Origin of the sequence: Pseudomonas sp. WS 5059 (genome assembly GCF_012985525.1) — a bacterium.
Classification (GTDB): Bacteria; Pseudomonadota; Gammaproteobacteria; order Pseudomonadales; family Pseudomonadaceae; genus Aquipseudomonas.
The window spans coordinates 169522-278000 of sequence record NZ_JAAQWO010000009.1; the positions used below are offsets into that span (position 1 = coordinate 169522).

The window sequence follows — 108479 nt, forward strand, 5'->3', positions numbered from 1 at the left end:
GGCTGTACGCTGCAAGGCAGCCAGGTGGTGCAGGGCGCGGTGCAGTTGCGCCTTGAGGGCAAGAGCAGTGAGACCCTGCAGGCCGACGTGGTGCTGGTGGCGGCGGGCATTGTTGGCAACGTCGAGGAGCTGGGGTTGGAGGGCACCGGGGTCAAGGTGCAGCATAGCCATGTGTTGGTGGACGAGTTCTGCCGCACGGGCGAGCCGGGCGTGTACGCCATTGGCGACCTGGCAGGAGCACCGTGGCTGGCGCACAAGGCCAGCCACGAAGCGCTGATTTGTGTCGAGAAAATCGCTGGGCTCAACCCCCATCCCCTGGACCCGCGCAGCGTGCCGGCCTGCACCTATAGCCACCCGCAAGTCGCCAGCGTCGGCTACACCGAGGCCCAGGCCCGCAGTGCCGGCAAGGCGCTCAAGGTCGGCAAGTTTCCCTTCGCGGCCAACGGCAAGGCGATTGCCATGGGCGCTACCCAGGGCTTCGTCAAGGTGCTGTTCGACGCGCACAGTGGCGAGTTGCTGGGCGCGCATATGGTTGGCGAGGAAGTCACCGAGATGATCCAGGGCTACACCATCGCGCGGCGCCTTGAGACCACCGAGGCCGAACTGATCGACAGCATCCTGCCGCACCCGACGCTGTCAGAAGCGATGCATGAGGCCGTGCTGGCCGCCTACGAACGGGCGTTGCATAGCTGAGCCTGGCTGCTGCTGGATCATGTGGCGGTCTGGGTGCTGTTCCATGAACCCCTGTAGGAGCTGTCGAGCCCCAGCGAGGCTGTGACAGCTCCTACAGTTGATTTTCGTTACCGCCTACTCCTCGACCCGTGCGGCTGGCAGTGTGTTGTCATCCACGCGGGGGACGGTCTTGGGCTTGAGCATCGACAGCACCCAGACAAAGAACACCGGCACAAAAACCACTCCCAGTATCGTTGCGCTGAGCATCCCGCCGACCACGCCGGTGCCGATCGCACGTTGGCTGGCGGCGCCTGCGCCGGTGGCGATGGCCAGAGGCACGACGCCGAGGATGAAGGCCATGGAGGTCATGACGATGGGGCGAAAGCGCAGGCGCGCGGCTTCGATGGCGGCGTCGCGCAGGGAGTAACCCTGGGCCCACAGGTCCTTGGCAAACTCGACGATCAGGATCGCATTCTTGGCCGCCAGGCCAATGATGGTGATCAGCCCGACCTTGAAGTACACGTCGTTGGGCATGCCCAGGCTGGTCACGGCCAGCACCGAACCGAGGGCGCCCACCGGTACGATCAGCATCACCGCAAAGGGGATGGCCCAGCTTTCATACAGCGCCACCAGCAGCAGGAACACCACCACGAAAGCCAGGGCAAACAACTGCAAGGCCTGGCCGCTGGCGATCTTTTCCTGGTACGACAAACCGGTCCATTCATAACCGATACCCGCCGGCAGTCCGGCCACCAGGCGCTCGATCTCGGCCATGGCTTGCCCGGTGCTGACCCCGGGTGGGGCATCGCCGGCGATACGGATCGAGGGGTAGCCGTTATAGCGGGCAATCTGCACCGGGCCTTGCTCCCACTGGGTGCTGACAAAGGCACTCAGGGGCACCAGGGCGCCGAGGTTATTGGGGATGAACAGCTTGAGCACGCTGTCAGGCGTCATCCGGTCGCGCTGGTCGGCCTGTACCACCACCCGCTGCTGACGCCCGGCATTGGCAAAGTCATTGACCACCGCCGAACCGAACGCAGTCGACAGGGTGTGGTTGATGGCATCAAACCCGACCCCCAGGGCTTGGGCTTTTTCCCGGTCGATGGTCAGGCGCAATTGCGGGGCCTCGGCCAGGCCTTCCATCATCGCGTAGAGGATGTTCGGGTTGCCGTTGGCCTGGCCCAGCAGTTGGTCCCGTGCCGCCAGCAAGCCTTCGCGGCCCAGGCCAGCACGGTCCTGCAGGCGCAGGGAGAAGCCTCCGGAGTTACCCATGCCGTCGATGGGCGGTGGGCTCACCGCCATGATCGTGCCGTCGCTGGGGTTGGCAAATTGTTGATTGACCCCTGCGGTTTCGGCTTCGGCAGACTGGTCGCTGTCGCGCAGTGACCAGTCCTTGAGGGTCGGGAAGGCCAGGCCGGCGTTCTCGCCCATCCCGGAGAAGCTGAAGCCCAGTACCAGGAAGGTATTGGCGACCGCCTCGCGGGAGGCGAGAAATTGTTCCACTGCCTGGCCAGTGGCCGAGGTTCGCTCCCGCGAGGCGCCGGGCGGCAGTTGCACGTCAACGATCATGTAGCCCTGGTCTTCCACGGGCACGAAGGATTCCGGCAGGCGCAGGTAGGTAAAGCCCAGCAGGGCCACCAGCCCAAGGTATACCAGCATCACCCGCCCGGTGCGTTTGACCAGGTGATGATTAAGGGCGCTGTAGCGGTCGGTCAGGCGCCCGAACAGGCGGTTGAAGGCGCCAAAGAACCCGCGTTTTTCATGATGCCCCTCGGCCACGGGCTTGAGCAGGGTCGCGCACAGGGCCGGGGTGAACGTCAGGGCGAGGAAGCCGGAGAACAGAATCGACACCGCCAGGGTCAGGGAAAACTGCTGGTAGATGACCCCCACCGAACCGGCCATGAAAGCCAGGGGCAGGAACACCGCCGACAGCACCACGGTAATCCCGATGATCGCCCCCGACACCTGGCCCATGGCCTTGACCGTCGCGGCGGCCGGCGACAGGCCCTCATCGGCCATGATCCGCTCGACGTTTTCCACCACCACAATGGCGTCGTCCACCAGGATGCCGATGGCCAGCACCATGCCGAACATGGTCATCATGTTCACCGAGAAGCCCAGCAGGTACATCACCATCAGCGTGCCCAACAGGCACACCGGCACCACGATGCTCGGGATCAAGGTGTAGCGCACGTTCTGCAGGAACAGGAACATCACCAGGAACACCAGGACCATGGCCTCGACCAGGGTATAGATCACTTTCTCAATGGCCACGTCGACAAACCGCGAGGTGTCATACGGCACCGAGAACTCGACGTTGGGCGCAAAATTGACTGACAACTCCTGCAGGCGCTCCTTGACCGCACTGGCCGTCTTCAGCGCGTTGGCCCCCGGCGACAATTGCACCGCCGCACCCACTGCCGGCTTGCCATTGAGGCGCGTGGTGAAGTTGTAGTCCTGGCTGCCGACCTCGATCCTCGCCACATCGGCCAGCGTCACCTTGGAACCATCCTGATTGGCGCGCAGTACGATGCGCCCGAATTCCTCGGGGTTGTCCAGGGTGCCCTTGACCGCCAGGGTCGCGGTCAATTCCTGGCCGACGGCGCCGGGCGAGCTGCCGAAGCTGCCCGCTGGAACCTGGACGTTCTGCGCGCTGATCGCCCGGCTCACGTCATCGATGGACAAGCCGTAGCCCACCAGGCTCTGGGGGGCGAGCCAGATACGCATGGCCGCTTCCGAGGCAAAGAATTGCAGCTTGCCCACGCCTTCGACCCGGCGGATTTCATTGTTGACGTTACGCGCGGCGTAGTCGGCCAGCAGGGTTGTATCCTGCTCGGCCGTGCCGTCCTTGTAGCTCAGGGCGTAGATCAGCAGAAAGCCGGCGCTGGTCTGCTCCACCTGGATCCCCTGGCTGAGCACCGCCTGGGGCATGCGCGCCTCGGCTTTTTTCAGGCGGTTCTGGACCTCGACCTGGGCCATGTCCGGCTGGGTGCCGGGCTTGAAGGTCACGACGATTTCCGCCATGCCGTTGGAGTTGCTGGTGGAGTCGAAGTAGAGCAGGCCCTTGGCGCCATTGAGCTCTTCCTCGATGACGCTGGTCACAGAATCCACCAGCACCTTGGCCGACGCCCCGGGGTAAGTGGCGGTGACGGTGATTTGCGGCGGGGCGACACTCGGGTACTGGGCCACCGGCAGGGCCGGGATGATCAGCAGCCCGGCCATGGAGATGAATAACGCAATGACCCAGGCAAACTTGGGGCGCTTGATAAAAAACACAGACATGGTGAGACCTCGAACGCGGTGATGCCGGGCTTACTGGAGTGCTGCTTGTTGTTGGGCGGTGGGGGCAGCGGAGGCTTTGAGCACCACTTTGTCACCCGGGACGAGGCCGGCCTGGCCGCCGATAATCACCCGGTCACCGGCCTGCAGGCCTTGGGTGATCTGCCAGCGCTGGCCCTGTATGGCGCCGGTTTGTACGGCGCGTGGGCTGACGTTGTCGTCAGCATCCACCACCAGCACCTGGGCCTGGCCGTCGCTGCCGCGCTGCACCGCACGCTGGGGCACGAGCAAGGCTTGCTGGTCGGTGCCCTGGGGCACTTTCACGCGCACATACATGCCTGGCAACAACACCCCTTCAGGGTTGCTGAAGCGCCCACGCAACGACACCTGGCCGGTGCCACGGTCTACTGCAATATCCGAGAACAGCAGCGTGCCCTGGCTGTGATAGTCGGTGCCTTCGACTTGCAGTGACAGCTGCGACGGGTCGCCTGCCGACAGGCTGCCTTGCTTGAGGGCCTGGCGCAGTTTCAGCGCCTGGGCCACAGGCTGGGTGAAGTCGGCGTAGATCGGGTCCAGTTGCTGGATGCTTGCCATCAACGTCGCTTCGCCTTGGCCGACCAGCGCGCCCTCGGTCACCAGGGCGCGGCCGATACGCCCGGAGATCGGCGCGCGCACGGTTGCGTAGCCCAGGTTCAAACCCGCGGTTTCCAGATCGGCCCGCGCCGATTGCTGGGCGGCCTGGCTGCTTTTCAGGGCGGCGCGGGCGGTGTCGAGGTCCTGGCGACTGATGGCTTCGACGTCGGCCAGTTGTTCATAGCGCTTGACCTTGGCCTGGTTCTCGAACAACTGCGCTTCGATCCGTGCCAGCTCGCCCTGGGCCCGTGACACGGCGGCCTTGAGTGGCGCGGGATCGATCTGGAAGAGCAGGTCGCCGGCCTTGATCTCGGCGCCTTCCTCGAAGTGGCGCCGCAACACGATCCCGGCCACCCGGGCCCGTACCTGCGCCACCCGGACCGGCTCGATGCGCCCCGGCAGTTCCGTGGACAGGGAGAAGGCTTCGGGGGCGACGGTCACAGTCTCCACTTCCCGGGGCTGTGGGGCCGCTTCGGGCTGGGCAGGAGCACCACAGCCGGTGAGGCCGACAAGGGCCATTGCGGCAAAGCTGAAAATACGCAGGTCGCGCAAAGCGTTCATGTGTCACCTGGGGGCTAGGTCTGGAAAGGTGCGCATGATATATATTTGGTTCTATTGAGACAATAATGTCTCAAAATATTCTTTTGTGTTTAAAAGTGTCATTTTTCTTGAGGTCATAGGGATTTTCGGCACAATGCCTTCATCTTCACGCCCAACCAATGAGCCAGTTGCCATGTCTTCGCCCGCTCCCAACGAAAAACTCCTCAAGGCCCTGGCGGTTGCCATCGTTGACCAACCCCGGGCCACGCTCCAGGAACTGGCGCGCGCGGCCGGCATCAGCAAGGCCACCTTGCACCGCTTCTGCGGCACGCGGGAAAACCTGGTCGAGGTGCTGTTGGCGTACTCGCGCGAGGTCATGCAGCAGGTGGTCGACGACTCGGACCTTGCGCGCGCAGCCCCGGCCGAGGCCCTGCGGGACTTGATCGACAAGCACCTGGCGCACCGTGAGTGGGTGCTGTTCATGGTGTTCCAGTACCGGCCAGACACCTTGAACATCCATGGCTGGCAACCGTACCTGAGCGTTTTGGACCGCTTCTTCCTGCGAGGCCAGCAGGCTGGGGTGTTCCGTATCGATATTGGTGCGGCGGTGATGACCGAGTTGTTTACATCGCTCCTGTGTGGCCTGGTCGAGGCCGAGCGTTTGGGCCGTGCGGCGCCAGCGGGAACCGCCTGGGTGATGGAGCAGATGTTCCTGCATGGGGTGACGGCTGCGCAGCCGCACTCAGCGTTGTCGCAGGGTCTGCGAGGGTAGTTCGCCAAACAGGGCCTTGTACTGACTGGCAAAGTGGCTCAGGTGGTAAAAACCCCATTGGGCCGCCGCATCACCGATGCTCAACTCGGCTGGCGATGACATGGCCAGCCGCCGCCGTACCGCGTTCAGGCGCACGCTGCGCAAGTAGTCCACCGGGTTGGTGTCGGCGATGGTCTGGAAGCTGTATTGCAGGGCACGTCGGCTGACGTGCAGGCGCTGGCACAGATCGAGAATGGTGATGGGCTCGTCGTGGCTGGCGAGGGCGATCTGTTGACTCATCTTCACCAGGTACTGGCGGGTTGGCGCGCTGGGGCGCCGGCGTTTTTCATCGGCCTCGACGCTCGCCAGCAGGTCGAGGAAACCACTGAGCAGGCCATGTTCCATGAGTTTGGCGGTGGCGTCGTTGAAGTACTGCGGCGTGCAATCCAGAGCCTGCTCCAGTTGCTGGCGGACACGCTGGTGCAAGGCACTGGCGCGCTGCCACGGCGACTGCAACGACGGAGCGGCAGTCAATTGCCGGTAGCTGCGCGGGCTCAGATTCAGCGCCGCCAGCGCCAGGACTTTGTGGCGGGCAAAGGTCGCGGCATAGATCTGGGTGTTTTCCGGGGCATGGAACATGAATTCTTCGTGGTTGTTCAGGATCGCCAGGCAGTTCTGCGTGCCGTGGCTGTCGGTGCACAGTGGTATCGAAAAACACATGCGCTCGGCGGGCGACTGGCCGTATTGCACGATGCGCCGGTTCAACTGCTCATGGAAGACCTGGAAGGGCCCGCTGCACAGCTGCCGCAAGCGGCTGGCGAAGCGGCCGGGGGACAGTTGGTCGTAGGTCTGGTCCCAGTCGTGTACCGAGCGCGCGTGCTGGCTGGCGTCGGTAAAGCTAAGGCTTTCGATCTGCGTCATGGTCATCACCGGTGCGCGGGTTTGCGCCTGTGGTTGAAAATGTCCAGCGGCGGTTCGCGCATCAATACATCACGGTTGCCCCAGGTCCTGCAACCTATGGGCAAACCGCTGCCAAAGTGTGCCGATTTGGGATAACGGCCCATGCACCTCGCTCCCTACAGTCCAGGCTGGCCCGAAACCTCTCGGTCCGCCTCTTCGGAAGGGAGTGCAATCATGTACGCGCATTATCAGAACGCCGAAAAAAAATTCTGGCACCCAATGCGAGCGGCCGCGGCCGCTGCGGGAGAACAGACCCTGATCATCGCCAGGGGCAATGGCAACTACGTCACCGACATCCATGGCTGGCGCATGCTCGATGGCATCGCCGGGCTGTGGAACGTCAACGTCGGCCATAACCGCGAAAGCGTCAAGCAGGCGATCCATCGGCAAATGGACGAGCTGGCGTACTACCAGACCTTCGACGGCATTGCCCATCCCCGGGTGTATGACCTGGCTGAGCGCTTGACCGGGATGTTTGCCCAGGAAGATATGCAACGGGTGCTGTTTTCCAGTGGTGGCTCCGATGCCATCGAAACCGCCTTGAAAATGAGCCGCCAGTACTGGATTGCCGCCGGGGAGCCCGAGCGCACCCGGTTCCTGTCCTTGCGCAACGGCTACCACGGCGTGCACATGGGGGGCACCTCGGTCGGCGGGATCAGTGCCTATCACTTCAACCATGGGCCACTGCTTGAAGGCTGCACGCTGCTCGACAGCCCCTGGTCTTATCGCAACCCCTGGGACTGCAGCGATCCCCAGGCCCTGACCGCCCACTGCATTCGCCAATTGGAGGAGCAGATCCGCGCGCTGGGGCCGCAGTCCATTGCGGCGTTCATCGCCGAGCCAGTGCAGGGCGCCGGCGGGGTGATCGTGCCGCCCGCAGGCTACTGGCCACAGGTGCGTGCGGTGTGTGATCGCTACGGTATTTTGCTGATTGCCGATGAAGTGGTCACCGGCTTCGGCCGCACCGGTTCGATGCTGGGGTCGCGAGGCTGGGGGGTGGCGCCGGACATTCTGTGCCTGGCCAAAGGCATCTCCGCTGGCTACATCCCGTTGGGCGCCACGCTGTTCAATGGGCGCATCGCCCGCGCCATCGAAACCGCCGACAACTTCGGCCAGGTGATCATGCACGGCTACACCTACAGCGGCCACCCGACGGCCTGTGCGGCCTCCCTGGCGGTGCTGGATATCGTCGAGCAAGAAGACCTGCCGGGCAACGCGGCGAAGGTCGGCGCCTACCTGCTAAAGCGGCTCAAACCGTTGAGCGAGCGCTTCGACGTGGTCGGCGAGGTACGGGGCAAAGGCCTGATGATTGCCCTTGACCTGGTAAGCGACAAGCACCTGCGCACGCCCATCGATCCGGCCCAGGGCTACGCCTCGCGCCTGGCGGAGCGGGTACGCCTGGAAGGGGTGCTGGTGCGTCCGGTGGGGACCAAGATCATCCTCTCGCCGCCCCTGACCCTGACGATTGAAGAAGCCGACCTGATCTGCCATGCCCTGCAAGTGGGCCTGGCGCATACCTGATCCCCCGCAAACGGTGCCCATCGGGCGCCGCACTGACGATTGCCTTGAGGAATCCTGTTTATGAGCGACATTGCCTTGCTGCCTGCGGTCACCGAGTTCCTTGCCCGCGCGCCGGCCAACTTTATTGATGGGGCCTACCGGCCCAGTACATCCACCCAGCAGATTGCCGTGCACAACCCGGCGACCGGCCAGGTGATCAGCCACATCGTCGATGCCAGCGACGACGATGTCGAGCGTGCCGTCGCCAGTGCGCGCAAGGCCTTCAAAGGCGCCTGGGCGGGCACCTCGCCCTATGCCCGTGGCGTGATCCTGAATAAATTTGCCGATCTGCTGCAAGCCCATGGCGAAGAGTTGGCGCAGCTGGAAACCCTGTGTTCAGGCAAGTCGATCAACCTGTCGCGCGGCCTGGAAATAGCCCAGAGCGTGGTGTTCCTGCGCTACTTCGCCGGCTGGGCAAGCAAGATCAACGGCCAGACCATGAGCCCCTCGATTCCGTCCATGGGCGCCGAGCAGTACATGGCCTACACCCTGCGTGAGCCGGTGGGGGTGGTCGCCGGGATTGTGCCGTGGAACTTCTCGGTGATGATTGGCATTTGGAAGATTGCTTCGGCGCTGGTCACCGGTTGCACCATCGTGGTCAAGCCCAGTGAGTTCACCCCCCTGACGTTGTTGCGGGTGGCCGAATTAGCCTGCGAGGCGGGGGTGCCGGCCGGCGCATTTAATGTAGTCAATGGCACCGGGCAGGTGGGGCAGCAATTGATCGCCCATGCCCAGATCAGCAAAGTCGCGTTCACCGGCTCGGTGCCGACCGGAATTGCCGTGGGCAAGGCGGCGATGGCTGCGGACCTGACGCGCGCGACCCTGGAGCTGGGCGGCAAGAACCCGGCGGCGTTGTTGGCCGATGTCGATATGGGCCAGGCCGTGGCCGGGATGGTGCAAATGGCCTATGTGCACCAGGGCCAGGTGTGCGCCTCGCCAGAGCGGCTCTATGTGCATCGCTCGCGGATCAGTGAGTTCCTTGAAAAACTCGGGCAGGCCCTGGGCACCCTGACGATTGGCTCGCCTCTGGATGAGAGCACCCAGTTCGGCCCGCTGGCCAACCAGGCGCACCTGGAGAAGATTCTTGATTTCTTCGCCCGGGCCAACCAGAACAACACTGTGATCTGCGGGGCCAAGGCCGTTGACCGGCCGGGCTACTTTGTCGAGCCGACGCTGATCCTGGCCAATGGCCCTGATGACCCTTTGCTGCGCGAAGAAGCCTTTGGCCCGGTGCTCTGTGTACTGCCCTATGACACGGAGGAGGAATTGGTGACCCTGATGAACGACTCGCCCTACGGCCTGACGGCCAGTGTCTGGACCAACGACCTGTCCAAGGCGCTGCGCCTGATCCCGCAAATCGAGGCCGGCACGGTGTGGGTCAATATGCACACCTTCCTTGATCCGGCGCTGCCGTTTGGCGGGGTCAAGGCCTCGGGTATGGGCCGCGAGTTTGGTGATGCGTTTATCGAGGCCTACACCGAGCTCAAGTCGGTGATGATCCGCTATTGATTCACGCCCCCCTAGGCGCCAGCAAGCCGGCGCTTCAGTCTTCGGGCAGGTTGTCGAACAGGGTCTCGAGCAAGCTGTTGAGCTTGTTGAGCTGCGCGTCCGTCAAGCCCTTAAAGCTGTTCTTGAAGATATCTGCCGTGACCTTGTGGCTCTGCTCGATGGTCTGGTACCCGGCCTCTGTCAACGAAACCTGGGTAACGCGCCCGTCGTTGGAGCAGACATTGGTCTGCACCAGACCGTCGGCTTTCATGCGGTAGACGATCTTGGTGACCGTGGGCAGCTTGGCAATGGCGTGGGTGGAGATTTCCGAGATGCTCGACGCGCCGTTGTCCTTGAGGATCAGGAGGATGCGCCAGCGGGGGATATCCATGTCGACTTTTTTCAGGGCCTTTTCCATCGCCATGGAATAGCGCCCGTTGACCCGTGCGAGCCAGTAGAAGGGGAACTCTTCTTTCTTGAAATCCTGGCTGGCAGGGTTATGACGATTCACACGTTTTTTCGCGGTGGTCATGCTCGGGCTTCGAATAATGGGCAACGGTCAATTGTTGCATATTCACGAGATTGACGTCGCACCCTGTGGCAGCATCGCTTGCCTGCGATGCAGTGCTCCAGTCAGCATTTCTGGTGGCTGACACACCGCTATCGCAGGCAAGCCAGCTCCCACAGGGGATCTTCGCATGCTAGACATCTTTGGCCCCACCACAACTCAAATGTGGGAGCTGTCTCGCTCAGCGAGGCTGCGATAGCGGTGGGGCAGCCAACATCAAGGCTGGCAATGCCGCCGCGCTGAGCGAGACAGCTCCCACAGTGGGTGTGCGTGGGGCTGTCAGGTCGCGAGCATTTCCTGATGCTTGCTGCTCAGCCCCAGGTACGCCTCGATCACCCGTGGGTCGTCGGCCAGTTGCCGGGCGGGGCCGTGCATGGCGATCTGGCCGGTTTCCAGGACGTAGGCGTAGTCTGCGACCCGCAGCGCGGCCCGTGCATTCTGCTCCACCAGCAAGATCGACACCCCTTGCTCGCGCAGGCTGCTGATGATGCGGAAGATCTCGCGGGTGACCAGCGGCGCCAGGCCAAGGCTCGGCTCATCGAGCATCAGCAGGCGTGGCTTGGCCATCAGTGCCCGGCCCACCGCAAGCATCTGGCGCTCACCGCCGGACAAGGTGGCCGCCAATTGTTCACGCCGCTCCCACAGGCGCGGGAACAGGTCGTACACCTGCTTGAGGGTGTGGCCGTGGTCGCGCTCGCCCCGGCGGTGGCGCTGGAAGGCGCCCAGCAGCAGGTTGTCGGCCACGCTCATCGAGGTAAAGAGTTCACGCTTTTCCGGCACCAGGCCCAGACCCCGGCCGACCATCACCTCCACTTCGGGCACGGTTTCCAGGGTGCCGTCGAAGTTGACCTGACCCCGGGAGCCCAGCACGCCCATGATTGCCGACAGCAGGGTGGTCTTGCCCGCGCCATTGGGGCCGATCACCGTAACGATCTGCCCTTCGCCGACGCGCAGGCTGGCGTTGCTCAAGGCTTCGACCTTGCCATAGGCCACGCTCAGGTTATCGATTTGCAGCAGGGTCGTGCCGGCGTTGCAGGGTTCCATTGGCATATTCATGCGTCTGCGCCTCCCAAATAGGCTTCAAGCACTGCGGGATTGTTTTGCACTTCTTCAGGCAGGCCATGGGCGATGGGCTGGCCGAACTCCATGACCACCACGCGATCCACCAGGCCCATGACGAAGTCCATGTCGTGCTCCACCAGCAGGATCGCCATGCCTTCGGCGCGCAGGCGCCTGAGCAAGGCCGCCAGCGCCTGTTTTTCCTGGAGGCGCAGGCCTGCGGCGGGTTCGTCCAGCAGCAACAGGCACGGGTCGGTGCACAGGGCGCGGGCGATTTCCAGGATGCGTTGCTGGCCCAAGGCCAGGCTCGCGGCGTCTTCCTGCAAGTAGTCGCCCAGGCCAACCCGTTCCAGTTGATAGCGCGCTTCGGCCAGCAGTTGCTGTTCCTCGGCACGGTCCAGGTTCAGGCTGGCGGCGATCACTCCCTTGTGCCCGCGCAAGTGGGCGCCGAGGGCGGCGTTCTCCAGCACGCTCATCCCCGGTAGCAGCTTGACGTGCTGAAAGGTGCGGCTCATTCCCAGGCGGGCGACATGCCGCGAGGTTTTGCCCGTGATCGGCTGACCCTTGAAATGAATGGCCCCTGAGGTGGGCGTATCGACCCCGGACAACAGGTTGAACAGGGTGCTTTTGCCGGCGCCGTTAGGCCCGATCAGGGCAAGGATCTCCCCGGCGTCGATATGCAGGTTCATCTGGTTGTTGGCCACCAGCCCGCCGTAGCGCTTGGTCACCTGGTTGGCTTGCAGGATGCGCGTCCCCTGTTCGGCGGCGTCACGCCGGGGCAGGGCCTGCGCCTGGGGCAGCGGCGCCGTGCGGGTACGGGCCTTGAACCATCTGCCCAGCCACGGCGCCAGGCCGCCCGGCGCGCAGTGCATCAGCAACACGATCAGGATGCCGAAGACGATGGTCTCGTAATTGCCGCCGTCGGCCAGCAGATGGGGCAGCCAGTCTTGCAGCCACTCCTTGAGCACGGTGAGGATGCCGGCGCCCAGTAATGCGCCCCAGATACTTGCCACGCCACCGATCAGCGCCATGAACAGATAGTCGATGCCCATGCCCAGGCCGAACGGGGTCGGGTTGACGAAGCGCTGGGTGTGGGCGTACAGCCAGCCCGACACGGCGGCAAACAGCGCGGCGATGACAAAGATCACCATTTTTGACCGGAAGGTGTTGACCCCCATGGACTCGGCCATCAACTGGCCGCCCTTGAGCGCCCGGATCGCCCGGCCTTCGCGGGAGTCGAGGAGGTTGTGGGTGATCAGCATCGCGGCGCCCAGCACCAGCCAGATCAGGTAGAACATATCTTCACCCTGGTCCAGGGAGATCCCCGCGAGGGTAATGGCTGGCAGGCCGCCGACGCCGGTATGGCCGCCCAGGGGTTCCAGGGTGCCGAACAGGTAATAGAGCGAAAGCCCCCAGGCGATGGTGCCCAGTGGCAGATAGTGCCCGGACAGGCGCAGGGTCAAGGCGCCCAGCATCAGCGCCACCGTCACCGTCAGGGCCACGCCCACCAGTAGGGTCAGCCACGGTGAGGCGCTCGCCCATTGCAACCAGGCCGGCAGTTGCCCGGCGGTGGTCAGCCAGGCGGTGGTGTAGGCCCCAAGGCCGACAAACGCGGCCTGGCCAAAGCTGGTCATGCCGCCGACGCCCGTCAGCAGCACCAGGCCAAGCACTACCAAGGCATACAGGCCGATGTAGTTGAGCAAGGTCACGTAGTAGGGGGCGAGCACCAGCGGCGCCAGGCCCAGCAGGGTGATCAGCGTGAGGATCAGATAGCGGGGTTTCATTCGTGTTCCTCCACGTGACGGCTGGTGAGGGAGCGCCACAGCAGGAACGGAATGATCAGGGTAAAGACGATCACTTCCTTGTAGGCGCTGGCCCAGAACATCGAGAACGCTTCGATCAGGCCCACCGCGAGGGCGCCGAGGGCAGCCACCGGGTAGCTGACCAGTCCGCCCATGATGGCGCCGACAAAGCCCTTGAGGCTGATGATGAAGCCGGAGTCGAAGTACAGCGTGGTGATGGGCGCGATCAGAATCCCGGACAGGGTGCCGATCAGGGCTGCGAGAACGAAGGTGCTCTTGCCGGCCATTTCCGGGGAAATCCCCATCAGGCGTGCCCCCATGCGATTCACCGCCGTCGCACGCAGGGCCTTGCCGTACAGAGTGCGTTCAAAGAACACAAACAGGCCGATGATCAAGCCCAGGGACGCGGCGATGATCCACAGCGTCTGGCTGTTGAGCGCCACCGGGCCCAGTTCCAGGCCTTGTTCGGAGAACGGCCGGGTGCGCGCGCCTTCCGGGCCGAACAGCAGCAGGCCCATGCCTACCAGGCTCACATGCACCGCAATCGAGACGATCAGCAGCACCAGGGAACTGGCCGATGCGATGGGTTGGAAGGCCAGCCGATAGATCAGCGGCCCCAAGGGCACCACCAGCGCCAGGGTCAACAGGGCCTGCAACGCCATGGGCAGTTGCGCCAGTGGCAGGTTGTTGACCAGGCCCACCATCGCCACGGCGTAGGCGATCTTCACCAGGCTCATGCGCGGCAGGCGCCAGGCATGGGGGCGGCGGATCGCGGCGAGCAGGTCGAGGGCGCCATCGAGCAGCGTCAGGCCCAGCAGCAGCCAGACCAGTGCGGTCGGGTGACCGGCCTGCAGGCTGGCCATGGTCAGGGCGCCATAGGTGACGAACTCACCCTGGGGGATCAACAGGATCCGGGTCACGGTAAACACCAGGAGTATCGACAAGGCCAACAACGCATAAATGGCGCCATTGGTGATGCCGTCCTGGCCAAGCAGTAAGGCTATCTGGGCATTCATAGGGCAACTCTTTGCACGGGGTCATCAGGCTTTGGGCGTCCGCCGGACACGGCTGGCCGAGCGGGCAGGGAGGGCGCGGTCTCACTCTTTGAGCAGGGTCCAGGTGCCATTTTTCACCTGGATCAGCTCCCGGCCGCGTTCATCGAACCCGCTGTGGTCATCCGGGGTCATGCTGTAGACGCCTTGGGTGCCGGCCAGCTCGTGGGTGGTTTCCAGGGCGTCACGCAGCGCTCGGCGAAACTCCACGGTGCCCGGTGCGGCTTTGGCGGCGGCCAGGGGGATTGCGGCTTGCAGCAGCAGGCCGGCATCGAACGTGTTGGCGCCAAAGGTGGCGGGTTTGCTGCCATAGAGCTTCTGGTAGGCGGCGGTGTAGTCGGCGGCGATTTTCTTCGACGGATTGCTGTCGGGGATCTCATCGAGGACCAGCATCAGGCTGGCGGCAAGGATCGTCCCTTCGACCTTCTTGCCGCCCAGCTTGAGGAAGTCCGGCAGCGCCGCTCCGTGGGTCTGGTAGACCTGGCCACGGTAACCCTGGTCGAACAGCGTGGCCTGGGGCATCACCGGCGGGCTGCCCGGCGCCGCGACCAGCACCGCGTCGGGGCGGGTCGCGAGCACTTTGAGGCTTTGCCCGGTGATGGAGGTGTCCTGGCGCTGGAAGCGTTCGTTGGCGACGATCTTGATCCCATGCTCGGTCGCCAGGGCCGTGGCGACCTTGGCCCAGTTCTCGCCATACGGGTCGGCGGTGCCGATCAGGCCCAGGGTTTTCACCTGGTGCCGGGCCATGTGCTCGAACAGCGCCTTGGCGATCAACTCGTCATTTTGCGTGGTCTTGAACACCCATTTCTTCTCTGCCGTCATCGGCAGGATCACCGCCGCGGTGCCCACGGGCGACAACAGCGGTACCTGCGCCTCGGCGACAAACGAGATCACCCCGATGGCATTGGGCGAGCCGCTTGGGCCGATGATCGCATCCACTTTGTCTTCGCTGATCAGCTTCTTCAACGCCTTGACCGTGGCCGTCGGGTCGCTGCCATCGTCCAGCGCGATGTAGCGGATGGCTTGGTCCCCGACCTGGGTCGGCAGCAGCGCCACGGTGTTTTTCTGTGGCACGCCGATCATGGCCAAAGGGCCTGCGGCCGAGGTGATCACGCCGACCGTGACTTGCGCCTGGGCCAGGGATACGCAGGCCGCACTCAGTAGCAAGGTGGACACAGCTTTTTTCAAGAGCATGGAATTCTCCGAAGCATTGCAAGGCTAAGCAAGCGCCCGTCCCTCGGTTCGTCGCCGCTTGAACAGCGGTCGCGATGCGCGATGGAGGGGAGCCCTTGGCGGTTGCCGCAACGGCGTGAGCCGCTGTTGATGGGCGAGTAGGGCGATAGCAGGTTGCATGCCAGAAAAATCTGCGGTGGCTGTGTGAAGCAGGATTTGCCGCGGCCGGTGGCCGAAGAGTTTGTGGCCTGAAGGGGGGCACAAGCGGGTGTTGGGCGAAGGCGCTAGCTCGCGGTTCTTTCGCCATTTTTTGCTGCGTTTTTTATAGAAAAAACACAAAATAAATCAGCCATTTTTTGCTGGTTTTTCCATAGATAAAACAATCGGTAACTTTTCGTTTCTGCGTAATTTTCTAGATTTTCTGCACCTCAGGTAAACAGAGGGAAATCGTGATTGTTGTCTTTATTTTTAAATAACTATATGAAATATAACGGTTTATTTATTTTTTCAGATTGAATTTCCAGATTTTCAGAGTGTTACCGAAATGCACGGCTCCAGTGCATTCCGTAAAAAACGTGCACCGAAAATACCCATAACTTTAAATAGACAAATCAATTGACATTTCACGTAAATATTATGATTTTAGATTTAAGCGTTGGGCAGGGTTTACCTGCCCAGTCCACTGGCAAGCGACGCACCGGCGTCGCCATATTGAGCGGGAGGGGAACATGACCATCGTCGTCGAGCATTTGGCTTTGGGAGGTAATGGTCTGTCGGTGATGGTCAAGGACACGATCGACATCGCAGGCTATGCAACCCGTGCTGGCAGCCGGGCCCTGGAGCATGCTGCGCCGGCGCAGGAGCATGCTGCAGTGGTCAAGGCCCTGCTCGCGGGCGACTGCCGGATTCTCGGCAAGACCAGCCTGCATGAACTGGCCTTTGGCACCACCGGGATCAATCACTGGAGCGGCACCGCCGACAACCCGCTGTACCCCGGCTACATTCCTGGCGGCTCCTCCAGTGGTTCGGCGGCGGCGGTCGCGGCGGGGCTGGTGGACTTCGCCCTGGGGACCGACACCGGTGGGTCGGTGCGTGTGCCCGCCGCCTGTTGCGGGGTGTTTGGCCTCAAGCCGACCTATGGACGGATCAGCCGCGCGGGGGTGATGCCCAGCGTTTCCAGCCTCGATTGCGTTGGCCCGTTTGCCGCCAGCATGGCGCTGTTGATTGCGGCCATGCAGGTCATCGACCCGGGGTTCGTTGCCCAGGCCTGTCCAGCCGACCTCAGCATTGGCGTAGTGCCGGTCGCGGCGCATCCGCAGATCCTGCAAACCCTCGACCAAGCATTGGCCCGCAGCGGTTTTGCCCTGCACCCAACGCCGCTGCCCGGCATGCAGGCGGCCTACGACGCAGGCCTGGCGGTGATCAACCGTGAGACCTGGAACGCCTGCGGGCACCTGTTGCCCGGCGGCCTGCTGGGCGCGGATATCGCCGCGCGCGTGCAAGCTGCGGGCTTCACCGGCGACGACGAACTGCAGCAGGCCGAACAGGTACGCCAGGCATTTACCCGTGAGGTGGATGCGGTCCTGGCGCAGCACCCGATCCTGGCCTTGCCTACCCTGCCCGATTACCCCCTGGCGGTGGCGCAAGCGGCGGACACCCGCGCTGCCATCGGCATGACCAGCCTAGTGCGCCCATTCAACCTCTCTGGCCACCCGGCCCTGAGCCTGCCGCTGCAAGGCCCGAATGGCTTGCCGGTGGGCCTGCAACTGATCGCTGGCAAAGGTCAGGACGCCTTGCTGTGCGCGGTGGCCCTGATGATTTCGCAACGCCTAGAACAACAATCAGCCTGATTATTTTTGGAGGTATTCCATGACTGCACTCCGTGCACAAAGTCCGAGGTCCGACCTGTCGATCGTCGGCGGTGATGACTTCCAGCAACTGCTGGACGACATCCGTCGGCGCGCGCGCAGCGGTGAGTTCGACCAGCAAAAACACATCAGCCAGGACATCATCGAGCGCTTTCGCACACTTGGGGTGTACCGCGCCCTGGTGCCCAAGCGTTTTGGCGGGGAGGAGTGTTCGCCGGCGCAGTTCTGCCAGATGGTCGAGGATATCGCCCACGCTGACGGCTCCGCCGGCTGGGTGGCGAGTTTCGGCATGAGCCTGGTGTACCTCTCGGCGTTGCCCCTGGCGAGTATCGAGCAGGTCTACGCCAACGGCCCGGACGTGGTGTTCGCCGGGGGGATCTTCCCGCCGCAACCGGCCGCGTTTGTCGACGGGGGCCTTGAGGTCAACGGGCGCTGGAAGTTCTCCAGCGGGTGCATGGGTGCCTCGTTGATCGGGGTCGGCATCGCGCCGAAAAACGGCGACATGCTCGGCCTGCCACGCATGGCGGTGATGCCCCGGGACAAGGTGCGCATCGAGCAGACCTGGGACGTTACCGGCTTGATCGGCACCGGCAGCCACGACCTGGTGGTCGAGGGCGTGGTGGTGCCCGAGGAGTGGACTTTTGTGCGCGGCGGGCCGTCGAGCCTGACCGAACCGCTGTTTCGCTACCCGTCGCTGTCGTTCGCCACCCAGGTGTTGTCGGTGGTCGGGCTGGGTGTGGCGCGGGCTGCGCTGGATGAACTCAGCGGCATGGCCAACGGGCGCATTTCGGTGACCGGCGCGCCGTCCTTGTCTGACCGGCCCCTGGCCCAGGTAGAAGTGGCCAAGGCCGAGGCGGCCTTGCTCTCGGCCCGGGCCTGGTTCTACCAGGCCATCGATGACGCCTGGAGCAGCATCCTGGCCGGCGACCCGGTGTCGGTGGCGCAAACCAACCTGCTGCGCCTGTCGTCGACCCATGCGACTCGGGTGGCCGCAGATGTTGCGCGCACCGCGCAGATGCTCTCGGGGATGAGCGGGGTGTACCGCAGCAGCCCGCTGTCGCGCTTCGTCAACGATGCCCAGGTCATCACCCAGCACGCCTTTATGGGCGACATGACTTACCAAAGCGCCGGCGCGATTTTCTTCGGCAACAAGCCGTTGCCCGGCTATCTGTGACGTTCAATTTTCAACAAAAAGGTGACTGCAATGAGCGATACCAAAGCCTTGCGCGTGCTGTTTTGCATGGGCATCAACCAGAATTTCTTCGACGCCCCACGGGACGAGCAACTGCAGGTGTGGGCTGCATTCAGCCAGATGTGGAATGGCATCCATGACCTGCCGGGCGTCAAGGTGTTCGGCAACATGGACGATGACCAGAGCATGGTCGGCCCGTCCACCGGCTACCCCTGGACCACCTACCTGTTGGCCGACGTGCCGGACATTGCCAGCGTGCATGCGGCCTGCAACCTGTTTCGCAGCACCCCGGTGGGTGATGGCACCTACAAGCTGTGGAAGTACTGCAAGGTCGAGGCCCGCACCGGCCGCGAACTGATTATCCAGCGCTGAGGCCCGGCCATGAACGAACACCTCGAAGCCCTGGCGCAACGCCTGGAAGCCCTGGAAAGCGCCAACGCCATCCGTGCCTGCATGAACCGCTATATGCAGCTGTGCGATGACCTGGGCGCCCACTCGCCGCTGGATGAACTGGCGGGGCTGTTCACCCCCAAGGCGATCTGGGAAGGCAAGGGCAGCAAGTACCAGGAGGCCTTTGGCGGCTACCACGGGCGTGCTGCCATTCGCGGGATGTTTGCCACCTACATGGTCGAGCCCGCGCACTTTGCCCTCAACGTGCACTTCCTGACCGGCGAACAGATTGACGTGCAGGGCCAGCGGGCCAGTGGTTCCTGGGTGATGTTGCAGGCCTCGACCTTTGCCAGTGGCGCGTCCCATTTGAACAGTGCGCGCCTGAGCGTGACCTTCGAGCGTAACGACGGCCAGTGGCGCATCGCCCGTTTCCAGACCGAGAACCTGTTCAGCCGCCCCGTGAGCCTGTGGAACCACAGCGCCCGGTTGCCGGTGCCCCATAAGCCGGGTGAGTGAAACCCGCATTCAAGTAAGTCGGCCCGGCGGGTCGACGAGGAGACATCGTGAATAACCTGATTCAAGCCGTGAACCTTGAGAGTTACCCCTCCGAACGCGTCCTGTCGGACCGTGTGCACACGTCGCTGTACACCGATGCCCAAGTCTTCGACCAGGAGCTGGAGAAGATTTTCTACAAGACCTGGATCTGGGTCGGGCACGTCAGCGAAATTCCCGACGCCGGCAGCTACAAGACCACCTACGTCGGCAAGCAGCCGGTGATTGTGGTACGTGACCGCAAGCAGGCGATCCATGTGCTGCTCAACCGCTGCCGTCATCGCGCCGCGACGGTGTGCGAGCACAAAAAGGGCAAGACCAACAGCTTCGTCTGCCCCTACCACGGCTGGAGCTACGCCCTCGATGGTTCGCTGCGCGGCGTGCCCCACCCGGAGAGCTACGCCGACATGCTGGACAAGGGTGAACACCCGCTGGTGAGCCTGCGGGTCGAGCAATACGCCGGGATGATTTTCGCCACCTTCAACGATGCCATCGAGCCGCTGGAGGAGTTTCTCGGCGCGGCCAGGAAATGGATCGACCTGTTTATGAAGCAGGGCGGTGGCTACCCGATCAAGGTCGCTGGCGAACACCGATTCCGTTTCCCCGGCAACTGGAAAATCCAGCTGGAAAACACCACCGACGCCTACCACTTCCCGTTGGTACACAAGTCGTTCCTGTCGTCGGTGGATAAGCAGACTGAAGAGATGCTCAATTTCGTCGGCGGCAGCGGCTACGTCGAAGACCTGGGCAACGGCCATAGCGTGATGGTGATGATCCCGGACTTGATCGATCTGGAAGCCAACCTTGAGTTGCCGATCCCGGCGCGTTTCGAGGAACTCGCCGGGCAATTGCGCGAAGAAGGGCATGACGAGCAGGCGGTGCGCCGCATTGTCCGCGCGGTGGGCGGCTCGGGGTTCAACCTCAATCTGTTCCCCAACATTGCGTGCTCGATGGCGTTCTTCCGGGTGCTGCAACCGATTGCCGTGGACGAGACCGAGATCCACCACGCGGTGATCACCATGGACGGCGGCCCGGCGGTCGCCAACCGTTACCGCTTGCGCCTGCATGAGCACTTCCAGGGCCCGATGGGGTTTGGCACGCCGGACGATTCCGAGGCGTGGGAGCGGGTGCAGAAGGGCGCCAGCGCGGGTACCGACCTGTGGGTCATGCTCAATCGCGGCCTGGCTGGCGAGCAGGCCAGCGCCGATGGCCTGGTCAGTGATGTCAGCGCCGAAACCGGCATGCGCGCCGGCTATCAGCAGTGGAAAAAAATGATGTCGGCCCAGGAGACCCAGTGATGATCAACGTACAACTGCTCAACCAGGCCAGCGCCTTTATCTGGCAAGAAGCGGACATGCTCGATCACGGTGAGTTCCAGGCATGGCTGGCGCTGTGGACCGAGGGTGCAACCTACATCATCCCCATCGACCCCTTGGAAACCGACTTTGAAAACACCCTCAACTATGCCTATGACGACCATCACATGCGCCAGTTGCGGGTCACGCGCCTGACCAGCGGCGAGTCGATTTCCACCACGCCACGGGCGCGTACCGTGCGCACGCTGTCGCGGTTTCGCCTGCTTGCCGATGACGGCGCCACCGTCACTGTGCGCTGTGCGCAGAACCTGCGTGAATGCCGCAAGGATGTGCTCAAGCACTACACCGCCGATATCACGTTCGAGCTGCTGCGTGACGGCGACAGTTTCAAGATCCAGCGCAAGCTGATTCACCTGATCAACTCCACCGACACCCTCGCCGGTATCGGTTACATCCTGTGAGGGCGCCGGCATGACACAGATAGCCTTAGTGACGGGTGCCGCCCAGGGCCTGGGGTATGCCATCGCTGCCCAGTTGTACGCAGCGGGGTACGCGATGGTGCTCAGCGACCTGTCCCTGGTGGCGGCAAATGCCGCTGCCCGACGCCTGGATCCGAGCGGCGAGCGCGTCCTGGCGCTGCGTCTGGACGTGGGCTGCAAGGCCGACTTCGAGCAGGCGCTGGCGGCGACTGTCCAGCGTTTCGGCGCCCTGCATGTGGTGGTCAACAATGCGGCCATGACCCTGGCCACGCCGTTGATGCAGATCAGCCCCGAGGAGTTCGAGCGGGTCACCAACATCAACCAGCGCGGCACCTTTCTCGGATGCCAGGTGCTGGGGGCGTACCTGGCCGACCGGGGCTATGGGCGGATCATCAATATGGCGTCCCTGGCCGGGCAGAACGGCGGGACCGCTACCGGTGGGCATTACGCGGCGTCCAAGGGCGCGATCATCACCTTGACCAAGATCTTCGCCAAGGAGCTGGCGGCGCGTGGGGTGACGGTCAATGCCATCGCCCCGGGGCCGATCGACTCGCCAGCGGTGCATGCGGTGGTCGCGCCCGAGCGCATGGAGCAATTGCTTGAGGCAATCCCGGTAAAGCGCCTGGGCAGCGCCGATTACATCGGCCGCCTGGTGGTGCAACTGGCAGAACAAGATGCCTATTTCGTCACAGGCGCGACCTGGGACGTCAACGGTGGGCTGTTTATGCGCTGACGCGACAACGGGCCGACCGTGATCGGCCTTGGCCAATAATAACCAGCGGAACGAGCCGATATGAGCGTGCAAACATTATTGAAAGTGGTGGTGCAAAAGCGCCAGGAACAGGGGCAGGGGGTGGTGGTCCTCGACCTGGCCGACCCGGATGGCCAGGCCTTGCCGGCCTTCGAGGCCGGGGCCCATGTGGATATTCACCTGCAACCGGGCCTGATCCGCCAGTACTCGCTGTGCGGCGACCCGGCCAACCCCCAGGTCTACCGCTTGGGCGTACTGAAAGACCCGGGTTCGCGCGGCGGCTCCCTGGCGGTGCACGAGCAACTGCTGGAAGGCCAGGTGGTGCAGATCAGCGCGCCGCGCAACCTGTTTCCCCTGGCGGCCGATGCGCAACGCTCGATCCTGATCGGCGGCGGCATCGGCATCACGCCCATGGTGGCCATGGCGTATGCCTTGCAGGCCCAGGGGCGTGAGTTCCAGCTGCACTATTGCGCGCGTTCGCGCAGCCTCTGCGGCTTTATCGACGAGCTGCAGCACGCGGCATTCGCGTCGCGGGTCCACACCCATTTCGATGACGAGGACCAGGGGCAGCGCCTTGATTTGCAAGCGGTGCTCGGGGTGCCCGGTGCGGGGGTGCACGTCTATGTCTGCGGGCCGGCCGGCTTCATGGACTGGGTGATCAGTGAGGCGGTCAAGGCCGGACATGCCCAGGACCATATCCATCGAGAGTACTTCCAGGTCGAAGTCGATAGCAGCGGCCAGGGCTTTGAAGTGGTCGCCGCGCGCAGCGGCAAGCAGGTGCAGGTGCTGGAAGGGCAGAGCATCCTCGATGCCCTGGCCAGTGTCGGCATCAAGATTGAAATTTCCTGCGAGCAGGGGGTGTGCGGGACGTGCCTGTGCGATGTGCTGGAAGGTGAGCCCGACCATCGGGATGTCTACCTCACCGACGACGAAAAGGCCGCCAACGACCAGATCCTGGTGTGTTGCTCGCGGGCTAAATCGAAAAAACTGGTGCTGGACATCTGAATCGGCGGAGGGCAAGACCATGGTAGATACAACAGGTTTTCGCAATGCAATGGCATTGCTCGGCGGCGCCGTATCGGTGATCGCCACCGATGGTGCGGCCGGGCGCTTCGGCTTTACGGCTTCTGCGGTGTGCAGCGTCACGGACCAGCCGCCGACACTGCTGGTGTGCATGAACCGGGCGTCGACATCCAATATCAGTTTCAAGAGCAACGGCGTGTTGAGCGTCAACGTGCTGACGGCCGATCACCAGGCGATTTGCGGGGTGTTCGCCAACCGCGACATGAATACCGAGCAGCGTTTTGCCTGTGCCCAGTGGCTGACCCTTGAAAGTGGCGCGCCGATTCTGCAGGAGTCGCTGGTGAGTTTCGATTGCCGCATCGCCCAGGCCCACGAGGTGGGTTCGCATACGATTTTCTACTGTGAGGTGCTGGGTATCTGCAATGGCGAAAGCCAGGAAGGCCTGGTGTATTTCAATCGTGCCTATCATCGCCTAGGGGACGCATCGAAGGCCGCCTCCTGATAGTTGCCAGGCAACTTGTCCGGTTCTCTAAAACAACAATAAGCGTGCCCCGCACGCGTGCGTCTTTTTGCAGCAAGTGGTTATAAAAATAAGACTGCGGATTAACTGCCCATTAGTGATCTGCCCCACTCAAATGTTTTGCGCGCATATAAAGGAACCACCGATGCCTCTTGAAAATAGAATGGGCCGCGACTGCGTGTTCGTCGGCCTGCTGGGCTGCCTGACGCCGCTGTTTGCCCAGGCAGACTTTATCAACGATCGGCAAATCAGCCTGGGCCTGCGTAACTTTTACCTGGACCGGGACTTTCACCAGACTGACGCCCCCAAATCCCGGGTCGGCAGTTGGACCCAGGGTTTCGACTTCAAGGCCGCCTCTGGCTACACCGAAGGCCCCGTACAGTTTGCTCTCGATCTCTACGGGCAGTACGCGTACCGCCTGGACGGCGGCGGCGGGCGTGGGCCGGACTCGGTGATCCCCTATGACGACAGCCGTGGCGAACCGGTGCAGGATTACGGGCGGGCGGCATTCGCGGCAAAAGTCCGCTATTCGAAGACCGAGTTGAAGTTGGGCGAACACCGTCCGACGTTGCCGGTGGCGTATTACGACGATACCCGGCAATTGGTGACCACCTTTAATGGGGTCAGTATCGAGTCCAAGGACATTGATAAGTGGACACTGACCGCCGGGTGTTTCAACCAGATCAGTTCGCGGGAGTCTTCCGACCGTGAAAAGATGTACCTGTTTAATGGCCCGGATATAAAACGCCGCAGCGACGGCCTGAGTTTTGCCGGTGCCACTTATGCGCTGACCCCGCAGTTATCCGCGACGTATTTCTACGGCCAGTTGGAAGATATCTACCAGCAGCAATACTTCGGCCTGAGCCATGACCTCGACCTGGGGGGTGGCTATGCGTTGAAAAGTGACCTGCGTTATTTCGATAACCAGGAAGACGGCAAGGCGCTGTACGGAAAAATCGACAACCGCTCCTATGGCCTGATGACCGCCTTGAAAAAAGGCGGCCATACCTTTGGCGTCGCCTACCAGCGCATGCTCGGTGAAAGCGGCTTCCCCACCATCAACGGCTACGCCCCCCAGCCGTACCTGGTGAACTGGTCCGTGGTGTCTTACGTCAAGCCCAATGAAAGTTCCTGGTCGGTGAGTTATGACTACAACTTCGCGGCGATGGGCATCCCCGGGTTGAAGTTCAAGACCCGCTACTTCCGTGGAACAGGCATCGACCGTGGCAACAATGCCCTGGACCAGAGCGTTGAAAGCGAACGCTGGCTGGGCCTTGGCTATGTGGTGCAGGACGGCACTTTCAAAAACCTTGGTGTGGAGTGGCGCCGTTACGACGTCAAGACCCGCTACGGCAACGGCAACACGGCGGGGCCGGACTATACGGAAACTCGGTTGATTACGACTTATGTGTTCAAGTTCTGAGGTCGGCTGAGGGGGTTAGTTGCCTGACCATTATTAACGCAAGAGCGTCAGCGTTGAAGTTACGAATGAAAATTTTGGGTTCAGATACTGGGTAGAGGTGGGGCAGATTGTGCTAGCTTTTTAGCGAATACATTAAGCGTGACGCTCCATGATCTAAGCTTGAGCTAAATCACGGGTGCAGATGTCCGATTAGTTGTGTTGGTTTTTAGGAAGTGATCATGGGTGTGAGTTCCTGTCGTGCCCCCAATTGAGCTGAACGCACCAGTGATTGGTGCGTTGTTCACGACTATATTTTTCGTTCTATACCGATGGTTCTAGTTTTCTTTGCATGAAGTGCAAGGTCTTAGCGATAGCAAAGATTAGTAGTGAAACTATGATCATAAGGTTGATGTAAAAGGTTGGGGCGAAGTATCTGAATTCCATCGATTGGGCCGAAATCAAAAAGCCTGCATAATATGCGTTGGAGAGGGCCCACAAACAAAAAAAGCGTGAGAATATTTTTTTGTCTGAAATAAGAATTAGTAGTATTAGGGAGAGTGTTACGCTTAAGTAAGGTTTGTAAACAATTCCTCCGAGTTGGTCTGCTGAATTAAAGAAGTTTTCTCGCATTGTTGTTTGTTGCGAATGTACACGTCCGCCCCATTCCATGGTTTTTTCGTCAACATCGTGCACGCCCCTCCTAATATTTTCTAAAGGTGCGGTTAGTCCATAAACTCTGGCCCAAAAGGATAATTTCATCACTGCCCAGTCCAAAGGGCGACTTTTGATTATTGAAAAGTAAGCTTCTTTAACCTTGGCGCTGCCTTCGATTGAGGTGATACACCACACTGGTAAGGGAGGACCGGCGTCCCAAAAAACAGAGTTCAAGTATCGGTCACTATATCTTTCTATTGCAGTTTGCGTGCTTCCACAAAAGTCAAGGGAGTGATTTAGCCAGTCATCAGTTTTTTCTTTTTTGGCGATGGCAACTATTTCCCATGCCATTCCCAATGCTTCTGGTTTGGAATTGTTTCTTAAGTCGTTATTGATAGTGAAAACAAAAGCAGTGGAAATCACAATTCCGAGCAGTGCATGCCATTTGAATGTCTTGGCGTAAAGAAATACTAAGACGATTATGGCTGGGGCTAATATTATTGAATTGAGCCTCATGCCAAATAAAATGCACAGGAGGATTGTGAATGCAAAAAAACAAGTGTTTTTGTTAAGCTTTAGTGGTTCGATAGAGCTTATCATGGCACTAATAAAGGCTATGCATGAAAAAACTAATGATGAGTCAGTTAAAATTGCGGGAAAAACCAAAAATATTGGTAGCGTGATTGTAAGTAGTGAAACAAAGAACACCAAGGGAGATGGAAAATCATTTAGAAGATTTCTATAAGTGATTGCGATTGCGGTGTAAAATAAAAATATTTGAAAAAAGGTATACAGTCCTATTCCACCCACGATCTTAATTGATAAGTGCATAAGATACGATTGCAAGGGAGGGAGAACTGTAAAGCCGCCCGATCCGCTCGCAAAGTTAATTCGTGCTAGTGCATCAGCTGTAGCAATAAATGGGTAAATTGAAAGCGTCATCACTACGGAAAGTAACATGCACACAATAATAGATAGGCGCAGATCCAAATGCCTAAAAAATATTGGAATATGTTTGATTTTAAGCATTGCGTTCCCTAGGGGGTAGTGGGTTGCGGCCGAGTTCGGCCGGGATAGTATCAAATTGACATCTCTCAGGATTCTACAAGTGAATGGCGGTCTGTGTCAGCGTGAATACGTTGATTTGGGCCGGTATTTGTTCCGTCTGGCGTAAAATTCAGGAACTTTTCTGGAAAAGGTCTGTCGAGGCTGTGCGAAGGGGGAGGCCGCAGAGGTGTCGGGGTCAAACCCCAGACAAAGAAAAGCCCGCGATGGGGAGTGCGGGCTTAAAGGGTTTCACTAGGAGCTGGGACCACCCTAGGCGCCCGACTGTGAAAGGGATGTGAAAGCGCAAAACGATCTATAGGCGCTCCAATCAGCGATGTGTCGATAAGCGATAAACCCCGACCGGCCACTGCACCAGGGATTTACCCTTGTTGAACAGCGCTACGCGGTCCATCTGTGGGGTGGGTAGCCACAGCGTGCCGTCCTGGTCCAGGAAGGGCGCATCAACCCAATGCAGGCGCTTGTCCACGATCAGGGTTTCGATCTGTCCGTCAGTGCGGCGCACGCGGATGGCGTCGTGGGCCAGGTCGGAAAAGTACAGGTTGCCCTGTGCATCCATGACCGACCCGCCGGTTGCCGGGATGTCGGCAAAGAACTCCACCCGTGCAGCCAGTTGTTCCGGGGGCAGGGCCGGGTTTGCAAGGTCGTTGATCCGCACCTTGAACCACGGGCCTTGCAGCGCGCCGTAATACAGCCAGACGCCGTCAAAGCTGACTTCCAGCGGGTCGGCGTTGACGCGCAGGGGTTGGCCGTCGGGGGCCTTGACCACCTGGTTGCTGAGGATCAAGTCCCGGTCAGGCCGGGCGACCACTGAGGCGTGTTGGTCCAGCACGCGCCGGGCCGCGCCGGTCTCCAGGTCGACGACAATAATGCCGGCATTGCCCGCATCGGTGAGGAAGGCCTTACCGGCGCTGAAGCGGACGTCATCCACGTAGCTGCCGGCCATGGCAATATCCGGCCCGAAGAAGTAGGTGCGAACCACCTGGTTGGTACGCAGGTCGATACACACCAGCTTTGCGCCTTGGCTGACAGGGTTGCCGCCGAATTCGGGCGCGCCGGTGTCGACTACCCATAGTTTGTCGCCCTCCAGGCGCAGGGCATTGATGTTCACGAAGACGTTGGCAGCATCCCGCTCTGGTGCCCAGCTGTTCCAGGCACCGCTTGGATAGGCAGCGCGCTAGCCATTTTGGTCGATTGCCGTCAGTTGTGGCCCCTGGGTCCCGGTCCAGCGTGGCCCAGAGAGAAACGTGCGGCCGCTGTAGTGCGCTACGGCGTTCCAGATCTGCCCGGAGCTTTGGACCGCAACGTCCAGCTCGGGCTGTTTGACGGTGGCGCACCCGGCAAGCAGTGCCAGCATGGCGGCGCCCAGCAGCAAGCGGGTCATGAGCGAGCGCCCCCTGCGCGGGCACAGGTATCCCACAACTCGGTGAGACGTTGATGGAGGGTGTGCATGAACTGGCTGACGGTGGCTTTGGACATGATGATTCTCCTGCATCCGGTGAAGTGACCTAACGAGGAGATAGCTTGATTGTTGGTGTTTAACTGAAAAAGCCCAGGTTCCACGGATTCAGTTTCTTCAAAATATTGATAATCCGCGCCCAAACAGCTCAACACGCAACGTTCGTTGCGCAATGTTTCTCCGGATGAGAAACTGGCCTAATTGTGAACAGTTATCATCCACTACCTAAACCATCTTCTTCCGCACGCATCCTGGTCATCGAGGATGACGTCGAACTGTGCGCCCACCTTTGTAGCCATCTGAGCCGGCGCGGCTTCATTTTGAGCAGTGCTCATCGTGGCGATGAAGGCTTGAGCATGGCCCTGGATCCAGCGGTCGAGCTGGTCCTGCTGGATATCATGCTGCCCAACGAAAACGGCCTGAAAGTACTGGCGCGCTTGCGCAGCGAGCGGGGTACGCCGGTGATTCTGATGTCGGCACTGGGCGCCGAGCAGGATCGCATCACCGGTTTCAGCCAGGGCGCGGACGACTACCTGCCCAAGCCTTTCAGCCTCGCCGAACTGGATGTGCGTATCGACGCGTTGCTGCGGCGTGTGGCACTTGATCGCGGCGCACCCGCCAGCAGGCCGCCATTGCTGGACCTGGATGCAGGCGCCCGGGATCTCATGTTCAACGGCTGCCCGGCAGGCCTGACCGGTTCGGAGTTCCGCTTGCTGTGCACCTTGCATGAACACGCCGGCGAACCCTTGTCCAAGGCGTTCCTGTACCAGCATGTGTTGCACCGCGCCTATACCCGGCTGGATCGCGGCCTGGATGTGCATGTGTGCAATGTGCGGCGCAAGCTCGCGGCGATCAACCTGCAAGGGGTGCGCATCGAAGCGGTGCGGCATCAGGGGTATGTGTTGCTGTGCGAAGGCTTGAGCTGATGCAGCGCCGGCACCCACTGCTGTGGAAAATGGCACTGCTGCAAGTGTGTTTCTGCCTGCTGCTGGTGTGGTTGGTGTGGGGCTGGGGCTTGCAGGTCGAGCGCAGTACTTACTTTCTTGAACAACCCGACCGCGATGCCCTGAGCGCCTATGCCGCCCAGGCCGAAGAGGTGGCCGCCGCCGGCGATGCCCAGGCCGTGGAGCAATGGCGACTCGCCCTGCAACAGCGCGAGCAGACCTGGGTCGGCGTGCTCGATCCGTTCCTGCAAAGCCTCGGCACCCAACCGCTGACGGCGGCCGAAGTCAGTCACCTGACCTTTATGCGCAAGCCCAGTTGGCCCATGAGCAAGCGTCTGGAGGATGAACTGCCCTATGTCAGCATCGCCTTCCCCCAGTACCCGGAGCGCGGCCGTTTGGTCATGCAGTTGCCCGAGCGCTTGCTGCCACCGGGGCTCACGCCTTGGACGCACCTGTTTACCCACGGCGTGGTGCCGGTGGTGTTGGCCTTGGGCCTGGGGCTGTTGCTGTATCGCCACCTGGTGTTGCCATTGAACGAATTGCGCGAGCGCGCGAACGCCCTGAGTGCCGGTGACCTGGCGCCGCTGGCCAGCAGTTCGGTGACCCGACGCGGCGATGAGCTGGGTGAGTTGGCGCGAGCCTACGAGCACATGGCCGAACGCCTGCGCCAGAGCCTGCAGCAGCAACGCCAACTGCTGCGCACCCTGTCCCATGAAATCCGCACGCCCTTGGCCCGTTTGAAAATCGCCAGCGAAAGCGGCCTGGCGCGCCAGCAGTTGGAGCAACGGCTGGCGCGGGAAGTCGAGGAGATGCGGCGCCTGGTGGATGACTCCCTCAACCTGGCCTGGCTGGATACCGAAAAGCCCCGGTTGCAGTCTGAGGACGTGCGGGTGGCCTCGGTGTGGGAAGCGCTGGTGCAGGACGCGCATTTCGAAACGGACTGGCCATTGCAGGCGCTGGTGTGCGAAGTCGACGGTGATTGTGAAATCAGGGTCCATCTCAACAGTTTCGCCCAGGCCCTGGAAAACATCTTGCGCAACGCCATCCGCCATTCACCTCCAGGGGGGGTCATTCGCTTGAGCGGCGAGCGTGAAGGGGATACGTGGCTGTTGACCGTCGAGGACCAGGGCCCGGGCGTCGATGAAGCCGATCTGGAGCGGATTTTTGAACCCTACCTGCGCCTGGACGGCGCACCCGGCACTGGTTTTGGCCTGGGCTTGAGCATTGCCCGCCGCGCCCTCCAGTTGCAGGGCGGGCAGTTATGGGCCAGCCACGGCACGCAGGGTTTGCGCATGAACCTGCGGGTGGCGGCGGCAAATGTTTAGAAAGTTAATGTTCTTTACTCGCAATTGCATCTGATTATCATCTGCGATCTTTGCTGGCCTACCGCTATCGGTGGGCTTGACGTTTCGGAGATACCTCATGCACCGCCTGCCGCCCCTGTCCCTGCTTGCCCTGAGTATTTGCAGCCTGCTGCCCGCCAGCGGCTTTGCTGCCGAGCCCGAGACCCCTGCGCGTCTTGAACTGCAAACCCAGACCGTCCTGGGCACGGCGCAGGAAGAGATCAAGCAGGCGCCCGGTGTGTCGATCATCACCGCCGAAGACATCAAGAAGCGCCCACCGGCCAACGACCTGTCGGACATCATCCGCACCATGCCCGGCGTCAACCTCACGGGCAATTCCAGCAGCGGCCAGCGAGGCAACAACCGGCAGATCGATATCCGTGGCATGGGCCCGGAAAACACCCTGATCCTGATCGATGGCAAGCCGGTGGGCAGCCGCAATTCCGTGCGCTATGGCTGGCGCGGCGAGCGTGACAGCCGTGGCGACAGCAACTGGGTGCCCGCCGACCAGGTCGAGCGTATCGAGGTCATCCGTGGCCCGGCTGCCGCCCGTTACGGTAACGGCGCCGCCGGTGGCGTGGTGAACATCATCACCCAGCAACCCGGCACCGAGACCCACGGCTCGGCGACGATCTATCACAACTTCGCCCAGCACAGCGCCGAAGGCGAGACCGAGCGCATGAACTTCGGCCTGAACGGCCCGCTCACCGACACCCTCAGCTACCGGGTGTACGGCAATGTGGCGAAAACCAATGCCGACGACGCCGATATCAACAGCGGCCATGAATCCAGACGCACCGGGAACCAGATCGGCACCTTGCCTGCGGGGCGCGAAGGGGTGCGCAACAAGGACATCAACGGCCTGTTGAGCTGGAAGATCACGCCCGAACAAACCCTCGACCTGGAAGCCGGTTTCAGCCGCCAGGGCAACATTTATACCGGCGATACGCAGAACACCAACAGCAACGCCAACGTGAAAAAACTGCTCGGCCACGAGACCAATGTGCTGTACCGCGAGACCTACGCCGTGACCCATCGCGGCGACTGGGAGCTGGGCACCAGCCTGGCCTACCTGCAATACGAAAAGACCCGCAACAGCCGGATCAGCGAGGGCCTGGCGGGCGGTACCGAAGGGATCTTCTCCAGCAGCAATTTCAACACCACGGTGTTGCGCGACCTGACCGCCCATGGCGAAGTCAGCCTGCCGTTGCATGCCGGGGTGGACCAGGTGCTGACCGTGGGCACCGAGTGGGTCGAGCAGCAACTCGATGACCCAAGCTCCAACGGGCAAACCACCACTGCCGGCGGCAACGTCGCCGGGCTTGCCGGGACCAACCGCAGCAGCTCGTCCTCGGCGCGGATCTTCTCGGTATTTGTCGAGGACAATATCGAACTGCGCCCCGGCACACGCCTGACCCCCGGCCTGCGCCTGGATCACCACGACATCGTGGGCGACAACTGGAGCCCGTCGCTGAACCTGTCCCAGGTGCTCACCGACACCCTGACCCTGAAAGCCGGGATCGCCCGCTCCTACAAGGCGCCCAACCTCTACCAGCTCAACCCCAACTACCTGCTGTACAGCAACGGCCAGGGTTGCTACGGGCAGACCACCAGTTGCTACCTGCAAGGCAATGCCGAGCTGGACGCCGAAACCAGCGTCAACAAGGAGCTGGGAATCGAGTACCGCAATGACGGGGTCGTGGCCGGCCTGACGTACTTTCGTAATGACTACAAAAACAAAATCGAGTCGGGCCTGACCCCGGTCGGCAACGCCAGCGGCGGCACCGGCAGCACGGCCAACGCCAGCATCTTCCGCTGGGAGAACGTGCCCAAGGCTCTGGTCGAAGGGCTGGAAGGCACCCTGGCCCTGCCACTGACCGAACAGTTGAACTGGACCAACAACTTCACCTACATGCTGCAATCGAAAAACAAGCAGACCGGCGATGTGCTGTCCGTCGCGCCCAAGTACACCCTGAACTCGATGCTCGACTGGCAGGCCACAGATGACCTGTCCTTGCAAATGAGCGTGGCCTGGTACGGCAAGCAAACCCCGAAAAAATACGATTACCACGGCAACCGCGTGACGGGTTCGGGCAATAACCAGCTGTCGCCCTATGCCATCGCCGGCGTCAGCGGAACGTACGCTTTGAGCAAGAACCTGAGCCTGACGGCCGGCGTCGATAACCTGTTCGACAAACGCCTGTGGCGTGAAGGCAACGCCCAGGGCGTGGCCAATATCGAAGGGGCGGGGGCCGCGACCTATAACCAGTCCGGCCGTACCTTGTACACCAGCCTGACGGCATCCTTCTGATGGGGCGCTTAATCAGCCTGGCGCTGCTGTTGATCGCCCAGGCCGCCGTTGCCCGGCCTGCGCCGGACCAGTTGATGGATGCGAAGGTGTTGCGCGAAGCCAGCGCCTATAGCTTCAGCACCCTGGAGCTGGATTCGGCCGATGGCGCGCGCCATTACCGGATCTGGCTGGGGCAGCCGCCTGCCGTGAGTGCGGCCACCCCGGTGGCGTACTTGCTCGATGGCAACGCCGCGATGGCCGCGCTGGACCACCAGGGCCTGGAGCAACTGGCGCACAGTGTGGCGCCGCCGGTGCTGGTTGCCGTGGGTTATGCCACGCCACTGCGGATCGAGCGCACGGCGCGCACCTTTGACTACACGCCAAGCGTCGGCAGCGCCGTGGAACAACGGGACCCGTTGACTGCGGTGCCCAGTGGCGGTGCGGATGTGTTTCTTGACTTGCTCACGCAGAACATTCGCCCGCTGGTCAATCAGCGCCTGGGCATCACCCCGCAGCGGCAATTGCTGTGGGGCCACTCCTACGGCGGTTTGCTGGTGCTGCATGCGTTAATGACACGCCCGCATGCCTTTGATGACTACGCGGCGGCGAGCCCTTCGTTGTGGTGGAACCGAGGGGTGGTGACGGCAGAGGCCCACGGCCTGGCGCAACGCCTGCGGGGCAGCCAGCCCCGCTTGCTGCTGATGCGTGGCGATCAGGAACCGGCCAGCCCGGCCGCTGCGGCGCCGGCCAAAGAGGCCAGTGACACGGCATTCAAGGCGCTGCTGGGCACACTGCATCAGGTGGATGGGCTACAGGTGCGCCACCTGACCTTTGCCGGGTTGGGGCATGGGCCGATGTTGCCGGCGTCCTTGCGCTATACCCTGCAGATGCTCAGCCAGAGGCGTTAGCCTCGCCAGGTTGGCACGCCCGCGTCAGCAAGTGGCCGGGCACGATCTGCTTGCACAAACCTTGCGCGCTTTAAGGTTGGGAGTCGTGGTGATGAGGTCTGCAGGCATGTCCTGGGCGCGGCCCTTGCACGGTTGATTGCAAGGCGTTCTGTTTCTGGATGTTGAAATGTGCAGTTTCTCCAGGAGTTGGCAAAACCCTTGGGGTAGCCTTGTTTCCTACAGATAACAAGGAGTCGTCATGCAGCGAAAAACCCTCAACCCTCCGACCGTCTTCAACTCCCTGCAATACGGTTTCAGCCAGGCCATGGAAGTGCGCGATGGTCGGCGGATTCTGCTGTCCGGCCAGGTGGGCGTGGACGCTGACGAGCGTACCGTCGGCCCTGGCATCGCCGAACAGACCGCGACCGCCCTGGACAATATCGAAAAAGTCCTGGCGGCGGCCGAGGGCGATCTGTCCCATGTGATCATGCTGCGCCTGTATATCGTCGAGTCCGCCCGCGATCAGCAGGAGCCTATCGCTGCCGCATTGCGCGAGCGGTTTCCCGAAAACCCGCCGCCCTCGTCGTGGATCATCGTCAGCGGCTTGTCACTGCCTGAATGGTTGATCGAGATCGAGGCGGAGGCGCTGATCCCGCAGTGATCAGTAACGCATCATCACCGACTTGAGCTCGGTGTAGTCCTCGATAAAGGCGCTGCCGAACTCCCGGCCAATCCCCGAGGACTTGTTGCCACCGAACGGCACGGCGGGGTCGAGCAGGGTGTGCATGTTCACCCACACCGTGCCGGCGTTGATCGCCGGGACCATGCGCAGGGCCTTGCCCAGGTCGTTGGTCCACAGGCTGGCGCTGAGGCCGCTGGCGGTATGGTTCATCAGCGCCAGCAACTCGTCCTCGTCGTCGTAGGGCAGGAACGTGGCGATGGGGCCGAAGGTTTCTTCGGTGAGCAGCGTGTCGTTGATGCTGTTGGCGAGAATGATCGTGGGTTGCACATAGCAACCGGGCCGCTCCATCGGTTGGCCGCCGTGGATGATCGTGTTGTTTTCGGCGCGGGCGGTGGCAAAAAAACCTTCCAGCTTCAATTGGTGCTGGCGATGGGTAACCGGGCCAAACTCGGTGCGCTCATCCAGTGGCGAGCCGATATTCAGGCGGCTCAAACGCTGGGCCAGGGCTTCCATGACCGGGTTGATCTGCGAGCGGTGGACGAAAAACCGCTCGGCCGCCGCGCAGATTTGCCCCGAGTGCAGGAAACCCGCTTCGATAATGCCGTTGACGGCGGTTTCCAGCTTCACATCGCGCAGGAACGCCGCCGCGTTCTTGCCACCCAACTCCAGGGTCGCGCGCGTCAGGCCGGCGCCCATGGCCGCGCGGCCGACCGCAATGCCGGTGGGCACCGAGCCGGTGAACGACACCTTGTCAGTGCCTGGGTGTTCGATCAGCCCCTTGCCCACCTGGCCGCCGCCGGTCAGCACGTTCAGTACCCCAGCGGGCAGGCCGGCTTGCACCGCCAGTTCGGCAATGCGCAGCAGGGTCAGCGGCGTGAATTCGCTGGGCTTGATGATGATGCTGCAACCGGTCACCAGGGCCGAGGCGAGTTTCCAGATGGCGATCATGGTCGAGAAATTCCACGGCACGATGCCCACCACCACGCCCACCGGTTCGCGCAGGGTGAAGGCGCTGTAGCGCTCGCCGGCAAACGAGGGCAGTGACGGGGTGAGGGTCTGGCCGCTGATCTTGGTTGCCCAGCCCGCGTAATAACGCAAAAAATGCGCGGCCTGGTCCACTTCAAAGGTGCGGGAAATCTGGATGATCTTGCCTGACTGGCAGGTCTCGATCTGCGCCAGTTCCTCGCGGTTGCGCTCCAGCAGGTCGGCGAGTTTGAGCAGCACATTGCCACGGACCGCCGGAGCGGTCTGCGACCACTGTTTGAAGCCGCGCCGCGCCGAGGCCACGGCCCGCTCGATATCACTGGCTTGCGCATCGGCGACCGTGGCGATGGCCTGGCCGGTGGCTGGGTTGATCACCTCCAGGGTCTGGCTGGACTGGCTGGGGACGTAGCCACCGTCGATAAACAGGCCGTGGTCTCGACGCAAGAAGGCTTCGACGGTGGGCAGCAGCGCGATATCGCTCATGGGGGTGTTCCTGATCAGAAAGGAAAACCCGAGGCTAACCAACGCGGGTAGCTAGAGCTTGACTGTGCCTGCCGGGGCGTATGTCTGTGGCTGCCATGCCCCTGTAGGAGCGGGCCGGCCTTATGCCATTCAGTTAAGCGCGGATCCCCTGTAGGAGCGGGCTTGCCCGCGATGGCTGAGTGTCAGTCGATACATTCGGCGGATGAACTACCGCTATCGCGGGCAAGCCCGCTCCTACAGGGGAAGTGCGGTGGTTCAGGGGCAACCCAGGTCTTAGAACGGCACCGCCACCACCAACTGGCTATAGACGTTGGTGCCGTTGCCACCGACCTGGTTGCCGCCGGTGTCCTGGTCCTTGTCCGGTTGGTACAGGCCAATCAATGGCGTGATGATCAGGTGCTCGTTCACCGCCCATTCGGCATACAGGTCCAGCTCGCGGCCATCGAGGTCGAGCATGTTGCGCTTGCTGACGGTCTGGTAGTCGAAGAACAGCGCGCCGAGGGTCAGGTTGTCCAGCGGCTTGACCTTGAGCGCCACGTGCTGCACCGAGGTGTTGCTGTTGTAGGGCCCGGAGTAGTTGCCCGCCACTTCGCCCTGGACCCAGGTGCCAAACCCTCGATTGAAGCCAGCGAACAGCGCGTCCCAGTTTTTCGAGTAGCGCGCATAACGGTAGGTCAGGTCCGGCGACCATGGCAGGTCGGCGAAGGTGTAGCCGGCCTCGGCGTACCAGGCTTTTTCCGGGCCCGGGTCCTTGTCTTGCCAGGCGTACTCGAACGAGAAGTGCGCGTTGTCGATCCCGGCGTTGCCGGTGCCGCGCAGGCTGTAGAGATTCATGCCCTTGCGTTGCTTTTGCAGGTCGTTGGCAAAGCGCTCATCCACATCGATGCCATGCAGGTAGGTCAGGCCCAGGGTGCCTGGCGCAGCGCTGTACTCCAGGGTGCCGATGGCCATTTCGGTCAGGGCCTGGGCGCGGTTGTCGGACTCGATCCACATCAGGCTGCCATGCAGGCCGTCCTTGCCGCCCAGGCGTACCACGGCTGCCTTGTCGAAGGCATGCCGGGCCGCGATGTAATAGGCACCGCCACGGTCGAACTGACCGTCGGCCACGCCATTGCCCAGGTTCGGGCCGTCGTCGTTGATGATAAAGCCGTCGCCCACGGTAATGATCTGGCGCCCGTACGACAGGTCCAGGCCATCCTTGCCCAGTGCTGGCAACAGGTCCCCGGAGCGCCAGCCGGCAAAGGCTTCCTCGAACTTGGTGGTGCGCTCGCTGCCGTCGGTCACGCGGGAGGCATCGCCATCGCCCCAGGTGCCGGAGCTCACCAGGTTGGCGGTGCCGTACACACTGCCCAGGCCAGCCAGGGTCTGGTCGATGCTCAAGCCGTACTTGATGAAGCCTTCACGCCAGGTCGAACCGCCCTGGCTGCCTTCGTAGTTCTTGCGGCTATTGAACATGCCGTAAACGGCCAGGAAGTTGCCGGTGACGGTGGTGTCGTCGTCGGCATACAGTTCAATCGCCTGGGCCGCCGGTTGGCCGATCAACAGCGCAAGACCCAGGCCGACAGCCGGGCGCAGGTGGCGGGTTTTTAGTGTGTGCTCCATTGTTATAGTCCCCAAGGGTTAAGTTGAGGGCACATTAGGGCGAGCGTCGGCGGCGCAAGTCTTTCACCTGCGTGCCAGGCAATTGATCCTGGCCGCCAGGCCGCAGGCCCTGGCAGGGAGCAACAAAACCGGCGGCAGCCAGGGGCAAGACGATCAGGTTGGGCGGGGCGCACAGTGCAAACACTTCTAAAAAATCCCTTTCGAGGATCTGCACCATGTCGATCAATGACAGACTCACCGCGCACCTGAACCGGGGTACGGTGGGTTTCCCCACCGCATTGGCCAGCACCATTGGCCTGATCATGGCAAGCCCGGTGATCCTTACCGCGACCATGGGCTTTGGCATCGGCGGCAGCGCGTTTGCGCTGGCCATGCTGATTGCCGTGGTGATGATGCTGGCCCAGGCCACGACCTTCGCCGAGGCCGCCTCGATACTGCCCACCACCGGCTCGGTGTACGACTACATCAATTGCGGCATGGGGCGTTTTTTTGCGATCACCGGCACCTTGTCGGCCTATTTGATCGTGCACGTGTTTGCCGGCACCGCTGAAACCATCCTGGCCGGGGTCATGGCCCTGGTGAACTTTGAACACCTCAATACCCTGGCCGAATCCGCCGGTGGCTCCTGGTTGCTGGGGGTGGGCTTCGTGCTGGTGTTCGGCCTGCTCAATGTGTTTGGCGTCAGTGCCTTTGGCCGCGCCGAGATCATCCTCACTTTCGGCATGTGGACCACCTTGATGGTGTTTGGCGTGCTCGGCCTGATCGCCGCGCCAGCGGTACAACTGGACGGCTGGTTTGGCCAGTCCATGGTGGGCAGCGACCTGGTGACGGTGTTGTCCCTGGTGGGCATGGCGATGTTCATGTTTGTCGGCTGCGAATTCGTCACCCCGCTGGCGCCGGACCTGCGCCAGTCGGCCAAGGTCATGCCGCGGGCGATGATGCTCGGCCTGATGGGGGTGGCGACGTGCATGTTCATCTACGGCGCGGCCATGAAGCGCCAGGTGCAAAACGTAGTGCTGGACGCGGCCAGCGGCGTGCATTTGCTGGATACGCCCATGGCCATTCCACGCTTTGCCGAGCAGGTGATGGGGCAGGTCGGGCCGCTGTGGCTGGGGATCGGCTTTCTGTTTGCCGGCGCCGCCACCATCAATACCTTGATGGCCGGCGTGCCAAGGATTCTCTACGGCATGGCGGTGGATGGCGCGTTGCCCAAGGTGTTCACCTACCTGCACCCGCGCTTCAAGACCCCGGTGCTGTGCATCCTGGTGGCGATGCTGATTCCCTGCCTGCACGCGCTGTACCTGGGCGGCAACACCGACAACATCATGCACCTGGTGCTGGCGGCGGTGTGTGCGTGGAGTTTCGCTTACCTGTTGGTCACGGTGTCGGTGGTGATCCTGCGCATTCGCCGTCCCGACTTGCCACGGGCCTACCGCTCGCCGTGGTTCCCGCTGCCGCAGCTGCTGTCCAGCGCCGGCATCCTGCTGGGGATGTGGTTTATCACACCGCCGGGGATGGACCCGGCGGATATTTATGTCCCGTTCGGCGTGATGCTGGGCGGCACTGCGGTGTATGCGCTGTTCTGGACCCTGGTGGTGCAGAAGGTCAATCCATTCACGCCGGCGTCGGTGGAAGACGTGCTGGCCAAGGAGTTTGCCAATGAACCGGGTCACTCTCACAACGGCTATGTCAGCACTGCGGCAAAAGCTGTCTGAGCTGTTCAGCGCACAACGGGCGCCAGCGGGCTATCAGCCGGGGCGCACCCTGGGGCAACTGCGGCGCAATTTGGGGCTGGCGCGTTTCGAGCAGGTGTCGCCGACCTTGGCGCGGGCGGCACTGGACGACGGCAGCCTGCACCTGGAAATTCGCGAGCGCACCGAATCGCAGCTGTTGATGCACCTGGTCATGACCGAGTTCAGCTTATGCCTGCCCGCCTCGACAGAGGGCGCGGCACGCTTTGAATTGCACCATGGCGGGGCCGTTCGACGTACCGGGATCCGCTGCCGGCAACGTTCGGGCGAGGGTGCATTGCTGGGGCAGCTGCAGGTGCGCTTGCAACAGGACAGTGCCTTGCACCAGGCATTGATGCCCCTGGATTTCAAGCGCCTGCACATTGAATTGCACGCCCGGCACTGGCACGTGCGCCTGGAACACATGGGCGGCAGCGAGGTGGTCAACCGCATGCCTGCCTTTCGCCGCTACATCGCCCTGAGCCGCGAACAGCGGGACGTGCTGCTGGCAGCGCTGCTCGGCTTGCAGCGCGTATTGCGCACGCTCTGATTGGCATCATTAGTGCAAACACAAGGGTGGACAGGTACTTGTTGCGCGCATATAGATAACATGTTAACTATTGCCCGACAAAAACAATAAGCCATTGTGGAGACACCCATGGGTATCCAACAGAGTGCACAACAGGGGCTCGACACCTGGAACCGCGACTTGCGTGCGATGTGCGGCCACTTCGACACCGAACTGGCCTTTAACCGTTCGCTGTTTATCGGCGAGTTTTCCATGCTTTCAAACGGCGGGTTGCCCCTGGCCAGCCTGCGTACCAACGCCGGCCTGATCAAGCGCCAGGTCAGCAACCCCGACCATGACAATGACCAGGATTGCTTTTTGGTCAGCCAGCGCAGCGGCTATTCGCAGGTCGTGCAGAACGGCCAGCGCGTGCAACTGGCCCCTGGCGAACTGCTGCTGATGGACTCGGTGGGCTCCATTGAAATCACCCCGTTCGGCTTGATCGAACATATCTCGCTGTCGTTGCCGCGCGCCCAGGTGTGCAAGCAGATGGGCAGCCAAGCAAAAACCTTTGGCAAGGTTTCCTCCAGCAAAGCCTGTGGGCGAATGCTGCATGTGTTGATGGACCAATTGTGCAAGGGCGGCGAAGGTGCCGAGGATGAGGTCGAGGCGTTGCAGTGTGCCTTTGTGTCGCTGCTGGGCTCAGCCCTGGAGCAGGACGAGGACGCGCGCGATGACACCGGCGCGTTGCAAGGTAACAACCTGCGCAGCTACGTGCAGAAGGTCATTGATGAGTCCCTCAGCCAGCCTGGCCTGAGCCCCGTCGGCCTGGCCAGCCGCTTGAACATCTCGGTACGCCATTTGTATCGGCTGTTCGAAGAACAGGACGACAGCGTCTGCCGCTACATCCAGCGCGCAAGGCTCAAGCGCAGCGCCGATGACTTGACCAACCCGTTCCTGCGTAGCGAATCGATTACCTCGATTGCCTATAAGTGGGGTTTTACCGATTCGGCGCATTTCAGCCGCTCGTTCAAGAAGCAGTTCGAGCAGTCACCCAAGGCGTTTCGTTCCAGCCGAATGGCCTGAACAGGATCTGACCCGCCCAGTAGATTGAACGTAGGAGCCGGTTGACAGACTGCCATCACCGGCAAGCCGGCTCCTACAGGTTGGGTTTCAGACTTCCGGCAGGGTTGAGCCGCCATCTACCACCAGCGTTTGCCCGGTGATATAGGTGGCCAGCCCCGAAGCCAGAAACAGCATGGCCCCGGCGATATCGGCGGCGCTGCCCAAGCGTCCCAACGGCACGCGGCTGGCAATACTGGCGTTGAGTTGGCCATCTCCCAGGTTGCTCATTGCCGGTGTCGCGATCATGCCCGGTTCAACCCCGTTGACCCGTACATTCAACCCCGCCAGTTCCAGCGCAGCATTGCGAATGAAGCCGTTGACCCCGGCCTTGGACGCCGCATAGTGGCTCAGCCCGGGGTACGCCACCCTGGGGCCGGTCACTGATGAAGTTACCAGTACACAGCCGTGGCCCTGGCGGCGGAACATCGGCAGGGCGCCTTGGGTCAGCCAGAACAGGGCCGAGAGATTCACCGCCAGGGTGCGTTCGAGAATGGCCGGGGTGATGTCCTCAAAGCAGGTCAGCGGGAAGTACCCGGCGTTGTGGACCAGTACGTCGAGTCGTTCCTGGCGTTGCATCAGCGCGAACACCGCGCTGGCATCCGCCAGGTCGATACCAACGGCCGCGACTTGGCAACCATGGGCTATAAGTTCGTCAGCCAGGGCCTGGGCCGTGGCGACTTGACGGTCGGCAATCAGCACCTGGGCGCCGCGCCTGGCAAACCCTTCGACAATCCCACGACCGATGCCCTGGGCGCCGCCAGTGACCAGAACCACTTGGCCGCTGAAGTCCAGGTCATGGGGCATGAGTGGGCTCCAGATGGGCGAAGGCCAGTGTCGGCACATCGACAATGCTTGAACCGCCGTCGGCCACCAGGGCTGCGCCGGTGATGATTGACGCGTCAGCCGATGCCAGGAAGCGACAGACCTTGGCGATCTCGTCGGCACTGGCCGGGCGGCGCAGCGGTACATCGGCGCACACTCGGGCATAGGCTTGCTGCAGGCTCTCGTCATAGGCCTGCATCAACGGCTGCATTTCCTGATCCGCCATGGGCGTGCGCACCCAGCCCGGACACACCGCATTGACCCGCACCCCGCGCGGCCCGTAATCCCGGGCCAACGAGCGGTTGAGCCCCAGCAGCGCATGTTTGGCGGTGGTGTAGCCGCACACCTCGGGGCCTGCCGCTAGTGAGGCGATGGAGCCGATCAGCACAATATTGCCGGCGCTTTCCAGCAACAGCGGCAGGCAGGCCCGCGCGCTGTAGAAAGCGCTGTCGAGATTGCTGCGCAACGCTGCTTCCCAGGTGGCCGGTGGGGTTTGCGTGGCACTGCCCACGCCATGGCCGCCGGCGCAGGCCAGCAGCACATCGAGACGCCCATAGCGCTGGCGGATCTGCGTGATGAACCCTTCCCAGGTCACGGGGCAGGCCGCGTCGCCCACCAGGATCAGCCCGCCGGTGTCTGCGGCCACCTGCTCCAGCGGTTCGCGGCGCCGGCCGATCAGTACCAGTTGTGTCTCTTCGCCCGCATACAGCCGGGCACACGCGGCGCCGATACCGGTGCCGGCCCCGGTGATCAGCACCGTGCGTGGCTCAGTCATCGGCATACTCCGTGCGGTTGAGCACCTGGCAATAGGAACTGATGGGGAAGTTCGACAGCGCATCGAACGAGGAACCGGCGTAGCCGAAGATCTTGCCGTCGCTGCGGTGCTGTTGCAGGTCAATCAGCACCAGGCCCAGGGTGGGAATGATTTTTTCGCGCCAGACAAATAGGTACAGCTCATCGGCAATCTTGTAGTAATGGCAGCGATCGGTGTCGCACAGGCCTTGCTCGACACCCTTGAGGCACTGCCAGGCATAGAACTGGTCGTTGAGGTAGAGGTGCTCGTAGACCTCGCTCGGGCTGTAGCGGTATTGGTTGCGCAGGCCCACCAACTCGCGTGTCGGCGTGTGTGGGCACAACCCTTCCTGCCACGGGCGGTCGAGGCTGCCATGCAGGAAGTCCACGGCCACCGCGGTTAACGGCTTGCCCGCCAGGGCGCGGCTGTACAGGCCCTCGGCGGTGTCTGCCGGGGAGGGCAGGCGGCCGATGACGGCGGTGAACGAGGCACTGTGGGTGTCGAGCACCAGGCTGATGGACCAGTCCTGCCCGCCTTCATGCTTGATGAAGTCCACCAGGTACAGGCCGGGGCGGATCGACGTGGCACGGTAGGGCGCCGTGCCGCTGGAGTGCCCGTCCAGGGCGCTCCAGGACAGGCTCTGCTGAGCGAAATGATGCGCTATCTGCCAGCCATTGGCGAAGTGCAGGGTGAACGTCTTGCCGTCCAGGTCTGCCAGGTTGGGCAGGATAAAGGCCTGGGGGGCAAAGCCGTCGGCGAGGGCGCCGACGGTGATCCAGTCAGATGGGTGAGTCATCACCGGCCTCCGTTCATACGACCGCGAAGTAGTGTTTGACGAAACTTGCGCTGAGCACTTCCCACAGCACTGGCGTGCCCTTGGTCACGAACCAGCTGTCGCCCGCCTTATAGGTGGTGGTTTGGCCGCTGGACTCGTCGGTCAGGCGCACCTCGCCGGTGACCACGGTGGCCTGTTCGTTAAAGGGGTAGACCATGCGGAACTTGCCCTGGGTGGTGCCGAAGTAGGCGCTGCTGACCGGGTCGGTCGGCGCGCCGAAGGTCATTTTGCCGAAGGCCTTGAGTTCGCCGGCGAGGATTTCGCTGCCGAGATCGGCAACGGTGCCCCAGGCATCGAGTTCAGACAGTTGGATATCTTTCTTGAGGGTGACGAGGGTCATGGCAGTTGCTCCATAGGGATAAAAACGGGGTTAGCGGCGACCATTCCAGTAACCGGACAGTTGGTGCCAGGATTTGCCGGCGGTCAGCAGCAAGGGGCGGATCGCGTCCTTGCCGATGATCGTCGGGCGGTGGATCGAACTGACCAGGTCATAGCGCGCCGAGCCTTCGCTCATGCCTTCGGCCAGGACCTTGCAGATGATGTGGCTGGGGGTGACGCCAAAGCCCGAGTAACCCTGGACAAAGAACGCATTGCTGCGCCCCGGCAAGGTGCCGATCTGTGGGAACAGGTTGGGGCTGCAGGCCATCGGGCCGCCCCAGGCGAGGTCGATCTTCACGTCCTTGAGGTAGGGGAAAATCTTCAGCATCAGCTTGCGGTTCCAGGCTTTCAAATCGCCGGGAATGTGCTCGACCAATGGCGTGGCGGCGCCGAACAGCAGGCGGTTTTCATTGGTCACGCGGTAGTAGTCGATTACCGGGCGGATATCGCTGTAGGCCCCGCGAATCGGGCTTATCCGCTGGATCAACTCTTCGCTCAACGGCTCGGTCATCATCTGGAACGCGTAGGTGTTGATGGTCGAGCGATGCAGCTCCGGCTCCAGCTTGTTGAGAAAACTGTCACACGCCCACAACAGCTTGCTGGCCTTGACCGAGCCGCGCCCGGTGCGCACGGTGATGCGCTCGCCATAGCGGACTTCCAGCGCCGGGCTGTTCTCGAAGATCCGCACGCCATGGCCGGCCAGGGCGGTGGCTTCGCCCAGCAGCAGGTTCAGCGAATGCACATGCCCGCCGCCCATGTGCAACAGGGCGCTGCCGTAGGCGTCGGAGCCGATGATCTGCTTCACGTCGGAGCCGCCGAGGAAGCGGATTTCGTGCTTGCTGTTGATCGACTTGAAGTCTTTTTCCCAGGCCCGCAGGGTTTTTTCCTGGCGGGCGTTGAAGCCCATATAGCCGTAGCCGTGGCAAAAGTCGGCATCGATGTTGTACTTGGCGATCCGGTCTTTGATGATGTCGGCGCCCAGGTCGCTGATCTCGAACACCTGGCGCAGGCCGTCCTCGCCGACGTCTTGCTTGATCTTCTCGAGGTCGTGGCCAATGCCGGCCATGATCTGCCCGCCATTGCGCCCGGTGCCGCCAAAACCCAGGTAGCGCGCCTCCAGCACGACGATATTGGTGATGCCCTTTTCTGCCAGTTCCAGAGCCGTGTTGATCCCGGAAAAGCCGCCGCCAATTACCACGACGTCGGCCTCGATGTCCTGTTCCAGGGTGGGAAAGCTCAGGTTGTACTTCTTGGTAGCGGTGTAATACGTGGGGGTTTCAATAGTGATCATGGCGCAGCCTGAAAAGTGAAGGAAGGCTCTAAAGCAGATGTCTTCATTAGGGGCCTTGGCGCGATCAATGTCTTGATCCTGCCTGCCGGGGCTTTTGATTCAGCGCGCCATGGACGTGCGCGACCCTTAAGTTATAGCGCGAGCGTGGAGCGGGGATGTTAGAGTTTCGTTAAAACATTAACTAAATATCACGTGACCCTGACTCTATGCTCAAACCCCGGCAGTCCCTGACCCTCACCCTGTTACAGGCCCGCGAAGCGGCCATGAGTTTTTTCCGCCCCTCGCTGAACGAACACGGCCTGACCGAGCAGCAATGGCGGGTGATCCGCATCCTCAATCAACACGACGAACTGGAGATTTACCAACTGGCGGAACTGGCCTGCATCCTCAAGCCGAGCATGACTGGCGTGCTGGTACGCATGGAAGCGGCGGGGATGATCCATCGGCGCAAGGCCGAGCAGGATCAGCGACGGGTACTGGTGACCCTGGCGGACAAGGGCCGGGCGAGTTTTGCGTCCATGAGCCAGTGCATGGAGGCCAACTACCAGCGTTTGCAGGAGCAGTTTGGGGAGGAGAAGTTGCAGACCTTGCTGGGGTTGCTCGATGAGCTGAAAAACATCAAGCGCTGAAACACGATCTCTCAAACACCACACATCCAAAATGTGGGAGCGGGCTTGCTCGCGAAAGCAGTGGTTCAGTCACCGAATATATTGACTGACACACCGCTTTCGCGAGCAAGCCCGCTCCCACATTGGGTCCTGCGGCGCTTGAAGGTGATTAGTACACGCCGCCAGTGCTCGCTGGCGCGGGTTTGTCTTTGAACTTGCCCACCAACCCCTGCAACCCACGCATCAGCACCGTGGCATCCACCCCCACTGCGACAAACCCCGCGCCCAGCTCGATGTACCGCCGGGCGAGTTTCTCATCGGCACTGAGAATCCCCGCCGCCTTGCCCGCCTGGCGGATCCGCGCAATGGCATCTTCGATTGCCGCTTGCACGTCAGGGTGCCCCGGATTGCCCCGGTGGCCCATGGATGCACTCAAGTCCGCCGGGCCGATAAACACGCCATCCACGCCTTCGACAGCCGCTATCGCGTCGAGGTTGGCCAGCCCTTGCAAGCTTTCGATCTGCACCAGCAGGCACATCTGTGCGTCGGCCTGGTCCAGGTAGCCGTCGATGCTGTTCCAGCGTGAAGCCCGCGCCAGGGCGCTGCCCACGCCGCGGATGCCCTGGGGTGGATAGCGCATGGCGCGCACCAGTTCCCGGGCCTGGGCGGCGCTTTCGACCATCGGCACCAACAAGGTTTGCGCGCCGATATCCAGCACCTGCTTGATCAATGCGGTGTCGCCAATGACCGGACGAATCACCGCCTCGCTGGCGTAGGGCGCCACGGCCTGCAATTGGCCGAGCATGCCGCGCAAGTCGTTGGGGGCGTGTTCACCGTCGATCAGCAGCCAATCGAAACCGGCATTGGCCGCCAGTTCCGCGCAGTACGCGTGCGCCAGGCCCAGCCACAGGCCGATCTGCGGCTCCCCGCAGGTGAGCCGCTGTTTGAAGCGGTTGACAGGCATGTCCATGAATCAGTTCTCCAGGTGTCAGACGAAGCGGCAGGAAATCGAGCCGAGCATGTCGTAGTCGACATGGAAGGTATCGCCCGGGCTGGCGGCCACCGGCCGGGTAAACGAGCCGCCGAGGATGATCTGCCCTGGCAGCAAGGTGACGTCGTAGGGCGCCAGCTTGTTCGCCAGCCACGCCACGCCCTTGGCCGGGTGGTTGAGCACGGCGGCCGAGACCCCGGACTCTTCGATCACGCCGTTGCGGTACAGCACCGCCGGCACTTTGCGCAGGTCGATCTCGGTTGGCCGCACCGCGCGGCCGCCCATGACCACGCCGGCATTCGCGGCGTTGTCGGAGATGGTGTCGAACACCTTGCGCGTGGCCTTGGTGTGCGGGTCGACCTGCTGGATGCGCGCGTCGATGATCTCCAGGGCCGGGATCACCCACTCGGTGGCGTCGAGCACATCGAAAATCGTGCAGTTGGGGCCCTTGAGCGGCTTGCCGAGGATGAAGGCCAGTTCGACCTCGACCCGCGGCACGATAAAGCGCTCGAACGGAATGTCGGTGCCTTCCTCAAACAGCATGTCATCGAGCAGCGCACCGTAGTCCGGTTCGGTGATGTTCGACGACACCTGCATCGCCCGCGAGGTCAGGCCGATCTTGTGCCCGACCAGCTTGCGCCCGCCCTTGATCTTCTGGGCGACCCAGGCGCGCTGGATGGCGTAGGCGTCCTCGATCGTGATCGCCGGATGATCGAGGGAAAACTGGCGTACCTGTTCGCGGCTGCGTTCGGCATGGTCCAGTTGGGCAGCGGCTTGCAGGATGAGCTGTGGATCGAGCATGACAAGGGTCTCTTACTGAGGGTTGACGATGGCGGCGTTGGTGCGCAACACCAGCAGGCCGCCAAGGGCGATAAACAGCGCCAGCACGTACAGGGCGAGGCTGGCGCTTTGGGTGGTGTCGCGCATCCAGCCGATCAGGTAGGGCGCAAGGAACGAGGCGATGCTGCCAAACGAGCTGATCATGGCGATCCCGGCCGCCTGGGTGCAGTTGGACAGGAAGGCCGGCGGCAGTTGCCAGAACATCGGCAGCGCGGCGCTGGCGCCCATGCCGGCGACGATCAGGCCGCCCATCACCACCAGCGAGTTGCCCGGTGCCAGGCCGGCCACGGCAATCCCGGCGGCGGCCATCAGCAGCGGCACGCACAAGTGCCAGCGGCGTTCGCGGTTGCGGTCCGAAGAGCGCCCGCAGCCGATCATGAAGAAGCAGCCGGCCAGATACGGCACGGCGCTCAGCAGGCCGACCTGGCTGTCGCGGCCGATGCCGGCGCCATGGATCAGGGTGGGCATCCAGAACGCCAGGGTGTTGACCGCCAGCATCACCGCAAAGTAAATCGCCACCAGCAGCCACACTTGCGGGTCGCGCAGGATGCCGCCGAAGGAGGTGATGGACTTGCGCTTTTCCTCGGTGCTCAGTTGCTCGCGCAATTGTTGCTTTTGCGCAGGCTCCAGCCACTTCACCGTTTCAAAACTGTCCGGCAGGTACTTGAGCACCACCAGGCCCAGCACCACCACGGGGGCGCCTTCGATGAGGAACATCCACTGCCAGCCGCGCATGCCGCCAAAGTCGTGGAAGTTTTCCAGGATCGCCCCCGAGAGCGGCCCGCCAATCACCCCGGCCATGGGCACGGCGATGGCGAACAGGGCGGTGATCTGCGCGCGTCGGCGCGCCGGGTACCAGCGGTTGAGAAACACCAGGATCCCCGGGAAGAAACCCGCCTCGGCCACGCCCAGCAAAAAACGCAGGACATAAAAGCCGGTGGAACTTTCGATCCACAGCATGCTGGTGGACAGGATGCCCCACACCACCATCAGGCAGGCGATCCAGCGCCGTGGCCCGACGCGGTCCAGGGCGATATTGCTGGGCACGCCGAACAGCGCGTAGGCGATAAAGAACAGGCCGGCACCGAAGCCATACACCGTGTCGCTGAAGTGCAGGTCGCTGCTCATCTGCATCTTGGCGAACCCGATGTTGATCCGGTCCAGGTGGGCAAACAGGTAACAGATCAGCAGCAACGGCATCAGGCGCCAGGTGACGGTGCTGTGGGTGCGATCATGCTCGGCAAGGGTAACGCTGTGGGCGGTATTGGCAGTGCTCATGATGTTGTACTTTTTGTCTGAGAGGCCGTTGGGGGAGGCGGGGTCAACCCGCCTGGTTGCTTAAAAACGCGTGGACGTTGTTCTGTTTGAAATTCAACTGCGGGTGCAGCTCGACCATCTCGAAGGACAGGGCCAGCAGCCGTTGTGCCTGCAGGGTGGCGAAGTGCTCGGTGATCACCCTGAACAGGGTTTCAGCCACCGCCTGACGGGTAGGCAGGTCGCGACCGTGGCCGACCTTGAGGGTCATGTGGACGAAGGCGTAGTCGTGCTTGCCATCGGCCATGCGCCAGGTGTCCAGGCGCACCGCGCGGCTGCGGATGCCGCCGAGAGGGAACACGCCACTGTCTCCCAGCACCTGGTGGACCTTTGCAAACAGCCCCGGCAGGTCGGCCTGGTGTTCGAGGTTGTCGGTGTATTCGGCGATGAAATGCGGCATTTTGCTCTCCTTGTAGGAGCCGGCTTGCCGGCGATGGCGGCCGGACTGCAGGCGCGTGGGTGCCAGGCACACCGCGATCGCCGGCAAGCCGGCTCCTACCGTGTTAAATCGGGAAAATGGCGTTGATCTGGCCAGTGCCGGAGCTGCCGAACGGCTCGGTGATGATCTCTGCCGGGCGGTTGTACTCAGGCCCGCCGAGCAAGCCCAGGAGCATCGCGGTGTCGTGCATCTTGCCCTCGCCAAAGCAGTGTTCGGCGTAGTCCGGGAGCATCGCGCAGAACTCCTTGAAGCGGCCTTCGCGCCACATCTGCACCACGTGCATGTCCACTTGCTTGTCGAACTCGCGGGTCCAGTTGTGGATGTTGGCTTCGGCTTCGCGGTCGTCGGAGAAGCGGTGCGACAGGGAGCCGGAGGCCAGCACCAGCACCTTGCGATCACTCTTCTCGATGGCCCGGCGCACGGCGGCACCGAAGGCGAAGCTGTCTTCCAGGCGATGCCAGGCGCACCAGGCGGCGATGGAGATCACCTTGAATTTCTGCTCCTGGGGCACGTCCATGTGCATATAGCGCATGGGCACCAGGGTGCCGTATTCCAGCTCCAGGCTCGGGATGTTGTGGGCCATGGTGCGCACCCCGGCCAGGTTGGCTTCGGCGGCAATCAGCTCGCCCAGCTGCGGGCAGCCGGGGTAGGCGTACTCCATGTTCTTGATGAAGTGCGGCAGTTCGTTGCTGGTGTAGGTGCCCTGGAATCGCTCGCCACTGTTGACGTGGTAACCGCTGTTGACCAGCCAGTGCACGTCGAATACCACGGCGGTGTCGGCCCCCAGTTCACGGGCGCGGCGCCCGATTTCCTTGTGCCCGGCAATCGCTGCGGCGCGGCAACCGTGGTGCTTGCCCGGCAGTTCCGACAGGTACATGGAAGGCACGTGGCAGATTTTCGCCGCCAGGACTACTTCACCCATGATCATTCTCCTGATTTCATTATTCTTGTTGGTGCGCTACGGACTGTGTAGGAGCGAGCTTGCTCGCGAAAAACCCAAGGTCAGCGCGTTAATCCTGAAAGCCAGCGTTATCGTTGACGAGCATCGCGGGCAAGCCCGCTTCCACAGTTACACGCCCCAGCGCGGGATGTGATGGCTGCCCATGGAGATGCACACGTTCTTGATTTCTGCGAACACTTCGAAGCTGTACTGGCCGCCTTCACGACCGGTCCCCGAGCCCTTTACCCCGCCGAACGGCTGACGCAGGTCGCGCACGTTCTGGCTGTTGATAAACACCATGCCGGCCTCGATGCCACGGGCCAGGCGATGAGCCTTGCCGATGTCCTGGGTCCAGATGTAGGACGCCAGGCCATATTCGGTATCGTTGGCCAGTTGCAGGGCCTCGGCTTCGTCCTTGAAGGGAATCAGGCACACCACCGGGCCGAAAATTTCTTCCTGGGCGATGCGCATGTTGTTGTTGACGTCGGCGAACACGGTCGGCTGGATAAACTGCCCGCGTGCCAGGTGCGCCGGCAGGTTCGCCGGCCGCTCCAGGCCGCCTGCCACCAGGTTGGCGCCTTCTTCGAGGCCAATCTTGATGTAACCGGTGACTTTGTCATAGTGGGCTTGTGTGATCATCGAGCCCACCTGGGTGTTCGGGTCTTGCGGGTCACCGACAATCAGGCGTTTGGCGCGGGCGGCGAACTCGGCGACGAACTGCGGGTACACGCTCTGCTGGATGAACACGCGGCTGCCGGCGGTGCAGCGCTCGCCGTTCAGCGAGAAGATGGTGAACAGCGCGGCATCCAGGGCCCGTTCGAGGTCGGCGTCTTCAAAAATCAGCACCGGTGACTTGCCGCCCAACTCCATGGAGTACTTTTTCAGGCCGGCGGTCTGCATGATTTTCTTGCCGGTGGCGGTGCCGCCGGTAAAGGAAATCGCCCGCACATCCGGGTGACGCACCAGGGCATCGCCGGCGGTGGCGCCGTAGCCCTGGATCACGTTGAGCACGCCCTTGGGAATCCCCGCTTCCAGGGCCAGGCGCCCCAGTTCGTTGGCAGTCAAAGGCGACAGCTCGGACATCTTCAGTACCGCCGTGTTGCCCAGGGCCAGGCACGGTGCGGTCTTCCAGGTGGCGGTCATGAACGGCACGTTCCACGGCGATACCAGCGCGCACACACCCACCGGTTGGTACAGGGTGTAGTTGAGCATCTGGTCGTCCACCGGGTAGCTGTGGCCGTCCATGCGCGTGCAGACTTCAGCGAAGAAATCGAAGTTGTGCGAAGCCCGTGGGATCAGCACGTTCTTGGTCTGGTGGATCGGCAGGCCGGTGTCCAGGGTTTCCAGTTCGGCCAGGTGCGGCACGTTCTGCTCGATCAGCTCACCGAGCTTGCGCATCAGGCGCGCGCGCTCCTTGGCCGGGGTGTTGGCCCACTTGGGGAAGGCTTCCTTGGCCGCAGCCACGGCCTGGGCGACTTCTTCGGCGCCACCGCTGGCCACTTCGCCAATCGCCTCGCCGGTGGCGGGGTTGTAGTTGATGAAGGTGTCTTTGCTTTCGACCTCACGGCCGTTGATCCAGTGTTTGATCATGGGGTTCAAGCCTCTTTCCGGGCGGCGAAAAAGTCCGCCTCGCTGACAATTCGGTTGACCAGGCGGCCGACGCCTTGCACTTCCACCACCACTTCATCCCCTGGCACCACGTCGGCCAGGCCTTCGGGGGTGCCGGTGGCGATCATGTCGCCGGGTTGCAGGGTCATGAAGCTGGACAGGTATTCGATCAGGTAGGGGATATCGAAAATCATGTCGCGGGTGCTGCCTTCCTGGCGCAACTCACCGTTGATCCAGGTGCGCAGGGTCAGGTTGCCTGGGTCCGGCACATCGGCCACGTCGACCATCCACGGGCCGACCGGGGTCGTGGCGTCGCGGTTTTTCACGCGCAGGTTGGGGCGGTAGTAGTTTTCCAGGTAGTCGCGGATCGCGTAGTCGTTGCACACGGTGTAGCCGGCCAGGTACTCCAGGGCGTCCTCGCGCTTGACGTTGCGCGCCGGCTTGCCGATCACCGCTACCAACTCGCACTCGTAGTGCATGTAGGCGATGTTGTCCGGGCGCCAGGTGATCTGGTTGTGCCCGGTGTAGGTGCCCGGCGACTTGATGAATGCCAGCGGCTCGGTCGGCGGGGCGAAGGCAAGTTCGGCGGCATGGTCGGCGTAGTTCAGGCCCAGGGCGAACATATTGCCGGTGGCCGGTGGCAGCCACTGCACCTGGTCTTCGGCCAGCAACCGACCATCGGCCAGGCGCACAGCATTGAAATCTTCGACGTGGACCTGATGGACCTGGCCTTCAAAACGGATACGCGCGTGCTTCATGGCTGTTCCTCGGCCTGGATGTGGTTGACCAGGCGGCCCAGGCCGCTGATCTGGACTTCGACGGTGTCGCCGGGCTGCACATCCACCCGGCCTTCGGGCGTGCCGGTGATCAGCACATCGCCTGCATGCAGGGTCATGAATTCGCTGATCTCGGCGATCAGCCGGGGAATGTCACGGACAAAATTGGCCGTGGTGTTCTGCTGGCGCAACTCGCCGTTGACCAACAGCTTGAGGCTCAACTGATGGGGGTTGGCGATCTGTTCGCGGGCCACCAGTTCAGGGCCCAGGGCGCAGAACCCGTCGCGGCACTTGGCTTTGACGGCGGGGCGGTAGTAGCTGTCTTCCGGCAGGCTGAACTCATTGACGATGACATAGCCCGCCACATGCTCCAGGGCATTTTCCACGCTGACGCGGCTGGCGCTTTTGCCGATCACCACGCCCAGGGCCGGGCCCGGTTGCAGGCGCTCGCCGTGGGGCTGGTGCACGATGCCGTCATGGCTGTTGCGGGTGTTGGGGGTCTTGATAAACAGCACCGGCTTGACCGGGGGCTTCTGGTACGGCGGCTGCTCGAATTCGGCGAGACGCTGGTTCAGCAAGCCCTGGTAGTTCAGCGCGACGCCGAACAGGGTGCCGCTGGCAACATCATGCAGGGTACGGCTCATGGATTTCTCCTGGCGATGGCGACTGCTCTAAAGGCAGTTCGTTAATGTGTTAACGTTATAATTAATATGTTAACTACCGTCAAGCGTGGCAAAATCATCGGGTGCAAAAAACACTAAAGAGAAGCCTGTGAAACCGATCCCCAACATCAACATCGGCCAGGTCTACGACCAGCGCTACAGCGATGCCGACGTGCATTACGATCGGCTCGGCAACCTGGCGGGTTTTTTCGGGCGCAACATGCCCGTGCATCGGCATGACCGGTTCTTCCAGGTGCATTACGTCAAGAGCGGCGCCGTGCGGGTCTACCTCGACGATCAGCAGTACCTGGAATCGGGGCCGATGTTTTTCCTCACGCCGCCCACGGTGGCCCATGCCTTTGTCACTGAAGCCGACGCCGATGGCCACGTACTGACCGTGCGCCAGCAGTGGGTGCGGGCGCTGGTCGATGCCGACCCGAGCCTGGCGCCCGGCCCACAGATCCCGCCCGCCTGCGTGGCGTTGGCCCGCCTGGCACCTGAGTTCGAGCCCGAGATCAAGCGGCTGGACTGGCTGTTCGACGAGTTGAGCGGCGAGATCAACAGCACCGGCGCGGGGCGGGCGGCGGCCCTGGAAAGCCTGACGCGGTTGATCATGATCAGCCTGCTGCGCCTGTGCGCCAACTCCCTGCAAGCACGCCCGGCGCGCCATGAAGACCTGCGCATCTTCCACCGCTTCAATGAGCTGATCGAAGACCACTATTTGCGGCATTGGCCGCTGTCGGCGTACGCCGAACAAATCGGCGTGACCGAGGCGCGGCTCAACGACGTATGCCGGCGCATTGCCGACCTGCCGTCCAAGCGCCTGGTGCTTGAACGGCTGATGCAGGAAGCCAAGCGCCTGCTGCTGTTTACCGGTGGTTCAGCCAATGAAATCTGCTATCAGCTGGGGTTCAAGGACCCGGCTTATTTCAGCCGGTTCTTCCAGCGCTATGCGCACATGACACCGGGGGAGTACCGCCTGCGCCAGGCAGGCCTGCGTTGATCACCACAGCGCCAGGCTGTAGCCGACGATGATGCGGCTTTCGTCGATATCGCTGGTCAGGCCGTTGCTCGAACGCAGGGTCGCGTTACGCAGCCTGACGTTGACGTTTTTCAGTGGCCCGCTCTGCACGGTGTAGGTCAGGTCGGTATCGCGCTCCCATTCGCGGCCATTACGCACGCTGGCGGTCTGCACGTGGCTGCCATCCACATAGCGGGTCATGAAGGTCAGCCCCGGCAGGCCGAGGGCGGCGAAGTTGTAGTCGTAACGCGCCTGCCAGGCATCGGTCTGGGCCTTGGTGAAGACGTTGATGGTTACCAGGTTGACCGAATAGGGGTCCATGCCGGGGTAGGCGAAATCGCCGTCGCCCGAGAGGTTCTGATAGCCCAGGCCAAACTTGTGGGCCCCCGTCGACAGGCTCAGCATGCCGTTGAAGAACCGGTTGTCGATGCGCCCGCCGTCCACTCGCGATGCGCCACGCAAATCATGGCTGCCTTGCTCGCGGGTATCGAAGTAACGCAGGTCGCTGCGCAGGCTCATGCCGTTGCCCAGCGGCAGGTCGTGCACCAGGCCGATGAAGTGCTGGCGGTAGATGTCCTGCATCTGTGCGTAGTAGTAAGTCGTCGCCAACTGCGGGGTGATTGCATAGGTGCCGCCGGCCAGGTCCAGGTGGCTGCTGTCGACGCCGGCGTAGCTCATCTGGTCGTTGCTGGAAGAATCGCGCAGGTTTTGTTTTTCCAGGCGGCCCAGGTTCAGGGTCAGGCCGGCGATGTCCTGGGAGGTGAGCAACTCGCCGGTATAGGTCGAGGGCAGGAGCCGGGTGTCGTTGTAGGCGGCCACCGGCAGCTGCGGCTGCAGGGTGCCGGCCTTGAGCACGGTTTTCGACACTCGCACCTTGGCCGTCAGGCCCAGTTCACTGTAGTTGTCGACGGGCTGCTGGCTGGCGCCATACGGCAGCAGGCCGGTACCACGACGGTCACGGCTGGAATCGAGCTTGACCCCCAGTTCACCCAGGGCATCCACGCCAAAGCCCACCCGGCCTTCGGTGTAGCCCGACTCCAGGCGCAGCACAAAGCCCTGGGCCCACTCATCGGCCTTGTTCTGCGGCGCGTTTGTCTGGCGAAAGTCACGGTTCATATAGAAGTTGCGCAGGTCGAGGCTGGCCTTGCTGTCCTGGATAAACTCGGCGTAGGCGCTCAGGGGGCTGAACGTAGCGCACAGGCCCGCGCTGGCCGCCAGGGGAAGGAGGCGCAAATGCATGACAGATTCCTTTTGTTGTTTTTGTAGGTATCGCCCTTCGGATCACTGAAGGGAGTGGCATATTGTTAACATGTTATATTTATTCTGGGTAGACAATTTGCATCGTCATAAAATAATTCGTGTCGAGATTAACGAGTTTGTGCGGCGGCCGGCTTGCATGCCCGTGGAGCCGACCCTAAGCTTCGACGCTTCGATCTCTTATGCGCGTGAGCCATGTCCACTCCCAGACCTTCCCTGACGCTGACCCTGCTGCAGGCCCGTGAAGCCGCCATGGCGTTTTTCCGCCCGTTGCTCAATGAACATCAATTGACCGAACAGCAGTGGCGGGTGATTCGGATCCTGCGCCAGCAAGGCGAACTGGAGAGCCATCAACTGGCGCACCTGGCCTGCATCCTCAAGCCGAGCATGACGGGGGTGCTGACGCGCCTGGAACGCGACGGCATCGTGCGCCGGCGCAAGTCCAGCGAAGACCAGCGCCGCGTGTTCGTGAACCTCACCGAGCAGGGGCAACAGTGCTTCGTCGAGATGAGCGCGGGGATGGAAAGCAACTACCAGAAGATCCAGGAACAGTTCGGCGAAGAGCAATTGCAGCAACTGCTCGAATTGCTCAACCAGTTGAAAAACATCAAGCCCTAAGCTGTTGCCGGCGATGGCGCCTCATACAGCGCCGCAGACAGGTTGAACACTCATGGAAAGACGGCAATTTAGCGGCGGGATGAAAGGTAAGAACCTGCGCTACCTGAACGAAGCCCCGGGCCAGGCCCCACGCCTGGTTCGCGCGGGGTTTGTGTTGCTGGAACATTTTTCCCTGCCGGCCTTCACCCAGGCGCTGGACACTCTGATCACCGCCAACCTGCTGCGTCCTGGGCTGTTCACCTCGCGCACCTTCGGCCTGGACGAGCAGGAGGTGATCAGCGACCTGGGCCTGGTGATTCGCCCGGACGCGCGCCTTGAGCACAGCGCGCTGGCTGAGCTCGACCTGCTGGTGATCTGCGGTGGCTATCGGACCCAGCTCAAGGCCGGTGAAAGCTTTATCGAACTGCTCAAGGCCGCCGCGCAGCAGGGCGTGATCCTCGCCGGGCTATGGAACGGGGCGTGGTTCCTGGGCAAGGCCGGGGTGCTGGATGGCTATCGCTGTGCCATTCATCCGGAGCATCGCCCGGCCCTGACGGAAATCGCCAAGGCCACCGAAGTCAGCAGCGAGCCCTATGTGATCGATCGTGACCGTCTTAGCGCATCCAGCCCATCCGGTGCGTTCCATATGGCCCTGGACTGGATCAAGAGCCTGCACGACAAGGCGCTGGTGGAAGGTATCGAAGATATCCTGGCGTTCGAGGAGTCGCGTTACCGGCGGATCAAGCCCGCTGAAAATATCTGCGTCAGTGCGCCGCTGCGCGAGGTGGTGCGCCTGATGGATGCCAACCTCGAAGAACCCCTGGCCCTGGAGCAACTGGCGGTGTATGCCGGGCGTTCGCGGCGCCAGCTGGAGCGCCTGTTTCGCGAGCAGTTGGGCACCACACCGCAGCGCTATTACATGGAGTTGCGCATCACCGAGGCCCGGCGCCTGCTGCAGCACACCGAACTGTCCCAGGTCGATGTGCTGGTGGCCTGCGGGTTCGTGTCGCCCAGCCACTTCAGCAAATGCTACAGCGCCTACTTCGGCTACCGGCCTTCGAAGGAAACCCGGCTGGTGAAGTGACCCCCATTCCTACACAGAATGGGTCGCCGGTTTGCTCGCCGGCGCACGCTTGACGCAATGCGCCAGCGCCTGCTGGATATCGGCCAGCAGGTCTGCAATATCCTCCAGCCCTACCGACAAACGCACCAGCCTTTCGGCAATTCCGTGTTGGGCACGTTCCTCTGGGGTGTAGGTGGAATGGGTCATGCTCGCCGGGTGCTGGGCCAGGGATTCGGCGTCGCCCAGGCTGACCGCGCGGCTGAACAGCTTGAGCGCGTTCATGAAGCGCTTGCCGGTGGCGATGCCGCCCTTGAGTTCAAAGGCAATCATGCCACCCGAGAGTTTCATCTGCCGCGCCGCCAACTCGTATTGTGGGAAGGAGCGCAGGCCGGGGTAGGTTACCGACGCGACCGCCGGGTGCGCCTGCAAGGCTTCGGCCACGGCCTGGGCATTGCTGCAATGGCGATCCATGCGCAGGGCCAGGGTCTTGAGGCCGCGCATCAATAAAAAGGCGTCCTGGGGCGACAGGACGGCACCGGTCAGGTCCTTCAAGCCTTGCAGGCGGATGCGTTGTGCCAGGTCATGGCGGCTGACGGCAATCCCGGCGGTGATATCTCCATGCCCGCTGAGGTACTTGGTGGCCGAATGCACCACCACATCGGCGCCCATTTCCAGCGGGCGTTGCAGGTACGGGGTGCAGTAGGTGTTATCGATGACCACAGTAATGTTGGGTTGCTGGTGAGCGATCTTGGCCACGGCGGCAATGTCGATCAATTGCAGGTTGGGGTTGGCCGGGGTTTCGCAGTAGATCATGCGGGTCGCGGGGGAGAGTGCGGCGCGCAGGGCGTCGAGGTCCGACAGGTCGACATGGCGCACCTTGACGCCGAACTGGCCGATGCCATGGTGCAGCAGGGAGAAAGTGCAGCCGTATAAGGTCTGGCTGACGATCACCTCATCGCCGGGGCGCAGCAGGGTCCAGAAGGTCGCGGCAATTGCGCCCATGCCGGAACTGAATGCCACTGCTGCCTCGCCGCCCTCCAGGGTGGCCATGCGTGACTCCAGCAGCGCCAGGGTCGGGTTGGAAATGCGCGTGTAGAAGTGCCCGCTTTCTTCACCGGCAAAACACCCCGCGCCGTATTCGGCGGTCGGGAAGGCAAAGGTCGCCGACAGGTAGATCGGCGGCACCAGGGCCCCGTGATGGTCTTGCGCATCGTAGCCGTAGTGAATGGCGCGGGTAGAAAAGCCGAATGTATTGTGTTTATTGTGCATGTCGGACGCTCCTTATTTCCTACAATGCTATGCTCATAACCGAGGCCGAACGTTGCCTACTTTGCCGAGAAAAACCGCTGGCGAAGGATGAAGTCCCATAAAAATAACAATTTGAGGCAAGACATGCCCAGCAGCCTGGACCGTACCGACAAAGCCCTGTTAAACGCCCTGCAAGGCAACGCGCGCCTGACCGTTGCCGAACTGGCCGAGCGCGTTTCCCTGACCACCTCGCCGTGCTGGCGCCGGATCAAGAACCTGGAAGACAGCGGCGTGATCGGCGGCTACCAGGCGATTCTCTCGCCCAAGGCCCTGGGCTATGGGGTCACGGCGTTTGTCAGCATCATGATGGACACCCACTCCAAGGAAATCGCCCGGGCGTTTGAACAGCGGTTGCTGGACATCCCGGAAATCGTCGCCTGCCATAACGTGTCCGGGCGCTATGATTTTTTGCTGGAAGTGGTGGCCAAGGACCTGGAGTCCTTCGGCGAATTTGCCCGGGAGGTGTTGCAGACATTGCCGTGTGTGAAGGAAATCTATTCGAGCTTTTCCTACAAGTCGGTCAGGCCGTTGCGGGTGATTCCGTTGCCGGGGTGACGACGGTCTTTGTTTGAAACAACCAGCCTGCGCGTCGCTGTTTCCCATAATAAATGCAGACTTTTCGTGATACCGCAGCCAGCCAGGCTCCTTCAAGGTTCGGCCGGTAGAGCGCACGCAACGGTGCCTCTCGGATCTGAAACGACCCAGGAGCCAGAGCCATGTCGACCCCCGCAATGCAAGGCAGTCCACTGTTCCAGACGATTGATCAGTTTCGCCATCGCGATGATCGTGGCAATGGCATCCAGCACAATGGGCTGGCGTCCAAGACCACGGGGGATGCGGCCAAGTCGCTGTGGCGTTCCAGTTCGGGCTGGCCGGACACGAACGCTGATGGCACGCGCTTGGTTTCCTACGAGTTCCGCGCCCCGCCCGCCGACCCCAAGCAGGTTTGGCAGAACAAGACCGGGTTCAGCCATATCCTCGAGAACCAGAGGCAGCAGACCCGGCGCAGCCTTGAGTCGATTGCAGATGTGGCGAACGTGAAGTTCAGCGAAGGGCCCAGGACGGCAAAAAGCGAAGGGCATATCAGCATTGGCAACTATGGGCAAAAGGTCGACCGCAACGGCCGTTCCCAGAGCGGCAACCCCCATGCGGTGCTGCCGGGCAGTGGCCGTGGGGGGGAGGTGTGGTTTGTAAACACGCCTGAGGAGCACAGCGTTGCCAACGCAGCCCTTGGCGATGCCGGCCGGCACACGATTGTCCATGAACTGGGGCATGCGATGGGGTTACAGCATCCTGGGCGCTATGACGGCAGCTTCACGCGCAACCAACTCGACTCTCAAGAAGATTCGCAAAGCCACACCGGCATGAGCTACAGGGGCGAGCGCACCGCCTACATGCGGCATGACGGCTTTCGTTCATCGGCGCCACAATTGGACGACATAACGGCTTACCAGTCCCGATATGGCGCCAATCTCAAGACGCGCAATGACGACACCACCTACGGTTTCAACTCCAATACCCATCGTGACTTCCTGAGTATCCACCGCAAGAACGACAAGATGGTCGCTGCTATTTGGGATGGCGGCGGGACCGACACGCTGGACTTTTCGGGTTATGAGCAGGACCAGAAAATCAGCCTCAAGGCGGGGACGTTTTCCGATGTGGGTGGCCTTAAAGGCAACGTTTGCATTGCTTATGGCGTCACGATCGAGCATGCCACGGGTGGCAAAGGCAACGATTGGCTGGTGGGCAACGTAGCGAATAACCAGTTGCGCGGTGGTGACGGGAACGATGTGCTCTACGGCGCTGAAGGTGCCGACACGCTGTGGGGCGGCAAGGGCAACGACACCTTCGTCTATGGAAAAATCAACGAGTCCAATGCTGCGGCACCGGACCGGGTCCAGGACTTTGTCAGTGGCCAGGACAAAGTCGATGTGTCAGGGATCACCGCGCAGTTGGGCGGCAGACCGTTGCAGTTTGTCAGCAGGTTTTCTGGGGCGAGCGGCGAAGCCATCGTCAGTTATGACCGCCAGTCGAACATGAGCACGTTGCAGATTGCTGGAAAGCCTACCGAGCCGCCCTTCATGCTGCAGGTGCAGGGAGAGTTGCGGCGCAGCGATATTGTGAGCTGACCGCTAGAAGTGGCCAAGGGCGGCGGCCCAGTCCTGGCTGTTCAAGACGCCCAGTACCTTGAGCTTGCCGTTGGTGCCGACCCGGACAAACAGCGAGCTGCCGTATTCGGCACCGTCGGCGTGGGGGTAGCCCAGCACCCGCTCCAGGTCGCCGATGCATTCGCTATGGGTGACCAGCAACAGGTTGCGCCCGGCAATCTTGCGTGCCGGCAGGTCATGCGCGAGGGCGGTGCCACACAAGGTCAAGCGGTCGGGTAACACGTGGACGTCGCCGAACATGAACTGCGAAGTTTGCACGGTACGCGTGGTGGGGCTGCTCAACACATCGCTGTGGGACATGCCCAGGGTATGGAATGCGCTACCCACCGCCACTGCCGAGACACTGCCGGGGCGGGTCAAGCCATCGACAGGGCCCAGGCACGGATTGCTGGAGCGGTCGCAGCGTTCTTCATGGCGCACCAGCACGATCAGGTTGCCACTGCGCCAGGCTGCCAGGGCCCCGGAAGTGACCAGGCGATTGTCGACGCCCAGGTTCTGCGGCGTGGTGGGCCAGAGCATGGCGCCCATCACTACAAGGCTCAGGGCGATCAGCGCACCGAAACGCAGCCCTGACTGCTTGAGGGTTTTCGCCCGGCGTTCATCCGGGCAATTCATTTCAACCACGCTCTTCACCCTGGCACCTGAGGTACAGCTGTTTGTGTTGCCGGGCAATGTAGGGGCAGGGGCGTGGTCGGCCAGTGAAATCGATGTGAAAAAATTGCCTTGGCGGTGACGGTCTTTCGCACATTCATCTTAAAAAATACTGTACATATATACAGTCACATCCTACAGTCCATCCCAGGTGAACGGATTTCACCGCGCACCGACGCCACAATTTTTTAACTATGGATGGATAAAAAATGAAATCGAAAAAAGCCTTTATGCTGGGCGCGGCCATGGCGGCCTCCTGCTTCGTTTCGGCCTTTGCCCTGGCCGAGCAGTACCCTTCGCAAGCCCCCGCCAAACTGTCCGCCCAGGCGGTCAAGCAAGCGGTGGACCAGGCGCTTAAAGTGGGGGGCAAGGTTGAGTCCTCGAAGCTTTCGGCCGAACTTACGCAAAAACTCAAGGCGGCCAAGGCGGGTAAGGCCAAGGCGCTGGCAAGCAAGGCCGCAGCCAGCAGCGTGCCGGTGGACACGCGGGTTGATGAGCTGAAAAAACCTGGCGAGAAGCAGTTGCAAGGTGCAGCGATTGCCGCTTTCACTCCCTTGTTCCCAACCCTGGATATCAACACCCTGTACACCGTCAGCGGTGTGGAAACCGGGGCGCAAGTGGCCCACCACTTCAACCTCGCGCAAAGCGCGCGCATCCAGGTTCAGCTGCTGAACCAGAGCGCCGGTACCGATATGTCGTTGAGCCTGTTCCATGACGACGGCCAGGGTAACCTGACGCTGGCGGGCACCTCTGATAACGCCGGCAGCGCCGATGAATACCTCAACGGCGTGATGCCTGCCGGCGATTACTACTGGTACATGGTGGCCAACACCGCGAGCAATTCGCAGTTCAGTTTTGGCGTGGCGGTGGACAGCAACATCGACGCCTTCGAGCCCAACGACACCGCGCAAACCGCGTTCGCCTTGCCAGACGCGCTGAACCAGGTGGCCGGCAACCTCGACAGCGTCAACGATGTCGATTACTTCGACTTCACCGCGCTGCGCGGCCAGGGCGTGGGCATGTTCCTTGGCGATGACGGTGCGGGCACCCGCAACCAGTGGATTTTCGAGCGCTTCGATGGCAATAACTGGGTGGTGATCCAGCCAAACAACACCTCCACGTACCCCAACCTCACGCCTGGCTACACCGTCAAGGTGCGGGTACGGGCCAACCCGGCAGTGGCGCTCAACCCGCAGGCGCGATACATCTTGTCCTTTGGCTCGGCACCACGACTGAACCAGAACAATGTGAATGGCGACAACGTGGTGCGCATTCCCAGTTCGATCATGCAACTGGCCACCCAGGCCTCCCGTAGCCTGAGCTGGAGCACCCAATGGTCGGACAGCACCGGTGAGCCGCTGCGCGGCGTGACCCCGGTGCTGCGGGTCGACAAACGCTTCGATAACACCATCAACTACCACTGGGTCGACTACGAGGCCAAGACCGGTATCACCGGCGCAGCCTCCGGCAACGTCGACCTGGGCACCTGCTCCGGCGATCTGAATGTGGTCTACCCGGACAGCTCGTCCGGCCAGACGTACAACTGGCGGACCTGGTTCAACATGGGCGGCTGGCGCATCGAGCTCAAGGAGTTCCCGGGTGTTGGTGTAGGCGGCAATATCACGCAGTACGTAAGCCTGGGGCATATCTGCAGCCAGACCATCGTGCGCTAACCAGAAAGCGGCTTGCCGGCGCCCGCCGGCAAGCCAGCTTCTACAGGGCCAGTTTCAGCGGCAAGCGGGCCATGCTGGTGTTCTTCAGCGAGCCCAGGTACAGCCATTCACCGTGTTCGCGGGCGCTGGTAATGGGTGAGTAGTTGCCCGCGCTACCATCCTGCAGGTTGGCGACCACCTGGCCATGCACATCCAACCCCAGCACAAAGGCTTTGCGCTCGATGGGCTTGGGCACCACCATCAGCGCCCGCACCATCATCTTGCGTATCGCGGGGTAACCGGCCAAGCCATCGAGCAGGGGGTTACGCGGCGAATACAGCGCCACCCAGAACCGATCCCGGCCGTTGAAGGTGAGGTTGTCCGGCAGCCCCGGCAGGTTGTCGATAAACAGATCGTGGGTGCCAGCCTTGTCGCCCTTGAGCCAAAAGCGGCTGATGCGATAGGCCCCGGTTTCATTGACCAGCACATAGCTTTCATCCGGCCCCAGCGCCACGCCGTTGGCAAATTGCAGGTGGTCCAGCAGCACCTCGGTCTGGCCGTTGCTGAAGTCATAACGCAACAACCGGCCATCGCCCCCGTGCTCGATCACCGCTTCACCATCCTGGCCATAGCCCCAGCGGCTCGACGCGTCGCTGAAGTAGGCGTAGCGCCCGGCAGCATCCACCGTTACATCATCGGTAAAGCCGAAGGGCAGGCCATTGGCACTGGTGCTCAGGGTGCTCAGTTGGCGCTGGCCGTCCAATGCCAGCAGGCCCTTGACCCCATCGGCAATGATCAGGCGCCCGTCCGGATGCTGCGCCAGGCCCAGCGGGCGGCCGCCGGTGTTGACCAGCACGTCCAGGGTGTTGCTGTCTGGCGCGGTGCGGATGATTCGCCCGTCATGCAGGCCGGTAACCAGTAAACCCTGGGCATCCACCAGCAACGCCTCGGGCCCGGCGATGCCCTGGGCACCAACCCGCTGGACATCCTTCAGGCGCTGGTTTTCGCTGTAGGGCCCATCCTGCATGGATGGCGCCTTGGGCGCAGCCCAATTGACTGGCTGCACCTCGGTGGGCATCAGCAGCAAAAAGGCGGCGACAAGGATCAACACCAGCAACAGCAGATGACGGATTGTTTGGCTCATGGTGCTTCCCGCGGGTCTTTGGAGGAGGGTGTGGCGGGCTCCCAGTGCAACGTGCCGAACAGATAGTCCATCAGCGGCAGCACGATGTTGAAGTTGCGCCCTTGCATCAACTCACGGCGGTGATGCAGTGCGTGCAGCTGGTGCATGTGCCGGATCCACGGCAAGCGGGCCAGGGGATGCGCGGCAGGCAGGTGCTCGCAGGCGTGGAAGGTTTCGTAGAGCAGGTAACCGAGGATCATGCACCCGGCGAACAACCCGGCGACGTTGGGGTTGAACTGCTTGAGCAGCCACCAGGCGGGGAGGGTGATGGCCAGGCTGTGGAGGACGATCAACCAGGCCGGAAACAGGATCACCCGCCAATCCCTGGGGCTGTCATAGGTCATATGGCCGGGGGTGAAAAAGCTGTGGTGGTCGCCGGTATGGCGCGCATAGAACAGCTTGGCGAGGCCGTGTTTATGATGGCCGAGGTGACGGTGGACGAGGTAGATGCACAGATTGAAAAACACCAGTGTCAGGGGAATGGTCAGCCATTCCCAGGCCTGGATGTGCTGGGTGCTGCCCCAGGCCAGGAGGATGCAGAACAAACCGTAGATCAGCACAAAACCGGCATGCAGCCACGGGTTGTAGCGCGGATGGACCGCGGCACGGTAGCGGTGGCGAAAGGCCTCGGTGGGATGGGTCATGGCGCAGCCTGTTGTATTTTTTATTGGTGAGTGAGCTTAGCCCGGCCTGCCGATTTTGCGAACTGAGCTTGCCCCTGTAGGAGCCGGCTTGCCGGCGATGGCGCCAGCCAGAACACCCACAACGTCAAATAATGCCCCGTCATCGTGAAAGACCATCGCCAGCAAGCCGGCTCCTACAGGGAAAGCGCAAGGGGCTTGCGCCAGCCTCATTTCCTTGTTAGCTTCTGGCAAAATGTTAACGATAACATTTGCTCTAAAAATAAAAACAAAACAGAGACCCACGCCATGAAAATGCTTCGCAAAACCCTGTGTTTGTTGGCTTTAAGCATCTCCACCGTCGCCCTGGCCGACACCAAACCTGCCCCCATGCGCATCGGCGCATCCTTCCAGGAAATCAACAACCCGTACTTCGTCACCATGAAAGACGCCCTGCAAGAAGCGGCGGCGACCATCGGTGCGCAATTGATCATCACCGATGCCCGCCACGATGTGTCCAAGCAAGTCAGTGACGTCGAAGACATGCTGCAAAAGGGCATCGATATCCTGCTGATCAACCCCACGGATTCGGTTGGCGTGCAGTCCGCCGTCAAGTCGGCCCACGCAGCAGGTGTCGTGGTGGTGGCGGTGGATGCCCAGGCCGATGGCCCGCTGGATTCCTTCGTCGGCTCAAAGAACTTCGACGCCGGTTTCCAGGCCTGTGAATACCTGGCCAAGAACATCGGTGACAAAGGCAATATCGCGATCCTCGACGGCATTGCCGTAGTGCCGATCCTGGAGCGGGTCCGCGGCTGCAAGGAGGCCGTGGCCAAGCATCCGGATATCAAGATCGTCAGCATCCAGAACGGCAAGCAAGAGCGTGACCAGGCGCTGACCGTCACCGAAAACATGCTCCAGGCCCAGCCCACCCTCAAGGGGATTTTCAGCGTCAATGACAACGGCTCCCTCGGCGCACTGTCGGCCATCGAGGCCAGCGGCATGGACGTCAAGCTGGTCAGCGTCGATGGTGCGCCGGAAGCGATCAAGGCCATCCTCAAGCCGGGCAGCAAGTTCATCGCCACCTCGGCGCAGTACCCGCGCGACCAGATCCGCCTGGCCCTGGGCATTGCCCTGGCCAAGAAGTGGGGCTCACACGTGCCCGCCAGTATCCCGGTGGATATCGCCCTGATCGACCAGGCCAAGGCCAAGGACTTCAGCTGGTAAACCGTCCACGCCCCGCGTCAATCGTGGGGCGCGGGGCTCCCTTCTGAACGAGAGGTCGGCGGCATGAGCAGTCTTTTGCAACTGGAAAACATCTGTAAACGCTACCCCGGGGTGCAGGCCCTCAAGTCCATCAACCTGCAAGTGGAGCGTGGCGAGATTCATGCCTTGCTCGGGGAAAATGGCGCGGGTAAATCGACCCTGATGAAAATCCTCGGCGGGGTCGAGCACCAGGACGAAGGGCGCATCCTGATCGATGGCCAGGCGCAGCAGTTCGCGACCTATCGTGATGCGATTGCCGCCGGCATCGGCATTGTGTTCCAGGAGTTCAGCCTGATTCCCTACCTCACGGCGGTAGAAAACATCTTCCTCGGCCATGAACTGAACAACCGCTTCGGCCTGCTGCGCAAGCGCGATATGCAGCAAGCCGCCCAGGCACTGTTCCAACGGCTTGGGGTGAGCATCGACCTGCAATGCCCGGTCAAGCACCTGAGCGTGGCCGAGCAGCAGTTTGTCGAGATCGCCAAGGCCCTGGCCCTGGATGCGCGGCTGCTGGTGCTCGATGAACCCACCGCGACCCTCACGCCAAGCGAGGCCGAACTGCTGTTCGAGATCATGCGCGAACTCAAGCGCCAGGGTGTGGCGGTGATTTTCATCTCCCATCACCTGGAAGAAATTTTCCAGGTGTGCGACCGCATCAGCGTGTTGCGCGACGGCGGCAATGCCGGCGTCACCGACGTGGCCGACAGCGACATCGACCGCCTGGTGGAAATGATGGTCGGCCGGCGCTTGGAGTGCAGTTTCCCAGCCAAACCCAGCACCGAGCGCGGGCCGTTGCTGCTGGAGGTCAAGGACATCCAGCTCAAGCGCAATGGCCCGCACAATAGCTTCCAACTGCACCAGGGCGAGATCCTCGGTTTTGCCGGGCTGGTCGGCTCGGGCCGCACCGAGCTGGCCCTGGGCATGATGGGCGCGCTGGCGTCGGTGACCAAGGACGTATGGCTGCGCGGGGTAAAGGTCAGCCTCGACGACCCGGCCCAGGCCCTGGCCCATGGGATCGGCCTGTTGCCGGAAAGCCGCAAGAGCGAGGGCCTGATCACCGATTTCAGCATTCGTGAAAACATCTCTATCAACAACCTGCACAAGTACCAGGGCGCCAGCGGCCTGATCGACAAGGGCAAGGAGTGCGCCAGTGTCGATGAGCTGATGCAGCAGCTGTCGATCAAGGCGCCGAGCGGCGAAAGCCGGGTATTCAACCTCAGTGGCGGCAACCAGCAAAAAGTGGTGATCGCGCGCTGGATCAACCATCACTGCGACGTGCTGGTATTCGACGAACCCACCCGTGGCATCGACGTCGGCGCCAAGGCGCAGATCTACGCGCTGATGCGCAAACTCACCGAGCAAGGCTACGCAATCATCATGATTTCCTCCGAACTGCCGGAAATCATCGGCATGTGCGACCGCGTCGCCGTGTTCCACAAGGGCGCCATCGTCAAGGTACTGGAAGCGTCTGCCGTCAACCCACAAGAGGTCATGCGCCATGCAACAGGGGGCTCAAGTGAATACGTCCATTAACCGCGCAGGCACCCAGGGGCTACGCCCGAACCTGGCGCGGCTGGTGCGCTCGCCGGCGTTTTATCCGTTTATCGGGCTGTTGTTGGTCACGGCGGTGATGATCGTGGCCAGCGATAACTTCCTCACCGCCAGCAACCTGTCCAACATCGCCCGTCAGGTGTCGATCAACGCGATCATCGCGGTGGGCATGACCTGCGTGATCCTCACCGGTGGCATCGACTTGTCGGTGGGGCCGGTGATGGCCTTGTCCGGCACCTTGACCGCCGGGCTGATGGTCGCGGGCCTGCCGCCGGGCCTGGCGATTGGCGCCGGGCTGCTGATTGGCGTGGCGTTTGGTATCGGCAACGGGTTGTTCGTGGCGTACCTGCATATGCCGCCGATCATCGTCACCCTGGCGACCATGGGCATCGCCCGTGGCTTTGGCCTGATGTACACCGATGGCTACCCGATTTCCGGGCTGCCGGAGTGGTTCGGCTTCTTTGGTCGCGCCAGCCTGCTGGGGATCCAGGTGCCGATCCTGATCATGCTGGTCACCTACCTGGTGGCCTATGTGCTGCTGCAACACACGCGCATCGGTCGCTACATCTACGCCATTGGCGGCAACGAAGAAGCGGTGCGCCTGTCCGGGGTGCGCGCGGCGCGTTTCAAATTGCTGGTGTATGGCATCAGCGGCTTGACCGCAGCGATTGCCGGGCTGGTGCTGACCTCACGCCTGATGAGCGGCCAGCCCAACGCCGGCATCGGTTTTGAGCTGGATGCGATTGCCGCGGTGGTCCTGGGCGGTGCCTCGATTGCCGGTGGGCGCGGGGTGATTGTCGGCACCTTGCTTGGCGCCATGCTGCTGGGCGTGTTGAACAATGGCCTGAACATGCTCGGGGTCTCGCCCTATGTGCAGAGCGTGATCAAGGGCGCAATTATTTTGCTGGCGATCTTTATCAGCCGTCAGCGCCACAAGTAAAAAAACGCAGTACCTCAACGCGGCCGCCGTGGCCGCGACGGGCTCTCTCATCTTCAATAAAGGTCAGTACCTCATGGATAAGCACACCCAAATGCAAGCCGTCGTCTGCCACGGCCCCAAAGACTACCGCCTGGAGCGCATCAGCAAACCCCAGGCGCGGCCCAATGAACTGGTGATCCGCATTGCCGCCTGCGGGATCTGCGCCAGTGACTGCAAATGCCACTCGGGCGCGGCGATGTTCTGGGGCGGCGATAACCCGTGGGTCAAGGCGCCGGTGGTGCCGGGGCATGAGTTTTTCGGCTATGTGGAGCAAGTGGGCGAGGGCGCCGAGGAACACTTCGAGGTCAAGGTCGGCGACAAGGTGATCGCCGAGCAGATCGTGCCCTGTGGCAAGTGCCGCTTCTGCAAGTCCGGCAAGTACTGGATGTGCGAGGTGCACAACATCTTCGGCTTCCAGCGCGAAGTGGCCGAAGGCGGCATGGCCCAGTACATGCGCATCCCCAAGACCGCCATCGTGCACAAGATTCCCGAGGCGGTGTCCCTGGAGGATTCGGCGTTGATCGAGCCCATGGCCTGCGCGATCCATACGGTCAACCGTGGCGACCTGCAACTCGATGACGTGGTGGTGATTGCCGGCGCCGGTACCCTGGGCCTGTGCATGGTGCAGGTGGCTGCGCTGAAGACCCCGAAAAAACTGGTAGTGATCGACATGGTCGACGAACGCCTGGAGTTGGCGAAGAAATACGGCGCCGATGTAGTGATCAACCCCGCCCGGGACGACGCCCGCGCGATCATCAATGGCCTGACCGACAACTACGGCTGCGACGTGTATATCGAGACCACCGGCGTGCCGGCCGGCGTGACCCAGGGCCTGGAGTTGATCCGCAAGCTGGGGCGTTTTGTCGAGTTCAGTGTGTTCGGCGCCGAGACCAGTGCCGACTGGTCAATCATTGGCGACCGCAAGGAACTGGACGTACGCGGCGCGCACCTGGGGCCGTATTGCTACCCGGTGGCCATCGACCTGTTCGAGCGTGGCCTGGTGACGTCCAAGGGCATCGTCACTCATGACTTTCCGCTGGATAACTGGGCCGAAGCGTTCGACCTGGCCAACTCGGTGAAGTCGATCAAGGTGCTGCTCAAGCCGGGGCAATGAGTATGAAATACGTGATTGGCGTGGACATTGGCACCCAGAGCACCAAGGCGCTGTTAGTGGATGGCGAGGGGCGGATCATCGCCCAGCACAGCCAGGGCTATCGCGTGGACACGCCAAAAGTGCGCTGGGCCGAGCAATGGCCACAGGTCTGGCTGGACGCGGTGCAGGCCTGTGTGGCCGAGTGCATGGGCAAGGCCGGGGTCGCCAAAGAACAGGTCAAGGCGCTGTGCATCAGCAGCCTGTACGGCGGCTCGGGGATAGCCGTGGATGGCGCCATGAAACCGTTGCACCCCTGCCTGATCTGGATGGACCGCCGCGCCGGCGAACAGGTGGCCTGGGTGCGCGAGCAGGTCGACCTGGAGCGCCTGTTCGCGGTCACCGGCAACTCGCTGGACAGCTACTACGGTTTCACCAAAATGCTCTGGCTCAAGCAGCACCAGCCCGAGGTCTGGGCCAACACCCGCTACCTGTTGCCGCCCAACAGCTACATCAATTACTGCCTGACCGGTGAGGTGGCGGTGGATCACAGCAGCGCCGGCAATATCGGCGGGGTCTACGACGTGGTGGCGCGCGGCTGGTCGGCCGAGATGCTGGCGGCGCTGGATATCCCGTTGGCGATGATGCCCGAGCGCCTGCTGTATTCGGGCGAAGTGGTGGGCGGCCTGCTGCCGGAATGGGCACAACGCCTGGGCCTGGCGGCGGGCATGCCGGTGCTGGCCGGGGGCGTCGATGCGGCCATGGCGACCCTGGCGGCCGGTGTCACCCAGCCGGGCAACCACGTGGCGATGATCGGCACCAGCATGTGCTGGGGCTACCTCAACCAGCAGGTGGATGCCCGGCATGGCCTGGTGAGCATGCCCCATGTCTACAACGGCCAGCAGGACCTGTACATCTTTGGCGGCGCGATTACCGCCGGGGCCTCGGTGAGCTGGTTTCGCGAGCAGTTCTGCCAGGCCGAGGAGCAACAGGCGCGGGACACCGGCCAGGACAGCCTGTGGCTGCTGGAACAGAGCGCGCGCCAGATCCCGGCGGGCAGTGAAGGGCTGTTGTTTTTGCCGTACCTGATGGGTGAGCGCAGCCCGGTGTGGGATGACCAGGCCAGCGGCAGTTTTGTCGGCCTGAACCTGTATCACAGCCGCATCCACCTGTACCGCGCGGTGCTCGAAGGCGTGAGTTTTGCCCTGCGGCACAACATCGAGGCGGGCATGCGCGGCGCCCATTCACTGGACCCTCGGCTGATCGTGGTGGGTGGCGCGAGCCATTCGGATTTGTGGATGCAGATTATCGCGGATGTCACCTGTTACCCGGTGTACACCATCGTCCAGGAAGTGGAGGCGGCGCTGGGCGCGGCGTTGTTGGCGGCGCATGCGGTGGGGTTGGTGGACGAGGGGCAGATGGCGCAGGGGTGGGTGCAGTTGGAGCTGCGGGCTGAGCCTGGGGCTGAGAATGTACAGGCGTATGACCGGGCGTTTGCGGACTACCTGAAGCTGTATCCGGCACTCAAGCCGGTGATGCACAGCCTGCAAACGAGTTAAGTGAACACGGACCAAAATGTGAGAGCTGGCTTGCCTGCGATAGCGGTGTATCGGTCACCAATGTGTTGGCGCACACGCCGCCATCGCCGGCAAGCCAGCTCCCACATGAGCTCTCTATTGCTTTGGGATATTCATTGATGACCACCACCTTCGATTTCACCCACCAACGCATCCTCGTCACCGGCGCCACCAGCGGCATTGGCCGGGAAATCGCCCTGCAACTGATCGCCAGCGGCGCCCAGGTCTGCGCCATCGGCCGTGACGCCCAGGCCCTGTCCCTATTGGGCTGTGAAACCCTGTGCCTGGACATCGCCAACAGCGCCGCCCTGGACCTGGCCCTGAAGGACCTGCCGCCGATGCACGGCCTGGTCAATTGCGCCGGGATCTCGCGCCTGGAACCGGCAGCGGCGATCAGCAGCGCCGCCTTCGACCACGTGATGAACGTCAACGCCCGCGCCGCCGCGCAAGTCGCCAGCCGGGTGGCGGCGGCGATGATTGCGGCAGGTATCGCCGGCAGTATCGTCAACGTCTCCAGCCAGGCCTCGCTGGTGGCGCTGGACGATCATCTGGGCTATTGCGCGTCCAAGGCCGCCCTGGATGCGATCACCCGTGTGCAATGTGCCGAATGGGGACGTTTCGGGATCCGGGTCAACAGCGTCAACCCCACCGTGACCCTCACGCCCATGGCGCAACAGGCCTGGGCCGACCCGGCCAAGCGCGACCCGGCCCTGGCGGCGATTCCCCTGGGGCGCTTTGCCCAACCCCGGGAAGTGGCGTTGCCGGTGCTGTTTTTGTTGAGTGACGCGGCGAGCATGATCAGCGGGGTCAGCCTGCCGATCGATGGCGGCTACACCAGCCGCTAGCCGTTCTCCAGCTTGCCGGCGATCACCACCTTGTCCCGGGGTTTGTACGGGTCTTGCAGGCGGTCGAGCAACAGGCGCACCGCACTGCTGCCGGCCAGCGACGCATCGTGGGCCACGCAGGCAATCGGCACGCCGAAGATATCGGCAAACGGCAGGCGGTCGATGCCGCAGATGGTCAGGCTGTCGTGGGGGATATTGTGCATGCGCAAGGCGCGCAGGGCGCCCAGGGTGATCAACTGGTTGAAGCCCATGATCGCATCCGGCGCGCAGTGGGCGGCCAGGTAGTCGAGGGTGTGCAGGTAGGAGGGCATCAAGGTGTAGTCGCCGGCGCACACTTGGACCTGCACCTGGGGATGCTCGGCGAGCACTTCGCGCAGGCCCTTGAGGCGCTCTACGGTGATGCGCGAATGCTCGGGCCCGGTCAGCACCAGCAGGCGCTTGAGCGCAGGGTTGTGGCGCAACAGGTACTGCGCGGCCTCGATCCCGCTGTGGTAGTTGTCCAGCACCACGCGGCTGAACGGGCTGTCGTGGATCGTGCGGTCGAGCAGCACCACCGGGGTCTTGCCGTTGCCCAGGCGCTCCAGGTAATCGGGCTGGTAGTCGGGCTCGTCGGAGACCGGCGAGAGGATGATCCCCGCCACGCGATAACCTAGCAGGGTGTCCACGGCCTTGCTTTCCAATTCCTCCAGCTCGTCGGTGTCCACCAGCATGATGGTGTAGCCGTGCTTTTTCGCCTCGCGGGAAATTGCCTTGATCATTTCGCTGTAGAACGGGTTGTCCACTGACGCGGTGATCACCCCGATGATCAGGCTTTCACTGCGCTTGAGACCGCGGGCGAAGGCGTTGGGCACGTAGTCCAGCTCGCGCGCCACCTCAAGGATCCGCGCCAGGGTGGCGGGCTTGACCAGGTCGGGTTTGCTCAACGCCCGCGACACCGTGATGGTGGTCATGTTGACCCGTTTGGCGATGTCGCTGATGGTGACGGATTTTTTCTTGTTCATCGGCAGGTGGGACCAGGAGAAAACATCAGGAGGCTAACATGGGCACCGGTTCAAAGCACCGGATCCCAACGCTGTGACCAATCGCTCTCGGCCTTGACCACCCCGCGCAGCAGCACCAGGGCCTGTTGCAGGATCGCCGAATCACGCTCGCGCGAGTACACAAGGTAAGTCGGGAAACTGAACTCCGGGGCCTTGGGCACGCGTTCCATCACCCCGCTTTCAAGGTAACTCTGCACCACCCGCGTGCGGAAATAACCGCTGCCGCCATTCTCCAGGATGTACTGCAAGGCCAGCGGCCCGAGGTTGAAACTCACGGCGGCGCGGGCCTTGTCCGGTAGGGCGGCGTCGTGTTGCTGGCGAAAGCCCGGGCCCCAGTCGATATACACATAGGGATCTGTACGGCTGGCCAGGCGCACCAGGATCAGTTTTTCCTCCAGCACCTGCTCCACCTGCAACCCCGGCCAGTACTGCGGCTGGAACACCAGCGCGGCGTCCAGCACGCCCAACTCCAGCTGGCGCAACAGGTATTCACCGTCACGCACTTCGGTGCGCAGCGCATGGCTGGGGATGTGTTCGCGCAGGGCCTTGGCCCAACCGAGCATCAACGGGTTGCACAGGCTGACTTCGCCGCCGATATGCAGCACATTGCGATAACCCTCGGGCAACGGCAGGTCACGGCGCGCCGCTTCCCAGGTTTGCACCAGTTGATTGGCATACACCACAAACGCCTCGCCATCGGCCGTCAACCGCGCCCCGGCGCGGTTGCGCACAAACAGGGTGCTGTCGAGCTGGCTTTCGAGCTTTTGCACGCGAGCGGTGATGGCGGTCTGGGTGACGTGCAGCTTCTCGGCGGCTGCGGCCAGGCTGCCGCAGCGGGTGATTTCGAGGAAAGTGCGTGCCAGTTCGATGTCCATGTCGGCTCCGGAGGGGGTGGAGGGGCATTGTAGTGTGACAATCGCATATCGGTCTGTGAAATGCGCTTCAATGTGGGAGCTGGTTTGGCTTGGCTGCGATGGGCATGAGTCTCTACGCCGCTCGCACTTTTGGGTGTGTGTACATATCCGTTGCTGCGGTCATGGCCACTTAGGGTTCCGCCCTTACGGCGGCTCACTTTGGAAAAGCCCCAAAGTAAGCAAAGGGCTCTTGCCCCACCACTCGGCACCTCGCCTAGGCTCGGTGTGCCCGTCATCCGACATTGATTTGGGGGGCCGCCGCGATGGGCCATCCATGGCCCAGCGCGGCTAAACCGGCGTCCTGCCGGGTTACCCCCCAAATCAATATCGGATGACGGCCAGCGTGGTTTGACGGGGCGCCTAAGATCAAAATCACAAGCAACGCGAGGCGGCCTGACAGCCGACCTGATCATCGAGGCGTACGCGTACCCTGTAGGAGCTGGCTTGCCTGCGATAGCGGTGTATCAGTCGATGAATCTGTTGGCAGACCTGCCGCCATCGCAGGCAAGCCAGCTCCTACAGGGGAATGCAGCTTCGCGCTCTGGCTTTGCTGTTGCCCTGCTTTTGATCTGGCTTTTGATCTCAGGCGCCCCGTCAAACCACGATGGCCGCAGGCAGGTATTGCGCAGTGGGCACCCCGGCAGGATGCCGGGGTAGCCGCGACACGGCCATGGATGGCCGATCGCGGCGGGCCCACGGAGCAATGCCTGACTGCGGGCATGCCGAGCCTAGGCGAGGCACCGAGTGGTGGGGCAAGAGCGTTTTGCTTACTTTTGCGCTCTTCAAAAGTGAGCCGCTGTAAGAGCGGAACCCTAAGTGGCCGTGACCGCAGCAACGGATATGTACACAACCCCAAGAACCATCAAAAAATTGTGTAGATACCCATGCGCATCGCAGCCAAGCCAGCCCCCCCATTTGCTTGGGAGTCAGCCCAAGTCTTTCGGCGCCTGCAAGTGCTGGGTCGGGAATGCCTGGGCGTATACCTGGCACACCCGCAACACCTGCTCATCGGCAAACCGCGCACCCACCACATGCAAGCCCACCGGCAATCCATTGGCCGCCAACCCGCACGGCACCGAGGCCGCCGGCTGCTGGGTGAGGTTGAACGGATAGCTGAACGGCGTCCACTCCATCCATTCGCCCAGCCCAGAGCCCGGTGGCACGTTATGCCCGGCATCAAAGGCGGTGATCGGCAGCATCGGCGAGACCAGTAGGTCGTAGTGCTCATGAAACGCCGCCATGCGCGCCACCAATGCCGCCCGGGCTTCCAGGGCCGCGTTGAAGTCGCCCAGGCTGAGGCGTTCGCCCTGTTGCGCAATGCGCAGCAGGCCGGGGTCGAGCAGGTCGCACTGGGCGCCGCTCAACTGCCCGGTCAGGCGCGCCGCGCCGGCGAACCACAGGGTGTTGAACACCTCCAGCGGGTCGCTGAACCCCGGGTCGATCTGTTCCACATGCGCCCCCAGTTGCACCAGGCCCGCGACTGCCTGCGCGACCACCTTGGCCACCTGCGGGTCGACGTCCACGTAGCCAAAATCAGGGCTGTAGGCGATGCGCAGGCCCTTGAGGTCCGTGCCCGGCGTGAGCCATGGCGTGTTGCGCGGCGCGCCGATCAGGCCGTCACGGGCGTCCGGTTGGGCCACGGTTTGCAGCATCAGCACTGCATCTTCCACGGTGCGGGTCATCGGTCCCAGGTGCGAGAGGATCGTCATCGAGCTGGCCGGCCATTGCGGCACGTAGCCAAAGGTCGGCTTGATGCCGAAGGTGCCGGTAAAGGCGCAGGGAATGCGGATCGAGCCGCCGGCATCGCTGCCCTGGTGCAACACGCCAAGGTTCAGCGCCGCCGCCGCGCCCGCGCCGCCGGACGAACCACCGGCCGTGGTGCGCGTGTCCCAGGGGTTGCGGGTGATGCCGTACAGCGGGTTGTCGGTCACGCCTTTCCAGCCGAATTCCGGGGTGGTGGTCTTGCCCAGCAACACTGCACCGGCCTTGCGCATAAACGCCGAAAAAGGCGCATCGACGTCCCACGGCCCGGTGGCGGATGAGGTGCGTGAGCCCTTGCGCGTGGGCATGCCGGCCGTCAGGGTCAAATCCTTGATCGACGCCGGCACTCCGTCCAGCGCACCGCAGGGTTGGCCCTTGAACCAGCGCTGTTCCGAGGCCCGTGCGGCGTTCAAGGCGCCCTCGGGGTCGACGTGGCAGTACGCGTTGACCACCGGGTTGTAGCGCTCGATACGCAGCAACGTGTCTTCGGTCACTTCCACCGGCGACAGGCTTTTATCGCGGTAGCGTGCCAGCAGTTGCACGGCCGTCAGGTTGGCGATATCAGTCATGCCGCGGGACCTCCCTGGGCTGCGTTGACCATGGCCCGCAGTAACACCGCGCAGCCGGCGGCCAAATCATCCGGCGCGGCATTTTCGATTTCGTTGTGGCTGATGCCGCCTTCGCACGGCACAAAAATCATCCCGGCCGGGCCCAGTTCAGCGACAAAAATTGCGTCGTGCCCGGCGCCGCTGACAATGTCCATGTGGCTCAGGCCCAGCACCTGGGCGGCATCGCGCACGGCGTTGACGCAGGTGGGATGAAAGTCCAGCGGTGGGAAGTCGGCGGTGGGCGTCAGTTCATAGCTCAAGCCATGCTGCTGGGCTGTGGCCTCGATCACCTGGCGCACTTCATCGACCATGGCCTGCAGCTTGTCGGCATGCAGGTGGCGCAGGTCGATGGTCATCTGCACTTGGCCTGGGATCACGTTGCGCGAGCCCGGATGCAGGGTCAGGCAGCCGACCGTGCCGCAGGCGTGAGGTTGCTGTTGATGGGCAATGCGGTTGACCGCGCTGACCACCTGCGCGGCACCCACCAAAGCATCCTTGCGCAGGCGCATGGGCGTGGGGCCGGCGTGGGCCTCGACGCCGGTGAACGTCAGGTCGAACCACTTCTGGCCCAGGCAGCCCATGACCACGCCAAGGGTGATGGCCTGATCTTCCAGCACCGGGCCCTGCTCGATATGCGCCTCGAAATAGGCGCCCACCGGGTGCCCGAGTACCGCGCGCGGGCCGGCGTAGCCAATGCGCTGCAACTCGGCGCCCACCGACAGGCCTTGCTCGTCCTGCTTGTCGAGGGTCTCCTGCAGGTCGAATTTGCCGGCAAACACTCCCGAACCCATCATGCACGGCGGGAAGCGCGAGCCTTCTTCGTTGGTCCACACCACCACTTCAATCGGCGCTTGGGTCTGGATCTGCAAGTCATTCAGGGTGCGGATCACTTCCAGGCCGGCCATCACCCCATAGCAGCCGTCGAACTTGCCGCCGGTGGGCTGGGTGTCGATATGGCTGCCGGTCATCACCGGTGGCAGGTACGGGTTAAGTCCGGCGCGGCGGGCAAAAATATTGCCGATCGCATCCACAGTGACGCTGCACCCGGCCGCCGTACACCACTGCACAAACAGGTCGCGGGCCTGGCGGTCGAGGTCGGTCAGGGCCAGGCGGCACACGCCGCCCTTGGCCGTGGCGCCGAGTTGGGCCAGGTCCATCAGCGACTGCCACAGGCGGTCGCGGTTGATCAGCGGGGCGTTGCTCTTGAGCGGTTGCGCAAAACTATTCATCAGCAGTCTCCGGTCAGGCACTCAGGGCCAGGTAGCGGTTCTTGATCGTCGGGTCGGCGCGAAAGGCCTCGGCGCTGCCTTCGTAGACCACGCGGCCCTGTTCGAGCACGTAGTGGCGGTCGGCAAGCTTGTCGCAGACCAACAGGTTCTGCTCCACCAGCAACACCGGCAGGCCGTCCTCCTTGATCTTGCGCAGGATCTTCACCAGTTCGTCGACGATCACCGGGGCCAGGCCTTCGGTGGGTTCGTCGAGGATCAGCAGCTTGGGATCGTTGAGCAGGGCGCGGGCGATGGCCAGCATCTGTTGTTCGCCCCCGGACAACGCATGGCCGGCGTTTTTGCGCCGCTCCTTGAGGCGCGGGAACATCGCGTACACGTCCTCCATCTGCCAACGGCTGGTCTTGCGCACGGCGATGCGCAGGTTTTCTTCCACCGTGAGCAGGCGGAAGATCCCGCGGTTCTCCGGCACCAGCGCTAATCCCTGGCGGGCAATTTCAAAGATTTTCTGCCCCACCAGCGGTTTGCCGTTGAAGTGAATCTGCCCCTGGCGCGGGCAGATAATCCCCAGGATGCTGCGCAGGGTGGTGGTCTTGCCGGCGCCGTTACGGCCGAGCAGGGTCACCAGTTCGCCGGGGTTGACGGTCAGGGACACGCCCTCCAGGACGTGGCTCTTGTCGTAGTAGGAATGGATATTGTCGACGGTCAGCATCAGGCGGCCTCTCCCAGGTAAGCAGTGCGTACGCGTTCGTCGGCGCGCACGAACTCCGGTGTGCCTTCGACCAGGATCTGCCCGTGGCTCATCACGGTGATGCGTTGGCTGATGGACATGACGATGCTCATGTTGTGCTCGATCAGCAGCACCGTATGGTCACGGCCCAGGTCGCTGATCAGTTGGGTCATGATCGGGATGTCGTCGATGCCCATGCCCGAAGTGGGCTCGTCGAGCATCAACAGCTTGGGCTTGGAGCAGATCGACATGCCCACCTCCAGCACCCGTTGCTGGCCGTGGGACAGTTCACCGGCCAGGGTCTCGGCGCGGGCGGTGAGTTGCAGGCGCTCCAGGACCTGGTCGGCCATCTCCAGGTGTTCGCGCTGGCTATCCACCCGCCGCCAGAAGTTCAGGGCCCGTGCGCCGTCACGGCCCTGGGCGGCCAGGCGCAGGTTTTCGCGCACGCTGAGGTTCTGGAACAGGCTGGTGAGCTGGAACGAACGGGCCATGCCCAGGCCCACACGGCCGTGGGCCGGTTTGCGCATCAGGTTCTGGCCGTCGAAGTGGATTGCGCCTGCGGTGGCCTGGCGCTCGCCGGTCAGGCAGTGAAACAGGCTGGTCTTGCCGGCACCGTTGGGGCCGATGATGGTGTGGATGGTACCGGCCTCGACCTTGAGATTGACGCCGTTGACGGCATGGAAGGCGCCGTAGGCCAGTTCCAGGTCTTTGGTTTCCAACAGGATGCTCATAGCAGCTCCTCCTTGGTCACGACGGCGGCCTTGCGGCTGCCACGCACACGTTCGAACAGCGCCGACAGGCCGCCCCACAAGCCTCCGCGCATAAAGATCACCACCAGGATCAGGATCACCCCCAGCAGCATCAGCCAGCGTGGCCACAGGTCGGAGAGAAAGTCCCCCAGCAGCACAATGGAGCCGGCGCCCAGCAATGAGCCGAACAGCGAGCCGGTGCCGCCGACGATGGTCATGATCAGGATGTTCTCCGACATCACCAGGTCGATATTGGACAGCGGCACAAAGTGCAGGAGCATGGCGTACAGCGCCCCGGCAATCCCGGTGACCGCGCCAGACAGCACAAACACCAGGATCTTGAAGTGGCGCGTGTCGTAGCCGATGGCCGAGGCGCGGGTTTCGTTTTCGCGGATCGCCATCAGCGTGCTGCCGAACGGTGACGCGATGACCCGGCGTGCGCCGATAAAGATCAGCAGGAACAGCACCGCGACAAAGCCATAGAACACCCGGGCGTCGGCCAGGGACAGCAGCACCGTGTCACCGATGCGGATTTCCGGGCGTGGCACACTGAGCAGGCCGTTGTCGCCGCCGGTCCAGTCGCTCAGGGTGTAGGCCAGGAAGTAGGCCATCTGGCTGAAGGCCAAGGTCAGCATCACGAAGTAGATGCCGGTGCGGCGGATCGCCAGGGCGCCCACCAGGAAGGCCAGGAACCCGCCGACCAGGGCCGCGCCGAGCAGCGCGCTGAACAGGCCCAGTTGCAGGTGGATCATCAGCAAGGCGGCGCAATAGGCACCGGCGCCGAAGAAGATGCCTTGGCCGAACGACAGCAGCCCGGTGTAGCCCAGCAACAGGTTGCAGGCCAGGGCGGCGAGGGCAAAGATCAGGATCTCGGTGGCCAGGGTCGCCGAGGGCAGGATCAACGGCAGGCCGATCAACACCGCCAGCACCCACAGCAACATGGCCCTGGATTGGGTCTTGGCGAACGGCAGGGGGTTTTTCTCACTCATCTCAAGCTCTCCCGAACAGGCCATAAGGGCGTACCAGAATCACCACGGCCATGGCGCCGTAGATCATCAGGCTCGCGCCTTGGGGCCACAGGGTGGTCATCAGGCTCTGCACCACGCCCACCAGCAGGCCGCCCACCAGGGCGCCGCCGAACGAACCCATGCCGCCGATCACCACCACCACGAAGGCGATGCCGAGGATCTCCGGGCCGACAAAGGGCTGGGCACCGCGCAACGGGGCAAACAGCACCCCGGCGATCCCGGCCAGGGCCACGCCAAGGGCGAAGGTCATGGAGAACAGGCGGAAAATATTGGTGCCAAGCAGGGATACCGTCTCGGTGCTTTCACTGCCGGCCCGCACCAGGGCGCCAAAGCGCGTGCGCTCCAGCAGCAGCCACAGGCCCAGGCCCACCAGCCCCGAGAACACAATCAAAAACAGGCGGTAGTAGGGGTACACGAAGTCGCCGACCACCAGTACCCCGCGCAGCAGTTCCGGCACGGCGACGCTCTTGCCCACCGGGCCCCAGATCATCACGCTGGCTTCCTGGATGATCAACGCAATGCCCAGGGTCACGAGGATCTGGAACATGTGCGGCAGGTGGTAGATGCGCTGGATCAATAATCGCTCGATCAGCCACGCCAGTGCGGCCACCACCAGCGGCGCGATCAGCAGGGCCAGCCAGAAGCTTTCGGTGAGGCTGACGACGGTGTAGCAGATGTACGCGCCCAGCAAAAAGAACGCGCCGTGGGCGAAGTTGACGAAGTTCAACAGGCCGAAAATGATCGTCAGCCCGACCGCAATCAGAAAGTAGATCATCCCCAGGCCCAGGCCGTTGAGAATCTGGAACAGGTAAAGATTGAGCATGCAGGAATCCTCCAACAGGCGGCCGCGGTCAACGGCCCTGTCGTGTGTTACCGGTGAAAGTGGGCGGATCAGCCGAGCTTGCAGCCCGTGGCTTCTACCGGTGGGAACGACTGGCCGGCGCTGAGGACTTTGGCCAGGTCATCCTTGTCGGCCATGTCGCCCGTGGCCTTGCCCACCAGCAGGTAGTAATCCTTGATCACCTGGTGGTCGCCGGCGCGGATCGTTTCCTTGCCGGTCGGGCCGTCGTAGCTCAGGCCCTGCATGGCCTTGGCCACGGTGGGGCCGTCGAAGCTGCCGGTGGCCTTGATGGTGTCGAGCATGACCTTGGTGCTGATGTAGTCGGCGGCCAGCGGGTAGGTGGGGTTGATCCCGTACTTGGCCTGGGTCAGCTTGACCAGTTCGCGGTTGAGCGGGGTGTCGACCTGGTGCCAGTACTGCGCGCCGAGGTACACGCCTTCGAGCACATCGCTGCCCAGTTCCTGGAACTGATCGAGTCCTGCGGACCACACCAGCAGCACTTTCATGCGCTCCTTGATACCGAAGTTGACGGCCTGGCGCAGGGTGTTGGAGGACTGGCTGCCGAAATTCAGCAACACCAGCACATCGGGGCGGGCGGCGATGGCGTTGGTCAGGTAGCCGGAAAATTCCTGTTCCTGCAATGAGTGATAGCTGTTGCCCACGTGCTCCAGGCCGCTTTCGGCCAGCACGCTCTTGGCGCCTTCGAGCAAGGCTTCGCCGAACACGTATTGGGGGGTGATGGTGTACCAGCGCTTGGCCTCGGGCAGCAGCTTGATCAGCGGCACCAGGGTTTCGCGGATCGCGCCATAGGTGGGCACCGACCAGCGGAAGGTCGCGCCGTTGCAGTCCTTGCCGGTGACTTCATCGGCGCCTACCGGGGTCATGAACACCCCGCCAACCTTATCGACTTCCTTGGCCACCGCCAGCGCCGAGGACGACAGGGTGCAGCCCTGGAAGAACCGCGCGCCGTCCTGGCCAATCGCCTCCTGGACCTTGCGCACCGCCTTGCCGGCGTTGCCTTCGGTGTCGATCACCTTGTAGTTCAGTGGGCGCCCGAGGAGCTCGGGGTACTGCGCCACGGCCAGGCGTGAACCCATGTCGGCAAACTTGCCATAGCTGGCAAAGGCGCCAGACATGGACTTGAGGCCGTAAAAGGTAAACGGTTCGGCGGCGAATGCCCCGCGCACGCTCAGCGGAAGGCTGAGCGCGGCGGCGGCGGTGAGGCTGGCTTTCAACAACGTACGACGCTGCATGGGGTGACTCCCTGGTTTAGTTATTGGCAGGAGTGGCAATGGCGATACGGTGGAGCACGGCCTGTGGGCAGGCCTTTTTTATTGAAGTCAAACACGGTTGAAACTGTAGGAGCTGGCTTGCCTGCGATAGCGGTTGATCAGTTGAGAAAATTTGCCTGACCGACCGCTATCGCAGGCAAGCCAGCTCCTACAGGGATTTGTGGTGTGTTCAGGAGTGGTCGAACTCCAGCAAAAAATGCGGGCTGACCTGGCCTTCCAGCGCGGTCATGTGGTGTTCGGCGTCGCACATGTGTTCATGCATCAGGCTGCGCACGGCCGCTTCATCGTTGGCACGAAACGCGCTCAACAGTTGCTTGTGATAGTCCAGGTTGGCCGCGTCGAACTGCTTGCGCTTGGGCTTGTAGGCCTTTTTCAGCACCACCAGGTCGCGCAGCAGGTCGTTGAGGAACTGCGCCATGAAACTCAGCAGCGGGTTGGGGCAGGCCCTGGCCAGCAAATTGTGGAACTCCAGTTCCGCCAGGCGTTGCTCACGCTGGCCGGCTTCGCTGTCTTCCGGGGCGCTGCAAAAGTCCACGTTGTCTTGCAGGGCGCGATAGTCGTCTTCGCTCAGGCGCCCCAGCACCGACACGGCCAGCTCCACCTCGATCACTTTGCGCAACTGGTACACCTGCTCGCCATCCAGGTGCTGGAAGTGCAGGTAGTTGCGCAAGGCACGGCTGGCCGGCTCCGTGCCGGCCTGGTTCAGGTACGCGCCACCGGTTGGGCCGGTGCGGGTGCTGACCAGGCCTTCGACCTCCAGGGCCTTGAGCGCTTCGCGGGCCGAGCCCTTGGAGCACTGGAAGCTCTCCATCAGCTCGCGCTCGGTGGGCAAGCGGTCGCCGGGCTTCAAGGCATCGGTGACGATCGAGCGCTTGACCGACTCGACAATCACATCGGAAAGCTTCTGGCGTTTGCGTCGCAGGGGGCGGCTGAGCATGGTTTTCTATTTATCGTATTAATGCGGATAAATAGCACTTAATAGGGGTTGGGACGGGGCGTCAACGGCGGGGGTCGTTTTCAGTGAAAACAGGTCGTAAATCACGTCCAGGGGCCCATGTGGGAGCGGGCTTGCTCGCGAATGCGGTGTATCAGCCGACATACCCATCACTGACCCACCGCCTTCGCGAGCAAGCCCGCTCCCACAGTTGATGTGCAGCGTTCATGAACCTTGAGCCTGGCGCAGTAATTGCGTGCCTTGGTGCTCCAGTCTTTGTGCAGGAGCACCCGAGCATGCAATTACGAGCCTTGCGGTATTTTCACGAGGTGGCGCGCTGCGCCTCGTTGCGTAAGGCGGCCGAGCGTTTGTACGTCACGCCCACTGCCGTCAGCCGGCAGATCGAACACCTGGAACACTTCTTTGGCGCCGCGCTGATTGAGCGCGGCCCGCGCGGTATCCGCCTGACGGTAGAGGGCGAGTGCCTGGCCGAGCAGGTCACCAGTACCCTGCGCGGCCTCGATCAGGTGCGCGATGTGATCGCCAGCCGGCAAAGCCAGGTGGCGGGTAACATCAGCATTCATGTGTCAGAAAGTATCGTTTCCACGGTACTGGCGCCGGTACTCGCGGCGTTCTACCGGGCGCACCCCAAGGTCACGTTCAATATCGTGATCGCCAGCGCCTCGGCCACTCTGGATGCACTGTGCAGTGGCGAGGCCGACCTGGGCCTGGCGTTCTATCTGCAGGAGCGGGCCGATGTGGAAGTCACCGCGCAATGCGAGTTGTGGCACCGCGTACTGGTCAGCGCCGAACACCCGTTTGCCCAGCGCGACAGCATTGAGTTGCGCGAGCTTGAAGGCCAGCCCCTGGCCATTCCCGACTCGGCGTACGGCGTGCGCCAGGCCTTGGAGGCGGCGGCGAAAAAGCGTGGGGTGACGATCCAGCCGGTGTTTACCACCAGCTCCCTGGAAGTGCAGAAAAGCCTGGCCCGGCAACGGGCGGCGGTCTTGATCCTGCCCCAGGTGGATGCCGATGCCCGCGACCTGGGTGATGGCCTGGTGGCGGTGCCAATTGCCGATGAGCACCTGGGGCGGATTCGCATTGACCTGTGCGGCTACCGCAACCGACCGCGCTCGGTGGCGGTCCTCAAATGCCAGGACATGCTGGCCAGCGCCATGCAGCGTTGCGCGCTGGTGGACTAATCGGCCAGGCAACGGGTCGACGACGGCGGCTGTCTGCCCTGGGCCAGGTAGATGCCGGCCCAGCGGTTCACGCACTGGCTGGCATCGGTGGTGGTGCTCTGTAGATAGGGGCCCTTGAGCCGCAGGGTGGCGGGCAGCGTGTCGGATGCCTGGGCGGTGCTTGCGTCGGGCTCGATCAGCACCATGCGCTCGACACGGTCGGCAAACAATTGGGCGTACTCGGCACCCAACAGATTGCCCTGGGCAATGCCCAGGAAGCTGACGCGTTGCTCCCCCAGTTGCTGGCGCACAAACTCCATGTCCCACGCCGATTGTTCGTTGGCCACGCCCTTGCGCGGGCTTAGTTCAACGACGTCGTAGAGGCGCGTCAGCGTGCGGTATGCCTCGGTGTTGTAGTACTTCCAGACGGTTGCCAGATGCACCGCGAACACCCCATGCAAATTCGCCTGGGCCGTGGCCGGTCGCGCGAAGATCACGCCCCGGCGCTCCAGGGGCTGCTGGGCACCGACCCGGGTGAGGGTCAGGCGGTAGGTGCGTGCGTCGGGGGCCTGGTGGTCCAGCGGCACGGTGACGATGCCGCACTGGGTACGCGCCACCACCTCCTGGTCAAGCGCCCGCCCGGGCAGGCGCGGGCAATCCACCAACCATTCGATACCGGGCGCCGCGGCATGGCCGGGAGAACTCAAGAGCATCATCCATCCACTGATGAGGCAAAGCGCTGCTGCTTTCAAAGGTTTCATCCGCGTTCCTGGGTAACCGTCCATAGGGAACAGGCTTTTTACCAAGGGCGGCGGCGAGCCAATGCCGGAGCAGTCGCATGTAGGGTGTAAGAATTCTGAATTTTACCCGTCGGCAACTGCTGATGCCGACGGGCGGGTGTCAGAACAGGTTGATGGGGAAATTGCCGACGATCCTGAATTCGTCATAGCTGCCGTCAATCTGCCCGCCACTGGCGCGGTGGTTGTAGACGATGGTGCGCAGGACCGAGTTTTTCAACTTCCCCGATTGCACCACATACGCCAGCATCAAGCCGTTTTCGTTGTGCTTGGCGTTGTCCAGCCCGCGCACGTTGTAGCCGGTGTTGTGGCCGTTGCGATCACCCTCGTAGTGCGTGCCGTCGATGCCCCAGCCCTTGGCGTGCCACAGGCTGGCGGTCAGGCCGGGCACGCCGTAGGCGGCCAGGTCAAGGTCGTAGCGCAGTTGCCAGGATTTTTCGTTGGGGCCGTTGTAGTCCGAGTACAGCGAGTTGGCCATGTAGTTGCCGGTGGACTCCCACACATAGTCGAAGTACTCGTTGCCGAACACCTGTTGCCAGGCCAGGGTCAGGCTGTGGGCCTGGTGGTTGGCAGTCACGGCCAGGCTGGCGGCGTCGTTGTCGATGTAGCCCAGGCGCTGCTGGCCGGAGTCCTCGGTGTGGTAGTAGTGCAGGGCGGTCTTGAGGGCGAGCGTGTTTTTGTCGCCGATGCGATGGGTCAGCCCCAGGTAGTACTGGTCCCACATGTCCTCGAAGCGCGAGCCGTAGAGGCTGGCTTCCAGGCCGTAGCCCGGCTTGAGCGTGGCCCCCAGGTAACTGATGCGCGCGCCGCTGTAGGCGCGGTTGCCGAAGGTGGTGGTCAGGCGCTCGGCGCCGGTGCCGGTGCGCGGGATGGCCCGGTCGAAACTGCCGCCCTGGATCGACAGCCAGTCCAGTTCGTTGCTGTACAGGCCCACGCCCTGGAAGCTGGAGGGCAGGGCGCGGTTGTCCTTGTAGCGCAGGATCGGGTTGTCGGTCATCAGGCGCCCGGCCTTGAGCTCGGTATTGGACAGGCGCAACCGCACATCGCCCACCCCCAGCCGGCTCCAGGTCGGGATCGCATCGCCGTCGCTGTCCACCAGCACGCGGTCGCCGCCATTGGCCACCTTGCCATGCCCGCGCTGCAGGTTGACCGCACTGAATACGCCGATATCCACCCCCACGCCAATCACACCCTGGGTGTAGCCGGAGCTGTATTTGAGCATGGCGGTCTGCACCCAGGTTTCGCGCACGCGGGTGCGTTCGATGCCACCGGGTTTCTTGATGCTCAGGTAGGTGCTGCGCTGGGTGTGCTGGTTGGAATAGTAGTGACGCAGGTTCAGGTCCAGGCTGCTGCCCTCGATAAAGCCCGGAGCGCTGGCCTGGGCGTTTTCTTGCGCATAAGCCTGGGTGCCGGTCGCCAGGGTGGCGGCCAGGAAAAGACGTGGATACATGGTTAATCCCCACACAAAGAAGAAACTGTAGGAGCGAGCTTGCTCGCGAAAAGCCGGAGACCGCCGCGTGCATCCAGAATGCGCGCGTTATCGTTGACGGTCTTCGCGAGCAAGCTCGCTCCTACATGAAGGGTGCATACGCGCTGTTCAGCGAACCGGGGCTTCTGCGAGCCGGGTTTCGCGGGCCGGGGTGCCGGGCAGCACGGGCCGGGTTTCCTTGGCGAACCAGGCAGCGGTGAGGCACACCAGGTTGGCGATCAGCAGGTACCACACCGGTGACATCGGGTCGCCCGTGGTGCCGATCAACCAGGTGATGATGATCTGCGCAGTGCCGCCAAACGCCGCCACACCAAACGCGTAGACGATGGAGAAACCGGTGGAGCGCACGGATTTGGGGAAGCTCTCCACCAACAGCACGATCAACGCCGCGCCGCTCATGCCATGCAGGCCCGAGAGCACTGCCAGGGTCAGGAGGAAGGTCGACGGGCTGGGGTGTTCGGTCATCAATTGCAAGGCCGGGAACAGGATCAGCAACAGCACCACCCGGGGCGTCATCAGGATCACCCGGCGCCCGAAACGGTCGCACAACATGCCGCCGGCCACCGCGCACACTGCCATGGCCGCGCCGGCCACCAGGGTCGAGAGCATGGAAATACTGGTGGGCAACTTCAGCTCTGTCAGGGCAAAGGTGGTCATGTAGTTGAGGAAGTACTGGGTGATGGTGCTGCCCGAGAGGATCAGCAAACCCAGGACCAGCGCGCGCCGATGCTTGCCGCAGACTTCGCGCACCAGATCGCCGGTGCTGGTGGTTTCGCCCTGGCCGTGGAAGGTCTCGGCCAGGTTACGGCGGATATAGATCCCAATCGGCAACACCAGCAGGCCAAACACGAACGGCACGCGCCAGCCCCAGCTGTTGAGGTCTTCGGGGGACATCACTTTGGTCAGGGTATAACCCACCAGCCCTGCGGCCATGGCGGCGACACCCTGGGCCACCACTTGCCAACAGGCGTAGGTGCCGCGTTTGTGCGCTGGCGCGGCTTCCAGGATATAGGTGGTGGCGGGGCCGGCTTCACCGCCCCAGGCCAGGCCCTGGATCATGCGGGTGACCACCAGCAGGATCGGCGCGGCAATCCCGATGGTCTCGTAGCCGGGCAATATCGCAATACTGCCGGTGCCCACCGCCATCATCACCAGGGTCAGCAACATCGCCGGCTTGCGCCCGACGCGGTCGGCGTAGGCGCCAATCAGCACCGCGCCCAGGGGCCGCACGATAAAGCCGATGCCAAAGGCGGTGACCGAGAGCATCAAGCTGACGAAGGCGCTATCGGACGGGAAAAACGTGTGGCCGATCATCACCGCGAAGGTCGCGTAGACCCCAAAGTCGAAAAACTCCACGGCATTGCCCAGCACCACGGCAAAGATGCTCTTGCGGCCGGCGTCCGGCGATGGCGTTTCGGGTGTGTGCTCGGGACCCTCGCGAGTCAATTGTTCAGTGTGCATACCAGCCCCTCGATTTTAGTTATAGGTCGCCCAGGCCCCGGCCTTGTGGCCGGGGAGCGGGCGTGTGGGTGGGCAGTTCAGTTACAGCGTCAAGGTCAGCTCGGGTTCGGCCATTGGTGGATTGCGCCACGCCAGCTCTCATAGGTTTTTGCGATTTGCAGCAGCCAGATATCGGCAAAGCGGGGGGAGATCATCTGCAGGCCGATGGGCATGCCATCGGCGGCGAAACCACAGTTGATCGACAGCGCCGGTTGCTCGCCCATGTTCCAGGGCACGGTGAACACGATGTGTTCGAACGGCAGTTGTGGGTCATTGCTCGGCGATGGCCATTGGGCGGGGAACGCGTTGACCTGGTTGGTGGGCGACAGGATCAGGTCCAGGTCGCTGAAGGCCTGGGCGGCGCGGCGGCGCATCTCGAAGGTCTGGTTGAACCCCTGCACCGCCTGTACGCCGCTGATGTCGGCACCAGGGGCGGCCCAGTCGCGGATGTACGGCAAGACTTTATCGAACTGCTCGCTGCTCAAGGCCGACAAGTCGCCCCATTGCCGGGCGCGCCAGAACTGGTCGAGGCCGTCGAGCTGGGCGCGGTCCATGATCGGCGGGATCAGCGTGACCCTGGCGCCATGGGCTTCGAACAGGCGTGCGGCGTGCTCCACCGCCTCACACACGAAACCTTCCGGTTGCAGGCCGGCACCTGGCTCGAGCATCAGGCCGACCCGCAGGCCCTTGACCGACAGCGGCTGGTTGCTCCACTCGCTGGTGAGCGGCGGCAGGCTGGTGGCGTCGCGGGCGTCGGGGCGGGCCAGGTGCTGCATCATCAAGACGCAGTCGTCCACCGTGCGGGTCATGGGCCCGGCGGTGCGGCCGGTGTAGTACGGGTCGATCGGGATGCGCCCCAGGGTCGGCTTGAACCCCACCAGGCCACACCAGGCGGCGGGCAGGCGCACCGAGCCACCGATATCGGTGCCGATATGCAACGGCCCGTAACCGGCGGCGGCCGCCGCGCCAGCCCCCGAGCTGGAACCGCCGGTGTTGTTGGCGGTGTTCCACGGGTTGCGGGTGATGCCATGGAAGCTCGACAAGCCGGAGGAGAGCATGCCGAAATCCGGGACAGTGGTCTTGGCCAGCACAATCGCCCCGGCTTCGCGCATCCGCGCGGCGGGCGGGGCGTCCCTGAGGGCCGGGGTCAGGCGGGTGGCGGCGCTGCCGAGGGGAATCGGCGTGCCTTCGGTGGCTATCAGTTCCTTGATGGTCACGGGCACACCATCGAGCACGCCGTTGGGCTGGCCTTTGTTCCAGCGCTCGGTGGCGGCCTGGGCTTGCCGGCGTACCTGCTGTGGATCGAAGGCGTACAGCGCGCGGATCTGCGGCTCCCAGCGGTCGATATGGCCCAGCAGGTGGTCGTAGTAGTCGATGGGGGAGAGCTGGCGGCTGGCGAACTGCGCCAGCAATTGCGTGGCCGTGAGGTCGTGAAGATCGGTCATTGAGCGCTTCCTGGTGATGGGCCCTGGGGCTCATGGCGGGTGGCTGTTGGACCCGACTATATAAACCCTGGGCAGCAGCGACCATCACATTCGAAGCGGTGCAGTGTTGCGTTTTTGTGTGCACTCAATTGTCACGACTCTGGGCGCCGGCAAGCCCTAATACCAGTCAGTCAAGCGCAGATCCCCTGTGGGAGCGGGCTTGCTCGCGAAAGCGGTGGGTCAGTCAACATCAATGTTTGCTGGGCCGACGTCTTCGCGAGCAAGCCCGCTCCCACATTTGATCTTCACTGCGTTGAGCATTGCGTTCGCTTGACTGATCGGCATTACGGCAAGCCCGCTCCCACACTGGATCAGCGCAACAATTGCTCGATGGCTTTGCATACCCGTGGATCATCACAATGCGCCACATTGAAGCGCATAAAATCATGCAGCCCCGGCTCATACCCAAACAGTGCCCCCGGCGCCAACACCATGCCGCGCTTGAGCCCGGCCTCGGCCAGTTGTTCACCCTTGACCCCGGCCGGCAGACGCGCCCAGATAAACATCCCCGCTTCATACCCCATGGGCAGCTCACAGCCACAGCGGCGCAACCACTGTTCCACCCGCGCACCGGCTTCCAGCAGGCGCTGGACCATGCGCTTGCGGTGCCGCGCATAGCTGCCTTCGCTGAGCAGGCGGTAGACCAGTTGCTCGAACAACTCCGAGGTCACGCCGCCGCTCATCAACTTCATGTTGGTCAGGTTGGCCGCCAATTGCGGCGCCGCCACCACATAGCTGACCCGGGTATTGGCGCTGAGGGTTTTCGAGAAGCCCGACAGATAGGTCACCTGCTCCAGCCCGGCGAGTGCCGCCAGGCGGGGCGGCGGGTTGGGGTGCAGGTCGCCGTAGAGGTCGTCCTCGATGATATGGCAGTGATACTGGCGCATCAGTTGCAGCAGCCCAAAGGCCTGGGCCGCGCTGAAGGAATGGCCGGTGGGGTTGTGCAGGATGCTGGTGGTCACATACAGGCTGGGCCGTTCCTCGCTGAGCAACTGCTCCAGGGCCGCCAGGTCGAAACCATCCGGGCCGCGCGGCAGTGTCACCACCTTGACCCCATGCAACGCCAGGTTGGCGTGGAAGTTGAAATAGCACGGCGCATCCAGCAGCACCGTGTCACCGGGGCGGGCCAGCAGGCGCATCAACATGTCCAGGCCTTGCAGGGTACTGGGGGTGGTGATGATCTGTTCCACCGGCACCGCCAGGCCATCGCCCAGGAGTTTTTGTTGCAGGGCCTGGCGCAGCGGCAGGAAACCCGCCGGCGTGCCCATGCCGGCAACCCGCAGGGACGGGGCCCGTACCACACTGCGCAGGGCCTGGCGCATGGTCTCGGAATCGAGCCAGTCTTCGGGCAGGTGGCCGCCACCGGGGCGCAGTTCGCCCTGGCCGGTCAGCATCGGCCGGCGCAGCACACTGAGCAAATCCTGGGGCAGCAGGTCCACCCAGTTGCTGGACGATGGCTGCGTCTGGCGCTGGGCCACAAAGTGCCCGCGGCCCTGGCGCGAGGTCAGCAGGTGTTGGCCGCGCAGGCGGTCCAGGGCCTCATTGACGGTGAATTTTCCGACACCCAACTGTTGCCCCAGCTCACGCACCGACGGCAGTTTGCTGCCAGCGGCCAATTCGCCTTGTTCGATGGCACGGGCGAACGCCTCGACGATCTGCTGGACCTTGGGGGCGCGCTCATGAAAGTGGATCTGCGGAAGGGCCATCGCGATGTCCTGAAGTTTGCCGGTCACTTTACCGGTAAAGCCTGCATGAATAACCGCCGAGTTTACCTGCCCGGCGCCGGATCTGCGCCCTAGACTGCGCAACATTCCTTGCCGCCGTGAAATTACCCACCATGGTCACTGCCCTTACGCTGTCTTCGTTCCTGTATTTCCTGGTGTTGTGCAGCACCCTGGCCTTCAGCCCCGGCCCCATGACCCTGCTGCTGCTGAGCCTGGGGCTCAAGGACGGCCTGCGCCACTCCTTGCCGGCACAGTTCGGGGCCAGTGTGTCGTACCTGATTTCGATCCTGATCTTTGCCGTGGGCTTTTCCGAGCTGATCAAGGGCTACCCGCTGATTACCCAGGGCATCCAACTGGTGGGCGTGGCTTACATTCTGTACCTGGCCTACAAACAGTGGACCAGCAGCGGCGTGCAGATCAACACCAGCGGGCAAGGGCCAGAGACGCCCCGTGGCCTGTTCGGCAAGGGCTTGCTGACCGGCCTGTCCAACCCCAAGGCGATCATTCTGTTCAGCGCAGTGTTCCCGCAGTTTGCCGCCGTGGGGCAGGACAGCGCCGCCGGCGACATCGCGATCCTCGGCCTGACCTTCCTGGTCCTGCAGTTCGCCAGCGGCTGCCTGTATTGCTACTTCGGCCAGCGCATCAAGCATGTGCTCGAGTCGCCGCGCAAGCGTGTGCTGTTGCAGAAGGTCACGGCGGTGTTGCTGCTGGCCGTGGCGATGTTACTGGCCCGTGGATTCTCCAGCTAGGCGCCTGGCGTCAAGGGTTTGGCAAGGTGATGGGCGCCAGGGATAACCCTCTGAGCGGTAGTGGCTATTTGCCGGTCCCCTGATAGACTTCCAGCATTCATCCAGGATCAGCCAGATCATGCCAGCCGCAGGAGGAAAAGGACTTCCGCTCGCCAGACGCCTGTACAAATCGCGGACCCTGGGGCTCACGCTCGGTTTCGTCTGTGTATTGGCCGGCATGTACCCGCTGGATCCGCCAGGCTGGGTCTGGGCCTGGATGCTGCTCAACGCCTTCGCCTGGCCGCACCTGGCCTACCAACTGGCACGCCGCGCCGAAAACTCCCTGCGCGCCGAACGCCGTCATCTATTGGTGGACTCGTTTTGTGGCGGCTTCTGGGTCGGTGCCATGCACTTCAACCCGCTGCCCAGCGTCACCACGCTGTCGATGATGACCATGAACAACGTCGCCATCGGTGGGCTGCGGTTCATGTTGATGGGCTGGGTGGCCCAGGCACTGGGCATCGGGGTGGCGCTGCTGCTGTTCGCCCCGGCCTATATCGCCCTGACCACGCCCGCCCAGCTTTACGCCTGCTTGCCGATCCTGATGCTCTATCCGCTGGCCCTGGGCTGGATCTGTTATCGCCAGGCCATCACGCTGGCCCGGCACAAGCGTGAACTACTGGCCCTGAGCCGCACCGACAGCCTGTCCGGCCTGCTCAACCATGGCGCCTGGAAAGACCACCTGGAAATCGAGTTCGAACGCTGCCGGGGCGGCCAGCAGGGCGCTGCGATTGCCCTGATCGATATCGACCATTTCAAGATCATCAACGACACCTACGGTCACGTCACCGGCGACATCGTGCTGCGCCAACTGAGCAAGATCCTGCGCCAGAACCTGCGCGCCACCGACCTGGCCGGGCGCTACGGCGGCGACGAATTCTGCGTGATCCTGCCGGACATGCCCCTGGGCCACGCCACCGAAGTGATGGACGCACTACGCGACCGCTTCAGCTCCCTGGGCTACGCCCAGGATCCGACCTTGCGCGCCAGCCTGAGCATTGGCCTGGCGCCGTATCAAGCGTCCCACGGTGATGCGACCAGTTGGTTGAATGATGCCGACCAGGCGTTGTATGAGGCCAAGAGTAGCGGGCGCAATCGGGTGCGTTCGGTGCAGGGCGGGTGGGTGCGGTCGGTTTGAACTGCCGGATTTGAATCCGCGCTCAGCGCGCCAGCGGCGGCCCGCCCGCACCCAGGGGTTTTTATGATGTGTGCAGGGTTGTCGTGCGCCCCAATACCAAACTGCACAGCGCCGGCAAGAACAGCAGCGTCAATAACGTCCCCACCAACACCCCGCCAATCAGCACATACGCCAGGGACGACCAGAACACCGACAAGGTCAGCGGAATAAACGCCAACGCTGCCGCCAGCGCGGTCAAGATCACCGGCCGCGCGCGGCGTACGGTGGCTTCGACGATCGCTTCGCCACTTGCCATGCCCTGTTCCTGGTTCTGGCGGATCTGGTCGGTGAAGATCAGGGTGTTGCGCATCAGGATCCCGCCAATCCCGATCAGGCCCAGGATCGCATTGAAGCCAAACGGCTGGTTGAACAGCAGCAAGGTCGGCACCGCGCCGATCAAGCCCAGCGGGGCGGTGGCGAAGACCATCAACATCACGCCGAACGAGCGCACCTGGAACATGATCACCGTGAGGGTCAGCAGGATCATGATCGGGAACAGTGCCGCCAGGGCCACGTTGGCCTTGGCGCTTTCTTCCACCGGGCCGCCGATGTCCAGGCGATAGCCGGCCGGCAGTCGCGCGATCAGGGGTTGCAGGTCTTTGTAGACAGCCATTTCCACATCGGGCGGTTGCACGCCGTCGACGATGTCGGCGCGCACTTCGACGGTGCTCGCGCGGTTGCGACGCTTGAGGATCGGCTCTTCCATCACCGCCTGGAAATGCCCGACCTGGGCCAGGGGCACCGACACCCCGGCGCTGTTGGTCAGGGTCATGTTGTCGAGGTTGCCGAGGTCTTCACGCTGGCTGCCCTGGGCGCGGGCCACCACCGACACGGTGCGGTTGCCTTCGCGCACTTCAGTGATGGGGTTGCCGCTGAGCAGGGCGTTGAGCTGGGATTTCACTTCGTTGGGGGTGAAACCCAGCAGGCGCAGGCGATCCTGGTCCAGCACCAGGCGATAACCGCTGCTGCGCTCGCCCCAATCGAGGAACGCGTCCTTGGTCAGGCGGTTGGCGGCAACCACCTGGCGCACTTCCTCGGACAGGCTGCGCAACACGTTCACGTCGGGGCCAGACACGCGAAACACCACCGGGAAGGGCACCGGCGGGCCGAACAGCAATTGCGTGACCCGCACCCGCGCGGCGGGGAATTCGCCGCTGGCGATACGCTCGCGCATACGCAGTTTCAAGGCGTCCCGGGCATGGGCGTCGGGGGTTTGTACGATCAGCTTGGCGAACGCCGGGTCGGGTAACTCGGGGTTCAGCGACAGGAAAAACCGTGGTGCACCGCCGCCCACATAGGTATCGACCATGCGGGTCTGCGGCTCTTGCAGCAGCGCCTTTTCCAACTGCGCCGCCACCGCCTCGGTGCTTTTGAAGGCACTGCCCGGCGGCATATACACCTCCAGAATCAGCTCGGAGCGGTCGGAGTTGGGGAAGAACTGCTTCTTCACCACGCCCAGGCCCAAGCCGCACAGTACAAAGGCCGACACCACCAGCCCGGTCACCAGCCAGCGCCGGCGCACGCAGGTTTGCACCAGGTGGCGCAGTTTCTGGTACCAGGGGCCGGCGTAAATCGCGTCGTGGCCGCCGGGCACCGGCTTGATATTGGGCAGCAGCTTGACCCCCAGGTACGGGGTAAACACCACCGCCACCAACCAGGAGGCGATCAGGGCAAAGCCGACGATCCAGAAGATATTGCCGGCATACTCACCCGCGCCCGAACGGGCAAAACCCACCGGCAGAAAGCCGATGATCGTCACCAGGGTACCGGTCAGCATCGGTGCGGCGGTGGAGCTCCAGGCGAAGGTGGCAGCATGGATGCGGTCGAAACCTTCTTCGAGTTTGACCACCATCATCTCAATGGCAATGATCGCGTCGTCCACCAGCAGGCCCAGGGAAATGATCAGCGCACCGAGGGTGATGCGGTCAAATTCGCGGCCGGTCAGCAGCATGATCACAAACACCATGGACAGGGTCAGCGGCACGGCTGCCGCCACCACCAAACCGACACGAAAGCCCAGGGCCAGCAGGCTGATGACCATCACCACGGCCAGGGCGACGAAGAATTTGAGCATGAACTCATCGACCGCCAGGCTGATGTTTTTCGCCTGGTCGGAGACTTTTGCGAAGTTGACACCCAAGGGCAGGTCCGCCTGGATTTTGCCCTCCTGGGCCTTGAGGCTCTTGTCCAGGTCCAGGCCGTTCCAGTGTTTCTCCATGATGATGCCCAGCATCAAGGCCGGGTCGCCCTGGTGCCGGATACGGTAGCTGGGCGGGTCTTCATAGCCACGGCTGACGGTGGCGACATCGGCGATGCGCAACACTTTGCCGTCCACCGGCAGCGGCACGTTCTCGATCAGCGCCAGGCTGTCGAAGGCGCCGTCGATACGGATATAGGCGCGGGGGCCGGCGGTTTCGACAAACCCCGACGGCGCCACGGCGTTTTGTGCGGCGAGGGCGGTGAAGATCTGCTCGGGCTTGATCCCCAGGGTCGCCAGGCGCTCATAGGAAAACTCGACAAACACCCGCTGCGCCTGTTCGCCGAGAATATTGACCTTCTTCACCCCTGGCAGCCTGAGGAAGTCCTGGCGCATTGTTTCGGCCATCTGCACCTGCTGGCGATGGGGCAGGTGTTGGGCTTCCAGGGCGTACAGGGCGAAGTACACATCGGAATATTCATCGTTGAAGAATGGCCCGATCACGCCCTTGGGCAGTTTGGCAGCCTCGTCGCTGAGTTTTTTGCGGGTCTGGTAGAACAGGTCCTGGATTTCATTGGGGCGCGTGGACTCGAGGAAGGTCATGCGCATCGACACAAACCCCGGTTGGGCGATGGTTTCCACGCGATCGTAGTAGTCCAGTTCCTGTAGGCGCTTTTCCAGGCGGTCGGCCACTTGTTCCTGCATCTCCTGGGCCGTGGCACCGGGCCAGGCGGCGGTGATGGTCATGACCTTGACGGTGAACAGCGGGTCTTCGGCGCGCCCCAGCTTGGCGAAGGAAAAAATCCCCGCGGCGAGGATCGCCAGGATCAGGAACAGCGTGACGGCGCGGTGCTTGACCGCCAGGGCGGAAAGGTTGAGGCCATGCATGCTCAAGGTTCCTGGCGGCGATTGAGGGTCAGTGCCTGGGCGGGCAACAGGCGTACGCTGTCCCCTGGGTGCAGCAGGTGCGCACCGAGGGCGACGATCAGTTGGTCGGGGCTGACCCCGCCGCAAAGCAGGGCGTCTTCCTGGCCCAGGCTGGCCACCGTGACCGGGGCGAAGCTGACTTTGTCATCCGCGCCAATCAGCCACACGCCGGTTCCGTTACCCGCATCGTGCAGGGCGCCGATCGGCACGCGGGTGTGTGGCGGCTGGCCGTTGCCTTGTAGGCGCAGGGTGATGGTGGAACCGAGGGCGAAACGCTCAACCCTGCCGTGCAGCACATAGCGCGCGCGGTAGGTGCGGGTGACGGGATCGGCGCTGGCCGACAGTTCGCGCAGGGTTGCGTTGACGGCCTGGTCCGGCGCGCCGAACGGCAGGGCCAGGGCTTTTTGCGAGGCGCGGTCGCGCAGGTTTTCCGGCAGGTGGATGATCGCTTCCCGTGCGCCGTCGTGGGCCAGGCGCGCGACGATCTGCCCTTCGGCCACCACCTGCCCGCGTTCCACCCGCACATCGGTGATCACCCCGTCGCCATCGGCCCGCAGCACCGAGTAGGTGCGACGGTTTTCGATCTGGCTGGCATCCGACTGGGCGGCGGCGAGCTGCGCTTGAGCGACCTGCAGGTTAGTCGCGGCCTGGTCGAAAATCTGCCGTGATACCGCGCCGGTACTGGCCAGGCGTTGATAGCGGTTGGCGTCATCGCGGCGCTGGCGCAGTTGCGCCTGGGCGGCGTTGACGCGGTTTTTTGCCGAGCGCAGTGCCAGCTCGAAGTCGCCGATATCCAGGACCAGCAGGGTGTCGCCCCGGGACACATGCTGGCCGGGATCGACCTTGCGTTCGATCACCTTGCCGCTGACCCGAAAACCCAGGTCACTTTCGGTACGCGCCGCGACCACCCCGGTATAGGCATTCTGCTGGCTGGCGGCGGCTTCGACTTTGGCCGCCAGCACCGGGCGCGCAGGGGCGGCGTTGGCGCTGGGGTCGGCCTGGCTGTTGCAGCCGCTGAGCAGGATCAACAGCGCCAGGGGCGGGAAAAGGCGGTGAAGGGGAGGGCGTGGGCTCATTTCAGGCTCCTGGTGGCGCTGAGTGAATAAAATTACGTTCGTAATATTTGAAGAATATTACGACCGAAATATCATTTAAGCCAGCCCTCGATCAGGTTTTGTACGAGTCGGCTTGCCGGCGATCGCGGTGTATCAGTCGATAAATCCATTGGCGGGCCCGCCGCCATCGCTGGCAAGCCAGCGCCTACAAAAGCGCATGCGGGTGCAGTTGTCACACTTTGTCCAAGTTATCCGGGTGTAGATGATTACGATTCTCTTTTGAGATAAATCCTGAAGGTCTACGCCCATGCTTCCTGCTTTTCGTTTTGCGCCGCTGGCCCTGCTGGTGGCTGGCAGTCTCAACGCTCACGCCGATGAGCCTGCGTCACTGCAACTCAATGAGGTGGTGGTGACCGCCTCGGGCTTTGCACAGAATGTCGAAGACGCGCCGGCCTCGGTCACGGTGATCGATGGCGAGGCCTTGCGCCGCAAGTCGTACCGCGACCTGGGCGATGCGGTGCGGGATGTCGAGGGCGTCACGGTGAATGGCGGGGCCAATGAAACCGACATCTCGATCCGTGGCATGCCCGCCGACTACACGCTGATCATGGTCGACGGCAAACGCCAGAGCGCCCGGGAGTCGCGGGTCAATGGCAACAGTGGCTACGAGCAGAGCTTTGTGCCGCCGGCGGCCGCCATCGAGCGCATCGAAGTGGTGCGCGGGCCGATGTCGTCGCTGTACGGTTCCGATGCCATCGGCGGGGTGATCAACGTGATCACGCGCAAGGTGTCGCCGCAGTGGGGCGGCTCCATTGGCTATGACTACTCGGCCCGCCAGCACAGCGACCAGGGCAATGCGCGCCAGACCCAGTTCTACCTCAGCGGCCCGCTCAAGGAAGACCTGCTCGGCTTACAGGTGTGGGGCCGTTACCTCGACCGCCAGGCCGATGACGATATTGAGCAGACCAATGGCTTCAGTAAAGCCGATCACCGCGACCTCACCGCGCGCCTGGCCTTCACCCCGGGCATCGACCACGACATTCTTCTTGAAGCCGGCGCCACGCGCCTGAAAAACGGCGATGGGATCAGCGCCAACTGGGCCACCCGCGAGCAGGAAAACAACCGCGATCACTGGTCGCTGTCGCACCAGGGCCGCTGGGGCTGGGCCACCTCGGACATTGCCTTTGCCCAGGAAACTTCCACCCGCGAAGGCCGCGCCACGCCGGCCCAAACCGATATTTTCGGACGCAAGCCCGAGGTCAAGAACAGTGTGTTCGACGCCAAGTTGGTGGTGCCCACGGCCCATAACGTCAGCACCGTGGGCATGCAGTGGAACGACAGCCAGCTGACCGACTGGAACCAGGGCCTGGGCGACCGTGTGGACTACGAGTTCTCGGTGGTGCAAAAAGCCCTGTTTGCCGAGAACGAATGGTCGGTCACCGATAGCTTCGCCCTGACCACCGGCCTGCGCCTGGATCATCACGAAGAATACGGTGCCCATGTCAGCCCACGGCTGTATGGGGTGTGGCGCGCCAGCGAGCAGTGGACGTTCAAGGGCGGCATCGCCCGTGGCTTCAAGGCCCCGGAGATCCGCGCGGTGGTGGCGGACTACGCCTACCTGCGGCGCAACCGTTTCGTGATGTTCGGCAACCCCGACCTCAAGCCGGAAACCAGCACCAACTACGAAATCTCGGCGCTGTGGAGCAACCGTGACGATCTGTCGGCGGGCGCGACCCTGTTCTACAACGACTTCCAGGACAAACTGTCCACCGTCACCACCGACCAGCGCTGGAACGGCTACACCATCATGGAGCGGGTCAACGTCGACAAGGCGATCATCCAGGGCGTGGAGCTCAACGGCCAATGGGATATCAACCCCAGCGTGCTGCTCAAGGCCAACTACACCTACACCGATTCCGAACAGAAAACCGGTGCCAACGCTGGCGCGCCCCTGGCCTTGACCCCCAAGCAAAAGGCCAATGTGCGTAGCGAATGGAGTATCAACGACCGCGCCCAGGCCTGGGCTTCGTTGAGCTATTACGGTGAGGAAACCGGTAACACCATCACCAGTGAAAAACCGGCGCCGGGCTACACCACCGCCGACCTGGGCGGCTCCTTTGATGCGACCGAATCCCTGACCCTCAATGCCTCCCTCAACAACCTGGCCAACAAGCGCCTGGACGACGAGACCTACGGCACCGTGAACTACGGGCGCACCTTGTGGATGGGGGCCACGCTCAACTTCTAAGGCGCTGCAGGCAACCGCACCACCGCGCAGAGACCTGCCGGTGGGCGGTTCTCCAAGAGCAGTTCGCCGCCATGGGCCTGGATGCACGACCGTGCAATCGCCAGGCCCAACCCCAGGCCACCGCCGCTGGCGCCCAGCTGTACGAAGGGTTCGAACACCTTGTTCAGCCAGTCCTGGGGCAGGCCGCTGCCATGGTCGAGAATCTCCACGCACAGCACCCCCGTGTCCTCGTGCTTGAGGCTGATACAGGCATCGCCGCCATGTTTGACCGCGTTGTCGATCAGGTTGGCCAGGGCGCGCTTGAGCGCCAGCGGCCGGCAATCGAGCAGCAGCGGCGGGGCGCCCAGCCAGGTCACTGGTTGTTGCAGGCGCCGGTAACGCTTGGCCAGGTCATCCAGTAATGCGCTCAACGAGGTTCGGCGGGTGGCTTCCTGCACGGCGTCGTCGCGCACGAAGTTCAGGGTTTCGCGCACCATGGCGCTCAGCTCGCCGAGGCTGTCGAGCATGTCGTCCCGCTCAGGGCCTGGCTCCAGCAACTCAACCTGCAAGCGCAGTTCGGTGAGCGGGGTGTTGAGGTCATGACTGATCGCCGCCAACATCCGCGTGCGCCCTTCGACATGCCGCGCCAGGTTGGCCTGCATGGTGTTGAAGGCGGTGGTCAAGTCACGGGCTTCCTGGGGGCCGCTCAAGGGCAGCGGTGCGATCCATTCGCCCCGGCTGACCCGTTCGGTGGCCTGGGCCAGGGTTTTCACCGGGCGCACCACCCGCGCGATGAAAAACATCACGATCAGCAGCACCGGCACCGTGGTCACCGGCAGGCTGTAGGCCAATACGCGGCCCCATTCATACGCCCCGGCGGGATGCTGCAGCGCATTCAGGTACTGGCCGTTCGGCAGGGCGATGCTGCTGCGCAACCGCAAGGGCGCCCAGCCGGCGGGGCTGAACACATGGGTGCGGGCGTTGGCGCCGCTGATGCGTTCCAACTGCATGCCGATGGGCACGTCTGGCGGCAGTTGCAGGTGTTGGCGCAGTTCGTTGGCCAGGCGGCGTTCTTCGGGGCGCAGTTCAAACGGCTCGACTTCGGCCCGGGGGGCGATCCAGAAACGTGCGTTCTCGGTGTTCATCGCGGCCAACAGGTGCGCCGGCTCTTCGCCGCCCAGGCCGGCGGCATGGTGTGCGATCACCAGGCGTTCCAGGCTGAAACTGCGCGACAGCGGGTGGATCAGGCTGCCGGTGCGTTGCAGGAACAGCATGGCGATGGCGTTGGAGGCCAGCAGCGCCAGCAGCAACAACAGGCTCAGTTGCTGCACCAGGGTGCGCGGCCATAGGCGGCGCCAGCGGTTCAAGCGGCGCACGGGGTGACGTCGGCCGCCAGCAGGTAGCCGCCGCCCCAGATGGTGCGCAACAGGTCCGCCGCCGCGCCGTCGTGGGCCAGTTTGCGGCGCAGGCGGCTGACCTGGCGGTCGATGGTGCGGTCACTGACATCACTGTCGGCGGCGGCGGTCAGGTCGATCAGGCGCTCGCGGGGCAACAGGGTGTTGGGATGATCGAGGAACACTTGCAGCAGCCGGCTTTCGGCGGTGCTCAGTTGGATCGGCGGGCAGCCTGCGCGGGTCAGCAGTGCGCTGATGGCGCTGAAGTGCCAGCCGGCGAAGCCGTAGCTGCGGCTGGCCGGCGCCATGGGGGCCTGGCTGCGGCCCTGGCGGCGCAGCACGCTGTGGATGCGCGCCACCAGCTCACGGGGTTCGAAGGGCTTGGTGATGTAGTCGTCGGCGCCCAGGTCCAGGCCGCGAATGCGGTCGGCGGCGGCATCGCGGGCGGTCAACAGGATCACCGGGGTGTTGCTGCGCCGATGCAGTTGGTTGCACAGCTCAAAACCGTCGCCATCGGGTAGCAGCACATCCAGCACGATCACATCGAAGGCCTGGGTCTTGAGCAGTTGCCACATGCCCGCTGCATCTTCAGCGGTGCGCACCTCGAAGGTGTGGCGACGCAAATAGATGGCCAGCGGCTCGCGGATCTTGCGGTGGTCGTCCACCACCAGGACGCGCGGCGCTACAGGCGCAGGGGCAAATGGCATGGCGGCCCTCGGGAGAGTTGAGCGGGAGAACGGGGATATTACTACGAGTCATTATCATTCACGTATTTTATGACACGCCGCCATTAAGTCGTCCCATGTATGGAACGATGCGAGCCAAATCCGCTGTCTACCGCCTTATTGGTATTGGAATTAAGGTGTATGCACATTGGAGGACCCTCATGAAAAACATCATCGGTATCTACACCAGCCCACGCAGCCACTGGGTAGGCGACGGTTTCCCGGTTCGCACGCTGTTTTCCTACGACACCATGGGCAAGCACATCAGCCCGTTCCTGCTGCTGGACCACGCCGGCCCGGCGGATTTCACCCCCACCACCCAGCGGCGAGGCGTAGGCCAGCATCCCCATCGCGGCTTTGAAACCGTGACCATCGTCTACGAAGGCGAAGTCGAGCACCGTGATTCCACCGGCGCCGGCGGCACCATCGGCCCGGGCGATGTGCAGTGGATGACTGCGGCCAAAGGGATCCTGCACGAGGAGTTCCATTCCCAAGCCTTCGCCAAACGGGGCGGGGCCCTGGAAATGGTGCAACTGTGGGTCAACCTGCCGGCCAAGGACAAAATGAGCGAGGCCGGCTACCAGACCATCGTCGACGGCGATATCCCGTCGTTGCCCCTGGCCAATGGCGCCGGCAGCCTGCGCCTGATCGCCGGTGAGTTCGCGGGCCGCACAGGGCCGGCGCGCACCTTCACGCCGATTGACGTGTGGGACCTGCGCCTCAACGGCGGCAAGGCCGTGACCCTGGACCTGCACGCCGGGCGCAATACCGCGCTGGTGGTGCTCAAAGGCACCGTGCAAGTCAACGGTCAGGAACTGGCACGCGAAGGGCAATTGGTGCTGTTCGAGCGTGATGGCGCGCAGATCAGCCTGGAGTCCAACGCCGACGCCATGGTGCTGCTGCTCAGTGGTGAACCCATCGACGAGCCCATCGTCGGTCACGGCCCGTTCGTGATGAACACCGAGCAAGAGATTCACCAGGCCTTCGCCGACTTCCAGTCTGGCCAGTTCGGCCAAATGCACGGCGCCTCCCGCTGATTGGGGGGGCCCTATACCCGCCAACGCCATTTCATGCGATCTTCAGGGCATTCGCCCTGGAGTCGCCTGGATGCTGTCTTTCATCTCCGCTCACCCGATGCTGTGCGCCCTGGCGCTGATCCTTATCGATATCGTCGTCTGGCGTCTGTTTTCAGCCAGTTCCGGCAACTGGAAACTGATCGCGCGCCTGGGCATCTTCGCCGTGTTCAGTGCCGTGCTGTTCAACGACGGCATGAACCCCATGCAACTGGCGCCCTATGCCGACAACACCCCACTGCACCTGGCCGCCACGGCCTTGCAGATCGGCTGGTGGTTGTTCGCCGCGCGCACCCTGACGGTGTTGCTCGGGGCCTTGATGATGCAGCGGGTCGGCCACACCGGGCGCTTGCTGCAAGACCTGATGGGCGCGGTGATTTTCCTGATCGCGATCATCGCGGCCATGGCCTACGTGCTCGACCTGCCGGTCAAGGGCGTGCTGGCCACCTCCGGCGCGGTGGCGATCATCGTCGGCCTGGCGCTGCAAAGTACTTTGAGCGACGTGTTCTCCGGGATTGTGCTCAACACCACCAAGCCCTACCAACTGGATGACTGGATCTCCATCGACGGCACCGAAGGCCGGGTGACGGATATCGACTGGCGCGCCACGCGCCTGCAAACCTCCCAGGGCAGCATGGCGGTGATCCCCAACTCGCTGGCGGCCAAGGCCAAGATCATCAATTTCTCGCGCCCGGCCGACATGTTCGGCCTGGCGGTGAGCCTGCAAGTCAGCCCTCACGCGCGCCCGCAAACGGTATTGGAAGCCCTGGAACGGGCCATGCAAGGTTGCCGGCAATTGCTGGCCAAGCCGGCGCCGAGTGTGGCGTTCAAGACCTCCACCGGGGGTGGCGTGGAATATGAAATCAGCGGCTTTGTGCCGGCCATGGCCCTCAAGCGCGAGGTGCGCAACCAGCTTTATGACCTGGCCTACCGGCATTTGCAGGCGGCCGGCGTAAGCCTGTTGTCCAGCGCCGAAAGCCCGACCTCGCCGGCCACCACGCCCGCACGTGCACTGCTGGAAAGCTCGAATATCTTCTCGACCCTGCGCCAGGAAGAGAAGGAAACCTTCAGCCAGAACATGACCCTGCACACCTTCCGCGCCGGCGAGATGATCCTGCCGACCGGGGAGGTCAGCGATCACCTGTTTATTATTGAGTCCGGGGTGGTTTCGGTGATGCTGGTCAAGGCCGGGCACAAATTCGAAGCCGGGCGCATGGGGCCGGGCGAGGTGATTGGCGAAGCGGGGATTCTGGGGGAGCAAAGCGTGCCCGCGGACTTTGTGGCCAAGACCTACTGCACCCTCTATCGCATCGAAAAGGAATACCTCAAGCCGTGCCTGGACGCGCGCCACGACATCAGCGAGGCCATGCAGAACCTCCTGGATTTCCGCCTGCACGCCGCCCAGCACCTGACCCAGGACGCACCCATCGTGCCGGTGAAAAAGGGCTTCTTGCATTGGCTGCGCAGCCGGGCCTGAAGCGCCTGGCATTGGCTACCTGTTCTTCGTCAGGATTGGCTATTTGTGCGAGGCAGTGGGGTGATTAAGCTGGGCGCCAATTCCCACTGTCCAGGAGTCACACAATGCACGCCCGCACCGATTTCTACACCGCGTCCCCTGACGCCATGAAAGCCATGCTCGCCCTGGAAGCCGCCGTCGGCAAACTGTCCATTGAACTGCCGCTGCTCGAACTGGTACGCCTGCGCGTCTCCCAGATCAACGGCTGCGCCTTCTGCCTGGACATGCATACCGCCGATGCACGCAAGGGCGGCGAGACCGAACGGCGCCTGTGCACCCTCTCGGCCTGGCGCGAAACGCCGTTCTTCACCCCGCGCGAGCGTGCCGCCCTGGCCTGGGCCGAAAGCTTGACGCTGATCAGCCAGACCCACGCGGCGGATGAAGATTATGCGTTGCTCAATGCCGAGTTCAGCGCCGCCGAGCAGGTTGACCTGAGCGTGGCCATCGCCACCATCAACAGCTGGAACCGCCTGGCGGTGGGCTTTCGCAAGATGCCCAAGTAACGACATTCAAGGGTAGGCGTTGGCCAATGTAGGAGCTGGCTTGCCTGCGATGCAGGCGCCTCGGTGATCCAGCAATACCGAGGTGATGCCATCGCAGGCAAGCCAGCTCCTACACAGGTCAGGTTTCACATTGGGTCGGGGGTTAGAAGTTGATGGAAGCACTCAGGCGCGCCGTCAATGGTGCGCCCTGGAACAGGTAGTCATCGCCCATGTATTCGCCCGCATCACGCCAGTAGCGCTTGTCGAACAGGTTGTCGATGCTCAGGCGCAACACCGTTTCATAGCCATCGACTTTGGTGGTGTAGCGGCTGCCGACGTTGACCAGCGCATAATCCCCCACTTCCACATTGCCGGTGCGGTTGGCGTTCTTGCTGGCGCTGTATTGCACGCCGCCGAGCACTGCCAGGCCGTTGACCCAGGGCAGGGCGTAGTCGGCGTACACACTGGCGCGCAGCTTGGGCACGTTGATTGTCTGGTGATCTTCGTACTGCGGGGTGCCGCTGCCGTTCACCCGTGCGCGAATCGCCGCCACGCTGGTGGCGATCTGCAGACGCTCGGTGGCCCAGCCGTTGGCGGACAGTTCCAGCCCGGTGTTTTTCTGCTGGCCCTGCTGCACGTAGGTGAAGGTCCCGGCGCTGTCTGGCTTGGCGTACTGGTAGGCCTGGCGCGTCTGGAACACTGCGGCGGCGAAGCTGATGCGGCGCCAGTCGTATTTCACCCCGGCTTCGATCTGCCGCGAGACGGTCGGCGCGAGGATTTCCCCATCGTTGTTCGCATACCACGGTGCCTCACCGCCCAGTGACAGGCCCTTGCTGTAGCTGGTGTACAACGAGATGTTTTCCACTGGCTTGTAGATCAGCGCAGCGTTGGGCAGGAACTCGTACCGCTGGGTGTGACGCTCCTGCACGCCATTTTGATCGAAAGATTTTTCATCCAGGCGCACTTCGCGGCCACCGAGCACGGTTTGCCATTGCTCGTTGAAACTGATGCGGTCGGTGACGAACAACCCGTACTGGCGGCTGTCGAGGCGCCGGTGGCTGTCGTTCAGGGGCTTGTCGGTGGGCGGGAAAGTTTCCGGGTCCTGATCGATATTGCCGCTGCCGACGTATTCATTGACTGACTTGCGCTTGTCGATCACCCGGCGAAAAGCGCTGGTGCCGAAGGTCAGTTCATGGCTCAGGCCGGCCGTGCTGAACAGGCCGGTCATGGCCGCCTGGACTTCATCATTGCGCCGGGTGTCGTCGGGGCTGCGGTAGTCAGCGATATCGTAGTTGCCTTCCGGGCTGAAGTAGTTCGGCACTTTGACGCCTTCGCAGCTGGGGGAGCCGTAGCAACCCCAGGCAAACGAACTGTAGTCATCAATCACCACCTTGCTGCGGGTCGCGCTGACGCTGCCTTTCCACTGGTCACTGAAGCGGTACTCGAACTTGCCGTTGAGGTTCAGCGACTCGATGCCTACCTGCTTGGCGCCGCTCTGGTGGCCGAGCAGTTTTTTCGGTGAGGCGTCGTGGGGCACTTCGGTGCCGCCGAGCAACTGGTAGCCGGGCACCGAGCGCTGTTGTTTGTCCTGGTATTCGGCATCCAGTTGCAGCACGGCGTCGGGGCTGATGTTCCAGTCGAAGGCCAGGGACACAAAGTCCCGCTGGCCATTGGCGTGCTCGACATAGGAATTGAGGTCTTCATGGGCGACGTTGGCGCGCAGGCCAAATTGCTGCTCGCTGCCAAACCAGCCGCCGACGTCGGTGGCGATATAGCCGCTGCCGCGATCATCGGTGGATACCGTGACCGAGCGCACGTCTTCCGGGCGCTTGGTCACGTAGTTGATCACGCCGCTGGGCTCGGAAATCCCACTTTGCAGGCCCGACAGGCCCTTGAGCAACTCCACCCGCTGCTTGTTTTCCAGGGCCACGTTCTGCTCGCCGGTGATGGTGCGGCCGTTGATCTTGTAGCTGCTGGCGGCATTCAGGGAAAAGCCCCGGACCACGAAATTTTCGTAGTAGCCAATCGGTGCGTAGCTTTCGCCCACCGAGGCGTCGTTGCGCAGCACTTCGCTGAGCAGGCGTGCCTGCTGGTCCTTGATCAGCGCGGCATTGATCACGGTGATCGAGGCCGGGGTGTCGAGCAGCGGCGCCTCATCGAAGCCGCCGACCGACGCGCTTTGCGCACGATAACCGGACTCATCCTGGCCCTGGATGGTCAGCGCCGGCAGTTCCAGCTCAGCCGCCAGGCTGTTGCCAATGCCGCCGCTGAGCAGCAGGCCGAGGGCCAAATGTGAGGTGACGACGGGGCGAAAACGCAAAACCATGGGGGCAAGGCCTTAAAGCGCGGGGCGGGGGCGCATAAGCTAGGCATAAGTGCGCGTCTTTACAAGTACTCGCCTTGGCCCGGCTGCTTGAGACGTTGCGTCTCAAGCCCCACGCCAATCCGTCCGGGCCTCGACAGCGTGACCCCGCACCTGCGATAGACAAGGCTTCGTTTATCGTTGCAGGAGATCATCATGGGTATCGCTGGAAAAGTTGCACTGGTGACCGGTGCCGGGCAAGGCATTGGCCGGGCCATCGCCCTGCGCCTGGCGCGGGACGGGGCGGATATTTCCCTGGTCGACATCAATGGCGCCAAGCTCGAAGCCGTGGCGGCCGAGGTGGTGGCACTTGGGCGCAAGGCCTCGGTGTTCATCGCCGACGTGTCCAAGCGTGAACAGGTGGTCGCGGCGGTCGAGCATGCGCACCAGACCCTGGGTGGCTTTGACATCATCGTCAACAACGCCGGGGTGGCGCAGATCGATTCGCTGCTGGACGTGACCCCGGAACAGGTCGAACGCACCCTGGGCATCAACGTGCAGGGCGTGTTGTGGGGCATCCAGGCTGCCGGCAATAAGTTCAAGGCGCTCAAGCAGAAGGGCAAGATCATCAACGCCTGCTCGATTGCCGGGCATGAAGGCTTTGCCCTGCTGGGCGTGTACTCGGCGACCAAGTTTGCCGTGCGCGCCCTGACCCAGGCGGCGGCCAAGGAACTGGCAAGCGCCGGGGTGACGGTGAATGCCTATTGCCCAGGCGTGGTGGGCACCGATATGTGGGTCGAGATCGACAAGCGCATGGCCGAGATTACCGGCGCGCCAGTGGGGGCAACGTACAAGAAGTACGTGGATGGGATTGCCCTGGGCCGTGCAGAAACGCCGGAGGATGTGGCGGGGCTGGTGGCTTACCTGGCCGGCCCGGATTCGGACTACATGACCGGGCAGGCGCCGTTGATCGACGGTGGCCTCGTGTACCGCTAACCCCCAGACTCGACTCGGTAAAAAATGTGGGAGCGGGCTTGGATCTTCGTACATTGAGCACCGTGTGCATTCTGCGGTGGCAGTGAAATGCAATCCTCCAATCCCTGAGGATCAAGGTGGGAGCTGTCGAGCCCCAGCGAGGCTGCGATGGCGGCGGCATTGCTGGGATTGATGTTGGCTGACCCACCGCTATCGCTGGCAAGCCAGCTCCTACATTGGATCTTCAGTACATTGAGTACCGTGTGCATCCTGCGGTGGCAGTGAAATGCAATCTTCCAAACCCTGAAGATCAATGTAGGAGCTGTCGAGCCTCGGCGAGGCTGCGATGGCGGCGGCATTGCTGGGATTGATGTTGGCTGACCCACCGCTATCGCTGGCAAGCCAGCTCCTACATTGGATCTTCAGTGCATT

At 62.7% G+C, this 108479-nt stretch carries 96 protein-coding genes and 1 pseudogene (1 of these 97 running past the window's edge); 43 read left to right on the forward strand and 54 right to left on the reverse strand.

The genetic code is table 11. The features are described 5' to 3' along the window. Nucleotides 1-693: the 3' end of a dihydrolipoyl dehydrogenase gene (lpdA, locus tag HBO12_RS24685; RefSeq protein ID WP_170043486.1), read on the forward strand. The gene continues 699 nt to the left of window position 1, outside the view; the window shows 693 of its 1392 coding nt (coding positions 700-1392); the start codon falls outside the window, past its left edge; it ends in the stop codon at nucleotides 691-693. Between the two features lie 114 nt (nucleotides 694-807). Here lpdA and HBO12_RS24690 read toward each other — a convergent pair whose 3' ends face one another. Both HBO12_RS24690 and HBO12_RS24695 read right to left on the reverse strand, forming a co-directional pair. Then, a complete protein-coding gene (locus HBO12_RS24690; RefSeq protein ID WP_170043487.1) occupies nucleotides 808-3954 on the reverse strand; it encodes an efflux RND transporter permease subunit in 3147 nt (1048 codons plus the stop codon). A gap of 30 nt (nucleotides 3955-3984) precedes the next feature. Next, complete coding sequence (locus HBO12_RS24695) at nucleotides 3985-5145, reverse strand: efflux RND transporter periplasmic adaptor subunit (RefSeq protein ID WP_170043488.1); 1161 nt, start codon at nucleotides 5143-5145, stop codon at nucleotides 3985-3987. Nucleotides 5146-5317: 172 nt separating this feature from the next. Between HBO12_RS24695 and HBO12_RS24700 the strand changes: the two genes are divergently transcribed. Then, the gene (locus HBO12_RS24700) at nucleotides 5318-5896 is read left to right on the forward strand and encodes a TetR/AcrR family transcriptional regulator (RefSeq protein ID WP_170043489.1); all 579 of its coding nucleotides are present in this window, start codon (nucleotides 5318-5320) and stop codon (nucleotides 5894-5896) included. Here the strand turns inward: HBO12_RS24700 and HBO12_RS24705 are convergent. Further along, a complete protein-coding gene (locus HBO12_RS24705) occupies nucleotides 5867-6796 on the reverse strand; it encodes a helix-turn-helix domain-containing protein (RefSeq protein WP_170043490.1) in 930 nt (309 codons plus the stop codon). The genes HBO12_RS24700 and HBO12_RS24705 overlap by 30 nt on opposite strands. Nucleotides 6797-7009: 213 nt before the next feature. Here HBO12_RS24705 and HBO12_RS24710 point away from each other — a divergent pair, with 213 nt between their 5' ends. Together HBO12_RS24710 and HBO12_RS24715 are read left to right on the forward strand one after the other, a co-directional pair. Then, nucleotides 7010-8356, forward strand: a complete 1347-nt coding sequence (locus tag HBO12_RS24710; RefSeq protein ID WP_170043491.1) for an aminotransferase class III-fold pyridoxal phosphate-dependent enzyme — start codon at nucleotides 7010-7012, stop codon at nucleotides 8354-8356. Between the two features lie 60 nt (nucleotides 8357-8416). Continuing rightward, nucleotides 8417-9904, forward strand: coding sequence for an aldehyde dehydrogenase family protein (locus HBO12_RS24715; RefSeq protein ID WP_170043492.1), 1488 nt, complete (start codon nucleotides 8417-8419; stop codon nucleotides 9902-9904). A gap of 34 nt (nucleotides 9905-9938) precedes the next feature. Here the strand turns inward: HBO12_RS24715 and HBO12_RS24720 are convergent, their stop codons facing one another. The 5 genes from HBO12_RS24720 to HBO12_RS24740 form a co-directional block, all read right to left on the reverse strand. After that, nucleotides 9939-10415, reverse strand: coding sequence for a MarR family winged helix-turn-helix transcriptional regulator (locus tag HBO12_RS24720; RefSeq protein WP_170043493.1), 477 nt, complete (start codon nucleotides 10413-10415; stop codon nucleotides 9939-9941). Between the two features lie 315 nt (nucleotides 10416-10730). Next, nucleotides 10731-11507, reverse strand: a complete 777-nt coding sequence (locus HBO12_RS24725) for an ABC transporter ATP-binding protein (protein WP_432755384.1) — start codon at nucleotides 11505-11507, stop codon at nucleotides 10731-10733. Further along, on the reverse strand, nucleotides 11504-13294 hold the full coding sequence (locus tag HBO12_RS24730; protein WP_170043494.1) for a branched-chain amino acid ABC transporter ATP-binding protein/permease: 1791 nt from the start codon (nucleotides 13292-13294) through the stop codon (nucleotides 11504-11506). Before HBO12_RS24730 ends, HBO12_RS24725 begins: the two co-directional genes overlap by 4 nt. Then, nucleotides 13291-14328, reverse strand: a complete 1038-nt coding sequence (locus HBO12_RS24735) for a branched-chain amino acid ABC transporter permease (RefSeq protein WP_170043495.1) — start codon at nucleotides 14326-14328, stop codon at nucleotides 13291-13293. The genes HBO12_RS24730 and HBO12_RS24735 overlap by 4 nt, the downstream gene beginning before the upstream one ends. Before the next feature lie 81 nt (nucleotides 14329-14409). Next, nucleotides 14410-15558, reverse strand: coding sequence for an ABC transporter substrate-binding protein (locus HBO12_RS24740; RefSeq protein WP_170043496.1), 1149 nt, complete (start codon nucleotides 15556-15558; stop codon nucleotides 14410-14412). 707 nt (nucleotides 15559-16265) lie between these two features. Between HBO12_RS24740 and HBO12_RS24745 the strand changes: the two genes are divergently transcribed. From HBO12_RS24745 to HBO12_RS24790, 10 genes are all read left to right on the forward strand, one after another. Further along, the gene (locus tag HBO12_RS24745) at nucleotides 16266-17387 is read left to right on the forward strand and encodes an amidase (protein ID WP_170043497.1); all 1122 of its coding nucleotides are present in this window, start codon (nucleotides 16266-16268) and stop codon (nucleotides 17385-17387) included. Between the two features lie 19 nt (nucleotides 17388-17406). Beyond that, complete coding sequence (locus HBO12_RS24750; RefSeq protein WP_170043498.1) at nucleotides 17407-18579, forward strand: acyl-CoA dehydrogenase family protein; 1173 nt, start codon at nucleotides 17407-17409, stop codon at nucleotides 18577-18579. Nucleotides 18580-18609: 30 nt separating this feature from the next. Next, complete coding sequence (locus HBO12_RS24755; RefSeq protein ID WP_005787259.1) at nucleotides 18610-18969, forward strand: hypothetical protein; 360 nt, start codon at nucleotides 18610-18612, stop codon at nucleotides 18967-18969. Between the two features lie 9 nt (nucleotides 18970-18978). Beyond that, entirely contained in the window at nucleotides 18979-19503 is a 525-nt protein-coding gene (locus HBO12_RS24760; RefSeq protein ID WP_170043499.1) for a nuclear transport factor 2 family protein, read from the forward strand. Between the two features lie 47 nt (nucleotides 19504-19550). Next, complete coding sequence (locus tag HBO12_RS24765) at nucleotides 19551-20837, forward strand: Rieske 2Fe-2S domain-containing protein (RefSeq protein ID WP_170043500.1); 1287 nt, start codon at nucleotides 19551-19553, stop codon at nucleotides 20835-20837. 2 nt (nucleotides 20838-20839) lie between these two features. Beyond that, nucleotides 20840-21316, forward strand: coding sequence for an aromatic-ring-hydroxylating dioxygenase subunit beta (locus HBO12_RS24770; protein WP_170043546.1), 477 nt, complete (start codon nucleotides 20840-20842; stop codon nucleotides 21314-21316). A gap of 10 nt (nucleotides 21317-21326) precedes the next feature. After that, nucleotides 21327-22067 (forward strand): SDR family NAD(P)-dependent oxidoreductase, encoded by a 741-nt coding sequence (locus HBO12_RS24775; RefSeq protein WP_170043501.1) that lies wholly within the window; start codon nucleotides 21327-21329, stop codon nucleotides 22065-22067. Between the two features lie 60 nt (nucleotides 22068-22127). Next, a complete protein-coding gene (locus tag HBO12_RS24780; RefSeq protein WP_170043502.1) occupies nucleotides 22128-23090 on the forward strand; it encodes a PDR/VanB family oxidoreductase in 963 nt (320 codons plus the stop codon). Between the two features lie 19 nt (nucleotides 23091-23109). Further along, nucleotides 23110-23610, forward strand: a complete 501-nt coding sequence (locus HBO12_RS24785) for a flavin reductase (protein ID WP_170043503.1) — start codon at nucleotides 23110-23112, stop codon at nucleotides 23608-23610. A gap of 163 nt (nucleotides 23611-23773) precedes the next feature. Further along, on the forward strand, nucleotides 23774-25051 hold the full coding sequence (locus HBO12_RS24790) for an OprD family porin (protein WP_170043504.1): 1278 nt from the start codon (nucleotides 23774-23776) through the stop codon (nucleotides 25049-25051). A gap of 300 nt (nucleotides 25052-25351) precedes the next feature. On the opposite strand, the gene HBO12_RS24795 is transcribed toward HBO12_RS24790, so the two are convergent. The 3 genes from HBO12_RS24795 to HBO12_RS28245 all read right to left on the reverse strand — a co-directional run bounded on the left by HBO12_RS24795 (nucleotide 25352) and on the right by HBO12_RS28245 (nucleotide 28133). Then, nucleotides 25352-26713, reverse strand: coding sequence for a hypothetical protein (locus HBO12_RS24795; RefSeq protein WP_170043505.1), 1362 nt, complete (start codon nucleotides 26711-26713; stop codon nucleotides 25352-25354). Between the two features lie 346 nt (nucleotides 26714-27059). After that, nucleotides 27060-27860, reverse strand: coding sequence for an L-dopachrome tautomerase-related protein (locus HBO12_RS24800; protein ID WP_222932610.1), 801 nt, complete (start codon nucleotides 27858-27860; stop codon nucleotides 27060-27062). 66 nt (nucleotides 27861-27926) lie between these two features. Further along, the gene (locus HBO12_RS28245; protein WP_222932611.1) at nucleotides 27927-28133 is read right to left on the reverse strand and encodes a hypothetical protein; all 207 of its coding nucleotides are present in this window, start codon (nucleotides 28131-28133) and stop codon (nucleotides 27927-27929) included. 275 nt (nucleotides 28134-28408) lie between these two features. Between HBO12_RS28245 and HBO12_RS24805 the strand changes: the two genes are divergently transcribed. From HBO12_RS24805 to HBO12_RS24825, 5 genes are all read left to right on the forward strand, one after another. Then, nucleotides 28409-29134: a response regulator transcription factor gene (locus HBO12_RS24805; protein ID WP_407073437.1), complete on the forward strand. Its 726-nt coding sequence runs from the start codon at nucleotides 28409-28411 to the stop codon at nucleotides 29132-29134. Next, nucleotides 29134-30477 carry a HAMP domain-containing sensor histidine kinase gene (locus HBO12_RS24810; RefSeq protein ID WP_170043506.1) on the forward strand — a complete coding sequence of 448 codons (1344 nt, stop codon included), beginning with the start codon at nucleotides 29134-29136 and terminating at the stop codon, nucleotides 30475-30477. Before HBO12_RS24805 ends, HBO12_RS24810 begins: the two co-directional genes overlap by 1 nt. 97 nt (nucleotides 30478-30574) lie before the next feature. After that, entirely contained in the window at nucleotides 30575-32806 is a 2232-nt protein-coding gene (locus HBO12_RS24815; protein WP_169956080.1) for a TonB-dependent siderophore receptor, read from the forward strand. After that, nucleotides 32806-33693, forward strand: a complete 888-nt coding sequence (locus HBO12_RS24820) for an alpha/beta hydrolase (RefSeq protein ID WP_170043507.1) — start codon at nucleotides 32806-32808, stop codon at nucleotides 33691-33693. The genes HBO12_RS24815 and HBO12_RS24820 overlap by 1 nt, the downstream gene beginning before the upstream one ends. Before the next feature lie 238 nt (nucleotides 33694-33931). After that, on the forward strand, nucleotides 33932-34333 hold the full coding sequence (locus HBO12_RS24825; protein WP_169956084.1) for a RidA family protein: 402 nt from the start codon (nucleotides 33932-33934) through the stop codon (nucleotides 34331-34333). Here HBO12_RS24825 and HBO12_RS24830 read toward each other — a convergent pair whose 3' ends face one another. The 3 genes from HBO12_RS24830 to HBO12_RS24840 all read right to left on the reverse strand — a co-directional run bounded on the left by HBO12_RS24830 (nucleotide 34334) and on the right by HBO12_RS24840 (nucleotide 37661). Then, entirely contained in the window at nucleotides 34334-35821 is a 1488-nt protein-coding gene (locus HBO12_RS24830; protein WP_170043508.1) for an aldehyde dehydrogenase family protein, read from the reverse strand. 273 nt (nucleotides 35822-36094) lie between these two features. Further along, the gene (locus HBO12_RS24835; RefSeq protein ID WP_169956088.1) at nucleotides 36095-37423 is read right to left on the reverse strand and encodes an alginate export family protein; all 1329 of its coding nucleotides are present in this window, start codon (nucleotides 37421-37423) and stop codon (nucleotides 36095-36097) included. A 34-nt stretch (nucleotides 37424-37457) separates the two neighbouring features. After that, nucleotides 37458-37661 (reverse strand): hypothetical protein, encoded by a 204-nt coding sequence (locus tag HBO12_RS24840; protein WP_346266499.1) that lies wholly within the window; start codon nucleotides 37659-37661, stop codon nucleotides 37458-37460. On the opposite strand from HBO12_RS24840, the gene HBO12_RS24845 reads away from it, so the two are divergent. The 3 genes from HBO12_RS24845 (at nucleotide 37639) to feaR (ending at nucleotide 40747) form a co-directional block, all read left to right on the forward strand. Then, on the forward strand, nucleotides 37639-39138 hold the full coding sequence (locus HBO12_RS24845; RefSeq protein ID WP_170043509.1) for an APC family permease: 1500 nt from the start codon (nucleotides 37639-37641) through the stop codon (nucleotides 39136-39138). The genes HBO12_RS24840 and HBO12_RS24845 overlap by 23 nt on opposite strands. Continuing rightward, the gene (locus HBO12_RS24850) at nucleotides 39083-39703 is read left to right on the forward strand and encodes a DUF3156 family protein (RefSeq protein ID WP_170043510.1); all 621 of its coding nucleotides are present in this window, start codon (nucleotides 39083-39085) and stop codon (nucleotides 39701-39703) included. The genes HBO12_RS24845 and HBO12_RS24850 overlap by 56 nt, the downstream gene beginning before the upstream one ends. A 108-nt stretch (nucleotides 39704-39811) precedes the next feature. Continuing rightward, a complete protein-coding gene (feaR, locus tag HBO12_RS24855; protein WP_170043511.1) occupies nucleotides 39812-40747 on the forward strand; it encodes a transcriptional regulator FeaR in 936 nt (311 codons plus the stop codon). An 87-nt stretch (nucleotides 40748-40834) separates the two neighbouring features. Here the strand turns inward: feaR and HBO12_RS24860 are convergent, their stop codons facing one another. From HBO12_RS24860 to HBO12_RS24880, 5 genes are read right to left on the reverse strand one after another with little or no spacing between them, the layout of a single operon-like run. Further along, nucleotides 40835-41590: an SDR family oxidoreductase gene (locus HBO12_RS24860; protein WP_169956097.1), complete on the reverse strand. Its 756-nt coding sequence runs from the start codon at nucleotides 41588-41590 to the stop codon at nucleotides 40835-40837. Further along, nucleotides 41580-42383 carry an SDR family NAD(P)-dependent oxidoreductase gene (locus HBO12_RS24865; RefSeq protein WP_170043512.1) on the reverse strand — a complete coding sequence of 268 codons (804 nt, stop codon included), beginning with the start codon at nucleotides 42381-42383 and terminating at the stop codon, nucleotides 41580-41582. The genes HBO12_RS24860 and HBO12_RS24865 overlap by 11 nt, the downstream gene beginning before the upstream one ends. Continuing rightward, a complete protein-coding gene (locus tag HBO12_RS24870) occupies nucleotides 42376-43197 on the reverse strand; it encodes a molybdenum cofactor biosynthesis F family protein (protein WP_169956101.1) in 822 nt (273 codons plus the stop codon). The genes HBO12_RS24865 and HBO12_RS24870 overlap by 8 nt, the downstream gene beginning before the upstream one ends. 13 nt (nucleotides 43198-43210) lie before the next feature. After that, nucleotides 43211-43576: a cupin domain-containing protein gene (locus tag HBO12_RS24875; protein ID WP_169956103.1), complete on the reverse strand. Its 366-nt coding sequence runs from the start codon at nucleotides 43574-43576 to the stop codon at nucleotides 43211-43213. A 30-nt stretch (nucleotides 43577-43606) separates the two neighbouring features. Then, nucleotides 43607-44905, reverse strand: coding sequence for an NAD(P)/FAD-dependent oxidoreductase (locus HBO12_RS24880; RefSeq protein ID WP_170043513.1), 1299 nt, complete (start codon nucleotides 44903-44905; stop codon nucleotides 43607-43609). Between the two features lie 206 nt (nucleotides 44906-45111). On the opposite strand from HBO12_RS24880, the gene hpaR (HBO12_RS24885) reads away from it, so the two are divergent. Beyond that, on the forward strand, nucleotides 45112-45534 hold the full coding sequence (hpaR, locus tag HBO12_RS24885; RefSeq protein WP_170043514.1) for a homoprotocatechuate degradation operon regulator HpaR: 423 nt from the start codon (nucleotides 45112-45114) through the stop codon (nucleotides 45532-45534). Between the two features lie 148 nt (nucleotides 45535-45682). On the opposite strand, the gene hpaI is transcribed toward hpaR (HBO12_RS24885), so the two are convergent. The 8 genes from hpaI to HBO12_RS24925 form a co-directional block, all read right to left on the reverse strand. Next, nucleotides 45683-46483: a 4-hydroxy-2-oxoheptanedioate aldolase gene (gene hpaI / locus HBO12_RS24890; protein WP_170043515.1), complete on the reverse strand. Its 801-nt coding sequence runs from the start codon at nucleotides 46481-46483 to the stop codon at nucleotides 45683-45685. A gap of 18 nt (nucleotides 46484-46501) precedes the next feature. After that, on the reverse strand, nucleotides 46502-47305 hold the full coding sequence (gene hpaH / locus HBO12_RS24895) for a 2-oxo-hept-4-ene-1,7-dioate hydratase (protein ID WP_169864354.1): 804 nt from the start codon (nucleotides 47303-47305) through the stop codon (nucleotides 46502-46504). A gap of 12 nt (nucleotides 47306-47317) precedes the next feature. Further along, nucleotides 47318-48622, reverse strand: coding sequence for an MFS transporter (locus tag HBO12_RS24900; RefSeq protein WP_170043516.1), 1305 nt, complete (start codon nucleotides 48620-48622; stop codon nucleotides 47318-47320). A gap of 43 nt (nucleotides 48623-48665) precedes the next feature. Continuing rightward, nucleotides 48666-49058, reverse strand: coding sequence for a tautomerase family protein (locus HBO12_RS24905; protein ID WP_170043547.1), 393 nt, complete (start codon nucleotides 49056-49058; stop codon nucleotides 48666-48668). 103 nt (nucleotides 49059-49161) lie between these two features. Continuing rightward, on the reverse strand, nucleotides 49162-50019 hold the full coding sequence (gene hpaD, locus HBO12_RS24910; protein WP_169956882.1) for a 3,4-dihydroxyphenylacetate 2,3-dioxygenase: 858 nt from the start codon (nucleotides 50017-50019) through the stop codon (nucleotides 49162-49164). A 147-nt stretch (nucleotides 50020-50166) separates the two neighbouring features. Next, entirely contained in the window at nucleotides 50167-51627 is a 1461-nt protein-coding gene (gene hpaE, locus HBO12_RS24915) for a 5-carboxymethyl-2-hydroxymuconate semialdehyde dehydrogenase (RefSeq protein WP_169956881.1), read from the reverse strand. 5 nt (nucleotides 51628-51632) lie between these two features. Further along, the gene (locus HBO12_RS24920) at nucleotides 51633-52403 is read right to left on the reverse strand and encodes a fumarylacetoacetate hydrolase family protein (RefSeq protein WP_169956879.1); all 771 of its coding nucleotides are present in this window, start codon (nucleotides 52401-52403) and stop codon (nucleotides 51633-51635) included. Then, nucleotides 52400-53065 carry a fumarylacetoacetate hydrolase family protein gene (locus HBO12_RS24925; RefSeq protein WP_169956878.1) on the reverse strand — a complete coding sequence of 222 codons (666 nt, stop codon included), beginning with the start codon at nucleotides 53063-53065 and terminating at the stop codon, nucleotides 52400-52402. Before HBO12_RS24925 ends, HBO12_RS24920 begins: the two co-directional genes overlap by 4 nt. A gap of 127 nt (nucleotides 53066-53192) precedes the next feature. Here HBO12_RS24925 and hpaA point away from each other — a divergent pair, with 127 nt between their 5' ends. Next, complete coding sequence (gene hpaA, locus HBO12_RS24930) at nucleotides 53193-54086, forward strand: 4-hydroxyphenylacetate catabolism regulatory protein HpaA (protein ID WP_169956876.1); 894 nt, start codon at nucleotides 53193-53195, stop codon at nucleotides 54084-54086. On the opposite strand, the gene HBO12_RS24935 is transcribed toward hpaA, so the two are convergent. Then, the gene (locus tag HBO12_RS24935) at nucleotides 54087-55343 is read right to left on the reverse strand and encodes an OprD family porin (RefSeq protein WP_170043517.1); all 1257 of its coding nucleotides are present in this window, start codon (nucleotides 55341-55343) and stop codon (nucleotides 54087-54089) included. Nucleotides 55344-55556: 213 nt separating this feature from the next. Between HBO12_RS24935 and hpaR (HBO12_RS24940) the strand changes: the two genes are divergently transcribed. Both hpaR (HBO12_RS24940) and HBO12_RS24945 read left to right on the forward strand, forming a co-directional pair. Continuing rightward, entirely contained in the window at nucleotides 55557-55979 is a 423-nt protein-coding gene (hpaR, locus tag HBO12_RS24940; RefSeq protein WP_169956874.1) for a homoprotocatechuate degradation operon regulator HpaR, read from the forward strand. Nucleotides 55980-56031: 52 nt separating this feature from the next. Further along, a complete protein-coding gene (locus HBO12_RS24945) occupies nucleotides 56032-57042 on the forward strand; it encodes a GlxA family transcriptional regulator (RefSeq protein WP_169956873.1) in 1011 nt (336 codons plus the stop codon). Nucleotides 57043-57051: 9 nt separating this feature from the next. Here the strand turns inward: HBO12_RS24945 and HBO12_RS24950 are convergent, their stop codons facing one another. After that, nucleotides 57052-58290: a methionine gamma-lyase gene (locus tag HBO12_RS24950; protein WP_170043518.1), complete on the reverse strand. Its 1239-nt coding sequence runs from the start codon at nucleotides 58288-58290 to the stop codon at nucleotides 57052-57054. Between the two features lie 123 nt (nucleotides 58291-58413). Here HBO12_RS24950 and HBO12_RS24955 point away from each other — a divergent pair, with 123 nt between their 5' ends. Further along, nucleotides 58414-58884 carry an Lrp/AsnC family transcriptional regulator gene (locus HBO12_RS24955; protein ID WP_169956871.1) on the forward strand — a complete coding sequence of 157 codons (471 nt, stop codon included), beginning with the start codon at nucleotides 58414-58416 and terminating at the stop codon, nucleotides 58882-58884. A gap of 161 nt (nucleotides 58885-59045) precedes the next feature. Then, the gene (locus HBO12_RS28585) at nucleotides 59046-60461 is read left to right on the forward strand and encodes a M10 family metallopeptidase C-terminal domain-containing protein (protein WP_170043519.1); all 1416 of its coding nucleotides are present in this window, start codon (nucleotides 59046-59048) and stop codon (nucleotides 60459-60461) included. Between the two features lie 3 nt (nucleotides 60462-60464). On the opposite strand, the gene pmrG is transcribed toward HBO12_RS28585, so the two are convergent. After that, a complete protein-coding gene (pmrG, locus tag HBO12_RS24965) occupies nucleotides 60465-61115 on the reverse strand; it encodes a lipopolysaccharide core heptose(II)-phosphate phosphatase PmrG (RefSeq protein WP_262377077.1) in 651 nt (216 codons plus the stop codon). 245 nt (nucleotides 61116-61360) lie between these two features. Here pmrG and HBO12_RS24970 point away from each other — a divergent pair, with 245 nt between their 5' ends. Further along, nucleotides 61361-62824, forward strand: coding sequence for a hypothetical protein (locus tag HBO12_RS24970; protein ID WP_170043520.1), 1464 nt, complete (start codon nucleotides 61361-61363; stop codon nucleotides 62822-62824). 40 nt (nucleotides 62825-62864) lie between these two features. Here the strand turns inward: HBO12_RS24970 and HBO12_RS24975 are convergent, their stop codons facing one another. Beyond that, entirely contained in the window at nucleotides 62865-63947 is a 1083-nt protein-coding gene (locus HBO12_RS24975; protein ID WP_169956868.1) for an SMP-30/gluconolactonase/LRE family protein, read from the reverse strand. Continuing rightward, nucleotides 63944-64630 carry a sterol desaturase family protein gene (locus HBO12_RS24980; protein WP_170043521.1) on the reverse strand — a complete coding sequence of 229 codons (687 nt, stop codon included), beginning with the start codon at nucleotides 64628-64630 and terminating at the stop codon, nucleotides 63944-63946. Before HBO12_RS24980 ends, HBO12_RS24975 begins: the two co-directional genes overlap by 4 nt. 285 nt (nucleotides 64631-64915) lie before the next feature. Here HBO12_RS24980 and HBO12_RS24985 point away from each other — a divergent pair, with 285 nt between their 5' ends. The 6 genes from HBO12_RS24985 to HBO12_RS25010 all read left to right on the forward strand — a co-directional run bounded on the left by HBO12_RS24985 (nucleotide 64916) and on the right by HBO12_RS25010 (nucleotide 71911). Continuing rightward, entirely contained in the window at nucleotides 64916-65830 is a 915-nt protein-coding gene (locus HBO12_RS24985; protein ID WP_169956866.1) for a substrate-binding domain-containing protein, read from the forward strand. A 63-nt stretch (nucleotides 65831-65893) separates the two neighbouring features. Next, nucleotides 65894-67402 (forward strand): sugar ABC transporter ATP-binding protein, encoded by a 1509-nt coding sequence (locus HBO12_RS24990; protein ID WP_169956865.1) that lies wholly within the window; start codon nucleotides 65894-65896, stop codon nucleotides 67400-67402. Then, complete coding sequence (locus tag HBO12_RS24995; RefSeq protein WP_169956864.1) at nucleotides 67368-68360, forward strand: ABC transporter permease; 993 nt, start codon at nucleotides 67368-67370, stop codon at nucleotides 68358-68360. Before HBO12_RS24990 ends, HBO12_RS24995 begins: the two co-directional genes overlap by 35 nt. A gap of 73 nt (nucleotides 68361-68433) precedes the next feature. Continuing rightward, nucleotides 68434-69513, forward strand: coding sequence for an alcohol dehydrogenase catalytic domain-containing protein (locus tag HBO12_RS25000; protein ID WP_170043522.1), 1080 nt, complete (start codon nucleotides 68434-68436; stop codon nucleotides 69511-69513). Between the two features lie 2 nt (nucleotides 69514-69515). Then, the gene (locus tag HBO12_RS25005; protein WP_170043549.1) at nucleotides 69516-71048 is read left to right on the forward strand and encodes an FGGY-family carbohydrate kinase; all 1533 of its coding nucleotides are present in this window, start codon (nucleotides 69516-69518) and stop codon (nucleotides 71046-71048) included. Nucleotides 71049-71185: 137 nt separating this feature from the next. Next, nucleotides 71186-71911: an SDR family oxidoreductase gene (locus HBO12_RS25010; protein ID WP_170043523.1), complete on the forward strand. Its 726-nt coding sequence runs from the start codon at nucleotides 71186-71188 to the stop codon at nucleotides 71909-71911. Here HBO12_RS25010 and HBO12_RS25015 read toward each other — a convergent pair. From HBO12_RS25015 to HBO12_RS25060, 10 genes are all read right to left on the reverse strand, one after another. Then, nucleotides 71908-72912 (reverse strand): LacI family DNA-binding transcriptional regulator, encoded by a 1005-nt coding sequence (locus tag HBO12_RS25015; RefSeq protein WP_169956861.1) that lies wholly within the window; start codon nucleotides 72910-72912, stop codon nucleotides 71908-71910. The genes HBO12_RS25010 and HBO12_RS25015 overlap by 4 nt on opposite strands. Before the next feature lie 50 nt (nucleotides 72913-72962). Beyond that, nucleotides 72963-73826, reverse strand: coding sequence for a LysR family transcriptional regulator (locus HBO12_RS25020; RefSeq protein ID WP_170043524.1), 864 nt, complete (start codon nucleotides 73824-73826; stop codon nucleotides 72963-72965). A gap of 965 nt (nucleotides 73827-74791) precedes the next feature. Then, a complete protein-coding gene (locus tag HBO12_RS25025; RefSeq protein ID WP_170043525.1) occupies nucleotides 74792-76195 on the reverse strand; it encodes an amidase in 1404 nt (467 codons plus the stop codon). Beyond that, nucleotides 76192-77463 carry a Zn-dependent hydrolase gene (locus tag HBO12_RS25030; protein ID WP_170043526.1) on the reverse strand — a complete coding sequence of 424 codons (1272 nt, stop codon included), beginning with the start codon at nucleotides 77461-77463 and terminating at the stop codon, nucleotides 76192-76194. Before HBO12_RS25030 ends, HBO12_RS25025 begins: the two co-directional genes overlap by 4 nt. 13 nt (nucleotides 77464-77476) lie before the next feature. Further along, nucleotides 77477-78172 carry an ABC transporter ATP-binding protein gene (locus tag HBO12_RS25035; RefSeq protein ID WP_169956857.1) on the reverse strand — a complete coding sequence of 232 codons (696 nt, stop codon included), beginning with the start codon at nucleotides 78170-78172 and terminating at the stop codon, nucleotides 77477-77479. Next, nucleotides 78172-78921: an ABC transporter ATP-binding protein gene (locus HBO12_RS25040; RefSeq protein ID WP_169956856.1), complete on the reverse strand. Its 750-nt coding sequence runs from the start codon at nucleotides 78919-78921 to the stop codon at nucleotides 78172-78174. The genes HBO12_RS25035 and HBO12_RS25040 overlap by 1 nt, the downstream gene beginning before the upstream one ends. Next, nucleotides 78918-79928: a branched-chain amino acid ABC transporter permease gene (locus HBO12_RS25045; protein ID WP_170043527.1), complete on the reverse strand. Its 1011-nt coding sequence runs from the start codon at nucleotides 79926-79928 to the stop codon at nucleotides 78918-78920. The genes HBO12_RS25040 and HBO12_RS25045 overlap by 4 nt, the downstream gene beginning before the upstream one ends. A 1-nt stretch (nucleotide 79929) precedes the next feature. Continuing rightward, nucleotides 79930-80790 (reverse strand): branched-chain amino acid ABC transporter permease, encoded by an 861-nt coding sequence (locus HBO12_RS25050; protein WP_169956854.1) that lies wholly within the window; start codon nucleotides 80788-80790, stop codon nucleotides 79930-79932. Between the two features lie 68 nt (nucleotides 80791-80858). Further along, complete coding sequence (locus HBO12_RS25055) at nucleotides 80859-82061, reverse strand: ABC transporter substrate-binding protein (RefSeq protein ID WP_169956852.1); 1203 nt, start codon at nucleotides 82059-82061, stop codon at nucleotides 80859-80861. 208 nt (nucleotides 82062-82269) lie between these two features. Continuing rightward, nucleotides 82270-83037, reverse strand: a complete 768-nt coding sequence (locus tag HBO12_RS25060) for a FadR/GntR family transcriptional regulator (RefSeq protein ID WP_057441603.1) — start codon at nucleotides 83035-83037, stop codon at nucleotides 82270-82272. A gap of 293 nt (nucleotides 83038-83330) precedes the next feature. Here HBO12_RS25060 and HBO12_RS25065 point away from each other — a divergent pair, with 293 nt between their 5' ends. After that, nucleotides 83331-84236, forward strand: coding sequence for a LysR family transcriptional regulator (locus HBO12_RS25065; protein ID WP_169956851.1), 906 nt, complete (start codon nucleotides 83331-83333; stop codon nucleotides 84234-84236). Here HBO12_RS25065 and HBO12_RS25070 read toward each other — a convergent pair. The 6 genes and pseudogenes from HBO12_RS25070 to HBO12_RS25090 all read right to left on the reverse strand — a co-directional run bounded on the left by HBO12_RS25070 (nucleotide 84233) and on the right by HBO12_RS25090 (nucleotide 91191). Continuing rightward, a complete protein-coding gene (locus tag HBO12_RS25070; protein WP_169956850.1) occupies nucleotides 84233-84928 on the reverse strand; it encodes an alpha/beta fold hydrolase in 696 nt (231 codons plus the stop codon). The two genes, HBO12_RS25065 and HBO12_RS25070, sit on opposite strands and share 4 nt — an antisense overlap. Before the next feature lie 187 nt (nucleotides 84929-85115). Then, complete coding sequence (locus HBO12_RS25075) at nucleotides 85116-86462, reverse strand: OprD family outer membrane porin (RefSeq protein ID WP_170043528.1); 1347 nt, start codon at nucleotides 86460-86462, stop codon at nucleotides 85116-85118. Nucleotides 86463-86485: 23 nt separating this feature from the next. Further along, a pseudogene (locus HBO12_RS28640) lies at nucleotides 86486-86575 on the reverse strand (outer membrane lipoprotein carrier protein LolA); the annotation flags it as partial. Between the two features lie 34 nt (nucleotides 86576-86609). Next, entirely contained in the window at nucleotides 86610-87962 is a 1353-nt protein-coding gene (locus tag HBO12_RS25080; protein ID WP_262377070.1) for a citrate-proton symporter, read from the reverse strand. Between the two features lie 95 nt (nucleotides 87963-88057). After that, a complete protein-coding gene (locus tag HBO12_RS25085; protein ID WP_170043529.1) occupies nucleotides 88058-89446 on the reverse strand; it encodes an amidase in 1389 nt (462 codons plus the stop codon). Between the two features lie 350 nt (nucleotides 89447-89796). After that, nucleotides 89797-91191, reverse strand: a complete 1395-nt coding sequence (locus HBO12_RS25090; RefSeq protein ID WP_169957191.1) for an aminotransferase-like domain-containing protein — start codon at nucleotides 91189-91191, stop codon at nucleotides 89797-89799. A gap of 131 nt (nucleotides 91192-91322) precedes the next feature. On the opposite strand from HBO12_RS25090, the gene HBO12_RS25095 reads away from it, so the two are divergent. Both HBO12_RS25095 and HBO12_RS25100 read left to right on the forward strand, forming a co-directional pair. Then, nucleotides 91323-91958 (forward strand): LysE family translocator, encoded by a 636-nt coding sequence (locus HBO12_RS25095; RefSeq protein ID WP_169957171.1) that lies wholly within the window; start codon nucleotides 91323-91325, stop codon nucleotides 91956-91958. Between the two features lie 118 nt (nucleotides 91959-92076). After that, nucleotides 92077-93135 (forward strand): diguanylate cyclase, encoded by a 1059-nt coding sequence (locus HBO12_RS25100; RefSeq protein ID WP_169957172.1) that lies wholly within the window; start codon nucleotides 92077-92079, stop codon nucleotides 93133-93135. Nucleotides 93136-93196: 61 nt separating this feature from the next. On the opposite strand, the gene HBO12_RS25105 is transcribed toward HBO12_RS25100, so the two are convergent. Together HBO12_RS25105 and HBO12_RS25110 are read right to left on the reverse strand one after the other, a co-directional pair. Beyond that, nucleotides 93197-96259, reverse strand: coding sequence for an efflux RND transporter permease subunit (locus tag HBO12_RS25105; RefSeq protein ID WP_170043530.1), 3063 nt, complete (start codon nucleotides 96257-96259; stop codon nucleotides 93197-93199). Between the two features lie 2 nt (nucleotides 96260-96261). Next, the gene (locus tag HBO12_RS25110) at nucleotides 96262-97374 is read right to left on the reverse strand and encodes an efflux RND transporter periplasmic adaptor subunit (protein WP_170043531.1); all 1113 of its coding nucleotides are present in this window, start codon (nucleotides 97372-97374) and stop codon (nucleotides 96262-96264) included. Nucleotides 97375-97660: 286 nt separating this feature from the next. Here HBO12_RS25110 and HBO12_RS25115 point away from each other — a divergent pair, with 286 nt between their 5' ends. Further along, nucleotides 97661-99601: a TonB-dependent receptor domain-containing protein gene (locus HBO12_RS25115; protein ID WP_170043532.1), complete on the forward strand. Its 1941-nt coding sequence runs from the start codon at nucleotides 97661-97663 to the stop codon at nucleotides 99599-99601. On the opposite strand, the gene HBO12_RS25120 is transcribed toward HBO12_RS25115, so the two are convergent. Together HBO12_RS25120 and HBO12_RS25125 are read right to left on the reverse strand one after the other, a co-directional pair. Continuing rightward, nucleotides 99598-100914, reverse strand: a complete 1317-nt coding sequence (locus HBO12_RS25120; protein WP_170043551.1) for an ATP-binding protein — start codon at nucleotides 100912-100914, stop codon at nucleotides 99598-99600. The genes HBO12_RS25115 and HBO12_RS25120 overlap by 4 nt on opposite strands. Before the next feature lie 29 nt (nucleotides 100915-100943). Beyond that, nucleotides 100944-101681, reverse strand: a complete 738-nt coding sequence (locus tag HBO12_RS25125; protein WP_170043533.1) for a response regulator — start codon at nucleotides 101679-101681, stop codon at nucleotides 100944-100946. Nucleotides 101682-101860: 179 nt separating this feature from the next. On the opposite strand from HBO12_RS25125, the gene HBO12_RS25130 reads away from it, so the two are divergent. The 3 genes from HBO12_RS25130 (at nucleotide 101861) to HBO12_RS25140 (ending at nucleotide 104791) form a co-directional block, all read left to right on the forward strand. Continuing rightward, entirely contained in the window at nucleotides 101861-102736 is an 876-nt protein-coding gene (locus tag HBO12_RS25130; protein ID WP_170043534.1) for a pirin family protein, read from the forward strand. A gap of 70 nt (nucleotides 102737-102806) precedes the next feature. Beyond that, complete coding sequence (locus HBO12_RS25135) at nucleotides 102807-104249, forward strand: mechanosensitive ion channel family protein (protein ID WP_169957182.1); 1443 nt, start codon at nucleotides 102807-102809, stop codon at nucleotides 104247-104249. Between the two features lie 104 nt (nucleotides 104250-104353). Beyond that, complete coding sequence (locus HBO12_RS25140; protein ID WP_169957183.1) at nucleotides 104354-104791, forward strand: carboxymuconolactone decarboxylase family protein; 438 nt, start codon at nucleotides 104354-104356, stop codon at nucleotides 104789-104791. A 142-nt stretch (nucleotides 104792-104933) separates the two neighbouring features. Here the strand turns inward: HBO12_RS25140 and HBO12_RS25145 are convergent, their stop codons facing one another. Continuing rightward, nucleotides 104934-107096 carry a TonB-dependent siderophore receptor gene (locus tag HBO12_RS25145; protein WP_170043535.1) on the reverse strand — a complete coding sequence of 721 codons (2163 nt, stop codon included), beginning with the start codon at nucleotides 107094-107096 and terminating at the stop codon, nucleotides 104934-104936. A gap of 192 nt (nucleotides 107097-107288) precedes the next feature. Here HBO12_RS25145 and HBO12_RS25150 point away from each other — a divergent pair, with 192 nt between their 5' ends. Further along, on the forward strand, nucleotides 107289-108068 hold the full coding sequence (locus HBO12_RS25150; protein ID WP_170043536.1) for an acetoin reductase: 780 nt from the start codon (nucleotides 107289-107291) through the stop codon (nucleotides 108066-108068). A 210-nt stretch (nucleotides 108069-108278) separates the two neighbouring features. Here HBO12_RS25150 and HBO12_RS28250 read toward each other — a convergent pair. After that, nucleotides 108279-108479: hypothetical protein (locus tag HBO12_RS28250; protein ID WP_222932613.1), on the reverse strand; the 201-nt coding region annotated here is incomplete at its 5' end.

Bases quoted from the DNA above. Each gene is read 5' to 3' on its own strand.
- HBO12_RS24690 (WP_170043487.1), bottom strand. From the start codon at position 3,954: ATGTCTGTGTTTTTTATCAAGCGCCCCAAGTTTGCCTGGGTCATTGCG.
- HBO12_RS24695 (WP_170043488.1), bottom strand. From the start codon at position 5,145: ATGAACGCTTTGCGCGACCTGCGTATTTTCAGCTTTGCCGCAATGGCC.
- HBO12_RS24700 (WP_170043489.1), top strand. From the start codon at position 5,318: ATGTCTTCGCCCGCTCCCAACGAAAAACTCCTCAAGGCCCTGGCGGTT.
- HBO12_RS24705 (WP_170043490.1), bottom strand. From the start codon at position 6,796: ATGACGCAGATCGAAAGCCTTAGCTTTACCGACGCCAGCCAGCACGCG.
- HBO12_RS24710 (WP_170043491.1), top strand. From the start codon at position 7,010: ATGTACGCGCATTATCAGAACGCCGAAAAAAAATTCTGGCACCCAATG.
- HBO12_RS24715 (WP_170043492.1), top strand. From the start codon at position 8,417: ATGAGCGACATTGCCTTGCTGCCTGCGGTCACCGAGTTCCTTGCCCGC.
- HBO12_RS24720 (WP_170043493.1), bottom strand. From the start codon at position 10,415: ATGACCACCGCGAAAAAACGTGTGAATCGTCATAACCCTGCCAGCCAG.
- HBO12_RS24725 (WP_432755384.1), bottom strand. From the start codon at position 11,507: ATGAATATGCCAATGGAACCCTGCAACGCCGGCACGACCCTGCTGCAA.
- HBO12_RS24730 (WP_170043494.1), bottom strand. From the start codon at position 13,294: ATGAAACCCCGCTATCTGATCCTCACGCTGATCACCCTGCTGGGCCTG.
- HBO12_RS24735 (WP_170043495.1), bottom strand. From the start codon at position 14,328: ATGAATGCCCAGATAGCCTTACTGCTTGGCCAGGACGGCATCACCAAT.
- HBO12_RS24740 (WP_170043496.1), bottom strand. From the start codon at position 15,558: ATGCTCTTGAAAAAAGCTGTGTCCACCTTGCTACTGAGTGCGGCCTGC.
- HBO12_RS24745 (WP_170043497.1), top strand. From the start codon at position 16,266: ATGACCATCGTCGTCGAGCATTTGGCTTTGGGAGGTAATGGTCTGTCG.
- HBO12_RS24750 (WP_170043498.1), top strand. From the start codon at position 17,407: ATGACTGCACTCCGTGCACAAAGTCCGAGGTCCGACCTGTCGATCGTC.
- HBO12_RS24755 (WP_005787259.1), top strand. From the start codon at position 18,610: ATGAGCGATACCAAAGCCTTGCGCGTGCTGTTTTGCATGGGCATCAAC.
- HBO12_RS24760 (WP_170043499.1), top strand. From the start codon at position 18,979: ATGAACGAACACCTCGAAGCCCTGGCGCAACGCCTGGAAGCCCTGGAA.
- HBO12_RS24775 (WP_170043501.1), top strand. From the start codon at position 21,327: ATGACACAGATAGCCTTAGTGACGGGTGCCGCCCAGGGCCTGGGGTAT.
- HBO12_RS24780 (WP_170043502.1), top strand. From the start codon at position 22,128: ATGAGCGTGCAAACATTATTGAAAGTGGTGGTGCAAAAGCGCCAGGAA.
- HBO12_RS24785 (WP_170043503.1), top strand. From the start codon at position 23,110: ATGGTAGATACAACAGGTTTTCGCAATGCAATGGCATTGCTCGGCGGC.
- HBO12_RS24790 (WP_170043504.1), top strand. From the start codon at position 23,774: ATGCCTCTTGAAAATAGAATGGGCCGCGACTGCGTGTTCGTCGGCCTG.
- HBO12_RS24795 (WP_170043505.1), bottom strand. From the start codon at position 26,713: ATGCTTAAAATCAAACATATTCCAATATTTTTTAGGCATTTGGATCTG.
- HBO12_RS28245 (WP_222932611.1), bottom strand. From the start codon at position 28,133: ATGACCCGCTTGCTGCTGGGCGCCGCCATGCTGGCACTGCTTGCCGGG.
- HBO12_RS24810 (WP_170043506.1), top strand. From the start codon at position 29,134: ATGCAGCGCCGGCACCCACTGCTGTGGAAAATGGCACTGCTGCAAGTG.
- HBO12_RS24815 (WP_169956080.1), top strand. From the start codon at position 30,575: ATGCACCGCCTGCCGCCCCTGTCCCTGCTTGCCCTGAGTATTTGCAGC.
- HBO12_RS24820 (WP_170043507.1), top strand. From the start codon at position 32,806: ATGGGGCGCTTAATCAGCCTGGCGCTGCTGTTGATCGCCCAGGCCGCC.
- HBO12_RS24825 (WP_169956084.1), top strand. From the start codon at position 33,932: ATGCAGCGAAAAACCCTCAACCCTCCGACCGTCTTCAACTCCCTGCAA.
- HBO12_RS24830 (WP_170043508.1), bottom strand. From the start codon at position 35,821: ATGAGCGATATCGCGCTGCTGCCCACCGTCGAAGCCTTCTTGCGTCGA.
- HBO12_RS24835 (WP_169956088.1), bottom strand. From the start codon at position 37,423: ATGGAGCACACACTAAAAACCCGCCACCTGCGCCCGGCTGTCGGCCTG.
- HBO12_RS24845 (WP_170043509.1), top strand. From the start codon at position 37,639: ATGTCGATCAATGACAGACTCACCGCGCACCTGAACCGGGGTACGGTG.
- HBO12_RS24850 (WP_170043510.1), top strand. From the start codon at position 39,083: ATGAACCGGGTCACTCTCACAACGGCTATGTCAGCACTGCGGCAAAAG.
- feaR (WP_170043511.1), top strand. From the start codon at position 39,812: ATGGGTATCCAACAGAGTGCACAACAGGGGCTCGACACCTGGAACCGC.
- HBO12_RS24860 (WP_169956097.1), bottom strand. From the start codon at position 41,590: ATGCCCCATGACCTGGACTTCAGCGGCCAAGTGGTTCTGGTCACTGGC.
- HBO12_RS24865 (WP_170043512.1), bottom strand. From the start codon at position 42,383: ATGACTGAGCCACGCACGGTGCTGATCACCGGGGCCGGCACCGGTATC.
- HBO12_RS24870 (WP_169956101.1), bottom strand. From the start codon at position 43,197: ATGACTCACCCATCTGACTGGATCACCGTCGGCGCCCTCGCCGACGGC.
- HBO12_RS24875 (WP_169956103.1), bottom strand. From the start codon at position 43,576: ATGACCCTCGTCACCCTCAAGAAAGATATCCAACTGTCTGAACTCGAT.
- HBO12_RS24880 (WP_170043513.1), bottom strand. From the start codon at position 44,905: ATGATCACTATTGAAACCCCCACGTATTACACCGCTACCAAGAAGTAC.
- hpaR (WP_170043514.1), top strand. From the start codon at position 45,112: ATGCTCAAACCCCGGCAGTCCCTGACCCTCACCCTGTTACAGGCCCGC.
- hpaI (WP_170043515.1), bottom strand. From the start codon at position 46,483: ATGGACATGCCTGTCAACCGCTTCAAACAGCGGCTCACCTGCGGGGAG.
- hpaH (WP_169864354.1), bottom strand. From the start codon at position 47,305: ATGCTCGATCCACAGCTCATCCTGCAAGCCGCTGCCCAACTGGACCAT.
- HBO12_RS24900 (WP_170043516.1), bottom strand. From the start codon at position 48,622: ATGAGCACTGCCAATACCGCCCACAGCGTTACCCTTGCCGAGCATGAT.
- HBO12_RS24905 (WP_170043547.1), bottom strand. From the start codon at position 49,058: ATGCCGCATTTCATCGCCGAATACACCGACAACCTCGAACACCAGGCC.
- hpaD (WP_169956882.1), bottom strand. From the start codon at position 50,019: ATGGGTGAAGTAGTCCTGGCGGCGAAAATCTGCCACGTGCCTTCCATG.
- hpaE (WP_169956881.1), bottom strand. From the start codon at position 51,627: ATGATCAAACACTGGATCAACGGCCGTGAGGTCGAAAGCAAAGACACC.
- HBO12_RS24920 (WP_169956879.1), bottom strand. From the start codon at position 52,403: ATGAAGCACGCGCGTATCCGTTTTGAAGGCCAGGTCCATCAGGTCCAC.
- HBO12_RS24925 (WP_169956878.1), bottom strand. From the start codon at position 53,065: ATGAGCCGTACCCTGCATGATGTTGCCAGCGGCACCCTGTTCGGCGTC.
- HBO12_RS24935 (WP_170043517.1), bottom strand. From the start codon at position 55,343: ATGCATTTGCGCCTCCTTCCCCTGGCGGCCAGCGCGGGCCTGTGCGCT.
- hpaR (WP_169956874.1), top strand. From the start codon at position 55,557: ATGTCCACTCCCAGACCTTCCCTGACGCTGACCCTGCTGCAGGCCCGT.
- HBO12_RS24945 (WP_169956873.1), top strand. From the start codon at position 56,032: ATGGAAAGACGGCAATTTAGCGGCGGGATGAAAGGTAAGAACCTGCGC.
- HBO12_RS24950 (WP_170043518.1), bottom strand. From the start codon at position 58,290: ATGCACAATAAACACAATACATTCGGCTTTTCTACCCGCGCCATTCAC.
- HBO12_RS24955 (WP_169956871.1), top strand. From the start codon at position 58,414: ATGCCCAGCAGCCTGGACCGTACCGACAAAGCCCTGTTAAACGCCCTG.
- HBO12_RS28585 (WP_170043519.1), top strand. From the start codon at position 59,046: ATGTCGACCCCCGCAATGCAAGGCAGTCCACTGTTCCAGACGATTGAT.
- pmrG (WP_262377077.1), bottom strand. From the start codon at position 61,115: ATGAATTGCCCGGATGAACGCCGGGCGAAAACCCTCAAGCAGTCAGGG.
- HBO12_RS24970 (WP_170043520.1), top strand. From the start codon at position 61,361: ATGAAATCGAAAAAAGCCTTTATGCTGGGCGCGGCCATGGCGGCCTCC.
- HBO12_RS24975 (WP_169956868.1), bottom strand. From the start codon at position 63,947: ATGAGCCAAACAATCCGTCATCTGCTGTTGCTGGTGTTGATCCTTGTC.
- HBO12_RS24980 (WP_170043521.1), bottom strand. From the start codon at position 64,630: ATGACCCATCCCACCGAGGCCTTTCGCCACCGCTACCGTGCCGCGGTC.
- HBO12_RS24985 (WP_169956866.1), top strand. From the start codon at position 64,916: ATGAAAATGCTTCGCAAAACCCTGTGTTTGTTGGCTTTAAGCATCTCC.
- HBO12_RS24990 (WP_169956865.1), top strand. From the start codon at position 65,894: ATGAGCAGTCTTTTGCAACTGGAAAACATCTGTAAACGCTACCCCGGG.
- HBO12_RS24995 (WP_169956864.1), top strand. From the start codon at position 67,368: ATGCAACAGGGGGCTCAAGTGAATACGTCCATTAACCGCGCAGGCACC.
- HBO12_RS25000 (WP_170043522.1), top strand. From the start codon at position 68,434: ATGGATAAGCACACCCAAATGCAAGCCGTCGTCTGCCACGGCCCCAAA.
- HBO12_RS25005 (WP_170043549.1), top strand. From the start codon at position 69,516: ATGAAATACGTGATTGGCGTGGACATTGGCACCCAGAGCACCAAGGCG.
- HBO12_RS25010 (WP_170043523.1), top strand. From the start codon at position 71,186: ATGACCACCACCTTCGATTTCACCCACCAACGCATCCTCGTCACCGGC.
- HBO12_RS25015 (WP_169956861.1), bottom strand. From the start codon at position 72,912: ATGAACAAGAAAAAATCCGTCACCATCAGCGACATCGCCAAACGGGTC.
- HBO12_RS25020 (WP_170043524.1), bottom strand. From the start codon at position 73,826: ATGGACATCGAACTGGCACGCACTTTCCTCGAAATCACCCGCTGCGGC.
- HBO12_RS25025 (WP_170043525.1), bottom strand. From the start codon at position 76,195: ATGACTGATATCGCCAACCTGACGGCCGTGCAACTGCTGGCACGCTAC.
- HBO12_RS25030 (WP_170043526.1), bottom strand. From the start codon at position 77,463: ATGAATAGTTTTGCGCAACCGCTCAAGAGCAACGCCCCGCTGATCAAC.
- HBO12_RS25035 (WP_169956857.1), bottom strand. From the start codon at position 78,172: ATGCTGACCGTCGACAATATCCATTCCTACTACGACAAGAGCCACGTC.
- HBO12_RS25040 (WP_169956856.1), bottom strand. From the start codon at position 78,921: ATGAGCATCCTGTTGGAAACCAAAGACCTGGAACTGGCCTACGGCGCC.
- HBO12_RS25045 (WP_170043527.1), bottom strand. From the start codon at position 79,928: ATGAGTGAGAAAAACCCCCTGCCGTTCGCCAAGACCCAATCCAGGGCC.
- HBO12_RS25050 (WP_169956854.1), bottom strand. From the start codon at position 80,790: ATGCTCAATCTTTACCTGTTCCAGATTCTCAACGGCCTGGGCCTGGGG.
- HBO12_RS25055 (WP_169956852.1), bottom strand. From the start codon at position 82,061: ATGCAGCGTCGTACGTTGTTGAAAGCCAGCCTCACCGCCGCCGCCGCG.
- HBO12_RS25060 (WP_057441603.1), bottom strand. From the start codon at position 83,037: ATGCTCAGCCGCCCCCTGCGACGCAAACGCCAGAAGCTTTCCGATGTG.
- HBO12_RS25065 (WP_169956851.1), top strand. From the start codon at position 83,331: ATGCAATTACGAGCCTTGCGGTATTTTCACGAGGTGGCGCGCTGCGCC.
- HBO12_RS25070 (WP_169956850.1), bottom strand. From the start codon at position 84,928: ATGCTCTTGAGTTCTCCCGGCCATGCCGCGGCGCCCGGTATCGAATGG.
- HBO12_RS25075 (WP_170043528.1), bottom strand. From the start codon at position 86,462: ATGTATCCACGTCTTTTCCTGGCCGCCACCCTGGCGACCGGCACCCAG.
- HBO12_RS25080 (WP_262377070.1), bottom strand. From the start codon at position 87,962: ATGCACACTGAACAATTGACTCGCGAGGGTCCCGAGCACACACCCGAA.
- HBO12_RS25085 (WP_170043529.1), bottom strand. From the start codon at position 89,446: ATGACCGATCTTCACGACCTCACGGCCACGCAATTGCTGGCGCAGTTC.
- HBO12_RS25090 (WP_169957191.1), bottom strand. From the start codon at position 91,191: ATGGCCCTTCCGCAGATCCACTTTCATGAGCGCGCCCCCAAGGTCCAG.
- HBO12_RS25095 (WP_169957171.1), top strand. From the start codon at position 91,323: ATGGTCACTGCCCTTACGCTGTCTTCGTTCCTGTATTTCCTGGTGTTG.
- HBO12_RS25100 (WP_169957172.1), top strand. From the start codon at position 92,077: ATGCCAGCCGCAGGAGGAAAAGGACTTCCGCTCGCCAGACGCCTGTAC.
- HBO12_RS25105 (WP_170043530.1), bottom strand. From the start codon at position 96,259: ATGCATGGCCTCAACCTTTCCGCCCTGGCGGTCAAGCACCGCGCCGTC.
- HBO12_RS25110 (WP_170043531.1), bottom strand. From the start codon at position 97,374: ATGAGCCCACGCCCTCCCCTTCACCGCCTTTTCCCGCCCCTGGCGCTG.
- HBO12_RS25115 (WP_170043532.1), top strand. From the start codon at position 97,661: ATGCTTCCTGCTTTTCGTTTTGCGCCGCTGGCCCTGCTGGTGGCTGGC.
- HBO12_RS25125 (WP_170043533.1), bottom strand. From the start codon at position 101,681: ATGCCATTTGCCCCTGCGCCTGTAGCGCCGCGCGTCCTGGTGGTGGAC.
- HBO12_RS25130 (WP_170043534.1), top strand. From the start codon at position 101,861: ATGAAAAACATCATCGGTATCTACACCAGCCCACGCAGCCACTGGGTA.
- HBO12_RS25135 (WP_169957182.1), top strand. From the start codon at position 102,807: ATGCTGTCTTTCATCTCCGCTCACCCGATGCTGTGCGCCCTGGCGCTG.
- HBO12_RS25140 (WP_169957183.1), top strand. From the start codon at position 104,354: ATGCACGCCCGCACCGATTTCTACACCGCGTCCCCTGACGCCATGAAA.
- HBO12_RS25145 (WP_170043535.1), bottom strand. From the start codon at position 107,096: ATGGTTTTGCGTTTTCGCCCCGTCGTCACCTCACATTTGGCCCTCGGC.
- HBO12_RS25150 (WP_170043536.1), top strand. From the start codon at position 107,289: ATGGGTATCGCTGGAAAAGTTGCACTGGTGACCGGTGCCGGGCAAGGC.